The organism is Erwinia sp. JH02, from assembly GCF_013074405.1.
In the GTDB taxonomy this organism is placed as follows: Bacteria; Pseudomonadota; Gammaproteobacteria; order Enterobacterales; family Enterobacteriaceae; genus Erwinia; species Erwinia rhapontici.
In genome coordinates, this window is record NZ_JABANZ010000003.1 from 115,344 (window position 1) to 230,686 (window position 115,343).

Sequence of the window (115,343 nt, forward strand, 5' to 3'; positions counted from 1 at the left end):
AAGTGTTGTCTACGTCAGTAATGAGGAGTTTTTTCACAGAGTTTTGGTTCCTTGTTTCATGTATTCGGTCGTACCGCATGAGTGTAAGTTGGCATTTGGATGCATTTGCATGACAGTGGCCAGCAATCAATGTTCATAACTCGTGTCATCCTAACATTTGCTAATCCTGTGTGAAACGTTGATGATTGCTACATCGTCTCTCAGAGTCATAAGTGGAAAGCATGAAGAACAGATCACACTGTTCGGCTATGGTGGAGTGCTTCAGAGCGAACCCGAGCTACGCTAAACAGCTGCTTGCCTAAGTACGCCGCAATGGTGATCCAGCCGAGCTGGCCATCTTGTTGCGGCAGATGGCCACGGCCTCGGCAGATGACGCTAGGTCGGATGACGCCGATACAGGGCGCACTCTAGCTCGCTGATTTGAACATGGTATTTTTCATGGTTTAGCGTTCTTTTTATCTATTAATACACTGATTTTTAAGGGTGTTTTTTGTTTGTTTATAATTGAGTGGGAATGATTTTTCTCCCCTCTCGTTATCACTAACAGATAACTGAATGAACGAAGCCCGCATTCGCGGGCTTTTTTATTGGATTCCGGCAGCGTTTTCCGTCACTTCAATACATCCACTTTTCCACCACAGCATCGCCCAGATGCTCACGCAGCAGGTCCTCATTGTCCTCCTCGCCGTGAACCGTCAGCAGGCACATAAACATCAGCACGTCGAGGTACTGGCCCACATCGCTGAAGATTTGTGTCAGCATCGGCGAGCTGTCGTGATCGAAATACCACACCTCGCCGGTCTCAACATGAAAGCACCACATATTGCCGTTGCCCAGATAGTCACCGAAGACGACCAGTTGCCTGACCAGCGCCCAAAGCGCATCGGCATCGGGGGCATCTTCCAGGATGTCACTAATGCCGGGGTAGGCGTTATGCAGCGGTTCAATGCTGGCGTATTTGGCAGGTGTCACGCTACACAGCGTTTCGGCCAGGTCCAGCGTGCCAATCTGCTCATGATACGTGCGCAGTAACGGAGGGAGGGTGCAGCCCAGGCGCTGTTCAAGTGCGACCACATCTTCTGGTTTGACAGGCGTCAGCGGCGACGGATTATCCCACTGGTCGAGCCAGGCCAGTGCGCAGACACGCCACCAGTCCAGCCGGGCGTTATCATCGGCAAATTCTGGCCAGGCCAGAGGGGGAAGGTCGCTGGCCGGGGCTGGCGAGTGGGTGTCTGAATTCATAGCTGATGTTGCCTCAGGATGATTAATAAGTGCTGCTGTCGATGGTGAAACGATAGTTGATATCGACCTCAGTCGTAATATCGGCGCGTTCGGTTTTCTTTAAAACGAATTCAAAAGCGGGTTCGTAGTCCTCGCCTCTGAGCACTTCACCGCCGAAGATCTCAACATCATACAGGCCATTCTCAAGCGCGATCTGTGGCCGTCCCGGCTGGCGATAGCGTTCCTGCAGTGAGTGGATATCGGCATCGGTGAAGTTTTGCAAAATCCGCCATGTGAAGAGCAGGAGCTGCTGGTTTTCAATCCGCAGGAAGTAGCCGCCGCGCCGATGCTGTAAACGGCTCTCCGGCTTAAGCAGCTCCGGCATCTCATTCGAAAGGTTGAAAATAATCGTGTACGGGTAATTTTCAATGCCCGCTAAAGGGATGACGATGCCGTTCTGCACAGCCCTGTCACCGCTGTCATTGCTGGCAAATTCCGAGGCCAGATCGTCACTGAGTAGGTTGTCGTCCTTGAATTTTTTCAGCAGACGAAGGTCGCCAATCAAAAAGTAATCAATCAGGTCGTTAAGGACTTCAACGAATTCATAGCGCATCAATCAGCTGCTCCGTTATTTTTACCCTTGTTAAACTCAACGCCCCACATTGAAACGCCCTGGATCATCTGCAGTATGGCGCAGGTATGAATACTCAGGGAAACGGCATTTGAGTATTTACTGGCATAATTTTCACTGATCGGCTGGAAATAAAGTCGGCCTAACGTTTTCAGTATCGCCCTGTTCTTTTTCATTGCCTGATAGAGTTCCGCGGACTCCTTCAGTGAAAAGTGCTCGGTAACGCCCTCGACGATCAGGTCATCCAGCACCGTTGCACTTGCCTGAAACTGAGGTTGCAGCCTTTCCAGCTCAGCGCGGAAAGGGGCGATTTCGCGCTGCATGGTTAATAACAGCTCTGCATTTTGTTCCGGGTTGATGCGTGATTTCAGTTCGGATACCAGATGGCAAAAATAGATATCGTTCTTCAGATCGCTTTCAAGAAGACGGTTGGGATCGGCCAGATATTTTTGTTGTGAAACTGCTCTGAAATCGGCATCACCTGAGTGGCTGTCCAGGGCGTTCAGATGGTCTTCAATGTGAATAAACGCTGCCAGTCTCCATGTCAAATTTTCTGCGGTTTGCCAGGCTAACTGCCCGCGAAATGCCCAAAAAACCATTTCGGAACTTTCATGCAGCAGATGGCGTAAATAACGCGGCGTGTGGTTCTTGAGATCAAAGCGATCGAACTGATGCACGACGTTGGTCAGCGTTTCCCCTGCCAGCCTGCTGAGCTGCGAAATGTCGTCTTTGTGGCGATCGCGGATCTGTTTTAACGCTTTACGATAGGGGGCGTGCTGTTCAGAGAGATAGGAACGGTAATCATTATGCGCGGCTATCCGGGAATGCTGATTCTGTTGCTTTGCATAACGCATACTGACCATCGAGACAACCAATGCCGCAAACGCCACACAGTCAGATACGGTGATATTCATTCTGTCCTCCCTGTGAATGCCAATTATCTTAGCGCAGTGAAAATGTGTGTAAACCCCGACGGGATGATACGCCCCGGCGCTGTGCAACCCCGGGCAATCAGGTATGCTGATAAATCCACTCCTGTCAGGAATCCCCGCTATGTTCTCACTGAAAGCCCTGAGCCTGATTTTGCTCTGTATTACGCTGTTGTCGCTGGGAGCAAGCCTGGCACAGGCCACGCGCCATAATGATGCGGGTGCACAGGGCTGGGCGACGGCGCGGAGTGATTCTTCCGGGCAGGCACCCGATCCTCAGCGTTTTGCCAACATGGCGATTGTGCAGGTCTATGCGGCCCCCACCTACGGCTGGAAAGGGGCAGTGGCAGTGCATCCGTGGATTATTTTTAAACGTGCAGGGGAAACCCGCTACAGCCGGTATGAAGTCATCAGTTGGGGAAGCGACGATAAAGTGCGGCGTAACCGCAATCTTCCGGATGCGTACTGGTATGGCTCGCGTCCTCGCTTGCTGGTGGATCATCGCGGAGCAGAAGCTGAAGCGATGATCCCTGGGATCGTGGCGGCGATTGGTTCTTATCCCTGGCCGCAAACCTATCACGCCTGGCCGGGGCCCAACAGCAACACTTTTCTCGCCCATATTGGCCGTGAAGTCCCGGCATTGAAACTGAATCTCCCCGCGAATGCGATTGGCAAAGATTATCGTTCGCTGCTGAATCCGATCGGGTTGCCGCCTTCCGGGCGTGGATTACAGGTATCGGTGTTGGGTGTGGCAGCGGTCACACTGGGCGCAGAAGAAGGGTTTGAAATCAACGTACTGGGGCTGAACCTCGGACTGGGTTTCTCACCGCTACAGCTCCGCCTGCCTTTTATCGGCGGGCTGGGTGACGATAATTTGCAAAAAGAAAATTCGGGGATCTGAGCCGGTTATTTTCCTGTTCGCAGACGGCGCGATTTGCGAACAGATACGCAAATATTTTTCCCTGCCTGCAACCCGAAGCAATAGTTCCCGACATGCTTCGCAGTCAGTTACCACACCACTGGTACTTTCCCTTTATCGGAGACATTATCTCATCATTCCATTAAGGTTGTCAGTTGACAACCGGTATATGGCGATAGATACTGGAGGGGAAATATGGCGCGTCGTACTCATGCTATCAAGGAAATCGAAATAGTCCTCAAACATGCCGAGCAGCAAGGCTGGCGGGTGGTCTGTGGTGGCAGTCATGCCTGGGGGAAAATATATTGTCCCTGGAATAGCGCACAGTGCCGTTGCGGAGAGTTCTGCATCAGTTGTGTATGGAGTACGCCAAAAAATGCAGTGAATCACGCCAGGCAGCTTAAGCGCGTTGTGGATCACTGCACGATGAGCCAACGATTTGAACGCAATGGAAGGAATAAGACGCCATGGAATACACCTTTACACTAAAATATCAGTTAGTTGGCCAGACAGAAGAAGACGGCGATGCACTCGTTGAACGGCTGGCTGAGGCGGGTTGTGATGATGCCCTGATTGGCCTGGGCATCCCAGGGCGTATCGCGCTGGAGTTTATCCGTGAAGCATCGTCAGCGCAGCAGGCGATGGAGAGCGCACTGGAGCAGGTCCGGAGCGTACTGCCGGATGCCCGACTGTTTGAAGTTTCACCGGATTACGTAGGCCTGACGGATGTCGCTGATCTGATAGGTGTTACCCGGCAAAATATGCGCAAGCTGATGCTGGCGCATTATCATACCTTTCCGGCACCGATCCATGAAGGCACTGCGACGATCTGGCACCTTGCCGAGGTGCTGACATGGCTGGAAAAACGCGGCGGTTACCGCGTTCCTGAGAATGTTCAGGAAGCGGCTGCCGCTGCGCTAAACCTCAATCTCAGCAAAGAGATTCAGCGGCATCGCTCTCAGCCAGATATTCTCTGACCATTTCATCAAATGAGGCATTGGCCTGGAAACCCAGGCGGTTGGCATAGTGGGCATGGAAATCACCGGGCCAGGAGTTAACGATCTTAACGATAGCCGGGTCGGGCTGATGGCTGATTCGTGATAAGACTCCATCACCGCTGATACGCCTGAGTGAAGCCAGCATCTCTTCTACCGTCACCGACAGGCCGCACAGATTAATGACGCGGCCCTGATCCAAATCTTCACCGTTCAGTTCGTGCCCAAGGAGCAGCGCCTGTACAGCCCGGGCTGGAGACATTAACCACAGACGCGTGGCCAGGCTGACCGGGCAGTTCGCACGCTCTCCGTTGATGGGTTCGCGAATAATACCGCTGGCAAAGCTGGAGGCGGCTGCATTCGGCTTACCCGGGCGTACAACGATAGTGGGCATACGCAGGCTGCGCCCATCGAGGAAGCCCTTACGGCTGTAGTCGGACAGCAACAGGTCGTTCATGGCTTTCTGAGTGCCATAGGAACTTTGCGGCATCCAGACCTGGTCGTCAGGGACTTTCTCGGGGAGCTTGCCGCCGAACACCGCCACCGAACTGGTGGTGACCAGGCGTACGCACTGTGGCAATGCACGCAGTCGCTCCATAACCTGACGGGCAGCGTCAACGTTGATTTTCATCCCCAGATCGAAATCCTGTTCGGCCTGACCTGAAACGATCGCCGCCAGATGAAAAACACTGTCTGTTTGCGCATCAATCAGCGTTTCCAGCTCGGTACGGTTGCTGATATCCCCACAGCGGACGATCAGGCGTCGGTCATCAATGCCACTGAGGGGCGCAATATCAATGGCCGTAATCTGTTTAATCGGCTGTGGCTGTCCGTTTGCATCGTGCAGTGAACCTTTTGCCAGCAGTGCCTGAACCAGTTTTTTTCCCAGGAATCCGGCAGCGCCGGTAACAACGATATTCATAATATGCCTCATTGAGGTTAGCGGTTGACGATGCGACCAGGGATCAAAAAGATAGCCGCAGCGCCCACGAACAGGGTGCAGGAGATGATCATCATGCCGGTCAGGGTGGAGTGCGTGAGGTCGGTCAGTATTCCCATCAGATAAGGCGCAACAAAGCCGGCAAGGTTACCGAAGGAGTTAATCAGTGCGATACCTACGGCTGCCATCGTGCCTCCCAGGAAGGCTGTCGGCAGGCTCCAGAACAGTGGCAGAGTACTCAGTCCACCTGCCGCCCCCAGTGTCAGGCCGAACATGGCGATCCACAGGTTGTCGCTGTAGAGAGCGGAAATCACCATGCCCACGCCGCTGATAACGGCAATGACGGCGAGGTGCCAGCGGCGTTCGCGGTGGCGGTCTGCGCTGCGCGAAGCCACGATCATGGTGACAATCGCCGCGGCATAAGGGATGGTCGTCAGCAGGCCCACGGTGAAGACATCCTCGACCCCGGCATTGCGTACCAGCGTCGGCAGCCAAAAGCTGACGGTATAAAAACCGGCAATCAGGCAGAAGTAGATAAACGTCAGCAACCACAGCTTGCCGTTACGCAATACGCTACCCAGTGTCGCCTGCGCACCAGGGGAATCTTGCACTGCATCTTCTTTCAGGCGGATATTCAGCAGGGTCTTTTCTTCCGCACTCAGCCAGTTTGCATTTTCAATGCGGTCGGGGAGTAAAAAGAACACCAGTATGCCGATCAGCAGAGAAGGGGTTCCCTGAATGATAAACAGCCACTTCCAGCCTGCCATCCCGTGGGCATTATGGAAATAGTCCATAATCCAGCCGGATAGTGGCCCGCCAATCAGTCCTGACAAGGGAACCGCTGCTGCAAACAGGGCAAACATTTTCCCACGCCGATAGGAGGGGAACCACAGCGAAAGATAAAGGATGACCCCGGGGTAAAAACCGGATTCCGTCAGGCCAAGCAGGAAACGCACGGCGTAAAACTGAAAAGGTGTCGACACCAGCGCGGTAAGCGGTGCAATCACTGCCCAGGAGGCGAGCAGTGCGGCCAGCAGACGGCGGGCACCAAAGCGGTGCAGCGCCATATTGCTTGGCACCTGAAAAAAGAAGAAGCCGATAAAGAAGATCCCAGCACCGAGACCGTAAACCGTTTCGGAAAAGGCGAGATCGCTGGACATTTGAAGTTTGGCAATGCCGACGTTGATTCTGTCGAGATAGGCGAAAATATAACTGACAGTCAAAATCGGCAGGATACGCCAGACGGCGCGTTTCCAGGCATTCTCTTCCAAATCGCTGACCGCAGAGGGTGGCGGGAGAGCCGATATCGATGAATTCATTGGGTTTCCTTTGTCGGATAGAGTAGGAGATGTGCTTTATTCAGGCAATAGTCATCCTGTTCCCGGTGCACAGGGCTAGCCTGTGACCCGGAAAGGTGAATTGACGAGAATGTTTGTTATTTTTTGTTAGATTAGGCGGTGGGGGGGAAATTTTCTGCGCAATGAATCACATAATTAACCATTAATTATCATTTTATAACAAAATACGTAATATCTTATTCATCAGTGCAACAGGAACAGCGTCGCCAGACCGAGGAAGATAAAGAAGCCGCCGGTATCTGTCAGCGCGGTGATCAGCACGCTGGAACCGACCGCCGGATCGCGTTTCATTTTGATCATCAGTAGCGGGATCAGGACGCCCATCAGAGCGGCCAGCAGCAGGTTAAGCAACATCGCCAGCATCATCACACCACCCAGCGCCGGGTTGCCGTACATCGCCCAGGTTACCCCTCCCATAATGCCGCCCCAGAACAGGCCGTTAATCAGCGCCACGCCAAGCTCACGGCCAATAAGAAACGTAAAGTTCCCCGGTTCCACCTGGTGAAGCGCCAGTGCGCGCACAATCATGGTGATGGTCTGATTACCGGTGTTGCCACCAATCCCGGCGACAATCGGCATGAGTGCGGCCAGTGCCACCAGTTGTGAAATTGTGTGCTCAAACAGGCCAATAACGCGTGACGCGATAAACGCTGTGCACAGATTGATCGCCAGCCAGGCCCAGCGAGTGCGGACTGATTTTCTTACCGGCGCGAAGACATCTTCCTCCGGGTTCACCCCCCCCATTTTACGAATGTTACTGTCGTTCTCATCGTTGACCAGGTCGATCACATCCTCAATGGTCACGCGCCCCATCAGCTTGCCTTTGGCATCAATAACGGCAGCAGAAATCAGGTTATAACGTTCGAAGGAACCGGCCGCATCTTCGGCTTTATCATCGATCAAAAAAGTGGTCGGGCGATCGTTCATCACCTCATGCACCCTTTTGTCCGGCGTATTCAGCAGAATTTCCGTCAACGGCAGTTCGCCAAGCAGGCGATTATTCTTATCGGTGATAAACAGTTTATCGGTGCCATCGGGAATGGACTTTTTCCGGCGCAGGAAACGTTGCACGGTAGCCAGAGTGACATCGGCCCGCACGGTGACCAGCTTGAAGTCCATAATGCGACCAACGCGGTCGCGGTCGAAATGCATCACGTCCAGTACGCGTGAACGCAATTCCGGATCAAGGGAGGTCAGCAGCCGGCCAGTTAAGTCGCGCGACAGATATTTAGCAAGGTAGGCCTGTTCATCAATGTCCAGCGGTGCGATAGCGCGCAGCAGGTCGCGGTCACTCATCTCCTCAATCAGGCTTTCCCAGACGTTTTCTGACGCCTCTACCAGCACCTGACCACGGCGGTCATTGCCAATCAGTCGCCACAGTGCCAGGCGTTCATCTTCCGGCAGCGCTTCCAGCAGGTCAGCAATGTCGGCAGCATGCAGCAGGGGAAGGGTGCGTTTAATCTCATCAACCTGCTCACGATGCGCTTCGGCTTCGGCGGGAGATTCACGCAGTGGGCGTTCATGTAACGTGTCAACAAGATCGCTATCATTCAGCAGGAGATTAAGGATACGGCTACGAATTTCGGCCAGCTGCTGAACATGAGAAGGTGCTACAGACATACAACATCCTTTTGTCTGGCTAACGAAGAAGACGAAATGAGGTTATAGTCTAGCGGATTTCAGACATAACTAATCTGCAAAAGCTCCGAAAAGCGTCTGCTTATCATCGCCACCGGGTTGTGGCTACTTATCGTTTACGACGGTTGTGGGGATCGCAGGAGCGTTCTTTTTCTGCTGGTGATGTTCGATAGCACCGGGAACGACATAGATCAGTCGTCCTAATAAAATGATAAAGCTGACCAGCAAAATGACCCGGGTCATGCGTCCGGTTTTCTGACGTTTTCTGAATGACATAGCGCTATTCACGCAAAATTTCCTGTTATTAACCCAAAAGGGCGATGAGTAATTTACGCACAGCGGGCTACTGAGGTCAATGGGAGAAGGCGATCGCGATGACAACGTGGATACGGTAAATAGATTCATTTAGTTAACATACGGATAAATACAGTGCTTTTACGTGCGCATTAATTGCCATTAAATTGATTTGAATCAATTTAACATGAGATGTTACTCCTACAATATCGCAACATTTCATAAGATACTTTCGTTCATAAGTATCGCCATGGCTGGCATTTTTGAATAAAAACGTAACAACACCACTTAAAAAATATCCTGACTCAATGAAAAAAGCGGCTCTTCTGAAGCGCTTCATCAACCGTTGGTGGGGATTACCTCTGATACTGGCCTTGTTGCTTATGCCATTGTCGTCCTCGCTATCCGTCAGGCTCTGGATCCCTGGCGGCTATGTCTATCTTATCTATCTGCCTCTGGCGATGATGATTGCAATGTTAATGGTTTTTGACTGGGCGGCACTGCCAGGCATTTTTATCGCGTTATGTTTCCACTATTTTTTCCGTTATACCCACTTGCAAGCAGTGTTGATCATCTCTATTTTCCTTGTCACTTTGACGTTCTGCTGGTGGGGATATCGCAATCAAGAGAAAGTGCGCTGGGGTGTCAGTTTTGGTGAACTGCATCTGGCCACGGTGCGTCTTTTCTGGCTGGCATTTGCTATGCCGACGGTATTTATTTTGCTGAATCAGCTGATGATGCCGTTGGGTATTTTACCGAAAAGTAACTCTGTTTTTGCCCCTGACCCTTTTTCAGTGCATACCCTGCTCAACTATCAATCGACACTGCTGGCCTCGCTTGCCCTGGTGCAGCTGTTCTATTTTTTGATTCGCATTTTGCGTACACCCCGGTTTTTATTCATTTTTATCGACCGCTGTAAACGACAATGTTCCCCTTCGGTAACGCGCCATGAGTGGTTGATATGGCTGGTGATGCTGATGACGTCACTCATGATGCTGACACAGCTCCGATCCAGCCCGGAAAATTTGCTGACCACCGAGTACGGGGTGCCTTTTTTATTGCCGCTGATGCTCTGGGCTGCCCTGCGTTTTGGTTATCTTTTTACCTCCCTCAGTTGGGGAATATTGCTGGTGGTGCTTTACCAGTATCACGATCGATTTATGAATACGTCAGTGAAACCCCATGACCTTGCGGTTGTTTCTGCTAATCTCCTGGTTTTCACCTTGACGATTTTACTGATGTCCGCCATCAGTACCCGGCAGCGTCGACTGCTGGCTAAAGCCCGAGAAATGGCGCTCACCGATCCGGTCATCGGTTTGCCGAACTTGCGTGCGCTCAGTAAGGATCTGGCGGTCAGCTCCAGCTCTGTGCTCTGTTTTTTGTGTATTCCCGATCTGGATCGACTGAGCCGGACCTATGGCCTGCAACTGCGTATCCAGTATAAGCGCAGCCTTGCCGTACATCTCCAGCCCTGTCTGCTTCCCGGAGAAGATGTTTATCAACTTCCCGGTTTCGATCTGGTTTTACGTCTTGAGCATGCAGGGCATCAGTCACGGATCGAAGGGATTGAAGCCCGCCTGAAGGATTACCATTTGAGCTGGGATGGCCTGCCTATTCATCCTGATGTCGGGATCAGCTATTGCTCGGTTATTCCGCCAGTACTTCATCTGTATGAGCTTTTGGGTGAGATGAGTGCCATGGCACAAATGTCATTGCGCAGCGGCCACGCAGAAAATATGCAGCAGGCACAAAATGTGCCGGTACAAAGGCACATCGCGGAAAAACTGGTGATGCTGCACACTATCCAGCAGGCGTTACAGAGCGGGGGTTTTCATCTGATGGCGCAAAGGATAAAGGGTATTCGCGGCGACGATTACTATGAAATCCTGCTGTTTATGGTAAATGCACAGGGTGAACATATTAAACCCTGGCATTTTCTGCCGGTGGTGCGTGAGTTCGGTCTGACCTGGGAAGTGGACAGTATGATGCTTGACCAGGCCCTGGCATTTATCCATCGCCATCGGGAACAATTGCCGGGGATCCGTCTTGCGGTCAATTTTTTTGCGGCAACGTTGTGTCGTCCACAGTTTGTGGAAGACATTGCATCACGTCTTAAAGTGCATGACATCGAGCCGTGGCAGTTGATTGTTGAAGTGGAAGAGTCACCGATTCTCAGCGATCACAGCTGGGGAAATCGTTCCATTGCTCAACTGCGCCAGCTTGGCTGCCGGGTGGCGATTGACGATTTTGGTAAAGGTTATTCCAGCTATTCGCGCCTGAAACTGATACAGGCCGATATACTGAAAATCGATGGCAGCTTTGTGAACAATATGCTGGATAACAGCCTGGATTATCAGATTATACAATCGATTTGCGCCGTCGCACGGCTGAAACGGATGCAGGTGGTGGCTGAGTGCGTTGATAACGATGACACTGCCGAAGCACTGCGTAAGTTGGGCGTGGATTACTTGCAGGGGGCTATCGTGGGTCCGCCGATACCATTATATGATCTGGCCTCTGCACAGACAGCGGCCAGTCTGGCTGTCAGACTTTAACCATCGACTTCTGTGCCAGCAACGTGGCAAAACGCAGGGAAATACGTTGGCCATTTTCATCGATTCGGTGCAGTTGGCCGACATCTTCATTGTATTTAACAATATGCCAGTTACGGTAATAGTGGCTCAGTTCACCTGATTTAAAGGCGAACGGAAAGCCCTGGTTGCAAGGATAGTCGGTGGTGTCCATGGCGGCGACGATCAGGTTATAACCGTCCCGCACTGTGCTGGCTTGCATATCCGCAATCAGCTGTGGGATGGTTTCGGGCTGCAGGAACATCATCACTACCGTGGACAGCACCAGGTCATAAGCCCCGTTAAAGCGCAGCTGGTTGAGGTCCTGCTCGGCGGTATGAATACCGCTCAGGTTTTCTGCGGAGATAATCTGGTCAAGCCGTGCCAGGCTGGCCGGGTTTTTGTCCCATGCCGTCACATCAAAGCCTTTGCTGTTCAGATACAGCGTATTTCGTCCACTGCCGCAGCCGACATCCAGCGCTTTACCGCCGTCAAAATAACGTGAGGCTTCCACCACTTCAGAATGGGGCGCGGTCAGCCCGTATTGCTTGCTGAAATCTCTTTCCAGGTGTTGAGTCATGATTATCAGTTCATCATTTTCCAGTGGGTCATGCCGGTGGCTGACCAAAAATAAGGCCACTCTGCGCGATGATAAGCGCATGAGTGGCCGTTTACCGATAACGCTTAGCTTTCTTCCTGAATGGTCAGTTGCCAGCCCGTGACATCTTTCCAGTACGTCTGCTCACGTTCTAAATCCAGCTGAACCAGGTTGTTCTGGCTGAAGTAGCCGGCTGGGAACGTCAGGGTCCAGTTGCCATCATCGGTTTGCAGTTGAAGATCGCTCGGTTTAGTCGTCGCCTGGCGCTGATTATTGAGCAATGTCCCTAAACGCAACAGGAAAACCAGCGGCAGGAACTGCTTACGTTTAAACAGCGTAAGGCGCGGCATATCTTCCACTTTCACGCCTTTACGGTGGTAGCGTACCAGCGTTGCCAACAGCGTTTGTTGATCCTGATTAAACCCCGGGAGATTGGTATTTTGCAGGATATAAGCGGAATGCCGCTGCATACCGCTGTGGTTGATCGTCAGCCCAACCTCATGCAGCATCGCCGCCCACTTCAACAGAGCGGCAAGCTGCGGGTTCGCCTGCCGGGTATTCTGTGCGCGCCACTGCTCGTAGAGTAACTCTGTCGTTTCCAGAACTCTGCGCGCCTGATCGCTGTCGATAGCATAATGGTTCGCCAGGCTCTGGGCTGTGCGGCTGCGAATATCCTGATGACGGAAGCGGCCTTCCATTTCATACAACACACCTTCACGCAGTGCGCCGTCTGACAGGCGCAGTTCGCGGATCGCCAGGGCATCAAACACGCCACAGAGAATGGCAAGGCCAGGCACAAAGACGCCTTTACGCTCGTCAGAGAGGCCTGGCAGGCTGAGTGCATCAAACGACTTGTGCTTGATAACCTCGTTGTACAGCAACTCAAGGCGCTCCGGGGTGATCAGCTTTTCTTTCTCCCCCATCGCCAGCAGTACTTCGCAGGCTGCTTTAATCGTGCCAGAAGCACCCAGCGCAAACTGCCAGCCCATCAGACGATACTGCCACGCCAGGGTTTCCAGTTTTTGCACTGCTGCCAGCCGGGCGCGGTTAAAGTTCTCTTTACTGATGGCGCCGCCAGGGAAGTACATATTGGCAAAGCTCACACAGCCCATGCGGCGGCTTTCAACCAGCTTGGGTTCAAAGTCTTCACCTATAACGAGCTCGGTGGATCCGCCACCGATGTCAATTACCAGCTTGCGGCCTTTTTCCGGTTGGGTATGTTCTACGCCCATAAAGATTAAACGGGCTTCTTCATGGCCGGAAATCACTTCAATCGGGTAAGGGATCACATCGGCTGCACGCTGGAGGAAGTCTTCCGCGTTAATTGCCTGGCGCAGGGTATGCGTACCGACAATCGTAACGTTGGCCGGGCTGAAACCCTGTAAACGTTCGGCAAACAGCGCCAGACAGCCTAAACCGCGCTGAATAGCCTCTTCGCTCAGGACGTTATTGCTGTCCAGCCCGTCAGCCAGATGCACGCGTTGTTTCAGGCGTCCGAGCACCTGCATCGCCCCGTCAACTACGCGGGCAATCACCATGTGAAAACTGTTCGAACCCAAGTCAATGGCAGCAAATTCCTGCGGTTTGGGCGTACTTTTATGGGAAATTGGCATAGTGATTAATCAGGTTGCTCGAGAGATTTAATGTAATCGTAAATTGCAAGCTGGGCCCGGACCTTGCGGCGGTTACCGCGCGGAACATATCGGTTGCTTAACTCTTTATCGACGTAACGTGCTTTCAGCGTATCACTTAACAGGATGGCAATAATATCCAGCACACGCTGTTTAAGAATAGGGTCAAGTATGGAGACAGCCACTTCGATACGATAATCGATGTTGCGTGTCATCCAGTCTGCGGAGGAGAGGAAGACTTTTTTGTCGCCGCCGTTATCAAAAATATAGACCCTGTCATGCTCAAGATAACGGTCAACAATGCTGATCACACGAATATTATCGCTGATCCCTTCCAGATTGGGGATCAGGGAGCACATGCCGCGCACCAGCAGATTAACCTTAACGCCAACGCTGGAGGCGGTATACAGCCGATCGACCAGCCCCTTATCCACCAGGTTATTGATCTTCAGCGTAATACCCGCCGAAATTCCTTTTTGCGCATTGGCAATCTCGGCATCAATCAGTTGGTACAGCATTTTGCGCGAGTTCTGCGGTGACACCATCAGGTGCTCAAAGCTGACCGGGCGATACGGGTTTTCGATAAAGTTAAACACCCGGCGCACTTCGTTAGTGATACGCGCATCGGCGGTCAGCAACGAGTAGTCGGTGTAGATACGCGCGGTTTTCTCGTTAAAGTTACCGGTGCCGATGTGCGCATAGCGGGCAATCTCTCCGTTTTCACGGCGCGAAATCAGGAACAGCTTGGCGTGAATCTTCAGTCCGGGAGCGGAGAAAATTACATGCACGCCGGCTTCCGTCAGGCGTTTCGCCCAGTGAATATTGGCTTCTTCATCGAAACGCGCCTGCAGCTCGACGACCACGGTAACTTTCTTACCGTTATAGGCGGCATGGATCATCGCATCGATGATGCGTGAATTCTTCGCCACGCGGTAAATATTGATTTTTATTGCCAGTACCGCCGGGTCAAATGACGCCTGGCGCAGCAGTTCAAGCACATGCTCGAAGGTGTGATACGGATAATAGAGCAGCACGTCACGGTTGCGGATCGCATCAAAGCCGTTGCGGAAGCGATCAAACCAGATATGGCGCAGCTGCGGCAGAGGTTTGTTGACCAGATTCGCTTTGCCCACGTTCGGGAAGCTGATGAAGTCTTTGAAGTTATGGTAACGACCGCCGGGCACAATGGAGTCGTAATTGGAAATGTTCAGCTTTTTACGCAGCAGTTCAACCATGGCATCAGGCATATCGCGCTGATAAACAAACCGTACCGGCTCGGCATTCAGGCGCTGTTTCAGGCTCGAGGACATCAGCTCCAGCAGGCTCGATTCCATTTCAGTGACCAGATCGTACTCGGCGTCACGGGTCATTTTCATCGAGTAGGCATTCAGCGCATCGTAGTCGAAGAAGCCACGAAAAATGTCACCCAGGCAATAGCGCAGAATATTATCCAGCAGAATCATTGGTTTTCTGCGACGCGGGGTTTCCGGCGGCAGATTGACGAAACGCGGAACTTTATCTGACGGAATTTCCAGCAACGCGTAACGAATGTCTTCACCACGAATAATCTCTACGGCCAGGTAGGTATAATCGTCTTTCAGGAACTCGATCAGATCGGTGTCGTGATTGATCAAGATCGGCGTGATGTGCTGGCGAAGATGGTGTTTAAAATAGTGCCGCAGCCAGCTCTGCTGATTAGGAGAGAGCTGGCGTTCGTTGATCAGGAAGATCTGATTACGCGCCATTTCCAGCAACAGGTCGTTATACAGACTGTCGAACTCCTGGTCAGCTTTCAGCACCCGCGCCTGAATTTTTTTTAGTAAATGGCGTGGCGTGCTGGGGGAACCCTGCTCTTCTCCAATCAGAATGCGGCGTTTGAGATCGGCAAAACGAACTTTATAAAACTCTTCCAGATTATTGGAATAGATACCAAGAAAGCGCATACGTTCAATCAGCGGGTTGGTTTTGTCTGCCGCTTCTTGTAAAACGCGTTCATTAAAGGATAGCCAACTTAACTCTTTCTCTATATACAGCTTTTCCTGACCCATTTTTACTCCGTTCGGCTGATTCAGGATGAAGGTATCCATTGTCCTGAAACATTATGGCGAGAGTATGGCAGCATTGTCCAATGCCCGATGAATGTTGATTGTCTTATTAATCACATACGGGCAACATAGCGGCTTCTAAGCATAATGGAAAACCACCCTGATATGACTGATCGCCCAATCCCTGTTCACGACAACGCCGGGCGCCGCCGCAGGATTGATCGGCTGACGCGACGTGTGGTAACGGCGTGTGGGGTGGCGATCCTGCTGGTGATGACACTGCTGTTCTTCTGGCTGATTTGGGTGGTGGTGCCACTCTTTATCAGCCCTGGGATGCAGGCAGATAACAACATTAAGCTCTGGCAGAGCAGTCCTGCGGTTGCCATGGGAATGGACAGGCAGCAACAGTGGGGCTGGCGCATTGACCGTCAGGGCAGCGGGCGCTTTGTGCCGCTCAGTGCTCAACCTCCTTCCTCTGCAGTAACGCTGTTGCGCGGTACTATCCGGGCAGCGAGCAGTGCCGATCATAGTAGTGTGCTGTTGTTGTCAGATAGCGGCTCAATGGTGTTAGTTAAACCCGATTTTCCTCCCGGTGAGGAACCCCGCTGGACATTCCCGCTGGGCGATGTCCCACTTTCCAACGGGGAAGATCATGTGCGTCAGTTCAGTCTGGTGCAGATCGCTGAAAACCGCTGGCAGGTTGCACTGGCGACCGCCGATCATATTACGCTATGGCAACTCAATGCTCAGCAGCCAGCGCAAAACTACCGGCTGAACGTGCGTGACGTCGATCAGTTGCTGTTATCGCCCGATGGCAGCCTGTTATTTACCCTTTCTGGCGCTCAGTTGCGCGTCTGGCGACTCGGTAACGGTGAGCCCCAGCTGCGTGATTCTCTGATGCTGGCCGAGCCACCGAAAAACATCGCGTTGCTGAGTGGGGGGAATTCCTTGCTCATTTCCGATGGGCAGGGGATTTCCCAGTGGTTTGATATTGCAAGCTCCAGTGGCCCACATTTGCGTTATATCCGTCATTTTGAGGGGGCGCAGTGGCAGCCTCTGCTCTTTACCGAACCGCACCGTCGTGTTTTCGCCACCCTGAGTCCGCAGGGTGAGCTGAAGCTGTTTGCCAGTAAGCAGCAGGGCGCGATCCTCAGCCGACAGCTGGCGCCGGGTATTGAACTGGCGCAGTTCTCCCAGGAGGGCGATGGCTTATTGGTTGAACGTGCCGGGCACTGGCAGCATTATCGTCTGACTAACCCGTGGCCCGATCTCAGCTGGCGCAATCTGTGGCAGAAAGTCTGGTATGAAAACTATCCGGAGCCGGCCTGGGTCTGGCAGTCCACCTCGGCCAATGATTACTACCAGGGGAAATTTAGCCTGATCCCGATGGTGGCGGGCACGTTGAAAGCCGCAGGGCTGGCGATGCTGTTTGCGACGCCACTGGCACTGGCGGCCGCCATGTACACCGCCTGGTTTATGACGCCTCAGCTACGGCGTTGGGTGAAACCCACCATTGAAATGATGGGCGCGTTACCCAGCGTGGTGATTGGTCTGATTGCCGGGCTGTGGCTGGCCCCAAAAATTGCCGATCGGCTGCTTGGGGTACTGCTACTGCCTTTACTGCTGGCTGCGGTGCTGTTGCTGTGTGGTTGGATGGTGCAAAAACTGCCCCCTCGCTGGCGTAAACGTGCGTTTGCTGAAGGGCGTGAAGTCCTGCTATTGCTGCCGCTGTTGTTACTGACGGCGACAGGCTCCCTGTGGCTCATCCCGCTGGCGGAGCAGGCACTCTGGGGACAGGGACTGGCCGATCACATCAGCGCAGACTATCAGCAGCGCAATCTGCTGGTGGCGGGGGTGGCGATGGGCTTTGCTCTGGTTCCCCTGATTTTCACGCTGGCAGAAGACGCCATTTTCAGTGTTCCGGCCTCACTGGGGCAGGGATCGCTGGCACTGGGGGCGACACAGTGGCAAACCCTGACGCGCGTGGTGCTGCCGGGTGCCTCATCCGGTATCTTCGCCGCCCTGATGATCGGGTTTGGCCGCGCGATTGGCGAAACGATGATTGTGCTTATGGCAACCGGTAATACGCCGGTGACCGACGGTGGGCTGTTTGAAGGGTTACGTTCACTCGCGGCCAATGTGGCGGTAGAAATGCCGGAAGCGGCGGCGGGCAGCACCCATTACCGTATTCTGTTCCTGTCGGCGCTGGTGCTGCTGATCTTCACGCTGGTGGTCAATACCGTTGCCGAGATGGTGCGTCAGCGACTGCGGCAGCGTTACAGCCAGCAGGAGGTGCAGGGATGAATGCGGTAAAGAATAATCACCGCTGGCGCTGGCTCACTGGTGGCGCTGTTGCCGTCAGTCTGCTGGCCTTCCTGTTGCTGATTACCCTGCTGGCCTGGCAGGGGCTGCGTTATTTCTGGCCGCAGCCGCTGGAACTGTTCACGCTGAATACCCCGCAAGGTCAGGTACAGGTACTGGGCGAGGTCACCCAGCAGCAGACCGTATCGCGCCAGCAGCTGGTCGCCAGCGGCCAGCGAGATGCTGCGGGTCTGCCTGACAGCGTGACACGTTATCTGATTAAAACCGGTAACCGTGATTTCGATGCGCCTGACTTTCGTACGGTACTGTCCAGCGATGCGATCGCCAGGGAAACACCCCCGCAGGTCATCGTGTTGCAACGCCGCTCAGGCGGCAATGCCTATGGCTGGTTCGAAGGGCTGCGTGAAGATAGCCATTTGTTAACCTCCCAGGACCCTGGCAAGACCTTACAGCAGCGTTTATTGCAGGCTCGTCAGCGGATTGACGAGGCAGAGAAACTGCGGCGCAAGAACATGGCGCGGCTGAACGCACAGATGGAGTCGCTGGAGCAACAGCGGCAGCATCTGCGAGACGAAAAGCGCTATAACCCCGAGGCCCAGTCGGTGTATCAGGCGGATCGCGCCGAACTGCAACGTCAGTTCGCCCGTCAGGCGGCCAGACTCGCAACACTTCAGCGTGAAAGCAACAATACGGCGGTGCTGCTGCGGGATGCCAGCGGTGTGCAGCATGAGATTTCGCTGGCGCAGATTATTGCTGCCTGGCAGCCCAATGCGATGACCACCGGTATGAAGTGGCGACATTTTGGCAGCCAGCTGTGGCACTTTGTCAGTGATTCTGGCGGCGGGAGCCAGGGAGAGGGCGGTATCTTCCCGGCAATCTTTGGTACGGTACTGATGGTGTTGCTGATGTCGGTGGTGGTGATGCCGCTGGGGGTGATTGCCGCCATCTGGCTACATGAGTATGCCGGACGCAATCTGTTAACCCGGCTGGTGCGTATTGCCGTCGTCAACCTGGCGGGGGTGCCATCGATTGTCTATGGCGTGTTCGGCCTGGGGTTCTTCGTCTGGTTTATGGGCGGCAGCCTCGATCGTCTGTTTTTCTCCAGCGCCTTGCCGAACCCGACCTTTGGCACGCCAGGCCTGCTCTGGGCATCACTGACCCTGGCGTTGCTGACATTGCCAGTGGTGATTGTCGCCACTGAAGAGGGGCTGTCGCGCATTCCGGGTTCATTGCGCCAGGGTGCGCTGGCGCTGGGGGCGACGAAGGCAGAGATGCTGTGGCACGTGGTGTTACCGCAGGCATTACCGGCGATGCTTACCGGGCTGATCCTGGCGGTGGCACGTGCCGCTGGAGAAACCGCTCCACTGATGCTGGTGGGCGTGGTGAAGATGGTCCCGGAGCTGCCGATAGACTCGCTGTTCCCTTATTTACATCTGGATCGTAAATTTATGCACCTGGGTTTTCAGATTTACGATCTGGCGTTCCAAAGCCCCAATGCCGAAGCCGATCGCCCGCTGGTATTTGCCACGGCGCTGCTGTTGGTGTTGCTGATTCTGGGGTTAAATCTGATGGCGATGGTCCTTCGCCACCGTCTGCGCGAGCGCTACCGTGCGCTGATGCATTAACACGGAATTCCGTTATGACTGCGATGTTTGATGACAACGAAACCGCGCTTGAGATTGATAACCTCTGTTTGTGGTATGGCGATAAAGCCGCGCTGAATAACATCAGCCTGCGAGTGCCTAAAAACCGCATTACGGCGTTGATTGGTCCATCAGGCTGTGGGAAATCAACGCTGTTACGCTGTTTTAACCGTATGAACGATCTGATTGATGGTTGTCGCATTGAAGGGTATATCCGCCTGCAACAGCAGTCAATCCTCGGCCATAATCAGGATCTCTCTGCGCTGCGTCGCCGCGTGGGCATGGTGTTTCAACGGCCTAATCCCTTCCCGAAAACCATTTACGATAATGTGGTATACGGTCTGAGGTTGATGGGCGTGCGTGACAGGCGTGTACTGGATGAAGCGGTGGAGCGTGCGCTGCGTGCTGCGGCGCTGTGGCCAGAGGTGAAAGATAACCTCTGGCAAAATGCCCTCACGCTGTCGAGCGGACAGCAGCAGCGCCTGGTGATCGCCAGGGCTATCGCCATTGAGCCTGAAATCCTGCTGCTGGATGAGCCGACCTCGGCACTGGATCCGATTTCGACGCTGGTGATAGAAGAGCTGATGACATCGTTAAAACAGCACTTCACGCTGATTCTGGTCACGCACAATATGCAGCAGGCGGCACGTGTGTCGGACTATACGGCGTTTATGCACCAGGGGAGTGTGGTGGAGTTTGGCATGACCGATGATCTGTTTACGTCACCGCGTCAGCGTCGTACTGAGGATTATATTACCGGACGATATGGTTAATTTGGTGGAGGTCATTGATATGGGCGGACAGGAAAAAAGGTCCGCCCTTACGCAGGTAAGGCATTATTCGAATGCATGTCCTTCAGCGGACAACGGCTGACCGTCAAGCCATGCGGCATCGTCGCGCATAGCCAGTCGGCCATCCACAAACCAGCCGACGACCAGTGGATAAATCGCATGTTCCTGGTGCTGAACGCGCGCAGCAACATCCGCTTCGCTGTCGTTGCTGTACACCGGCACTTTTGCCTGCAGGATCACCGGACCGCCGTCCAGCTCTTCGGTGACAAAATGCACCGAGGTGCCGTGCTCGTCGTCACCGTTCTCGATGGCCTGGCGATGCGTATGCAGCCCCGGGTATTTCGGTAACAGCGAAGGATGGATATTCAACATCCGACCGGCATAGTGCTGAACAAATGCCGGGCTGAGGATGCGCATGTAACCGGCCAGTACCACCAGATCGGGGGCGTAAGCGTCAATCTCCAGCATCAGCTGGCGATCGAACGCTTCACGGTCGGCAAACTGCGCAGCAGACAGCGCATGAGCAGCAACGTTCGCCTCACGCGCACGTTCCAGACCAAAGGCCTCAGCCTTGTTACTGAACACGGCAGCAACGCTGCCGTGAATCCGTCCCTGCTGGCAGGCGTCCAGGATTGCCTGTAAATTGCTTCCATTACCGGAAACCAGCACGACTATGCGTTTCATGCGTTAATAACCACACGTTCTTCAGAGTCAGAGGCTTTGATGACACCGATTTTCCAGGCTTTTTCGCCTGCATCAGTCATCAATTGTACCGCTTTGTCGGCGTCTGCCGGACTCAGGGCAATCACCATGCCGACACCACAGTTAAAGGTGCGGTACATCTCAAAGCGGCTGACGTTACCGGCCTGCTGCATCCAGCCAAAGACGGCTGGCCATTCCCAGCTTGACTCGTCCAGAACAGCCTGAGTGTTATCCGGCAGTACGCGCGGAATATTTTCCCAGAAACCGCCGCCAGTCAGGTGGGCAATCGCATGGACATCCACCTGTTCGATCAGGCTGAGGATGTTTTTCACGTAGATGCGGGTTGGAGCCAGCAGATGGTCAGACAGCGTTTTGCCTTCAAGCTGAGTGGTTTCCGGGTCAGTTTTGCTGACTTCCAGAATTTTGCGCACCAGCGAGTAGCCGTTGGAGTGAGGGCCGCTTGAACCCAGGGCGATCAGAACGTCGCCATCGGCCACTTTGCTGCCGTCGATAATTTCGGATTTCTCAACCACGCCGACACAGAAGCCTGCCACGTCGTAATCTTCACCGTGGTACATACCTGGCATTTCAGCGGTTTCGCCGCCCACCAGTGCACAGCCAGACTGTGAACAGCCTTCAGCGATGCCGGTGATCACACTGGCTGCCGTGTCAACGTCCAGCTTGCCGGTTGCATAATAATCCAGGAAGAACAGAGGCTCTGCGCCCTGTACCACCAGATCGTTAACGCACATCGCGACCAGATCGATACCGATGGTATCGTGGCGTTTAAGGTCCATCGCCAGACGCAGCTTGGTGCCGACGCCGTCAGTGCCGGAAACCAGGATAGGTTCACGGTATTTTTGCGGCAGTGCACAAAGGGCACCGAAACCGCCCAGTCCACCCATCACTTCCGGGCGACGAGTCTTTTTCACTACGCCTTTGATACGGTCGACTAAAGCATTGCCAGCATCGATATCTACGCCGGCGTCTTTATAGCTGAGAGAGGTTTTGTCGGTCACTGCGAAATCCCCACGCGGTTTGCGGTTGGTGTGGTGGTAAGTTTAAGCGCGGCAATTCTAGCAGCGCAGGCAAACGTTTGCGAGTGCCATCTTATTGCGCATTGCGGATAGCTGGATTTTAGCTAATTCTTAGAGGGGTTGCAGGAGATGTGCAAAGTATTGCACTAAGTCATATGGCGCCGGGGATAAATGGCGCTATAATCTCGCGATTTTTTTTTGCAGCTTAACACTCCGGGAGTACAACAATGAAGATCGTGGAAGTCAAACACCCGCTGGTCAAACATAAACTGGGTCTGATGCGGGAACATGATGTAAGCACCAAACGTTTCCGTGAACTCGCATCAGAAGTGGGAAGTCTGCTGACTTATGAAGCCACTGCCGATTTGGAAACCGAAACCGTGACCATTGAAGGCTGGAACGGTCCGGTTGAAATCGAACAGATCAAAGGTAAAAAAATTACCGTTGTTCCTATTCTGCGTGCTGGTCTCGGCATGATGGAAGGTGTGCTGGAACATGTGCCAAGCGCCCGCATCAGTGTCGTTGGCGTGTACCGCGATGAAGAAACACTGGAGCCAGTACCCTATTTCCAGAAGTTGGTGTCCAACATCGAAGAGCGCCTGGCACTGGTGGTTGACCCGATGCTGGCAACCGGTGGTTCGATGATTGCTACTATCGACCTGCTGAAAAAAGCGGGCTGTAACAGCATTAAGGTGCTGGTACTGGTCGCGGCACCGGAAGGTATTGCTGCGCTGGAAAAAGCGCACCCGGATGTTGAGCTGTACACTGCCTCAGTCGATCAGGGGCTGAACGAGAAGGGGTATATTATCCCAGGCCTCGGCGATGCAGGCGATAAGATCTTCGGTACTAAATAAGCCGGCTGCGGGCGAGGCGTGCCTCACCCCTACGAACCCCGTAGGGGCCGGGCATGCCCGGCCCGGCAAGCGCCGAATCCGCGAGTAATTCGTAGGGGTGGGGCATGCCCGGCACGATAAGCGCCGAATCCGCGAGTAATTCGTAGGGGTGGAGCATGCCCGGCCCGGCAAGCGCCGAATCCGCGAGTAATTCGTAGGGGTGGAGCATGCCCGGCCCGGCAAGCGCCGAATCCGCGAATAATCCGTAGGGGGCGGGCATGCCCGCCCCGATAAGCATCAAACCGACCAGAGAGTCGGTTTTTTTATAGCAAAGGCAAACTCAAGGGGTAATAACATCATGACGCGTCGTGCAATTGGCGTACACGAGCGGCCACCGCTGCTGCAAACCATTCCACTCAGCTTCCAGCATCTGTTCGCCATGTTTGGCGCGACGGTCCTGGTACCCATCCTGTTCCATATCAACCCGGCCACGGTGCTGCTGTTCAACGGCATCGGCACGCTGCTGTACCTGTTTATCTGTAAAGGTAAAATCCCGGCTTATCTGGGCTCCAGCTTTGCCTTTATCTCCCCGGTACTGCTGCTGTTACCGCTGGGTTATGAAGTGGCGCTGGGCGGTTTCATTATGTGTGGTGTGCTGTTCTGCCTGGTGGCGCTGATCGTCAAAAAAGCCGGTACAGGCTGGCTGGACGTGATGTTCCCGCCAGCGGCGATGGGCGCGATTGTGGCGGTGATTGGTCTGGAACTGGCGGGCGTGGCGGCGAATATGTCCGGTTTGTTACCAGCCGATGGCAGCATGGCTGACAGCAAAACCATTATTATCTCGATGGTCACGCTGGGCGTAACGGTCTTTGGCTCCGTGCTGTTCCGTGGTTTTCTGGCAATTATCCCGATTCTGATCGGTGTTCTGGTGGGCTACGCACTGTCCTATGGCATGGGCATTGTCGACTGGACGCCGGTGGCGAAAGCCCACTGGTTTGCCCTGCCAACCTTCTACACCCCGCGTTTTGAGTGGTATGCCATTTTCACCATTCTGCCTGCGGCACTGGTGGTGATTGCCGAACATATCGGCCACCTGGTGGTAACGGCGAATATTGTGAAGAAAGACCTGCTGAAAGACCCGGGTCTGCATCGTTCAATGTTTGCCAATGGCATCTCGACCATTTTCTCCGGCTTCTTTGGCTCAACGCCCAATACCACTTATGGCGAAAACATCGGCGTGATGGCGATTACCCGCGTGTACAGCACCTGGGTAATTGGCGGCGCAGCGATTCTGGCCATCATGCTCTCCTGCGTGGGTAAGCTGGCTGCGGCAATCCAGGCCGTGCCAGTCCCGGTGATGGGCGGCGTATCGCTGTTGCTGTACGGTGTGATTGCGGCATCGGGTATTCGCGTACTGATTGAATCGAAAGTGGATTACAACAAAGCGCAGAATCTGATCCTGACCTCCGTGATCCTGATCATCGGCGTCAGTGGGGCGAAAGTACACATTGGTGCCGCTGAGCTGAAAGGCATGGCACTTGCCACCGTGGTGGGTGTGACGCTCAGCCTGATTTTCAAAGCGATCAGTCTGTTGAGTAAGGAAGAAGAGGTGATTGAGGTGCAGGACGAACGTCGCGACGCACAGTAAATCTAAGGGGCAGCTCTGGCTGCCCCTGCCTCATTGCATCTCCCGACCTTAGCGTTTCATGATCCTGAACGACTTGTGGTAGAATTTTCCCGTTTTCTGCCTGCTCAAACCCTGAGGTGAATCTGAACACGCCGGCACAGCTCTCACTGCCACTTTACCTGCCCGACGATGAAACCTTTGCCAGCTTCTGGCCGGGGGAAAATCCGTCGCTGCTGGCTGCGCTTCAGGGCGCACTGCATCAGCAACACGGGAGTTACTTCTACTTCTGGTCCCGCGAGGGCGGAGGACGCAGCCACCTGTTGCATGCCGCCTGTGCCGAACTGTCGGCCAAAGGTGAGGCGGTGGGCTATGTTCCTCTCGATAAACGCACCTGGTTTGTGCCTGAAGTGCTCGATGGCATGGAGCAGCTCGCGCTGATCTGCATCGACAATATCGAGTGCATTGCCGGGGATGAACCCTGGGAAATGGCGATCTTCGATCTGTATAATCGCATTCTGGAAACCGGTAAAACACGACTGCTGATCACGGGCGATCGTCCACCGCGTCAGCTCAACCTGAAGCTGGCGGATCTGGCCTCGCGTCTCGACTGGGGGCAGATCTATAAGCTGCAACCGCTTTCCGATGAAGATAAATTGCAGGCCTTACAGCTACGTGCAAAATTACGCGGTTTTGAACTACCGGAAGATGTGGGCCGCTTCCTGCTGAAACGGCTCGATCGTGAAATGCGTACGCTTTTTGTGACGCTGGATCAGCTCGATCAGGCCTCTATCAGCGCCCAGCGTAAACTGACCATTCCCTTCGTTAAAGAGACACTGGCGCTGTAGTTGCTCTGCGCCAGGCTTTCTTCCTTAAAGAATCTCCAGCACCTGCTCCGGCGGTCTGCCGATGCGCGCTTTGCCTCCATTGGTAACAATCGGGCGTTCAATCAGCTTCGGCTCAGCGACCAGCGCGGCCAGTAACTGCGCTTCCGTTAACGTTAAATCGTCCAGACCCGCCGCTTTATACTGCGCTTCTTTAGTCCGCATCAACTGACGCGCGCTGGTGAATCCCAGCTGCTGCAACAGCGTTTTCAGCGTGGCGACATCGGGTGGGGTCTCCAGATAAAGGATGACCTCAGGCGTTATTCCCTGGCGGGTCAGCAGCGCGAGCGTTTCGCGGCTCTTGGAGCAGCGCGGGTTATGGTAAATCTGTACCTCTGACATGGCTATCCTCAGGATTCGTTATGATTTCTGGTACTGACGGAAACGCTCCTGCAAATGGCGCAGCTGGTCGATGCGTGCGTCATAACGTGCCTGCTTCAGGCTGCCCAGTTTTACGGCTGCACTGGCGCTGCTCAGGCTGCGGATGGCCTGATCGAGCTGGCCGCTTAACGCCAGACCTTCAGCTCGCGCCGCCTGTTCTTCATCTGTCAGCCTCTGATCCGCCGAGGCCTGAGCCAGCAAGTCCCAGCCGTTGGGGTCATCTTTGTTCGCCCATGTGTAGCGGTAGAGCACTTTGCTGGCATTGGCCGGTTGTTTGGCCTCCACATAGGCGTTGGCGAGGTTAATCTGCAATACCGGATTGTTGTTTACCCCTTTAACGGCCAGCAGACGGTTTATCGCCTGTTGAGGCTGCTTCAGCCCGATATCGATGTCGGTCATGATATCGAGATACCACAGATTATCCGGTTGCTTTGCCAGCAGTGGCGCAATAATAGTACGCGCCTCCGTAAACTTACTTTCCCCCAGCAGCAACACTGCTTTCCCGTATAGCGCGGCGGACTGTTCACGGCTGTTACCGTGCGCCAGGGTCGTCAGCAGATCGGTGCCCAACTGGTTCTGTCCGGTTGAGAACATCCCCAGCGCCCTGACTTTGGCCATGTAGTAATCCTGCGAGGACTGCACCACCACTGGCTTCATCTGATTGGCGCGGTTCCGCGCATCGGCCAGACGACTGTCAGGCAGTGGGTGCGTCAGCAGCATTTCCGGTGGTTTTGACGCAAAACGGGAGGCGTCCGCCAGCTTCTGCAAGAAGTTGGGCATCGCTTCCGGGTCAAAACCGGCGCGCTGCAGCACCTGAATGCCGATGCGGTCCGCTTCCTGTTCATTTTGCTGGGTAAAACTGATGATGCCCTGTTGAGCCCCTGCCAGCGTGCCGCTCAATGCCGCCATCCCCGCCTGCGGGCTGGCCATTGCAAGAAGAATGGATCCCAGCGCGCCGACCCAGGTCAGTGGCGCATTACGTTGCTGCTCTTCCATCGCGCGCGCCAGGTGACGCTGGGTCACGTGGGAGATTTCATGCGCCATAACGGAGGCCAGCTGGCTTTCATTATCGCTGTAGCGGAACAGGGCCGAATGCAGGACAACGTTGCCGCCAAAGAAAGCAAAGGCGTTAATTTCATCGTTACGGATCAGGTAAAAATGGAACGGGGTTTTTACCGACCAGGCGTGGGTCACCAGGCGCTGCCCTAACTGATTGATATATTGATTCAGCAGCGGGTCGTTGATGATAGGGGCACTGGCACGCAACTGGCGCACATAAAAATCGCCCATCGCCAGTTCCTGATTAATCGACAGTGTGCCGCCTGCGGTGGTACCGATATCCGGCAGATTATCGCTGATATCGGCATGTGCCGGAAGCAAGCTACCCGTCAGCAGTGTCACCACCAGCGAAGCCAGCAGGCTTTTCTTTAATCGGATGAACATACGTAAACCCTAACAAGGAAGTCCAGTTTTTTGACCGGCAACGTGCCGAAATGTTCTGCATGTACGTAGAAAAAGACGCACTAATTCCACATCTTAAACCACAGCCCGGGGCGAATGAAATGGCTAAAATAGTGACGTCTGCCGGTGCTCGTCAATTACGCACACGATGTTGCGGTAAAAAACTGAACAGGGCGGTGTGGGGGCGCTCCCCGACAGAGCAGGTGAATGTCGCTCTCATCGGCGCAATGGTTCGGCTTAAACTTAAAAGTTAGGTAAATTTAATCAGTTTTATTGATAGTGGCATGCTAATTGACCAGGTTTTTTCTTAAAAACGTCCCTGTCGTAGGAGAGGGCAGTGTAAGACGACATAAGCAAAATTATCATTGGCTGGGGGGCGGGTGAACAATGGCGAACCATTAAAAAGTATAAAGATATCCAGTCAGTTACGGTAATAACAATGATCTGACGGCGAGAGGGACCCGCGACTGTAGTTTGGTATGGACCTGCCTGATGACGGCTGTCTACGGGCATTGTTAGCTGATGCTACACAGTGACGTTCCGGCACTGTTTTAGAGGGGGACTATCCAGCCTGTATGATGAAAAACGCCGGTAAGCGTTTGTGATGAGGCTGTGTAATATCGCAGTCACAACGGTGTTTTGCGGAGAGTTCCTTATGCGTTCTGTGGTGTCTTATGTTCTGATTGCGGCTGTCGCGGGTTTTGTCGGGGCCAGTTTTACCAAAGCGCCTGAGCTTATCGACAAGATCAGCAATCGTGTTGCACCGGTCAGCGATCCTGAAGGGTTTTGGTCAACGCCCGCCATTGAAGGTTATGGGAAAATGCACTATGAGTCAGATGTTGCTTACAAACCCAACATCAATGACAGCAATAAAATTGTTTTCCAGATTACCCGCGCCGAAAACGCACCCCAGGACCCGAACCTGGGGCTGGAACGTGTGGCGCGTGTGGTGAATCTGTATGTGGCGTCCGGTGTTCCGACAGAAAAACTGAAGTTTGTGGTGTCAGTAACGGGGGAGGGTACGCCCGCCATGCTGAACAATGAGCAGTATCACCGGATTTATGGCATCGATAATCCTAACCTGAAACTGATTGGCGCCCTGCGTGCCAAAGGGGTAGATGTGTCCGTGTGCGATCAGTCTGTGGCCTTCCATCATTTCCAAAGCAACTGGATTGATCGGTCGGTTACCCATGCACTCTCTAGCCCAACAACCGTATCGACCCTTGAAAATCAAGGATATGCTTTCCTGTCGATGTAGACGGCTGTTCCGTGCGGGCCCTCGGCCCGCCTGGCCTCGATTTTCCTGTCCTTCGCTGCATTGCTGCGCCGCATGATTATCTCGCTTTAACCAAAATATTTATTGGCCCTGCGCGATTCAGAATATTCCCAAATCGGCTGAGAGGTGTACAATTGGCACGTGCTTTACCAGGGCATAACTCGCACTCAAAGACATACTCCGCATTTTTCACACCTGCCGTGTGAAGCCGATGGGGTATTAACGCGCATAATAAAATATAAGGCGCAGATGATGATGTTTCTCACGAAGGTGAGTCCATGTTGAGGCTATCGCGGCCAAAAACGGACTTGCGCACCCTTATTACGCTGCTGGCTGTCGCCAGTATCGTGATCACACTCGCTAATTCTCTGTACGCCAGCTGGCGTGTGCAGCGCGATGTGCTGATCGGTAACACACTGGAATCAAACCGGGTTTATGCCACCAAGCTGGCCTCCACTACCGAAGTGTTTTTCCAGTTGGCTGAGTCACAGCTCTCTTACAGCGCTAAAGTGCTGGGTAATGGCCTGGGTAACGATGCCACTCTGCAGGATGAAGTCGATCGCCTGCGCGAACAAACCAACAGTTTTAACTCCGTGGTGATTGTTGATGCCAACGGCTGGGTGCGCGCGATCTCGCCGGAGTCGTTGATGCTGAAAGGCATGCATCTCAGCTCCAGCGCGGCAAAACAGGCGCTCACAGAACGCAAGCCACTGGTCAGCCCGCCAACGATGTCTGCTGCCAATAATCTGCTGGTGTTTATCTCCTGGCCGATCTGGTCGAAAACCGGCAGCTACCTCGGCTATGTCGGCGGCTCTATTTACCTGAAGAAAAAAAGCATCCTTAACATTCTGCTGGGCGAGCAGTTCTATCGCGACGGTTCGTCATTGTATGTGATCGATGAAAAGAACCAGGTGTTATATCACCAGGATCGTCAGCTGATCGGGAAAACCATCGATCCGTTAATCGGTAACGAACAGCGTAAAAAATCCAGTAATGGCCATCAGCAGGTGACCGCCGAAAACGGTGATGCGATGCTGGCGGGCTATGCCAATGTACCGACGGCAGGCTGGACCATCGTGGCGCTTAAACCCACGGAGGCCACGCTGGCGCCGCTGAACAGCCTGTTGCTGAAAGTGCTGAAGCATTCGGTGCCGTTTGCTCTGCTGACGCTGATTATTGCGCTGATCCTTGCACAACGCATTGCACTGCCGCTATGGCAGCTGGCGCGCAAGGCCAGCCAGATGGATACGCAAAATGTCTCGAAAGAGATCAACAGCATCCGCTCCTGGTATTATGAGGCGTCACAGATCAAACGTGCGTTGCTGGTCGGGATTTCACTGATGCAGGATAAAATTGGCCGCCTGAAAAGTGAAGTACAGACTGACCCGATGACCAGCCTGCTCAACCGCCGTGGCCTGAATGCGGTACTGGACTATTTTCTGGCCACCACCCAGCCTTTTGCCGTGCTGGCACTGGATATCGACTACTTTAAACGGGTGAATGATACGTTCGGCCATGATGCAGGTGACACGGTGATCAAAACCGTGGCGCGTCAGCTGGAGCAAAGTGCCAGGCAGACCGATGTGATCTGCCGTAATGGCGGTGAAGAATTCCTGATGATCCTGCCGGGCGCCGATCGCGATGTGGCCATGATGATTGCTGAACGTGTGCGTAAGCGCATTGAAGCGCTGTCGCTGGATCCTGTCGGCCATATTACAATTTCAGTGGGTGTGGCTTTCTGGTCACCGGAAAGTGGCAATACCATGGATCAGACCTTCAAGCTGGCGGATGATGCGCTATATCAGGCAAAAAATGCCGGACGCAACCGGGTGATTGTCGCGAAAAATATCACTGAACCGCCTGCCGTTGTGCAGGTGCTGCCGCAGTAGTTTTTACGCCCGCTCTTGTTTTCACAAGGGCGGGCCGTATCAGGTACACTCTTCTTTATTCTTTTTCAGGCAAGGACTCCCATGCTGGAACTTCTTACGCAATGGTATCGTCGCCGTTTCAGCGATCCCCAGGCGATTGCGTTGCTGGTGATTTTAATCGCTGCATTTTGCATTTTGTTTTTCTTTAATGGCCTGCTGGCCCCGCTGTTAGTGGCGCTGGTACTGGCTTATCTGCTGGAGTGGCCAACGGTGCGGCTGGAGCGGCTTGGCTGCTCGCGCACCTGGGCGGTAACGCTGGTGCTGATTGTCTTTGCAACGCTGCTGCTGGTTCTGATGCTGGTGGTGGCCCCCGTGGCATGGCAGCAGGGCATTAATCTGACCCATGAGCTGCCCACCATGCTCACCCGCCTCTATCAGTTTGCCCTGCGTCTGCCGGAGCGTTTTCCTACGCTGATGGATGTGGGAATTATCGATATTGTGGTGGAAAACCTGCGCAGTCGCCTGAGTGGATTGGGTGACCAGGTGGTGAAATATTCTCTCGCCTCGCTGGTGGGGTTGATGACACTGGCGATCTATCTGGTGCTGGTACCGCTGATGGTGTTCTTTCTGCTAAAGGACAAAGAACAAATGCTGAATGCCATTCGGCGTGTGCTGCCACGTAACCGTGGCCTGGCCGGGCAGGTCTGGGTTGAGATGAACCAGCAGGTGTCTAACTACATTCGCGGTAAAGTGCTGGAGATGATCGTGGTCGGGGTGGTCAGCTGGCTGGGCTTCCTCGCGATTGGCATGAACTATGCGCTATTACTCGCGGTGCTGGTCGGTGTTTCCGTGCTGATCCCCTATATTGGTGCGATGGTGGTGACCATCCCGGTCGTGGGCGTTGGGCTGGGGCAGTGGGGATTGTCCGGTGACTTCTGGACCATGATGATGGTGTATCTGGTGATCCAGGCGCTGGATGGCAATATTCTGGTGCCTGTGCTGTTCTCAGAAGCCGTGAACCTGCATCCGCTGGTGATCATCCTGTCGGTGGTGATTTTTGGCGGGCTATGGGGATTCTGGGGCGTGTTCTTTGCCATCCCGCTGGCGACGCTGGTCAAAGCGGTCGTACATGCCTGGCCGGATGAGTTGGCCAAATAATCACGGGTTAAATCGTTACGGGTCGACCGGAAAAAGGCCGACCCGCACGTTCAAATCATGCTGACTTGAGGTAATCCATCACGATATCGTGGTGGTTGCTGGTTTTGAAATCATCAAAGACTTTCTCGACTTTACCATCCGCACCGATCAGGAAGCTGGTACGGTGAATCCCATCATAGGTTTTCCCCATAAAGGTTTTCTCGCCCCAGATACCAAACTGTTCAGAAACCTGGTGGTCTTCATCAGAGAGCAGGGTGAAGTTCAGCAGCTCTTTCTCAACGAAGCGCGACAGTTTTTCCGGCTTATCGGTGCTAATGCCTAAGACATCAACGCCAGCATTTTTCAGCTCATCCATGCTGTCACGCAGACCGCATGCCTGTACGGTGCAGCCTGGTGTCATCGCTTTCGGGTAGAAATAAACCAGAACGCGCTGTCCCTGGAAGTCGGCTAAATTTACTTGTTCGCCATCCTGATCGGGCAAGCTAAATTTCGGTGCGGTATCACCGGCTTTCAGTGGATTCATCACAACTCTCCGTTTTTATCATCATGCTATGGGGACATTCTATGGGTAAATGTGCGCACTTTCTCTCTCGCGGTTAGCCAGATTTACGCTCCGTGATGAGAAACCACCTTAATAGTGCCTTGAGCATTGAGTTCTGTACAGAGTCGGTTAAACGCTTGCTCAATAAATGAAGCATCCTGACTGGCCGGACTGTGGGCGGTTATCTGAATATAGAGCAGTGGAGGCTGATTTTCATCTGCTGGCTGCGTCCGTGAGACGAGCTCTGCAATATTCATCTGATGCGAATCAAACAGGTCGGTAAAGCGTTCAATGATATGCGGGGAGTCGGTCACATCCACCTGAACCCACACCGTGACGGGCATCGGAGGACGTGTGCTGGCGCTGGTGCGTTTCATCACGATCAGCAATTCCAGTTCGGCTCCTTTTAATGGCAGAGTGGATTCAATCAGGGTGATGGCATTCCAGCTACCGGATAACAGCATGATAAAGGTGAATTCGTCGCCCAGCATAGCAAGCCGGCTATCTTCAATGTTACATCCGCAACTGCTGACATGACGGGTGATGGCATTGACGATCCCTGGGCGGTCTACCCCAAGGGCAGTGATAACCAAATGGTGTTGCGATGACTGTGGCAAAATCAAGCTTCCTGTCCAAATACTAATAACTATAAGGTAAACATAAAAAAAACTGCTGACAAGCGCTTGAGCCGCCCTGCGCGCTTGCTTTTACTGCTCGTACAAACGTACCATGAAGCACTTGTTTGTCGAGGGGATGGCTAATGTTCACGGGAAGTATTGTTGCACTCGTTACGCCGATGGATGACAAAGGTAATGTCTGCCGTGCGAGTCTGAAAAAACTGATTGATTACCATATTGCCAGCGGCACCGCGGCAATTGTTTCTGTAGGAACGACAGGCGAATCTGCCACCCTCAGCCATGATGAACATGGTGATGTGGTGATGCTGACGCTGGAGCTGGCAGATGGCCGTATTCCGATTATTGCCGGGACCGGTGCAAATGCCACGGCTGAAGGCGTCTCTCTGACCAAACGTTTCGAAAACTCCGGCGTTGTCGGTTGCCTGACCGTCACCCCTTATTACAACCGTCCTACTCAGGAAGGGTTGTATCAGCATTTCAAAACCATCGCAGAAAGCACCGCTCTTCCGCAGATGTTATATAACGTACCGTCACGTACCGGCACCGATTTGCTGCCGGAAACCGTCGGTCGGCTGGCCAAAATTAAAAATATTATCGGAATCAAAGAGGCCACCGGGAACTTATCGCGGGTAAGTCAGATCCAAGAGCGTGTAAATGAAGATTTTGTGCTGGTGAGCGGCGATGACGCCACCTCGCTGGACTTTATGCACCTGGGCGGGCACGGCGTTATTTCCGTCACGGCAAACATTGCCGCACGTGAAATGGTTGAACTCTGTGCTCTGGCACAGCAGGGCAACTTTGCTGAAGCACGCCTTCTGAACCAGCGCCTGATGCACCTGCATCAGAAACTGTTTGTTGAACCGAATCCTATCCCGGTGAAATGGGCTGCGAAACGATTAGGATTAATAGCAACCGATACGCTGCGTCTGCCTATGACGCCGCTGACCGATGCCGGTCGTCCGGTTGTTGAGCAGGCACTGAAAAACGCTGGCCTGCTTTAAATTTAGGGAGAATTAATGGCTTACTCAGTACAAAAGTCCACGGTAGCGAAAGTGGTGGGACTGTCGTTGGTGATGCTGCTTGCAGCATGTTCTAACGACCAACGTTACAAGCGTCAGGTGAGCGGTGACGAATCCTACCTGCAGGCAGCCGATCTTAGCGATCTGCGCGCACCTGCTGGCATGATCCTGCCGCTGCAAAATGGCGACTTTGACATACCAAACGTCAGCAGCAAAGGGCAGGTGGGTAAGCAGTTGGATATTCGTCCACCAGCCCAGACGCTGGCGCTGATGAACGGTACGCGTAGCCAGTTTGCCGGCAATACCGGTACGCTGCTGGTCGATACCCGTAGTGCACTCTGGCCGCAGGTTGTTGATGTGGTGCAGGCTGCCAAGTTCCCGATCGCTGACCGTCAGGATGCTCGTCAGTCGCTGACCACCGATTGGGTCCAGTGGAACCGTGCTGATGAAGACAACCAGTATCGTGGTCGTTATCAGTTAAGCGTTCAGCAGCAGGGCGGTCAGCAGGCGCTGACAGTGAAACTGATGGAGTTGCAGCAGGAGGACAAAGTCGTCACGTCCCCGGTGCAGATCCAGCGTTACACTGCGCAGATGTTGAACGAGATCAGCACCGGTCTGGATAAGATTGAAACTGGCCGTGAAGATGCCGCCGCCAGCCGCAGCCCAACGCAGATTGATGTGCAGAGTGGGGCGGATGATACCGGCCTGCCTAACCTGATCCTGCGTGCGCCATTCAACGTTGTCTGGCAGCGTCTGCCAGCGACCCTGAACCGCATGGGTATGGAAGTCACGGATAACAACCGTTCACAGGGTAGCCTGAACGTGACGTACAAAGCGCCGGGTAGCAGCACCTTTGATGAACTGGGTGCCAAAGATCCTGAACTGAAAAATGGTGACTACAAACTTCAGGTCGGTGACCTGGATAACCGTAGTAGTCTGCAGTTCCTTGATCCGAAGGGTCATCCGCTCACCCAGTCGCAGAATGATGCGCTGGTGGCGGTGTTCCAGGCCGCATTCAGCAAGTAAGCCAGGAAGGCCAGAGATTCTCTGGCCTTTTTTATTTGGTATTACGTAAACGATTGCTTCGGTTTTTTACCCGCGGAACATATAATTCCGCCAGGCAAAATTTTAACGGGACGGCACCGCCGCCCTGATAGTGTCACTTATATCGTTTGGAGTTAAACAAGATGCAGAAAAAAGCTGAGTTGTATCGCGGCAAAGCGAAAACCGTTTACAGCACCGAAAACCCGGATCTGTTGGTACTCGAATTCCGTAACGATACGTCAGCGCTGGACGGTGAGCGTATCGAACAGTTTGACCGTAAAGGAATGATTAACAACAAGTTCAATTATTTCATTATGACAAAACTGCAGGAAGCCGGGATCCCAACACAGATGGAAGCCCTGCTCTCTGATAACGAAGCGCTGGTGAAGAAGCTGGATATGGTGCCGGTGGAATGCGTAGTGCGTAACCGTGCGGCCGGATCTCTGGTAAAACGTCTGGGCGTGGAAGAGGGCCTGGTGCTCAATCCACCGTTGTTTGACCTGTTCCTGAAAGACGATGCTAAACATGACCCGATGGTCAACGAGTCTTACTGTGAGACCTTCGGCTGGGTCAACAGAGAAAATCTGGCCCGTATGCGTGAGCTGACCTACAAAGCGAACGACGTTCTGACTAAGCTGTTCTCGGATGCCGGTCTGATCCTCGTCGACTTCAAGCTGGAGTTTGGTCTGTTCAAAGGCGAAGTGGTGCTGGGCGATGAGTTCTCCCCGGACGGAGCGCGTCTGTGGGATAAGGAAACCCTGAACAAGATGGACAAAGATCGCTACCGCCAGAGTCTGGGTGGCCTGATCGAAGCATACGAAGAAGTGGCGAATCGTCTGGGTGTGAAGCTGGACTGATTGCCGGGCGCGGTTGATCCGCCCCATCACACTGCATTATGGAAAGGTCAGGCTTGCCTGGCCTTTTTTGTTATATCCTTTCTACCCCCCGCGTTTTCTGGTGTTCCCCGCTGCGTCAGACTAAAATCGACTGATATGTTGTTGTGATGATCACGAGGGAAAATCTATGCGCTGGCAAGGGCGTCGCGAAAGCGACAATGTGGAAGATCGCCGTAACGAATCCGGGACGGTTGGCGGTGGGCGTATACGTATTCCCCGTGGCAAAGGGGGCATTGTTCTGCTGATTCTGGTGGCGATCGCCAGCTACTATGGCTACGATCTGACGCCATTGCTGACCGGGGACACCACCTCGATGTCACAAACGACTCAGCAGCAGCGTCGGGTCACGCCGAAAGAAGATGAAGCGGCACAGTTCACCCGTACCGTTTTTGCCCTGACGGAAGATACCTGGCAGAAGCTGTTCCAGCGAATGAATAAGACCTGGCAGCCGCCCACGCTGGTGATGTACCGCGGCCAGACCTCAACCGCCTGCGGCAGCGGACAGTCGGCAATGGGGCCGTTCTACTGCCCGGCAGACAGTAAAGTGTATATCGACCTCTCCTTCTATGACGAAATGACCAACAAACTGGGTGCGGGTGGAGAATTTGCTCAGGGCTATGTTATCGCTCATGAAGTGGGCCACCATGTGCAGCACCTGTTGGGTATTGATAAAAACGTTCGCCAGTTGCAACAGAACGCCGGACGCGCCGAAGTGAATCAGCTGTCAGTGAAAATGGAATTGCAGGCCGACTGTTTTGCCGGCGTCTGGGGCCACTATATGCAGCAGGAAAATATCCTGGAAACCGGTGACCTTGAGTCGGCGCTCAATGCTGCCCAGGCCATTGGTGATGACCGCCTGCAACAGCGCAGCCAGGGGAGAGTGGTGCCGGACAGCTTTACGCACGGCACTTCGCAGCAGCGTTACACCTGGTTTAAGAAAGGTTTCGACAGCGGCAATCCTGGCCAGTGTAATACCTTTGCGGGTTAACGCGGGTGCATGATCTGATAACGGCAACGGCTCAGATTGAACGACAGGGCTGGCGCCGTCTGCTGGTGATCAGCGGTGAGCCTGCGTGGTGCACACAGCAGGCCGCTGATGTGATGGCACAATTGCCCGGCGACTGGTTGTGGGCGGGGAAACCCGAGGGCACCGGGCTTTTCTGTGAGCCACAGGCCATCCGCACGCTGCTGGGGCGGGAGTTCCACCATGCCGTGTTTGATGCCCGTGACGGCTTTCATGCTGAGGCTTTTGCCGCGCTGGCGGGTACCCTGCGTGCCGGCAGCTGGCTGCTGCTGCTGGTCCCCGAATGGGACGGCTGGGCGCAGTGCCCGGATGTCGACTCACTGCGCTGGAGTGAGGGAGACACGCCCTGTGCCAGCACGCACTTTGTGCATCATGTTCAACAGTCGATACTGGCCGACCCGCGCGTTGTGCTGTGGCGTCAGCCTTTTCCCCAAACGCTTTCCCCTGTTGCTATCCAGCCCGACTGGCAGGTGGATCATCGCGCGCAGCAGAACATTCTCACCGAGCTTCTCAATGCCACCCCCGGGATTTATGCGCTGACCGCTGCCCGCGGGCGTGGAAAATCTGCACTGGCGGGAATGCTGGCGGCTCACTGGCCAGGACGTTGTCGGGTGACCGCGCCTGGCCGGGTGTCGACGGATGTGCTGGCGCAGTTTGCCGGAGAACGCTTCCAGTTTGTGGCACCAGACCGGCTGCTGGCAGAAGCAGAACAGTGTGTACCCGGCGTTGACTGGTTGCTGATTGACGAGGCTGCCGCCATTCCGGCACCGCTGTTGCAGCGGCTGGTGACATTATTCCCCCGGGTGCTGCTGACCACCACCGTGCAGGGCTACGAGGGCACCGGGCGTGGCTTTATGCTGAAGTTCTGCGCCTCACTGCCCGCGGTGACGCACTACCAGCTTGATGAGCCGCTGCGCTGGGCGGCTAACGATCCTCTGGAGCAGATTGTCGCCGGGATGCTGCTGTTCGAGGATGGCAGCGCTGAGCCACAGCAGGGAGCCATTCACTACAGCGCGCTGGAGCAGGATGACTGGTTGCGGCAGCCGGCCCGCATGACGGCGATCTATCAACTGCTGACCAGCGCCCACTATCGCACTTCGCCGCTGGACCTGCGCCGCATGATGGATGCACCGGGTATGCATTTTCTGGTGGCCACGCAGGCAGAGAACGTGCAGGGCGCGCTATGGCTGGTCGATGAAGGCGGATTATCAGCGGAGCTGGCGGCGGCGGTATGGGCAGGTAAACGGCGTCCGCGCGGTAATCTTGTTGCTCAGTCGCTGGCGGCCCACGGGGGGTCACTGGTTGCGCCGCAGCTACGTTCACGGCGTATCAGCCGCATTGCCGTCTCACCGCTGCTGCGCGGACGCGGTATCGGACAGCAGCTGATCGCCCATGCGCTTGAGCATGCCCAGGGGCTGGACTATCTCTCGGTCAGCTTTGGCTTTACCGAACCGCTGTGGCGTTTCTGGCAGCGCTGTGGTTTTAAGCTGGTGCGCATCGGTAGCCAGCGTGAAGCCAGCAGCGGGTGTTATGCGGCGATGGCTGTGCTGCCGCTTAGTTCTGCGGGGCAGCGCCTGACCGCTGGTCTGGTTCAGCAGCTGGCGCGGGACGGTTACTGGCTGCGTCAGCAGGTCGATGGGCAGGACCTGCCGCTGGCAGACCACAAGGATCTGATGCTGACGGAAGATGACTGGCAGGCGTTGTGCGGTTTCGCCTGGGCACAGCGGCCCTTTGAGGCCAGTTTTGCTGCGCTGGGGCGTCTGGTCAGCCAGCATGTCGGTACACTGCCGCTTCTGCATGCTGCGCTGCTGGAGGGGCAGTCAGCGGCCGACATTTGCGCGCGATTCACTCTGAGCGGACGTAAAGCATTGCTGGTGGCGTGGCGACAGGAGGTACAGCAGGCACTGATCGGGCTGGATGCCTCCCGGGCGCAACAGTGCGAGCAGTGGATCAACTCGTTGCAATAAATCCAACATCATCGTCAAAAATACGCCATTTTCATTATCGCTGAGGGGCGTATGATCGTCTTATCGCATTAAGGAGATCCTGATGAAATATGACCATGTTGTCGTCCATAACCCCTCGTTACCCCCGAGCCAACTGTTTTTGCTGTATCACGCTGCGGGCGATAATCCGGTCGCCATGAGTGAAATTGGCCGCTGGTTTACCGGCGCATTTCCCCGTGCGTTGGTGGTGAGCATCGGCGGACCGGAGCAGAATGCGGAAGGGGGATTCCAGTGGTTTGATCCCTCTGCGGCCGAACCCCAGCAGGCGGTGGCGGAGGTGATGGACGGGTTTATCGCCAGCGTTCGCCACTGGCAGCAGCAAAGCGGTGTCAAGGCAGACGCAACGGCGCTGGTTGGCTTTTCTCAGGGGGCGACGATGGTGCTGGAAGCGGTGAAGTCACAGAGCGGGCTGGCTGGGCGGGTGGTGGCGTTTAGCGGCCGCTATGTCACGTTGCCGCAGCAGGCGGGCACACGCACCACCATCCATCTGATCCACGGCGATAATGATACTGTGCTGCCGTTGACCCATGCGCTGGACGCCGAGGAACGGTTAACAGCGCTGGGGGGCGATGTCACCCTGGATATTGTTGATGATCTTCCCCATGCCATTGATGACCGCGCGATGCAGTTTGCGCTCGACCGCCTGCAATTTACCGTGCCGCGTCGCTACTTTGATGAAGCGTTTAGCGGCAGTAAACCGGGCGATGAGGATGTTGTGGCGTTGATGTGATGCGGGGGATCGGGGCGGACCGCAAAAGAAAGTCCGCCCCTGCAATGAACGCACCAGGGCCGATCATCTGTTTCGATCGGCCTTTGTGTTTCATGGTGCTATTTCTTTTTCGGCCAGTCGTCTTCGTCATCCCACTTATCGTTGAAATCACGATGCGGAGGCAGTTCGGGTTTGTTGTCGAGAAACTTTTTGTGATCGATACGCTTCAGGTCTTTGTAGACGTTCATCAGAATACCAATCATCAGCAGGATCACCAGGATCCACCAGTAATGTTTTATAAATTCCATCATCTCACCTTTATGCGATCAGCTGTTCCATGATCCGCTGGTACATGCGGCTAAGGAGCTGCAGGTCGGCGGCTTTGACGCACTCATTGATTTTATGAATGGTGGCATTCACCGGGCCGAGTTCCACAACCTGTGCGCCCATACGGGCAATAAAGCGTCCGTCAGAGGTGCCGCCAGTGGTTAACAGTTGCGGCTTGATCTCATTATAGTGCTCAACCGCGTTGACCACCGCATCCACCAGTTTCCCGCGTGATGTCAGGAAAGGTTGCCCGGAGAGTGTCCACTCAATGCTGTAACGCAACTGGTGGCGGTCGAGCAGCTCCTGCACTTTCTGCTGAATCAGTACATCGGTCAGCTCGGTACTGAAACGGAAATTGAACTGCACAAAACAGTCGCCGGGAATGACATTGTTGCTCCCGGTGCCGGCCTGGACGTTGGCAATCTGCATACTGGTCGGCGGGAAGAATTCATTACCGCGATCCCACTCGGTAGCGACCAGCTCGTTCAGCGCAGGCATCGCCCGATGTATCGGGTTATCAGCCAGGTGCGGATAGGCCACATGGCCCTGAACGCCGTGGATAGTCAGATTGGCGGTAATCGAGCCGCGACGACCGTTTTTGACCACATCGCCGACCACTTCGGTGCTGGAGGGTTCGCCTACCAGGCAGTAGTCCATGCGTTCGTTGCGCGCCATCAGCGCTTCCACCACCTTAACGGTGCCATGAGTCCCGCTGGCCTCTTCATCGGAAGTGATCAAGAAAGCCAGACGCCCTTTATGATTCGGGTGTGCTGTGACAAAGCGTTCAGCGGCAACGGTCATCGCGGCCAGCGACCCTTTCATATCGGCCGCGCCACGACCAAACAGCATGCCGTCGCGGATCGTCGGTTCAAACGGGGGATTGATCCACAGATTTGCATCGCCGGTGGGCACCACGTCAGTGTGGCCGGCAAACGCCAGTGTTTCGCCTTCGCCGCGCCATGCCCAGAAGTTCAGCGTGTCGCCCATATTCATCGGTTCGATAGTGAAACCCAGCGCCTGGAGACGGGCAATCAGAATCGCCTGGCAACCCGCATCGTCAGGGCTGAGGGAAGGGCGACGAATAAGCTGCTGCGTCAGCTCAATGACCGGACAGTGCATAATTATGACTTCTCCTGGATAAACGGCGTATAGGTGGTTTCACTAAAGCCCAGCAGCATAGAGCCGTCTGGCGCACAGAGCAACGGGCGTTTAATGATTGCAGGCTGTGCCAGCATCAACTTCAGCGCAGTTGCTGGATTATCCACCGCATTACGCTCCGACTCTTCCAGTTTCCGCCAGGTAGTGCCCCGGGTATTGAGCAGCGCCTGCCAGCCGAGCGTATCGATAAAGCGCTGGAGCAAAGCGGCATCCAGCCCGTCTGCGCGGTAGTCATGGAACTGATAGTCCACGCCCTGGCTTTCCAGGTATTTACGGGCTTTTTTGATGGTGTCGCAGTTTTTAATGCCGTACATCGTTAAGGTGTTTTTTGCGGTGTTGTCTGTCATGAAAAAAGGGTTCCTGTGCCAGTGAATACGCGCCTGGCATACAGTCTACAGCGGATGGCACCAACAGGCAGCCCTTAGGGTGAGGAAAGACGGTGACATCTGAAGAACGTTTGATGCGCAGTCAGTAAAAGTCAGACTTCTGTACCCTTCTGTTTTTTGTGGGATTCATCTATATTCGGGAGAGCTCAACGTAGCATTATTGCTATGAGCACCGTTTACCAGGGCAGAAGGCCCGCGATCGAGAGGAGGGGAGCGATGAACTACATGAAAGAGTCTGCCGCACATACGGTGGAAGAAACCCAGTCGACCATTGTGCTGAAGCGTAAAAAGAAAACCCGCTGTGAAGAGTTTGCACATGTTGTTGACGCGGTGATGCGTGAACATCCCGATGCCAAAACGCATATCGACAGCGAAAGCGGCGGTTATGACAAAGTGATCATTCTCAAGTAATGATGCATCCGGCCCCGCCAGGGGTCGATGTTTTACCTTTCTGGCAACGATCGTGACAGGTGACATCCTCCGGCAGTGGATTTTTTGGGTCAACAGCGCAAAAGCCTATTCTGTGCTACTGCTAATAATTTCCTGCGAAATCATTACCCGCGAACTGTGCGTTGCCACACAAATTCATCACGCGCCCTTTAAAGGGTTTCCGCCGATAGCAGCAATTGTGATCCCCGTCTTTCTTTTGCTTAGGAATACTCTTAAAATAAACCTACAAAATAAGAGAGGATATTATGATTGATTTAGAACTGGGGAACTGGAAAGACTTTATCGAATCAATGTTACGTAAGTAATGAATTTGAGAAAAGAAAAGCACGGCGACTGCATCAAAATGCTTTACCTTCAGTTACCAAAATTATAAAAGGCAGCCCTTCACCGGCTGCCTTTTTGCTTTAGTTACTGAGGCTTATCTTTCAACGGGAAACGCCGACGGACCAGCACAAAGAACAGCGGGACGAAGAATATCGCCAGCACGGTAGCCGAGATCATCCCGCCCATTACCCCGGTTCCCACCGCATGCTGGCTGCTGGAACCCGCACCATTGCTGATCACCATCGGCAACACACCGAAGATAAAGGCCAGAGAGGTCATCAGAATCGGCCGCAGACGCTGGCGCGAGGCTTCCAGTGTGGCTTCGACCAGGTCGCGCCCGCGCGTATTAATCTCATTGGCAAACTCGACAATCAGAATGGCATTCTTCGCAGACAGACCAATGACCGTCAGTAAACCGACCTGGAAGTAAACATCGTTTTCCAGCCCGCGCAACCAGGTAGCGACCAGCGCTCCGATCACACCGAGTGGCACCACCAGCATCACCGAGAACGGGATCGACCAGCTCTCGTATAACGCGGCCAGACAAAGGAATACCACCAGTAACGACAGCGCGTACAGGGCAGGTGCCTGAGCACCGGTCATTCGCTCCTGAAGCGATGCCCCGGTCCACTGCAAACCAATCCCGGTGGGCAGTTGGCTGACCAGCTTCTCCATCACATCCATTGCAGCCCCGTTACTGACGCCCGCGGCGGATTCACCCACAATCTCGACCGCAGAATAACCGTTGTAACGTTCCAGACGTGGGGATCCACTCTCCCAGTGTGAGCGGGCAAATGCGGTAAAGGGCACCATCTGGTCGCTGCTGTTGCGCACATACCATTTACTGATGTCGTCTGGCAGCATACGGAATTTTGCATCGGCCTGAACATAGACCTTTTTCACACGCCCACGGTCGAGGAAGTCATTCACATAGGTTGAGCCCCAGCCCGTTTGCAGCGTGGCATTAATATCATCAAGCGATACGCCCAGCGCCTGGGCTTTACGCTGGTCAATATCAATACGCAGCTGCGGGCTGTCATCCAGACCGTTGTGGCGTACCCGGGTCAGCTGCGGGTTTTTCTGTGTCATCTCCAGCAGCGTATTACGCGCGTTCATCAGAGCGTTATGGCCCAGTCCTGCGTGATCCTGCAACTCCATATCAAACCCGGCGGAGTTACCCAGGCCGGTGATCGCTGGCGGGCTGCTGGCGATCACTTTTGCCTCGTTGATTTTTTCGAAGGCTTTGGTGGCGCGTTCGATAATGGCGAAGGCGGTGTTGTGGCTGTCGGTACGATCCTGCCAGTCTTTCAGTCGCACAAACATACGCGCCACGTTTTGCCCGTTACCGCCCGGCCCGGCACCGACGGTGGCAAACACCGACAGCACGTTGTCTTTCTCTTCTGTCAGATAGTATTTTTCCACCTTCTCCACCACTTTCATGGTCTGTTGCAGGGTGGAACCTGGCGGCAGCTGGACCTGAGTGGTGAAGATGCCGCGATCTTCCAGCGGCAGGAATGACGTCGGCAGGCGGAGAAACAGGAAGGCCATAATGCCAATCAGCGCCAGATAGAGCAGCAGCCAGCGGCCGCCTTTGGCGAGAATTTTCCCCACGCCACGCTCGTAGCGATCGGCGCTACGGTTGAACATGCGGTTAAACCAGCCAAAGAAACCGCGCCGCCCGTGATGATGGCCCTTCGCCAGCGGTTTAAGCAGTGTGGCGCAGAGGGCCGGGGTGAGGATCATTGCCACCAGCACCGACAGCACCATGGCGGATACAATGGTCACCGAGAATTGACGATAGATCGCACCGGTGGTGCCGCCAAAGAACGCCATCGGAATAAATACCGCCGACAGTACCAGGGCAATACCGACCAGCGCTCCCTGTATCTGCCCCATCGATTTACGCGTGGCTTCCCGCGGGGATAACCCCTCTTCACTCATTATTCGTTCGACGTTTTCCACCACCACGATGGCATCATCCACCAGCAGGCCGATGGCCAGCACCATCGCAAACATCGTCAGGGTATTAATGCTGTAGCCAAAGGTGTAAAGCACGCCGAAGGTGCCCAGCAAGACCACCGGAACGGCAATCGTCGGGATCAGCGTGGCACGGAAATTTTGCAGGAACAGGTACATGACAAGGAAGACCAGCAGCACCGCTTCAAACAGCGTTTTCACCACATCCTCGATGGAGGCTTTTACAAACGGCGTGGTTTCATAGGCAATTTCGGCTTTGAGTCCGTGCGGGAAGTAGTGTGAGAGTTCGTCAAGACGGGCGCGTACCAGCGTATCCGTTTGCAGCTCGTTGGCACCGGATGCCAGCTTGATCCCCAGCCCTGAAGCTGCCATGCCGTTATAGCGGCTGAGGTAGTCATATTTCTCTGCGCCCAGTTCAATCTGCGCCACGTCACCCAGCGTGACGACTGAGCCATCCGGGTTGACCTTCAGCGTAATAGCGCGGAACTGTTCCGGTGTCTGCAACAGCGACTGGGAGTTAATGGTGGCATTCAGTGCCTGGCGGTCAACCGAGGGTAGCCCACCGAGCTGGCCCACAGCGACCTGACTGTTTTGCGATTCGATGGCGCTGACGACATCGCCCGTGGTCATGGCATAGTTAATCAGTTTGTCAGGATCGAGCCAGATGCGCATCGCATATTGTGAACCGTAAGCATCCACCTGGCCCACACCGTCAATACGGCTGAGAGGATCCTGAATATTACTGGCTACATAGTCAGAAATATCCTGCTTATCCATGCTGCCGTCGGTGGAGACGAAAGCCACCATCAGAATATTGGTGTCGCCGGTTTTATTGACCGTCACCCCCTGAGACTGGACATCCTGCGGCAGTTTACGCAGCGCGGTCTGAAGCTGATTTTGCACCTGCTGGCGTGCTTCGTCAGGGTTGGTCCCGGCTTCGAAGGTCAGCGTGATGGTTGCCTGGCCGGTATTGCTGCTCTGCGACGACATGTACATCAGGTTATCGATGCCCGTCATGTTCTGCTCAATCACCTGGGTCACAGTGTTTTCAAGTGTTTCAGCAGAGGCACCAGGATAGTTCGCGGTGATACGGACGTTGGGGGGAGCCAGGTCAGGATATTGTTCAATCGGCAGGGAAACAATCGCCAGCCCACCCGTCAGGCACATAAGGATCGCCAGTACCCAGGCAAATATCGGGCGGTCGATAAAGAAATTCGCCATCTCAAGCTCCGCAGCATGTTGTCTGAAAAAAGAAGAAAAGAATGCCTGTGTTCCCTGCGGCGTTTGAGAGTTCAGTGCGGAGCAAATTTCTCTAATTATTCAACGCGCTCCGGCAGTGAATCACTTTACTCGCGGTTGCGCGAACAATCGTGGAGAAATTGAGGAGAATATGTAAATTATCGTGCTGATACGACGCGTTTTCGTTACAGACTGGCGTGATGCGACGCCAGCCATAGCACGGTAGCCGCTACCCTGGAGCGTACATTCAGTTTGCGCGTGACGTTGCGCAGATGCACTTTGACCGTTTGATCTGAAATCTCCAGCTTCTCTGCCACCTCTTTATTGGAAAGACCCAAAGCCACCGCTTTCATCACATCCCGTTCACGGATTGTCAGGTTGATGAACGGATCGGCCTTCCCGTTATCGTTGTGACGCAATGCCTCTAAAGGTGCACTGAAGGCGGTGCCACCTTTAGCGGCCAAAATAATGTGATGCAGTAACGTTTCCGGTTCGCTGTCTTTCAGGAGATAACCATTGACGCCCGCCTCCAGCAGGGCGGAAATGTCGCGGCGATGGTCAGAGACGGTCAGCACGACGACGCGGGAAAGAATATTCTCGGCTCTCAGTGCATGCAGTGTTTCCAGCCCGGATAAGCCCTTCATATTCAGGTCTAACAGGATTAACGCCGGGTGCAGTTCCCGCGCGCTGATCAGTGCGTCTTCACCGTTGCTGGCTTCAGCCACGATGTCAAAATGGGGTTCCAGTGCCAGTAGCTGGCGAATGCCCTGGCGCATCAACGGGTGATCGTCAACAATCATCACACTGATTTTTTTGTGCTCTTCCATGCTCATAATTCCTTTCCCGGTCCGCTTTCGGTGAGCGGTGTAAAATGCAATGACACGCAGGTGCCCCCGTTTACACCACGCGTAATCGTTAACTCGCCGTTCAGCAGGGCAGCGCGTTCATGCATAATATTCAGGCCGTAATGCCCCTCCGGCTCTTCGATTGTGGCCATACCCACGCCATTATCGCAGATGGTGAGGGTCACTCCTTCTGTGGGATGATTATCGCCGCTGACACAAATTTCCGTCCCATGAGCATGACGTACCGCATTGAGCAGGGCTTCACGTACGATCTGTAAAACATGAATATGTTGCTGTGCCGGAAGCTGGACATCCAACTGGCACGCCAGTGTAATGGCGGCCGTGCTTTGTGGGCGCAGCGGGGCGATCACCTGTTCCAGTGCCCGCGCCAGGCTGGCAGGCTCAATGCTCAGACGAAAAGTGGTTAACAACTCACGTAGCTGACGGTTAGCCGTGGATAGCGCCTGCTCAAACTCTTCCACGATAGCCCGTTCGCTTGCTGCATCAGCGTTGAGTGCGCGCTTTAACCTGACCAGTTGAATCCGTAAAAAGGTCAGGGATTGCGCCAGCGAGTCATGCAGTTCACGGGCAATCGCCGCCCGCTCTTGCAGCAGCAGCAGGCTTTGTACCTGCTGCTGGGCCTGCCACAGCTCCAGCCCATGGACCAGCAACGAAGCCACACTGTTCATTAGCGGCGACTCGTTTTGATCGGCCTGCCAGCGCAGTTCTCCGCAGATGGGCTGCTGCGGGTGCCGGCGTAACGGCAGCATTTGCCACTGTCTGTCGGCCAGAATGTGACCGACAGACAGTGAGCCAAACTCGGGCGTAGACAAGGCAATGAAACTGAGCTTTTCATGGTCAGACACCAGCTGCAGCGTCTGCAAAAAAGCCTCCTGCCCTTTCACGCTATGGCTGAGCTGCTGCGAACAGGCATACAGCAGGCTGAGACGGCGGTTAGCGCGTGTTAAATCAGCGGTTTTTTCCTCAACGTTCAATGACATTGCCCGCCATGACTTTTCCAGCTCGCCTGACATACGGGTAAATGCCCGCGCCAGTACGCCAAGCTCATTGGGCAGGTGGGTACTGAGCGGGGGCAGATGAAAATCGGTCTGTTCGATCGCCTCGCTGGCGCTGACCAATTGCTGCAACGGCCCAACCACGCTCTGCCGTATACGGCGCAGAATGAGATACACCAGCAGGGCAATCGCCACAAATCCCAGCAGACAGGTCAGGGCAGCCAGGCGCATTTTGCGTTCCGCCCAGTGCTGCAACGCCAGTACGAACCGATCGATTTGCGCCACCTGATGGATCACCTGACCCGGGTTCCCGGCCATCTGAGAGGCGGGATGTTGCGCCGCCATCAGCAGTTCCCGATAGCGCTGACGCACGGTGGCAGGCACATAGAAACGATCCAGCGCCGTGAGGGCAGGTGAGTGTAAGGTGCGCTGATAGTCAGCCATATGCTGCGCATAAAGCGGAGAGTGGGCGGTGACGTCCCAGTTCAGTCGCCAGACCTGCATACGCAGCGACCCCGCCAGATTGACCGCTTCCGCATCGCGCAGGCTGCCGGACAGCATTAATAGCGCCAGGCCGCTTGAGATAACGGAGAGCACGACTATCGCAAACAGGGCGCGGGCGAGGCTGGAGGTCAGTGAGCGTGTGAGGGGCAAAGTAATTATCCTTAATTTAATAAGGGTGATTATAACGTTATGCCATCGTTTACAGAAGGGCTACGCCGGGCGTGTCATGGGCGGTTACATCCCCGGGGTTTTGACATACTCCTTTACGTTTCTTGGCGCGTAAACGCTCTACGTCAACAATGTTTTAATGCCTTTACTGAATGCTCACTCTGCTTTTCATTGAATCGGTAATAATCAATCCCGTCACTACATGATTAATTAACGCATTGAGGAGCATCATGATGAACAAGTCTTTCCCCGCTTTGATTGTGGCGACCTTGCTCGCTGCGACCTCATTTTCAACCCTGGCGGCCACGCAGGTCGATGAAAGCCAGGCGACCAACTTACAAAGCATTGGCACCGTTTCCATTTCAGGCGTCAGAGGCTCGCTGGATGATGCCACTCACCAGTTAGCGAAAAAAGCCGATGCGATGGGTGCCAGCAGTTATCGCGTGATTGGTGTTAATACTCCCGGCGATTCCAGCCAGTGGAGCGGTAACGCCGAGATTTATCGTTAAGACCCGTTTTACCCCAGCCCAGTAATCCCTGTGTAGTCCCCTGTATGTCCCTGTGTAGTTCTTAGTGTTTTCACTGACCGACCGCAAATTGTGGTCGGTTTTTTTATGCGCCATCCGACAAAAATTACAAAAGCTCACGATTTCCAGCGTGGATTTTTTGCGTCAATTAATCAGAACGGTTAGGATGCATCGCCGCGATTTTCCTGCTTGTGTCATGAATAAAACTACAGCAGACAGGCGGATCGACCAGCGATGCATCATGCTACGCAATCGTTTGGTTGGCCTATAAGAATACAGGATGCCCGGGACAGGGTGCCGCATCACATTGTGGACAGGACAACAGGATAGAAAATGAACGCTGAAAAGAAATCTGGCGCTGAAAAACGCGCAGCAAAACGACGTTGGTTAAACTCTCATGATTCTGGCTACCATAAAGCGATGGACAATCGCCACGTTCAGATGATTGCCATCGGTGGTGCGATTGGTACCGGGCTGTTCCTGGGCGCCGGTTCCCGTCTGCAAGCCGCCGGGCCTGCACTGGCCATCGTCTATCTGGTCTGTGGTATATTCTCTTTCTTCATTCTGCGCGCGCTGGGGGAACTGGTATTACACCGCCCATCAAGCGGCAGTTTCGTTTCTTACTCCCGTGAATTCCTCGGTGAAAAAGCCTCTTATGTTGCGGGCTGGATGTATTTCGTCAACTGGGCAATGACCGGTATTGTCGATATCACCGCCGTTGCACTGTATATGCACTACTGGGGCGCATTTGGTGATGTGCCACAGTGGGTGTTTGCCCTCGGTGCGTTAGCCATTGTGGGTACTATGAACATGATCGGCGTGAAGTGGTTTGCCGAGATGGAGTTCTGGTTTGCATTGATTAAAGTGCTGGCGATTGTGATCTTCCTGGTTGTCGGTGTGGTGTTCCTCGGCAGCGGTAAGCCGCTGGATGGTAACGCGACCGGTTTCCACCTGATCAGCGATAACGGCGGCTTCTTCCCGAATGGTCTGATGCCGGCACTGGTATTAGTACAGGGCGTGGTCTTTGCTTTCGCCTCAATTGAACTGGTGGGAACGGCGGCCGGGGAATGTAAAGACCCGAAAACCATGCTGCCAAAAGCGATCAACAGCGTGATCTGGCGTATTGGTTTGTTCTACGTCGGTTCCGTGGTGCTGCTGGTACTGTTGCTGCCGTGGAATGCCTACCAGGCAGGGCAGAGCCCGTTTGTTACCTTCTTCTCTAAGCTGGGTGTGCCTTACGTGGGCAGCATCATGAATATCGTGGTGCTGAGTGCGGCACTGTCCAGTCTGAACTCGGGTCTCTATTCAACAGGGCGTATCTTGCGCTCGATGTCGATGGGCGGATCTGCACCGAAGTTCATGTCTAAAATGAGCGGCCAGCAGGTGCCTTATATGGGTATTCTGGTGACCATCGGTGTTTACATCATTGGTGTTTACCTCAACTACGTGGTCCCTTCACGCGTCTTTGAAATCGTGCTGAACGTGGCCGCGCTGGGTATCCTCTCTTCCTGGGCCTTTATCGTGGTGTGTCAGATGCGTCTGCGCAAAGCGATCAAAGAAGGCAAGGCTGAAGATGTCAGCTTCAAGCTGCCGTGGGCGCCATTTACCTCCTGGTTAACGCTGTTGTTCCTGTTCAGCGTGCTGGTGCTGATGGCGTTCGACTACCCGAACGGCACTTACACTATCGCTGCGATCCCCCTGATTGCCGTGGTGTTGGTCCTTGGCTGGTTTGGCGCGCGTAAGCGTGTTCATGCTCTGGCTCAGGAAGAACAAAACCACTAATCTTAACGGGCGCGGCATGCCACGCCCCTACAATCTCAACGCACGTCGGGGTCAGGTATACCACGGCCCCACAATCTCAACGCGCGTCGGGGGCAGGTATACCACGGCCCCACAATCTCAACGCACGTAGGGGTCAGGCATACCACGGCCCCACAATCTCAACGCACTTAGGGGTCAGGCATGCCACGGCCCCACATCTCAACGCACGTAGGGGTCAGGCATGCCACGGCCCCACAATCTCAACGCACTTAGGGGTCAGGCATGCCACGGCCCCACAATCTCAACGCACGTAGGGGTCAGGCATGCCACGGCCCCACAATCTCAACGCACGTAGGGGTCAGGCATGCCACGGCCCCACAATCTCAACGCACGTCGGGGTCAGGTATACCACGGCCCCACAATCTCAACGCACGTAGGGGTCAGGCATGCCTGACCCGTTTCAGATAGTTTTCCAGGTTATTGCGATCTAAGATAGCAGGCTCCTTAAGCATCACCACGGGGCCTGTATGTCAGCCAAGATCGACGTCATCAAGAATAAAGTTCTGTCCGAGAACTGGTTCGTTCTGCGTAATTTTACCTACGATCTCACCGCCAAAGATGGCACCACCCTGCGTCACAAACGCGAAGTTTACGATCGCGGTAATGGCGCGACCATCCTGTTGTATAACCGCGATAAAAACAGCGTGGTGCTGACGCGTCAGTTTCGTATTGCCACCTGGGTGAATGGCAATCCCAGCGGGATGCTGATTGAGACCTGTGCGGGATTGCTGGACGATGATTCACCAGAAGACTGCATTCGTCGCGAAGCGATTGAAGAAACCGGTTATGTCGTGGGTGACGTGGAAAAGCTGTTCGAGTTGTATATGTCACCGGGCGGCGTCACCGAGATGGTGCATTTCTTTGCCGCTGAGTACAGCGATGCCCGGCGTGAAAACGCGGGTGGCGGGATTGATGACGAAGATATTGATGTGCTGGAAGTCACCTTTCCAGAGGCCTGGGCCATGGTGAAAGATGGCCGCATTAAAGACGGGAAAACCGTTACCCTGTTGCAGCATGCGCTGCTGGTGGGCTGGCTGCATCTTATTTGAATCTGCACGCTCTCCGACAACGGTGACTGTCCGATAAATCCGATTGAGACACTGGCAGGATCTGCGCATGATGAATGCTGTACACGGATTGTCCGTGATGGTGTTTTTTTGCTGGATGACCTAACAGGGACCTCATCGATCAATGTCTTACTGGACGAAATGGTTATGGCTACTCTCGCTCTCTTGTGCGGCTTCTGTGCAGGCGCAGCCGTTACAGAAGACCTTTTCTGACTGGCAGATCACCTGCAATAACCTCAACAGCTGCGAAGTGCGCAGTATTCCGGGAAACAATGGCCTGGCAATGACGCTACAGCGGGATGCGGGCAGCGATGCCCCGGCACAGTTGCGCATGGATTACGGCAACCGTTTCAGCGGCAAGCTGCCCGGCGGCGCATTGCAGGATAACCTGTTGCTGGACGGGCAGCGGTTAAAGCTCGACCTCAAACACTGGGAGGTTGAGCCGCACCATCTGCGCACCACCCACAGCATCTCAATTGATGAATTCCTCGCCCAGGTGATGGATGCAGATACCATTCAACTGCTCTACCGCGCGGATGCGATTATTTCTCTGCATGGCCTGAAAGCCGCGTTATTACTGATGGATGAAGTGCAGGGACGTATTAACAGCACCAGTGCCTGGATCCAGCGCGGTGACCGTGCGGCCAGCAACGTCCCTCCTGCCCCGGTATTGCCGCAGGTCAGCGCACCGCCGCATGCACCTCAGGCGTTAACGCAGGAAGAGTCCACCGGGTTGATTGATTTTGCGACCTGGCGGATTAACAACGACAGCTGCTCGCTCAACCCACTGCGGCGCGAAGTCAGCGTTTCACCGCTCAGTGATGAGAAGGCACTGCTGCTGGTCAGTTGTGAAATGGGGGCTTACAACATTATTGACCTGGCGTTTGAAGTCTCGCGCAGTCAGCCTTATGTGTCGAAAAGCATTACCCTGACGCTGCCGTTTTCTCCGCCGGAGCGCACGGATAATCAGCTGGAGCTGGTGAATGCCGATTTTGATGCAGCACGCGGTGAGCTGCTGACCTTCAGTAAAGATCGTGGCCTGGGCGACTGCGGTGTGGCCACGCGCTGGCAGTATAATGGCCGCCAGTTTGTGCTGGCAGAATATGCGCAGGAAAGTACCTGTGATGCCTGGCACAGCAGCGACCAGTGGCCGATGCTGTATGAGAGTCAAAGCGTTCCGCCACAGCAGAACGCCTCGGTGGAGATGCAGCAGGAGTGATGACACAAACGAACTCCCTGTGCGGCCATTACCTGGCACCATATGCTATCAAGTAATAAACGATGAGATGAACGACAACAATGCCCCCCACAATACACGCCACAAAGCGGATATCGTAATCGGTCAGAAAATTTTCAAACCGTGAGGGGCGGCGTTTCGTTCCCTTCATCGTCACTAAAACGTGTAAGTGATAGCAGCCGTCGCGGTGGCTTCATTTCGACGGAACACAATCGGGCTGTCGGCGCCGTGGTCACTGAGCCAGGTATAGCCCGCCACCAGCGTGGTGCCCCACTGCGGGGTAAACTGATGGCCCCACGTCAGACTGTTTTGTATGCCATACAGCCCGCCGGGTGCAGCGTAGCGGCGGTAACCGCTGCGTGAACTCTGCTGTGTATTGACGCCGTAAAACGTATTCATAGAGCGACTGTCGCCAAACAGCGCGGCGGACTGAAAGGCGAGGGTGTCGCTTTCATTTTGCAGCGGGATCAGGGTCACGGATGTCTGATACTGCACGCCCTGACTGTCACTTAACGGCAGCGTTGCTTTGCCTTCCACAGAGAGCCACGGCGCAATCGTCCAGCCGACGGCCAATGCCGTATTCAGCGTGGCGTCAATATTTCCCATCCCTTTGAGTTTGTCAGACCCGTCGCGCCATGAGGCATTTTTATCCGAACGCCCCAGGCTGTAGCCCAGCGTATGCTCCAGATACAGCCCCGAGTCGGTCTGCAGGTCGTAGCCCAGCCCTTTTTGCGAGTCGAAAAACACCGCGCCATCGCGGGCCTGTATCACCGGCACAAACTGCCACTGGCGCTGGTCGGAACCGCTGTAACGCGGCGCACTGGTTGCCCCGATACCCAGAGTCAGGCTTTTCGGGTCCGGCTCGGCGGCGCGGGCGATAAGACTGATGTTCATGACGGCAAGACAGCTAATGCACAGGGTAAATTTTCTGGTTATCATCGTCGCTCCTCAGCACCGAATCATCACGGCTCATAAGTGGCCGCACATCTGATACCGAATGATGAACAGGCAGTGTCAATTTACTGCCAGGGTTTTATGAAGAAACAGTCAAGGTGATGTCATGCAGATGAAACGCGTACTGATTATTGAGGATGATGCGGATGCGGCTAACGTGCTGGAAGCCTATTTACGCCGGGAGAATTACCATGTCGCTATCGCCAGCGACGGAGTCACCGGGCTGGATTTGTCGCAGAGCTGGAAGCCGGACCTGATCCTGCTTGATATCATGCTGCCTGGGATGAATGGCACAGAGGTGCTGGCCGCCGTGCGCCGTAAAGGGGATATTCCGGTGATCATGGTCTCCGCGATGGGGGATACACCGGATAAAATTGGCGCACTGCGCTATGGGGCCGATGACTACGTGGTAAAACCGTACAACCCGGGTGAGGTTGTGGCGCGCGTTCAGGCGGTGCTGCGCCGCACATCAAACCTTACGCCACGCAAAGAGATCCTGCGCTGGCAGGGGCTGGAGGTTGATGTTGAGTCACTCACCGCCGTTGTCAGAGACGGGGCGGGCAAGGTGACCGGACTGGAACTCACCCCGACCGAACTCTCATTGCTCACCACACTGATGCAGTCCCAGACCTATCCCTTTTCCCGTCAGCTGCTGCTGGAGCGCTGTCTTCCCGAGAGCGAAGCACTGGAGCGCGTGGTCGATACGCATATGTATAACCTGCGTAAAAAGCTGGAAAATGCGGGCATTGCGGATGTCTTGCATAACGTGCGTGGCGTGGGTTACCGGTTCAGACAGCCATGAGCCAGCAAAAAAAACAGAGCCTGTGGCGCTGGATTTGCATGAGGATCCTGGCGCTGGCGATGGGGTCAGTCGTCTTGATCGCTTTATGCATGTGGCTGCGTTTTGTGATTCAGAAATACTGGGTACTCCATCATATGCCAGCCTCTCAGCGCGCGGAGCTGGCTGTCCTGTTTCAACATCCGGAGCGGGATATTGCCCGTTTTCACCAACTGGTCGATGCTGGCTGGGGCATCAGTTATTCGATGCCGGATATCGGCTCATCGGACTGGCTGATGCTGGCGGCGTTAATTGTGATCGCGTTGCCGATCATTATGATCTTCGGGCTGCGTGTCGCGCGGCCGCTGTCCGAACAGTTCAGTCGCCTGGCAGCGGCCGCACGATCGGTGGCTCGCGGTGATTTTGGTACGCGGGCAGGGACGGTGGAAAACGCCCCCGCGGAACTCGCGCAGTTTACCCACGATTTTAATCTTATGTCTCAGCAGCTTGAACGTTACGATCGTGAGCTGCGCACCTCCCATGTCGCCATGGCTCACGAGCTGCGTTCGCCTCTGACGGCTGCAATCGGACGCCTTCAGGGCATGATAGACGGCGTATTTGAGCCGGACCCGACCCAGCTGAACATGGTGATGAAACAGCTTCAGCACCTGAACCGTCTGACGGATGAGCTGCATCTGTTATCGCTTGCCGATGCCGGGCAACTGTCGTTCAGCCTGAGTACCTTCGATTTGACCGAACTGCTGCGCGAGCGCGTGATATGGATGAAACCGCAGGCGGAAGGGACTGGGATGAGCATGTCTGTCACGGCGGGCGCGCCTGCGCCTTTTCGCGGGGATCCTTTCCGTCTGGGGCAGGTCTTTACCATTTTGATGGAAAATGCCCTGCGCTATGCGGGCGAAGGCAAGGTGCTGGATATCGATGTTCAGCGCCAGCTTACGGGCTATCTGATCACCTTCCGCGATCGCGGGCCGGGCGTGGAGGCGGAATTTCTGCCGCTGATGTTCGAACGATTTGCCCGGGCTGACTCGTCGCGGGCCCGCCACTCCGGCGGCAGTGGGCTGGGTCTGTCGATAGCCCGGGCAATTTGTGAAGCTTGTGGCGGGCAGCTGGTGGCCTCATTACCAGCGGAAGGCGGGCTGATGATCAGCCTGCATTTACCCTTTGCCACGCCGGAGGTGGGAATAAAAATCGCCTGAATTGACGATTTCTTGATAATACGTGCAGCAAATCTGGACAGTCGCGCGATTGAATAAGGCGATTACCGTTCAGGAATAGTGTTATGACCGATACCTTCACCGATTACGCCCGTCAGATACTGCATCATCTCAACCTCCCGGGGCGGTTATCCCTCTTCTGGCTGTGGCTCATGGCACTGCCCGTCGTGTTTCTCCTTGTTGCCTGTGGCGACAAGGAGAAAACCGCTGCGCCTCTGGCACGTCCGGTGCGCTATGTGGTGGCACCGGCGTCCCTTTCCGGCAGCGTGCAGTCGCAGACCGGGGAGATCCGCGCGCACGATGAAACGACGTTGGCGTTTCGCCTGGATGGACGCATGCTGTCACGCGCCGTGGATGTGGGGGACAAGGTGAAGGCGGGGCAACAGTTGGCGATGCAGGATAACAGCACGGGCCTGAATCAGCTGGGCAGTGCGCGCGCCGATCTTGCCAGCGCCCAGGCGGCGGAGCGGGTGGCAGCACTGAATGTACAGCGGATGACCACGCTGATGCGAACCGGGGCTATCGCCCGGGTTCAGCTGGATACGGCGCGTTCAGACTGGCAGGCTGCTTTATCCAAACGACAGAGCAGCGAAGCGGCGCTTAAAAATGCCCAGGACAGCCTGAGCTGGACGCGCCTGACGGCACCCTCGGACGGCATTATCACCGCGGTCAGCGCCCAGCCGGGGCAGGTCGTCAGTGCCGGACAAGCGGTGTTCACACTCGCTGCGGGCAATGATCGCGATGCGATCTTCGACGTCAGTGATCCGCATGCACTGACGCCAAACAGCGCACTGCCTGTACAGATCTCACTGCTTGCCGATCCCGGTGTGACAAGCCAGGGACATCTGCGTGATATCAGCCCGCAGGCCGACCCACAAACGCGTACCTGGCGCGTGCGCGTGACGCTGGAGAATCCTCCGGAAAGCATGGCGCTGGGGGCCAGTGTGCAGGCAGCGTGGCGGCAGGAGGGGCAACGCAGCATCGCACTGCCGGCGTCCGCATTGACCCGGCTGGGGGATAAGCCCGCCGTTTTCGTGGTGGACAGTACCCACCTCCGCGTGCTGCTACGTCCGGTCACCCTGGGGAACTCTGACGTGAACAGCATTGCGGTAACGGCGGGTATCCTGCCGGGAGAACGGGTGGTGACGGCAGGCGTCAGTAAACTGCGTGACGGTGAAAAAGTGACGCTGCTGGAGGAGGGCCAATGACCCCGCACATTCCGACATCGCGTTTCAATCTCTCCACCTGGGCCTTACAGCATCAGCCGCTGATCGTCTTTTTCATGCTGCTGGTGATGGCGGCCGGTATCTTCAGCTATGAACAACTGCCGCGCAATGAAGACCCGGCGTTTACCATCAAAACCGCCGTGGTATCGGCGTCCTGGCCGGGTGCGGATGTGAAAGATACGGTCAATCTGGTCACGGATACCCTGGAGAAGAAACTTCAGGAAATTCCTTATCTCGATTATGTCGAGAGTGAAACCCGCGCCGGGCAGGCGGTGATCTCCGTCTATCTGCGCGATGATACGCCCCCTGCCTCAGTGCCTGAGATCTGGTATCAGGTGCGCAAAAAAGTGCAGGATATTACGCCTTCACTTCCCCAGGGCGTGCAGACGCCCCAGGTAAACGACGAGTTTGATGACACGTTTGGCACGATTTACGGTTTCACCGCTGAAGGCTTCTCCCTGCGCGAACTGCGCGACCGGGTTGAAGACATTCGTCGTAACCTGATGTCGCTGCCGGATATCGGCAAAATCACGCTGACGGGTGTGCAGGAAGAGCAAATGGTGATTGCCTTCTCGCCGCGTAAAATGGCGGGGCTGGGGATTGACCTTCAGCAGGTCACCGAGGCCATCCGTGCGCAGAATGCCGTGGTACCCGCCGGGGAAATACGCAGCGACAGGGAGAATATCGCGCTGAGCGTCACGGGGGCACTGGGGTCTGCGCAGAGTCTGCAGGCTGTCGTGCTGCATATCGGCGATCGTTATATTCCCCTTAGCGCGATAGCCACCGTCACCCGACAGGTGGCAGAGCCGCCCGCTGCTGCCTTTCGGGTCAATGGCCAACCTGCCATTGGTCTGGCGATATCCATGGCGGCTACCGGCAACATGATTCATTTTGGTGAGGCGGTGAACCAGCGTATGGCGGCGATTCAGGCCGGGCTGCCGCACGGGATTGAGATGGTCAGGGTGGCTGACCAGAGCGCCGTGGTACAGCAGGCCGTCAGTGGATTTACCCGGGTGCTGACGGAAGCGGTGGTTATCGTGATGGCGGTTTCTTTTCTCTCGCTCGGTATGCGTGCCGGCCTGGTGGTGGCCGCCGCGATCCCGCTGGTGCTGGCGATGACCTTTGTGGGCATGATGCTGGCGGGGATCGGGTTACAGCGCATTTCACTGGGGGCGCTGATTATCGCGCTCGGCCTGCTGGTGGATGATGCGATGATCACCGTGGAAAGCATGGTGTCGCGGCTGGAAGCGGGAGACAGCCGCTGGAAGGCCGCCAGCTACGCGTTTCAAACCACCGCCTTCCCGATGTTGACGGGTACGCTGGTGATGATTGCCGGTTTTATCCCGGTCGGGTTTGCCGCCTCCAGCGCGGGAGAATACTGTTTTTCTCTGTTCGTCGTGGTGACGATCGCGCTGCTCTCTTCCTGGGTCGTGGCTATCCTGTTTTCTCCGCTGATCGGCACCTGGCTGCTGCCCGCCACCCTTAAGTCACATCAGGCCGGGCCGGGTCGGCTGGCGCGCGGGTATCATCGCTTACTGACGCTGGCACTGGGGCACCGGCTGAAAACCGTGGCCGCCGCGCTGACGTTACTGGTGCTGGCAGGGTGGGGAACCACCTTTATGCAGGGAGAGTTTTTTCCGGCGTCCGACCGTCCTGAGCTGCTGGTGAGCCTGACATTACCCGGCAACGCCTCACAGACAGAAACCGAACGCCAGACCGAGCGGCTTGAGCGTGCGCTGCGCGGCAATCCTCACATCGATCGCCTGTCCAGCTATATCGGCACCGGGGCGATCCGTTTTTATCTGCCAATGGATGTATTACTCGATAATGAAAACACTGCCCAGCTGGTGGTGGTGGCGAAGAGTCTCGAAGATCGTGAAGTGCTGCAACAGCAGTTAGAGACGATTCTGTCGGAGGGTTTCAGTGATATCGCTACGCGCGTGTCGCCGCTCGAACTGGGGCCGCCGGTCGGCTGGCCGATAAAGTACCGCGTCAGCGGGCCGGATTATCATCAGGTTCAGTCCATTGCCCGGCAGCTGGCGGCGATCCTTGGCGACAGTACGCTCACCCGTGAAGTGAATCTGACCGCCGGGGAACCGGAGCGCGTCATTACTCTGATTATCAATCAGACGGCGGCACGGGCGGCGGGTGTCTCCTCGGAAAGCGTTGCCACGGCACTGAATACCCTCTGGTCAGGCAGCGTGGTGACGACCGTCCGCGACGGTAACCGGCAGGTGGATGTGATGCTGCGGGCCAATGATCGGGAACGTCAGGACCTGACAACGCTCTCCTCCCTGCAACTGACCACCAGCGGCGGCATGAAGGTGCCCTTAAGTCAGGTGGCAACGCTTCGCTGGGGCATCCAGGATCCGGTGATCTGGCGCCATCAGCGTATGCCGTTCATCACCGTGCAGACTGACCTGGCACCGGGCCTGCGTGCGGAGGGGGTATCGCAACAGTTGGCGGCCTCGGTCACGCAACTGCGAGCGTCGTTACCCCCTGATTACCGGATTGACGAAGGCGGCTCGGTGGCTGAATCGGATAAGGGGAACACCTCGGTGTTTGCCGTCTTGCCGGTGACGTTGTTTGTGATGCTGATCCTGCTGATGATTCAGCTACAGCGTTTCTCGCGAATGCTGTTGGCGCTGCTGATGGCACCCTTTGGGCTGATTGGTATTGTGCTGGCGATGTTACCGACCGGCACGCCGATGGGCTTTGTGGCACTGCTCGGCATGATTGCGCTGGCCGGGATGATTATCCGTAATGCGGTGATTCTGATCGGTGAGGTGGACAGTAACCTTGGGCGGGGGATGGAAAAACAGCCGGCGATTATCGCTGCCGCGCAGCATCGATCTCGCCCGATCATGCTGACCGCCTGTGCGGCAATTCTCGGGATGATCCCGATAGCCGAACAGGTATTCTGGGGGCCGATGGCCTATGCCATCATTGGCGGGTTGCTGGTAGCAACGCTGGTGACACTGACGGTACTGCCTGCCTGTCTCAGCCTGGTGATCAAAGACGATGTGGTGCCGAAAGCATAAAAAAAACCGCCTTGCGGCGGTTTTGTCTTTTTGGCTGGAAAGGAATTAATGCGGTTTGAGCAGCGCCTCGGCATGGCTGACGATGTTTTCCACCGTAAAGCCAAATTCCGGGAACAGCTTCTCGGCCGGGGCCGATTCACCGAAGCCGGTCATCCCGACGATGGCACCGTTCAGGCCAACATATTTGTACCAGTAATCAGCGATACCGGCTTCAACAGCGACACGCGCCGTGACGCCGGAAGGCAGCACGGATTCGCGGTAGGCCGCATCCTGGGCATCGAATAGATCGGTAGACGGCAGCGATACCACGCGCACCTTGTGGCCGCTGGCGCTCAGCTTGTCGGCTGCGCCCAGAGTGATTTCCACTTCGGAACCGGTGGCAATCAGGATCACCTCCGGCGTGCCGTCACTGTCTTTCAGCACGTAACCGCCGCGTGAAATATTGGCCAGCTGCTCTTTAGTACGCTCCGGCTGTGCCAGGTTCTGACGCGACAGGATCAGCGCGGTCGGACCATGATGACGCTCGACGGCATGCTTCCACGCCACGGCGGTTTCCACCTGGTCGCACGGACGCCAGACGCTCATGTTCGGCGTCACGCGCAGGCTGGCAATCTGCTCGACAGGCTGGTGCGTTGGGCCATCTTCGCCCAGACCGATGGAGTCATGGGTATAGACCATAATCTGACGCGCCTTCATCAGCGCGGCCATACGCACCGCATTACGCGCATACTCGACGAACATCAGGAAGGTGGCGGTATACGGGATAAAGCCACCGTGATGCGCCAGGCCATTGGCAATCGCCGTCATCCCGAATTCGCGTACGCCGTAGTGAATATAGTTTCCGGCTTCATCCTCTTTAATCGACTTCGAGCCGGACCAGATGGTCAGGTTACTCGGGGCGAGGTCAGCAGAACCGCCAAGGAACTCTTTCAGCAGCGGCCCGTAGGCCTCCAGCGCGTTTTGCGAGGCTTTACGGCTGGCGATTTTCTGCGGATTAGCCTGCAACTGTTCAATATACTTCTGGGTTTCCGCCTGCCAGTTCTCCGGCATGCCCCCGGTCATACGACGGGTATATTCTGCGGCCAGCTCAGGGTGGGCCGCTTTGTAGGCAGCAAATTTCTCATCCCAGGCTTTTTCCGCTTTGGCCCCGGCGTCTTTCGCATCCCACTGAGCGTAGATCTCTTTCGGAATTTCAAACGGCGGATAATTCCAGCCCAGCGCTTTACGTGTCAGTGCCACTTCTTCATCGCCCAGCGCGGCACCGTGCGCTTCTTCTTTACCGGCTTTGTTCGGTGAACCGAAACCAATTACGGTTTTACAAATCAGCAGCGACGGTTTGTCGGTGACGCTTTGCGCTTCTTTGATGGCGTTGGCAATCGCATCCGGGTTATGGCCGTCGATATCGCGGATCACATGCCAGTGATAGGCTTCAAAGCGTTGTGCGGTATCGTCGGTGAACCAGCCTTCCACTTCACCATCAATCGAGATGCCGTTGTGATCGTAAAAACCGATCAGTTTACCCAGCCCCAGCGTACCCGCCAGTGAGCAGACTTCATGGGAGATACCTTCCATCAGGCAGCCATCGCCCATAAACACGTAGGTGTGGTGATCGACAATTTTATGGTCAGGGCGGTTAAACTGTGCGCCCAGCGTCCGTTCCGCAATCGCCAGACCGACCGCATTCGCCAGGCCCTGGCCCAGCGGTCCGGTGGTGGTTTCCACACCTGGCGTGTAGCCCAACTCCGGGTGACCCGGGGTTTTTGAATGCAGCTGGCGGAAGTTTTTCAGCTCGGACATCGGCAGATCGTAGCCGCTGAGGTGCAGCAGGCTGTAAAGCAGCATCGAGGCGTGGCCGTTAGACAAAATAAAGCGGTCGCGGTCAGCCCAGGCTGGGTTGTTCGGGTTGTGATGCAGGAAATCACGCCACAGGACTTCAGCGATATCGGCCATACCCATTGGCGCACCCGGATGGCCAGATTTGGCTTTTTGCACCGCATCCATACTGAGCGCGCGGATGGCATTTGCCAGTTCTTTACGTGAAGACATTGCTTCCTCCTGGTTGCAAGAGAGCGGATCGTCGATCCGCCCGGGGAGACAGAGATAAGAGGGGGGATTAGAGACGTGCAGCCAGCACGTCTTCCAGTTTCTGCTGGTCAATGGCGAACTGGCGGATACCTTCGGCCAGTTTTTCTACCGCCATCGGGTCCTGATTATGTTCCCAGCGGAATTCCGCTTCAGACAGCGGGGCTGGCTGGTGGAAGCCCTGAGTGGACGGCGTCAGTTTACGTTCGACCGGCGCATTGCTGGCCTGAAGTTCTTCCAGCAGATTCGGTGCGATGGTCAGACGATCGCAGCCCGCCAGGGCCAGGATCTGCTCAACTTTACGGAAGCTGGCACCCATGATCACGGTGTTATAGCGATGCTGCTTATAGTAGTCGTAGATATTGCGTACGGATTTCACACCCGGATCTTCATCCACCACGTACGGGTCGAGCGGTTTACGGCTGTTGTACCAGTCGTAGATGCGGCCAACAAATGGCGAGATCAGGAACACATCGGCTTCGGCGCAGGCACGGGCCTGAGCGAAGGAGAACAGCAGGGTCAGGTTGCACTGAATACCGTTTTTCTCAAGCTCTTCAGCCGCTTTAATACCTTCCCAGGTGGAAGCCAGTTTAATGAGGATGCGTGAACGGTCGATACCGTGTTCTTCATACATTCTCACCAGCTTTTCCGCTTTGGTCACGCACATCCCGCGATCGAAAGAGAGGCGTGCATCCACTTCGGTAGACACGCGGCCAGGAACACTTTTCAGGATCTCCAGACCGAGGTTAACGGCGACCTTATCGCTGGCATTGATAATTTGGGTTTCTTTACTGCCGCCCTGTTTTTTGGCGTACTCGATGGCGTCAGTAATCAGATGTTTGTAGGCGTCGAGGCCGGAGGCTTTCAGGATCAGAGACGGGTTGGTTGTGGCATCTTCCGGATGGTAGTTACGGATGGATTCAATATCGCCACTATCAGCCACCACGGTGGTGAATTGTTTCAGTGCGTCTAGCTGGTTCATCTAAAGCTCCTTGATAAGCAATCTGTGATGCAAGTTTAACCGTGACGCGATTGTTGCGGCTGTTTCTTACAGGCAAGACGCAACAACTGTACCCGACACGGCTGAGTATTCTTAGGCGAAACATTGCATCAGACCCGCGACAATGGGAATGCGTTTTCTCTGATTGTTGCGATGGGTTCGCCCAATGGGCCAGTCTGCTGGCAGCAAAAATAGCACAACGATTAAGTGTAGCAGCTCAGGGAAAACGCGGCGGCGCAGAGGGGGTGCGCCGCACTTAAAGATTACTTTTCGCCGACTTTCTGCTCGTAATAGCTGATTTTCTCGACTTTTTCCGTTGAGCCGCCCCCTTCAAATTCAGCATTTAGCCAGCTATTCACAATACTCCGGGCCAGCTCCGGGCCGATGACGCGTGCGCCCAGTGTCATCACCTGTGCATTGTTACTCTTGCGAGCACGCTCGGCAGAGTAAGTATCGTGACACTGTGCAGCACGGATGCCCGGCACTTTGTTCGCCACAATCGCCATGCCGATCCCGGTTCCGCAAATCAAAATTCCCCGCTGGTGTTTGCCTTCTCGAATGGCGTTGGCCACCGTCCAGGCGACATCCGGATAGAGGGGTCTGCTGGACTGTGCATCATTGCTGTAGTCGCTGACGTCGATATTTTTTTCCTGCAAAAGCTGCTTGATCAGGTTTTTTAATTCCAGTGCCGCATCGTCGGCGCCAATTGCAATAGAAGACATAGGGTTACTCCCGCTGAGATAACAGGGCCGCCGGATCCCGGTGAATCATCAGGATCTCCGGCAACGATTCACTTTTACCCTAACGCATTTTTGTTCATATGTTCAATAGATGTTCTTTTGTTTTATTCAGTATGCCTCTTCTCTCTGCTGATTTTTTCCTTATGGCGCTTGGTTTTGCCTATTATTGCCGCTAAATGGCAAAATTAAAGGTTTTGAGATCCGTCACAGTTTTCGTTTTGCATGCTGGGAAATGAACATTAATCCATATAGTGTTCATTTGTTCACGCATTGATGCAATGCACAAGAAGACCCACTGAGGACTCAACCATGCGTCAAATTTGCCATCTGCCTACCCCTGATCTGGTGCGTCATTGCCAGAGTCATTTCACCAGTATTCTGTTCCAGTCTGTCGGAGGTGCCGTATGACTGCCCTTAATCCACAGGCGATTGAAAAATCCGCTATTCGAAAAGTCTCACTGCGGCTGGTGCCCTTTGTGGCACTGATGTTCTTCATCAACTTCCTTGACCGTACGGCGATCTCCTTTGCCGGACCGAACGGCATGACACAGGATCTCGGGCTGAGTGCGGTGCAGTTTGGCCTGGCGTCCGGCATCTTCTTTATTGGTTACATCCTGCTGGAAGTGCCAAGCAACCTGGCCTTACATCGCTACGGCGCACGCAAATGGCTGGCGCGCATTATGGTCAGCTGGGGCATCGTTTCGCTGCTGTTTACCTGGGTGAGCAGTATTGAAGGGTTGTATACCCTGCGACTGCTGCTGGGGATTGCCGAAGCGGGCTTCTTCCCGGGGGCGATCCTGTTCCTCAGCATGTGGGTTCCGGCTAAACACCGCAGTAAGGTGTTGTCCCTGTTTTACCTCGCACAGCCGCTGACGGTGGTGCTGGGTGCGCCGCTGGCTGCCGCACTGATTGAACAGCACGGTCTGTTTGGCCTCTCCGGCTGGCGGGTGATGTTCCTCGGTGTCTCCATTCCGGCGATTATTATCGGCATCGTGGCCTGGTTCTATCTGGTGGACTCCCCGCGTGATGCAAAATGGCTGAATAAAGAAGAGAAAGAGTGGCTGACTACGGCGCTGGAAAAAGAGCAGCGTGAAAAAGGCTCCACCGCGCATGCCAGCCTGCGTAGCGTGATGACCAACGGCCGCGTCTGGCTACTGTGCCTGATCTACTTCGGCTTTATCTACGGTCTGTATGCGCTGGCTTTCTTCCTGCCGACCATTATTTCTGGCTTCCAGCAGCAGTTCGGCACCTCGTTTAACGTCATCGAGAAGGGGCTGATTACCGGAGCGCCGTATCTGGTGGCGGCCATCGTGATGTTCTTCTGGTCACGCGATGCAACCCGTCGCGGCTGCAAAACCTGGCATATCGCACTACCTGCGTTGACCGGGGCTATCAGCGTACCGCTGGCGCTCTATATGGAATCTCCGCTGGCCACCATGCTGGTGATTGCGGTAACGGCCAGCTCGATTTTTGCCGCGCTGCCGAATTTCTGGACGCTGCCAACGCAGTTTCTGACCGGCGCGTCTGCGGCGGCAGCCATCGCGCTGATTAACACCCTCGGTAACGTTGCGGGCTTCTCGGCGGGCTACCTCACCGGAATGCTGCATGACGCCACCGGAGCCTACACCGTTCCCATGATGGTCGTGGGGGGCTTCATGCTGCTCTCTGCACTGCTGATGTTGTTACTTAACGCCAAACGTTCTGGATTTCAGTCTGCCCCCATTACACAGGAGCCATCCCAATGACCTATCTGTTTAATCAACCCTCTGCTTTCGCCAGTGAGCTGATTGAGGGTTTCGTCGCGGCCAATGCCGATAAAGTCCGTCAGGTTCCGGGGGGCGTGGTGCGCAGCACCCGCAGCCCTGCGGGATGTGTGGCGGTGGTGATTGGCGGCGGGTCTGGCCACTATCCGGCGTTTTCCGGCCTGGTCGGGCAGGGCATGGCGCACGGGGCGGCGATGGGTAACCTGTTTGCTTCCCCGTCAGCCCAGCAGATCTACAACGTGGCGCGTGCGGCGGACAATGGCGGGGGCGTTCTGCTGGCCTTTGGTAATTACGCCGGGGACGTGCTGCATTTTGGTCAGGCCAGCGAACGTCTGAAAGCCGAAGGCATTGATTGCGAACTGCTGGCAGTGACAGACGATATTTCCAGTGCGGCGCTGTCCGAGCGCGAAAAACGTCGTGGTGTGGCGGGCGATCTGGCGGTGTTTAAGGCCGCAGCCGCGGCGGCTGAGGCAGGATACTCGCTTGCCGAGGTCACGCGTCTGGCACGCCATGCGAATCATCGCACGCGCTCTCTGGGTGTGGCGTTCTCCGGTTGTACCCTGCCGGGGGCCACACAGCCACTGTTCAGCGTGGCGCACGGCACCATGGCGCTGGGAATGGGGATACACGGTGAGCCGGGCATCCGCGAATGCGATATACCCGCGGCAGATACGCTGGCAGAACTGTTTGTCAGCAGTCTGCTGAAGGAGTGCCCGGAAGAAATTACGCAGCGTAAAGGGCAGCGGGTAGCGGCGATCCTCAACGGTCTCGGCTCGGTAAAATATGAAGAGCTGTTTGTCGTTTATCGCCGCGTGGCACAACTGCTGGCGGCGGAAGGGTTGCAGGTGGTGGAGCCGGAAGTGGGTGAGTTTGTGACCAGCTTTAATATGGCCGGTGCCTCGCTGACGCTGATGTGGCTGGACGATGAACTGGAAACCTTGTGGCGTGCCCCGGCCAATGCTCCGGCCTTCCGTAAAGGCAGTGTGCTGATGGCGGAACCACTGGATGCTGCTGAGCAGATCCTCGCCGAGGTAGATGTGGTGCCCACTGCCAGCGCGGCCTCGCAGCAGGCGGCCACCTGTGTCCTGTCGGTGGTCACTGCGATAGCTGAAGTGATTGAAGAACATGCCACTGAGCTGGGGCGTATTGATGCGGTTGCCGGAGACGGTGACCACGGGATCGGTATGGAGCGCGGATCGCTGGGGGCGCTGGAAAAAGCCCGTGAGATGCAGCAGCGCCAGGCGGGTGCCGGAACGCTGCTGTGCCGCGCCGCCGATGCCTGGGCGGACAAAGCCGGAGGCACTTCAGGTGCGCTCTGGGGCGTGCTGCTGACGGCGATTGGCACGGCGCTGGGGGATGTTAAAACCCCGAATGCCCGGCGCGTTGCGTTGGGGGTGCAGCATGCCAAAGAGGGGATTATGCACTTCGGTAAAGCGAAGCCGGGCGATAAAACCATGGTCGATGTGCTGGTGCCTTTCAGCGAGTGCCTGAGTGCCCGCGTGGCCGCAGGTGACACGCTGATTGATGCCTGGGCGGCGGCAGCACAGCAGGCGACCAAAAGCGCCAAAGAGACGGCGCAGCTGTTGCCGAAAATGGGCCGCGCCCGTCCACTGGCTGAGAAGAGCCTGGGCACGCCAGATGCCGGGGCCGTTTCGCTGGCGCTGATCGTCAATAAAGTGCTGGTGCAGCTACAGGCCAGTGCCCCTGCGACACTCTCCCTTCAGGAGGTCAGTCAGTGAGCGCGCGCATCACACTGGGCGTCAGCCTGAAAATGTATTTCAGCTATCAACAAACCCTGACCTGGAGCCAGCAGGTGGCAGAGCTGGCTCGTCAGCATCCGGCGATCGTCAGCGGTGAGGTGGGGCTGTTCGTTCTGCCTGCGTTCCCCGCTATTCCGGCGGTGAAGCAGATTTTTGCTGATACGGCAGTCAGCGTGGGGGCACAGGATCTGGCCTGGGAGGACAGCGGGGCCTGGACCGGTGAGGTCAGTGGCCCGATGCTGGCTGAAATCGGCTGTCGCTATGTGGAGGTCGGCCATGCGGAACGTCGTCGCCATTTTGCCGAAGATGACCGTCAGGTGGCGGGGAAACTGGCGGCAGCGCTGCGTAACGGGTTAACCCCGGTACTGTGCCTGGGGGAAGAACAACGTCTGAGCAGTGAGCAGGCGATAGCGATCTGCCGTCATCAGTTAAGCGCGGCACTGAGTCAGGCGCGTCAGCAACAGCTGAGCGGTGATGTGGTGCTGGCCTGGGAACCGCAGTGGGCGATTGGTGCGCCTGCGCCTGCACCGGATGCCTTTATCGGTGAGGTGTGTACCGGGTTGCGCCAGCTTGATCTGGCGGGCGATATCAACATTCGCGTGATTTACGGTGGCAGCGCCGGGCCGGGGCTGTTGAGTCGTCTTGGCCATCAGGTCAGCGGGCTGTTTCTCGGGCGCTTCGCCCACAAACCCGATGCGCTGTCACAGATTATTGATGAAGCCGCCGCACTGGCCCACAGCGCTCAGCGGCAGGAGGCATAAATGGCGATTGGTCTGAGTACCTATGCCTTTTTCTGGCGTGCTTCGGCGCGTGTATCCGTTCCGATGACGCTGGCGCAGATGCTGGAAAAGACCGCCGATATGGGCGTGACGCTGTTTCAAATCTGTGATTATCCGCAGATCGAAAGCTGGAGCGATGCCGAGCTGGTCACACTGCGTCAGCAGGCCGATACGCTGGGCATCGAGCTGGAGCTGGGAACGCGCGGTCTGCAAACCGCCCACTTACAGCGTTATCTGCACCTGGCACAGGTGTTACAGGTGACGGTGATCCGTTCGATGTTTAACAGTGCCAGCCATCGTCCAACGCTGCCGGAAGCCGCCGCGCTGATTGAAAGCATTCTGCCCGCGTTTGAACGCCAGCAGGTTCGGCTGTGTCTGGAGACTTACGAGCAGGTCAACAGCGCGCAGATGATGTCGGTGATCGATCGTTTCCCTTCCGATTACCTGGGCGTGTGCCTGGACCCGGCAAACTGCGTCGCCGCTCTCGAACTCCCCCAGCAAGTGGTGGCAAACACCGCGCACCGGGTGCTCAATCTGCATATTAAAGATTTTGCTTTCAGCCGGCAGGAGGGCTGGGTCGGTTTTACGCTGACCGGCTGCCCGCTGGGCGAAGGGCTGCTTGATTACGATCTGCTGATAGACCAGGTGCGTCCGGCAGATCGTGGCATTAATCAGATCGTCGAACACTGGCTGCCGTGGCAGCAGGATGCCGAAAGCACCTGCCAGCGGGAAGCCGAGTGGACGCAACAGAGCGTTGATTTTTTACGTCACAAACAACTTCAGGAGTCAGTATGAGCACACAATTAACCACCATCACCGTGATTGGCGCGGGCGGCAAAATGGGCATGCGCATTTCGGCGAATTTGCAGCGCAGCGACTATCAGGTGTTTTACTGTGAGAGTGCGCCGAAGGCCCAGGAGCAGGTCACCGGGCAGGGGCGTGAGCTGTCCAGCACGGAATCCGTGGTGCCGCACAGTGATGTGGTGATCCTCGCGGTGCCGGATATTGTGCTGGGCAAAGTCTCTGAAGGTGTGGTGCCGTTGATGAAAAACGGTGCCACGCTGTTAACGCTGGACCCGGCAGCGGCTTATGCCAATCTGATTGCGCTGCGCGAGGGCATTCACTACGCCGTGGCCCATCCGTGCCATCCTTCCGTATTCCTTGACCGTTATACCAAAGAAGAACACGCCGATGCCTTCGGTGGCGTGGCTGCCATTCAGCATGTGGCGGCGTCGTTTGAAAGCGGCAGCGATGCGCAGAAGAGTGAACTGAGCAAGGTGATCAGCGTGATGTATGGCCCGGTTGAGCAGGTGCACTGGGTGACGGTTAAACAGCTGGCGTATCTTGAGCCCACGCTGGTGGAAACCGTAGCCTGTATGGTCGGTGCTTTTATGAAAGAGGCGCTGGATGAGACGGTTAAACACTCCGGCGTGCCGGAAGAGGCGGCAAAAGCAATGCTGTACGGCCATATTCAGATCGCGCTGGCAGTGGCATTCCGCGCCACTAACCCGTTCTCTGATGCCTGCATGATTGCGATGGAGTATGGCCGCGAGAAGATCGTTAAGCCCGACTGGAAACAGATTTTCGAGGAGAAAGAACTGGATATCGTGATTGCGCGCATGCTCAAAATTGACGCGATCCGTCGTTAATCCTCTGTCGGATAGCGTAAAATGGTATAAATTGTTGCCTGAGGCGCGGCACAGGCTGCCGCGCTCGCTACCGAAACCGACGAGAAGAGACGACTGCCCGGATGGAAAAAAACACGCTATCTCAGGACACTGAACTGCTGACGGAAATTGCCGTTGCATACTATCAGGACGAAATTACCCAGGAAGAGATTGCGCGTAAATTTGGTATCTCCCGCATTAAAGTGGGGCGCTTGTTAAAGCGAGCCAAAGAAGAGGGCATCGTTGAAATCAACGTGCGCTATCACCCGGTCTTCAGTACCCGGCTGGAGCAGCAGTTACTGGAACGTTTCCCATTACAACGTGCGCTGATTGCCCTCGATCATCATGACGAGGATGAGCAGCGCCGTCAGGTGGCGGCGCTGGTCGCGATGCACCTGTCACAGTCATTGAAAGATAATGCGGTGGTGGCGGTCGGGCAGGGGCGTAACGTGGCAGCGGTCGCTGACCATCCAGGCAGTGTCCCCACGCGTAACTGCCACTTTATTAGCGGTATTGGCGGGACGCACCGCCCCGGTGATGCCATCAATGCTGACCACATCAGTCGTCGTCTGGCGAAAAAGTTCGGCGGTATCAGTGAAACGCTCTATGCCCCGGCCTATGTTGAAGACCGTGCGCTGAAAGAGGCATTCATGCAGAACGGCACCATCAAAGAGACGCTGGATCGCGCGCGTAAAGCCGATGTAGCGCTGGTGGGGATCGGTGACATGAATGAAAACAGTTATATGGTCAAACTCGGCTGGTTTACCCCCCATGAGATTATCGATGCCAGCCTGAATCAGGGGGTGATTGGTGATGTGGCGGGTTATGATTTCTTTAACGCTCAGGGGCTGCATGTGGATACGGTGATGAATGACCGGGTTATCGGCCTGAGCATCGAAGAGCTGCGTAAAATCCCCTGTGTGATAGCTATCGCCTCGGAGAACACCAAAGCGATGGCGTTGCTGGGTGCGCTGCGCACCGGGGCGATTGATATTATTGCGACTACAGCACAGAACATTCGTACGCTGTTGAATATGACGAAGTAGTTTTCCACGGGTCAGGCATGCCTGACCCCTACGACCGGCTGGAATATTTGACCATTGCGGCGGGTTGGAATACCTGACTCCTGCGCCGGGCATCGTAGGGGCGAGGCATGCCTCGCCCGATCGTTGAATGCCAATTCTATGCACTCCCTCAAGTTTTTCTCCCGTCCGGCACTCCTATACTGAGCAGTTGTACCCCACCATAAAAAAGGATCCTGCTAATGGACGATCAGTTAAAACAGAGTGCGCTCGATTTTCACCAATTCCCGGTTCCCGGAAAAATTCAGGTTTCCCCGACCAAGCCCCTTGCCACACAGCGCGATCTGGCGCTGGCCTACTCGCCTGGTGTGGCCGCGCCATGCCTGGCGATCGCCGCCGATCCTGAAGCGGCAGACAAGTACACCGCCCGCGCTAACCTGGTGGCGGTGATCTCTAACGGTACGGCGGTGCTGGGCTTAGGGAATATCGGCGCGCTGGCCAGTAAACCGGTAATGGAAGGGAAAGGCGTACTGTTCAAGAAATTTGCCGGTATCGATGTCTTCGATATCGAAGTGGATGAGCTGGACCCGGACAGACTGATTGATGTGATCGCCGCGCTGGAACCCACCTTTGGTGGCATCAACCTTGAAGACATTAAAGCACCCGAGTGCTTCTACATTGAAAAGAAACTGCGCGAGCGTATGAACATCCCGGTGTTCCACGACGATCAGCACGGGACGGCGATCATCTGTACGGCAGCGGTGCTGAACGGCCTGCGGGTAGTGAAAAAGAACATCTCGGACGTGCGGCTGGTGGTCTCCGGGGCGGGGGCATCTGCCATTGCCTGCCTTAACCTGCTGGTGGCACTGGGGATGCAGAAACACAATATTGTGGTCTGCGACTCGAAAGGGGTGATCTACCAGGGGCGCGAAACCCCGATGGCGGAAACCAAAGCGGCTTATGCCGTGGCCGATAACGGCAAACGAACGCTGTCTGAGGTGATCGAAGGCGCAGATATCTTCCTTGGCTGCTCGGGTCCGAAAGTGATGACCCAGGAAATGGTCAAAGGGATGGCGCGTGACCCGCTGATCCTTGCGCTGGCCAACCCGGAGCCGGAAATCCTGCCACCGCTGGCGAAAGCCGTGCGCCCGGACGCTATCATCTGTACGGGCCGCTCGGACTTCCCTAACCAGGTGAACAACGTGCTGTGCTTCCCGTTTATCTTCCGCGGTGCGCTGGATGTGGGGGCAACGGCGATCAACGAAGAGATGAAGCTGGCGGCGGTGCATGCCATTGCCGAACTGGCGCTGGCAGAGCAGAGCGATGTGGTGGCCTCCGCTTACGGCGATCAGGAGCTGTCGTTTGGCCCGGAGTATCTGATCCCGAAACCCTTCGACCCGCGCCTGATTGTGCAGATCGCCCCGGCGGTGGCAAAAGCGGCGATGGATTCCGGTGTGGCGCGGCGGCCTATTGCTGACTTTGACGCCTACCGCGAAAAGCTGATGGAGTTTGTCTACAAAACCAATCTGTTTATGAAACCGGTGTTCTCGCAGGCGCGTAAAGATCCGAAACGCGTGGTGCTGGCCGAAGGGGAAGAGGCGCGTGTGCTGCATGCCACCCAGGAGCTGGTGACGCTGGGGCTAGCGAAGCCGATCCTGATTGGCCGCCCGAGTGTGATTGAGATGCGTCTGCAAAAGCTGGGACTGAAAATCGAAGCGGGCAAAGATTTCGACGTGGTGAACAACGAATCCGATCCGCGTTTTAAGGAGTACTGGAACGAGTATTACCAGATCATGAAGCGCCGTGGCGTGTCGCCGCAGCAGGCGCAACGTGATGTGATCGGCAATCCGACGTTGATCGGTGCCATTATGGTTCACCGTGGGGAAGCCGATGCGCTGATCTGCGGCACCGTGGGGGATTACCGGCAGCATTACGACATCGTCGAGAAGCTGTTTGGCTTCCGTCCGGACGTGAAAGTGGCCGGGGCGATGAACGCGCTGGAGCTGCCGAGCGGTAACACCTTTATTGCCGATACTTACGTTAATGAAGACCCGACGCCGGAACAGCTGGCTGAGCTGACGCTGATGGCGGCGGAAACGGTGCGTCGCTTTGGTATCGAACCGAAGGTGGCGCTGCTTTCACACTCCAGCTTTGGGGCCTCGGATGCACCTGCCGCGCGTAAGATGCGTGACACGCTGGCGCTGGTAAAAGCCCGTGCGCCTGAGCTGGAAATTGATGGCGAAATGCACGGCGATGCGGCACTGGTAGAGAGCATTCGTCAGGATCTGATGCCGGACAGCCCGCTAAAAGGCTCGGCGAATATTCTGATTATGCCTAACGTCGAAGCGGCGCGTATCAGCTATAACCTGCTGCGTGTTTCCTGCTCTGACGGTGTAACGGTGGGGCCGGTGCTGATGGGGATGGCGAAACCGGTCCATGTGTTGACGCCGATTTCATCAGTGCGGCGCATTGTGAATATGGTGGCACTGGCGGTGGTGGAGGCGCAGACCGCGCCGCTATAAGGCGCAGGCCTGCCTGGGGGCCAGGTCAACGTCTCAAGGTCAAGGCCAGGTCAAGGGCGTTTCGCTTTCCCGCTGCGCGGGCTGAGCGACCCAGGGCGGCCAGTCGCCACCACCCTGGGGACCCGGGCTTGCGGCAGGCGCATCGCCCGCTAAAGCGGGTTCCCTCAGTCGGTCGGCTTTCCCGCCGGACCGGGCGTGACGGGACATCCCTGTCCCGGCACACCCTCTCGCCGACGTCCTGTCGGCTCGTCCTGGAAATCCGCTCTCCTTCGGCGAGGCTTAATTGCCGCTCAAAAGGTCAAAAACCACTTCAAAAGAACAATCAAAGACAGGTCAGACAGACCAGATACAAAAAGTCTTTCTGGGCTTTTGGTCATTTTGGTTTTTTAATATTTGGGGTTTGACCTGGGTTTTGATGTTAAGGCGGCAATTAAGCTGCGCTGAGTAAGTGATGTGAACCAGGATGAACCGCCAGGACGGCGGTGAAAGCTCGGGCCGGCACAGGGAAGTGCCGTCACGAGTGGTCCGTCGGTGAGCAACGCTTGCGAAGGTACCCGCTGAAAGCGGGCGCGGCGCCTGCCGCAAGCCCGGGGTCAAGGGGCGGCGGCGACTGGCCGCCCCTTGTCGCTTCGCCCGCGCAGCGGGAAAGCGAAACGCCCTTGACCTTAAGACGTTGACGTTGACCTTGGCCTTAAGACGTTGACCTTACCCCTGCAACAGCATGAAAAAAATCAAATCCACGCCTTAACCGGCAGAAAATCACTGTACAACGCCGCCTCCGGGCTGCCTGCTTCCGGTTGATAATCATATTCCCAGCGCACCAGCGGCGGCATCGACATCAGAATCGATTCCGTGCGCCCGCCGGTTTGCAGGCCAAACAGCGTGCCGCGATCCCATACCAGATTAAACTCCACGTAGCGCCCACGGCGGTAGAGTTGGAAATCGCGCTCGCGCTCGCCCCACGGCAGCGTTTTACGGCGTTCAACAATCGGCAAATAGGCATCGGTAAAGCCGTTACCCACCGCCTGCATAAAGCGGAAGCTCTGATCGAAATCCGGGGTGTTCAGATCGTCAAAGAACAGCCCGCCAATGCCACGCTGCTCGTTACGGTGCTTCAGGTGGAAGTAGTCATCGCACCACTTTTTATAGCGCGGGTAGACCTCATCACCAAACGGCTGACACAGGTCGGCAGCGGTCTGATGCCAGTGCACGGCATCGTCCTCGAAGCCGTAGAACGGCGTCATATCGAAGCCACCGCCAAACCACCAGACCGGATCGGCACCCGGTTTTTCGGCGATAAAGAAACGCACGTTGGCATGACTGGTCGGCACATAGGGATTCTCCGGGTGGATCACCAGTGACACGCCCAGCGCTTCAAAGCTGCGTCCGGCCAGCTCGGGACGGTGCGCGGTGGCAGAGGCGGGCATCGCATCACCGTGGACATGGGAGAAGTTGACGCCCGCCTGTTCGAACACCCGGCCCTGACGCAGAACGCGGCTGCGCCCGCCACCGCCTCCGGGACGCTGCCAGCTGTCTTCGGCAAACCGGGCTTCGCCATCTGCCTGTGCCAGCTTGCGACAAATTTCATCCTGAAGGTTGAGCAAAAACTGTTTTACCTGGGCAATATCCGGAGTGTTCATAACAAATCCTGTGCAAAAAAAGACGCGTGGATTATACGTCAGCCTGTGCGCCTGGTCGCCTCATACTCGTCAAAAAAGCTGACGATGCCGTTAGCGATGGCCCCGGCAATTTTCTGACGAAATGCGGTGGTGCCCAGTAATTTCTCCTCGTCAGGGTTGGTGATAAAGGAGGTTTCGACCAGCACGGATGGAATAGACGGCGACTTGAGCACGGCAAACGCCGCCTGCTCGGTATGCTGGCTGTGCAGGTGATGGACCGGGCGTATTTGCCCGAGGACATGTTTGCCGAGGATCAGGCTGTTCTTGATGGTATCCGTCTGCACCAGATCAAACAGCACCTGCTGGAGGTAGTGATCTTTATCCGCTGCTTTCACGCCGCCGACGTCATCAGCCGCATTCTCTCGCTGAGAAAGATAGCGTGCCATGGTGCTGCTGGCACCGCGATTCGACAGGGCGAAGACCGACGCGCCATTTGCGGATGGGCTGGTGAAACCGTCGGCGTGGACGGACATAAACAGATCGGCACCGTGCTGATGGGCGATTTCAACCCGCTCACCGAGGGGAATAAAGTGGTCGCTTTCGCGCGTCAGGCGCACTTCGATATGAGGATGTTCACTCAGCAGATGGCGGATATGCTGGGCAATCTCCAGTACCACATGCTTCTCTTCAGAACCTTCATGCCCCACCGCACCAGAATCGATGCCGCCGTGGCCCGGATCAATCATCACAATGCGTTTGCTGTTGGCCGGGCGTGCAGGGGGCGGTGAGCTGACCACGTTGTGCGGGCGTGGACTGACGCGCAGAGTAGCCTCTTCCTGTGCAGCACGAACGGTGCGGCGGGCCAGCAGAGCCAATGCCAGGCCGGAGAGCAGCAACTGGCGGCGGGTGGTGAGCGGCGTCAACAGGTTTATCTTTTTCATGGTACATCCTGGGGCAAAAAGTGCTTATTGTTATATCGTAACAATGAGGTCGCGGCGAGAAGGGAACTATTTCAGGCTTTTGCTATGTATTTCAAACACTGAGTTCGCCGGTGGGGCTTTTTTTTACTTGTGTCGGACCAACACACTTGCACCTACAGAAGAATACGTGATAATCAGCAAATTATGCTTAACCACAGGCCAAATCTCATGGAAATCCGCGCATTCCGGCAAGATGATTTTGAAGAAGTAATTACCCTCTGGGAGCGTTGCGATCTGTTACGTCCCTGGAATGATCCTGAGATGGATATTGAGCGTAAGCTGAACCACGACCCGGATCTGTTTATGGTCGCGGTGGTGGGCGGTGAAATTGTCGGCACGCTAATGGGCGGCTACGACGGGCATCGCGGCTCTGCTTATTATCTTGGCGTTCATCCTGATTATCAGGGACGCGGCTTTGCCAACGCGCTGATTAATCGCCTGGAGAAAAAGCTGATTGCCCGTGGCTGCCCGAAAATCCATGTGATGGTCCGTGAAGAGAACGATGCCGTGACCGGGTTTTATGAAAAGCTGGATTACGAAACGGTGGACAGCCTGCTGTTGGGCAAACGTCTGATTGAAGATCGCGAGTATTGATTCACTACTTTGAAATATTCCCCCGACGATTACGACACCAAAGGCCAGCTCCATCTGCCCCTCTCTTTCTGGGCGATTTTATTGTTGCAGGCACGCACATGGGTGCTGTTTGTGGCGGCCGGTGCGTCACGCCAGCAGGGCGAGAGCCTGCTTGAGCTGTTTTATCCGGATAACCACGTCTTCTGGCTGGGGCTGGCATCAGGTGTTCCTGCCGCCCTCGGGCTGCTGCTGACCGGTTATCGCCAGCGTCTGCCGCGCCTGTGGCAGGCATGGCGTTGGGTGCTGGTGCTGACGCTGGTTTTAACGCTCGCTGTTCAGCTGGTGGCGCTGTGGCAGAACGATGAAGCCGCATCCTCTCTGGTGCTGATGGTCACGCTGCTGGATGGCCTCGCCATTCTGGCACTGCTGGGATATCGGCGGTTACGTGACTGCTTTGATCCGGCTGAAAATCACTGAGTTAAACTTTTAGGTCAATTCACACTCCAAGCAGTACGGAAGCCCCTGACAATGAATACTGGAGTTGCAATGAAAACTTTTCGCCCGGCGATACTGCTGGCTGCCCTGATACTGGCGGGCTGTGCAGGCTCATCTTCTCAGCCCGATAGCGCGTCTTCGTCCACCTGGTGGAATCCCGTCTCCTGGTCGTGGTCCAGCCTGTCACCGATGCACTGGTTCGGTTCATCGTTAATGGTGACCGAACAGGGGCTGGGTGAGGTGAACAGCAGCACGCTGATGCAGCGTGAGGTGCTGAATGATGCCCTGAACGGCAACTATCACCTGCGCCAGGGGATGCGTACTACCGATGGGAATATCGTCCACTTCTGGCAGGGCGTCGACAGCGATAAGCAGGTGAAAGTGGAGCTGGTCGGTGATACCACGGTCAACCGCATCGATATCATGGACCACGACGTGACAACCGAAAGCGGTGTGAAGTTTGGCACGGCATTTAGCGATCTCTACAGCAAAGCCTATGGTGCCTGCCAGAAAGCCAGCGGCGCGGACAGTGCCAGCGTCGAGTGTAAAGCCCCTGGCAGCCAGCATATCAGCTATGTTTTCAGCGGCGACTGGCATGGCCCGGAAGGCCTGATGCCTTCTGACGATACGCTGAAAAACTGGACCTTAAGCAAAATTATCTGGCGCCGCTAATGCGGTTAGCATAAAGACCCCATAAATATTGCGTTTGAACACTCTCCTGGCATGCACTTGGGTTATCATATTCTGAAAAACTGACCAGAATTAACCTGAGAGCCAGGAGAGCAACATGTCCCATTTTCAGAGCGGCATCTTATTAGAGCATCGCCGTTTTGCTATTTATCTTGAAGCCATGGTGGAAGGCGATGTTGACGCTGTTCGCCGTGGCAGCCAGCAATTTCTTCAGCAGCTATCCCAGTTGCAACAACGCTATCCCGATGCCGGGCTGGGGGCAGTCATCGCCTTTGGCAACGGTCTGTGGAGCGACCTCTGCGCGGGTAACAGCAGCGCCGAACTCAAAGACTTCCAGCCGCTGGGGAAAGGTATGGCACCGGCCACCCAGCGCGATATGTTGATCCATATTCAGTCCCTGCGTCACGATGTGAATTTCAGTCTGGCACAAGCCGCACTGGCAGCATTTGGCAGTGCTATTCGCATCGCCGAAGAAACACACGGGTTCCGCTGGACGGAAGATCGCGATCTCAGCGGGTTTGTCGACGGTACCGAAAACCCACAGGGTGAACAGCGCGAAGCGGTAGCGATTATTCACCAGGGGGACAATGCGGGCGGGAGCTACGTCTTCAGCCAGCGCTGGCAGCATAATTTGCCGATGTTTAATCGCCTGGCGGTGAATAAGCAGGAGCAGATTATGGGTCGCACCAAAGAGAGTAACGAAGAGCTGGAGGGCGATGCGCGCCCGGCCACGTCTCATGTGGCGCGTGTGGACCTGAAAGAAAACGGCAAAGGACTGAAAATCTTACGTCAAAGCCTGCCTTACGGCACGGCCAGCGGGACCCATGGCCTGTTCTTCCTGGCCTACTGCGCTACGCTGTATAACATTGAGCAGCAGCTGTTAAGCATGTTTGGTGAAACCGATGGCAAGTTCGATGCGATGCTACGTTTCACCAAACCGGTCAGTGGCAGCTATTTCTATGCGCCGTCTCTTGAGCAGTTGGCAGCATTGTAGGGTCCAGGCATGCCAGGACAGGGCGGGTCATGACCCGCCCCTACGTTTATCCACCAAAGTCGTTTTCATTCCCACTCGCTGCATAATCAATTCCACACGCTTATAGCGTTTTCTGCTTGCAAAGCACTAAACGGTATATAAAACCGTTACAGCTTTTACCCTGGTTATAAATAAACTGAACGCACTTCAGGTCAGTCGACCGGTGAATCTCACAGGGTGCATAATGACGTTACCAACGGTAAAAAAATACGTAACAGCCTCCGCGCTGGCGTTATTGCTGAGTACGGGCGCACAGGCAACCGAGCTGCTCAACAGCTCTTATGATGTCTCGCGTGAGCTGTTCAGCGCCCTGAACGCACCGTTTGAAAAACAGTGGGCGCAGCAGCATCCTGGCGACACGCTGACCATCAAACAATCTCATGCGGGTTCCTCCAAGCAGGCGCTGGCGATTTTGCAGGGCCTGAAAGCCGATGTGGTGACCTACAATCAGGTCACCGATGTGCAGATCCTGCACGACAAAGGCAAACTGATCCCCGCCGACTGGCAGCAGCGTTTACCGAATGCCAGCTCGCCGTTCTATTCCACCATGGCGTTTCTGGTCCGCAAGGGTAACCCGAAGCATATCCGCGACTGGAACGACCTGGTGCGTAACGATGTAAAACTGATTTTCCCGAATCCCAAAACCTCCGGCAACGCCCGCTATACCTATCTGGCTGCATGGGGTGCTTTTGATCGTACCGACGGTAAAGATAAAGCGAAGACGGAAGCGTTAATGACGCAGTTCCTGAAAAACGTCGAAGTGTTTGATACCGGCGGGCGTGGTGCCACCACTACCTTTGTGGAGCGCGGTCTGGGCGATGTGCTGATAAGTTTCGAATCGGAGGTGAACACCATCCGCAATCAGTACGCCAAAGATGGCTATGAAGTCATCGTGCCGAAAACCAATATTCTGGCTGAGTTCCCGGTCGCGTGGGTTGATAAAAATGTCGAACATAACCACACAGAAGCGGCAGCCAAAGCCTATCTAAACTATCTGTATACCCCGGCTGCCCAGCAAATTATCACGCAGTTTTATTATCGTGTGAATAATCCCCAGTTGATGGCGCAACAAAAAGATCGTTTCCCACAGACGGATTTATTCCGCGTGGCCGATGATTTTGGCAGCTGGGATCAGGTGATGAAAACCCATTTCGTCAGTGGTGGCGAACTGGATAAGTTGTTAGCGGCGGGGCGGTAGTCAATGTTTTCAGCAAGCAGTAAACGCGTTCTGCCTGGGTTTGGTATCAGCCTGGGCAGTAGCCTTTTTTTCACCTGTCTGATTCTGCTGCTGCCGATCAGTGCGCTGCTGATGCAGTTGTCGCAGATGACGCTGGCGCAGTATTGGGAGGTGATTACCAACCCGCAGGTTATGGCAGCCTATGAAGTGACGCTGCTGGCCGCCGGGGTTGCCTCTATTTTTAACGCGGTCTTTGGCATGCTGATGGCGTGGATCCTGACCCGTTACCGTTTTCCCGGGCGTGCGCTGCTGGATGGCCTGATGGACCTGCCGTTTGCCCTACCGACGGCGGTCGCGGGGCTGACGCTGGCCGGGCTGTTCTCCGTCAATGGCTGGTACGGCGAGTGGCTGGCGCAGTTTGGTATCAAAGTGTCTTATACCTGGCTCGGCATCGCCGTGGCGATGGCTTTTACCAGCATCCCGTTTGTGGTGCGTACCGTTCAGCCTGTTCTGGAAGAGCTGGGGCCGGAATATGAAGAGGCGGCGGAAACACTCGGCGCGACGCCGTGGCAAAGTTTTCGCCGTGTGGTGCTGCCGGAAGTGGGCCCGGCGCTGCTGGCCGGTACGGCACTGTCATTCACCCGCAGCCTGGGCGAATTTGGCGCGGTGATTTTTATCGCCGGGAACATTGCGTGGAAAACCGAAGTGACCTCGCTGATGATCTTTGTGCGCTTGCAGGAGTTTGACTATCCGGCCGCCAGCGCCATCGCCTCGGTGATTCTGGCCGCTTCTCTCCTGTTACTGTTTGCGATTAACACCTTACAGAGCCGCTTTGGCCGTCGTATTGGAGGTCACTAATGGCTGACGTTACCGATTTTAAGGGCGTGGGACGCGCACGTATTCAGTGGGGGAAATGGGTTCTGATTGGCCTCGGCATGCTGATCTCGCTGATGCTGTTGGTGATCCCGCTGGTGGCGATTTTTACCGCCGCGTTGTCAGAGGGCCTGATGGCCTCTCTGGACAACCTTAGTGATTCCGACATGCTGCACTCCATCTGGCTGACGGTGCTGATTGCGCTGATTACCGTCCCGGTGAATCTGGTGTTTGGCACGCTGCTGGCCTGGCTGGTAACGCGCTTTACCTTCCCGGGCCGCCAGCTGTTGCTGACATTGTTTGATATTCCGTTTGCCGTATCACCGGTGGTGGCGGGGCTGATGTACCTGCTGTTCTGGGGCGTCAATGGTTCGGCGGGCGGCTGGCTGGATGCGCATAATATCCAGCTGATGTTCTCCTGGCAGGGGATGGCGATGGTGACCATTTTCGTTACCTGTCCGTTTGTGGTGCGTGAGCTGGTGCCGGTGATGTTGAGCCAGGGCAGTCATGAAGATGAAGCCGCGGTATTACTGGGTGCATCGGGCTGGAAGATGTTCTGGCGCGTGACCTTACCGAATATTCGCTGGGCGCTGCTGTACGGCGTGGTGCTGACCAACGCCCGCGCCATCGGTGAGTTTGGTGCTGTGTCTGTGGTCTCCGGCTCGATTCGCGGCGAGACCTATACGCTGCCATTACAGGTTGAATTACTGCATCAGGATTACAACACCGTCGGGGCCTTTACCGCCGCCGCGCTGCTGACCCTGATGGCGATAGTAACGTTGTTTTTAAAAAGCGCGGTGCAGTGGCGGTTAGAAAGCCAGAGCAAGCGTCTGGAACTGGAGGGGAAGCATGAGCATTGAAATCGGTAGCATTAATAAATACTTCGGCAAGACGAAAGTCCTGAACGATATTTCACTGGATATCCCTTCCGGTCAAATGGTGGCATTGCTGGGTCCTTCTGGCTCCGGGAAAACCACGCTGCTGCGTATTATCGCCGGGCTGGAAAACCAGAACAGCGGGCGCCTGAGCTTCCACGGTAAAGACGTCAGCCGGGTCCATGCCCGCGACCGTCAGGTGGGCTTTGTGTTCCAGCACTATGCACTGTTCCGTCATATGACCGTGTTCGAGAATATCGCGTTTGGCCTGACGGTACTGCCGCGTCGTGAGCGCCCCTCTGCTGCTGAAATTAAGCAGAAAGTCACTCGCTTACTGGAGATGGTTCAGCTTGGGCATCTTGCTGGCCGTTTCCCGGCACAGCTTTCCGGCGGCCAGAAGCAGCGTGTCGCCCTGGCGCGTGCGCTGGCAGTGGAACCTCAAATCCTGCTGTTGGATGAACCTTTCGGTGCGCTGGACGCTCAGGTGCGTAAAGAACTGCGCCGCTGGCTGCGTCAGCTGCATGAAGAGCTGAAATTCACTAGCGTGTTCGTGACTCACGATCAGGAAGAAGCCATGGAAGTGGCCGATCGCGTGGTGGTGATGAGCCAGGGTAACATTGAGCAGGTTGGCACACCGGATGATGTCTGGCGTGATCCGGCCACCCGCTTTGTGCTGGAGTTCCTCGGCGAAGTAAACCGCTTCGATGGCGCGGTGCAGGGGTCTCAGTTCCATGTTGGCGCACATCACTGGCCGCTGGGCTACGCGCCTGCGCACCAGGGGCCGGTAGAACTGTTCCTGCGCCCGTGGGAAATCGACGTCAGCCGTCAGAGCAGCCTGGAAACACCGTTGCCGGCCCAGGTACTGGAAGTTAGCCCGCGCGGACACTTCTGGCAGCTGGTCGTGGTGCCTGCTGACTGGAGCGGTGAACCGATTACCGTGGTGATGGACGGTGACCAGGTGGCTCCTGTTCGCGGTGAACGTCTGTTCGTTGGCTTGCAACACGCACGTCTGTACCACGGTGACACCGCGTTACGGCCTGTTGCCTTTGCACAAAGCGCCTGATATTTTTCTCTGATGTCATTTTAAAGTACAGAGGGTCGGTTTTTCCGGCCCTTTGCCATTTCATGCGGGAACTCACAGACCTTGACCACACTCGAAAATACCATCGGTAATACGCCGCTGATTCAACTGCAGCGCCTGACGCCCATGAACGGCAGTGAAATCTGGCTCAAGCTGGAGGGGAATAATCCCGCCGGTTCGGTAAAAGATCGCGCCGCATTCTCGATGATTCACCACGCGGAGCTGCGCGGTGAAATTCACCCCGGTGATGTGCTGATTGAAGCCACCAGTGGCAATACCGGGATTGCGCTGGCGATGATCGCCGCGATGAAAGGTTACCGTTTAAAACTGCTGATGCCGGACAATATGAGCGTTGAACGCCAGGCGGCAATGCGTGCTTACGGGGCGGAATTAATTCTGGTGAGCCGCGAACAGGGGATGGAAGGCGCGCGTGATCTGGCGGATGCCATGGCGGCACGCGGTGAAGGCAAGGTGCTGGACCAGTTTAACAATCCGGATAACCCCCTCGGGCATTATCTCACCACCGGGCCGGAGATCTGGCAGCAGACGGCGGGGCGCTTAACTCACTTTGTGTCCAGCATGGGCACCACCGGCACCATTACCGGCGTGGGGCGTTATCTGAAAGAGCAGAGCCAGAGCGTACAGATCGTCGGCCTGCAACCTTCGGAAGGCAGCAGCATTCCGGGCATTCGCCGCTGGCCTGCCGCGTATCTGCCGGGAATTTTCCGTCCGGAGCTGGTGGATCAGGTTCTGGATATGTCGCAGCAGGAAGCCGAAGAGACGATGCGCCTGCTGGCAAAGCGTGAAGGGATATTCTGTGGTGTCAGTTCCGGCGGAGCCGTTGCCGGTGCAATACGTCTTGCCCACGTCCATCCTGGTAGCGTGATTGTGGCGATCGTCTGCGATCGCGGCGATCGCTATCTCTCCACCGGCGTTTACTGACCTGCCATTATTTCTTCGCAGCGGCCGAACCTTCTGCCGCTGCGCGCATCAAATCCTTCCTGACACTTCCCCCACCTTTGATTAGACTGTAAGGATTGGGTAAAAGCGGCTGCGAAGCCGTCGATAACAGGCGAAAATAGCGGCTGTATCATTGAGAGATCCCGTATGAAAATTTTACTGGTTGATGACGACCTTGAACTGGGCACCATGCTCAGTCAGTACCTGATTGCCGAAGGCTTTGATGCTTCACTGGTGTTAACGGGGAAAGCGGGTGTGGAAGGCGCGCTCTCCGGCGACTACAGCGCCATGATCCTCGATATTATGCTGCCTGATATGAGCGGTATCGATGTGCTGCGCCAGGTACGTCAGAATGGCCGCCTGCCGGTGATTATGCTGACTGCCAAGGGCGACAACATCGACCGGGTGATTGGCCTGGAGATGGGTGCGGATGACTATATGCCGAAACCGTGCTACCCGCGTGAGCTGGTGGCGCGTCTGCGTGCGGTGCTGCGTCGCGTAGAAGAGCAGCCCGTGGTGCTGGAAAACAAAGAGGTGATTGGCTGGGGTGAGTTGACGCTTAACCCGGCAACGCGTATCAGCGAGTGGCAGAAAAAGCCGTTCGACCTGACCGCCTCAGAGTTCAACCTGTTGGATCTCCTGCTGCGCTCCCCCGATCGCGTGGTCTCAAAGGACGAGCTGTCGGAAAAAGGGCTGGGACGTCCGCGTGAAGCCTATGACCGCAGCGTGGATGTGCATATCAGCAATATCCGTCAGAAGCTGGCGGCACTGACGCAAGACACCATCAACATCGAGACGGTGCGCAGCATCGGTTACCGTATCCGATGAAATCCGGGTTCCGTGGTTTTCTGTTCTGGAAAATCCTGCTGGGCTTCTGGCTGACCTATATTGCGATTACCCAGCTGCTGTGGCTGGGTTTTAGTCTGTATGGCAAACATCATGAACCCCCGGAAAACATGGCCACTAAGCGTATCGTCAATTTGCAGATGACCTCTGCGGTGTCGGTGCTGCAACGCGGCGGGCTGGAAGCGTTGAACGACATGATGGTTGACTGGCCGCCTAACGATCGGCGTTTTTTCTCCGTGCGGCTGATGGCTAAACCGCCACAGCAGGTGATGCCGCGCGATGAGTTAAACCGCGATCTTGCCCCTGGCGAATTCCCGAAAGAGGTGACGGAATGGGTCACCGGGGCTGACGGCCGCCAGTATCAGCTAAGGTATGATGTGGCAGGCCTGCGTGCTGACAGTACGATGGGCAGACGTCCGCACAGTATTCTCAATATGCCGGAGCCGCTATTTATTGTCGGCGGCATCTGCGGGTTGCTGTTCAGCCTGTTCCTGGCATGGAACCTGACGCGCCCGATGCGCCAGCTGCGTGCGGGATTTGGCCGCGTCTCGAAAGGCGATCTTTCGGTCCGTCTGTTCCCACAGATGCGCCGTCGCCACGATGAGTTTTCGGTTGTGGCACAGGACTTCGATGCGATGGTTGAGCGCCTGTCGGTGCTGGTCAAAGCGCGTGAGGAGCTGCTGCACGATGTCTCTCACGAACTGCGTTCGCCACTGGCACGCTTGCAGCTGGCAACCGGGCTGGCAAGGCAGACGCCGGAAAGTGTTAATGCCTCGCTCGATCGTATTGATGAAGAGGCGCGTCGTCTGGATAAAATGATTGGTGAACTGCTGACGTTGTCGCGTGCAGAACATCAGAGCCTGCCCGATGAGCAGTATTTTGATCTACTGGGGTTACTGAACGCCGTCACCAACGATGCGCGCTATGAAGCGCAGATCCCCGGCGTCGAGATTCTGTTGAATGCGGATGAGCAGCAGGATTATACGGTCAAAGGGGATGCGAACCTGATCCGCTCGGCCGTCGAAAATGTGGTGCGCAACGCGCTGCGTTTTTCCCTGCACGGCCAGCAGGTGATCATTAGCCTGCACAAGGAACATGACTGGCTGGTGATTAGCGTCCGCGATCATGGACCCGGTGTGGAGGCTGACAAGCTTTCGAGTATTTTTGACCCCTTTGTACGTGTCAATTCACCCTTATCAGGTAAAGGCTATGGGCTTGGGCTGTCAATTGTGCGTAAAGTGGTGACTGCCCATCAAGGGGAAGTTAGTGCGGTGAACGCCCGTGATGGCGGACTGGAACTCACTATTCGTTTGCCGCATTGGGTGGTTTAGCCACGGCTATCAGCACAATTTTTTTATTTCGTTGAGGTAAGACATGAGCGGTGTGGCCAGCGCCAGACAGCAGGAAGTACAGCGCATCGTCGATTCTCTGTCGATGGCTATCGCACAGCATCGATTAAAGCCCGGTATGCGGCTGGTAGAAGCACAAATCGTTGACGTGCTGTCAGCCAATCGCAATCACGTGCAGGCGGCCTTACAGAGGCTGGCGTTGCAGCATATCGTCACGATTGCCCCGAATCGCGGAGCGAAGGTCGCACAGCCCGAAGCTCGTGAGGCGCGGGAAGTGTTTATCGCCCGCCGGGCGATTGAACATGCCGTACTGGCCGGGATCAGCATCGGGAAAATGGCACTGCATTATGATGAGATAGAAGCTCATTTACAGGCGGGGGAAGAGGCTGCTGCCCGTGAAGACCGCCGCGATATTATCCGTGAGCTGAGCCAGTTTCATTTGCTGCTGGCGAAAATCAGTGATAATCAGGTATTGAGTGAGATGCTCTCTACTCTGATGGTGCGTAGCTCGCTGATTGTCGCGTTATATCAGCGTAATGACACACCGGATTGCCAGTGCCGGGAACACCGCGGGGTGATTACTGCTCTGCGGGCAGGGGAGGTGGAGCGAGCGCAGATCATTATGGATGAACATCTTCACCATATTGAGCAGCAACTGGAGCTGGACGATGTTCCAATACCGTCTCTCAACCTGCGAGATGCGTTGCTGAGCAGTTGGTAATTTCCCCATAAAAAAAGCCCCCGGACCGAAATCAGGGGGCTTATCGACGATGACCGCTGTTACTTCCTGATGCGGATAACCGGGGTTTCACCCACGACAACGTTACCCGTCAGCTTAACCAGCTCTTTGATCTCATCCATATTCGAGATCACCACTGGGGTCAGCGTTGATTTTGCTTTTTCTTCCAGCAGCGCCAGATCAAACTCGATCACCACGTCGCCTTTTTTAACTTTCTGACCTTCTTCAGCGATGCGTTTGAAGCCTTCGCCTTTCAGTTCAACCGTATCAATTCCGAAGTGGACAAACAGCTCGATGCCGTTGTCTGATTCGATGGAAAAAGCATGATTGGTTTCGAAGATTTTACCGATGGTGCCATCTACCGGCGCAACCATTTTATTGCCAGTAGGTTTGATAGCGATACCGTCGCCAACAATCTTCTCCGCAAACACCACGTCTGGAACGTCTTCGATATTGACGATTTCACCCGACAGAGGTGCTACGATCTCGATGGCACCTGATGCGGAATCAGACTTATCGCCAAAAAGTTTTGAAAACAAACCCATGTTCTTCTCCTAAGCAGTAATATTGGGCCAGCGTGTCCAGGTCTCAGCAGAGTGTTTTTTCTTCAATGAACTTGTTGACCAGGTTCATCAACTCGTCCGCTGTAGGTTGAGCCAGAGCCTGCTCTGCCAATGCCTTCGCATCTTCAAAATTCGTATTACGAATAATTTTCTTAATGCGTGGAATAGAAATGGCACTCATGCTGAATTCGTCCAGCCCCATTCCCAATAACAGTAGTGTAGCACGTTCGTCGCCTGCCAGCTCACCACACATGCCAGTCCATTTACCTTCGGCATGAGAAGCATCAATAACCTGCTTAATCAGCGTCAGAACAGAAGGAGACATTGGGTTGTAGAGATGGGAGATCAGGTCGTTACCACGATCCACTGCCAGAGTATACTGCGTCAGGTCGTTTGTCCCAATACTGAAGAAATCGACTTCTTTTGCCAGATGATGAGCAATGACGGCTGAAGCAGGTGTTTCCACCATAATACCCACTTCAATACTTTCGTCGAAGGCTTTGCCTTCTTCGCGCAGCTGAGCTTTCAGGGTTTCCAGTTCAGCTTTCAGGAAGCGAACTTCCTCAACGGCGATGATCATGGGGAACATGATACGCAGTTTGCCAAACGCAGAGGCACGCAGGATAGCGCGCAGCTGAGCATGCAGAATTTCAGGACGGTCCATCGCGATGCGAATCGCACGCCAGCCGAGGAAGGGATTGTCTTCTTTCGGCAGGTTCATGTACGGCAGGTCTTTATCACCACCGATGTCCATGGTACGTACAATCACAGCCTGAGCACCGACGGCTTCAGCAACGGCTTTATACGCCTGGAACTGTTCGTCTTCCGTTGGCAGTGATTCACGGTCCATAAACAGGAATTCGGTGCGGTACAGGCCAACACCTTCTGCGCCATTACGTTCAGCACCCGCGACATCACGCACAGTACCGATGTTAGCGCACACTTCTACCTGATGGCCATCAAGCGTAATTGCCGGCAGATCTTTCAGTTTCGCCAGCTCAGTTTTCTCGCTGAGATACTGATGTGCTACGGCTTTCAGCTCTTCGATTTTTTCAGATGTCGGGTTAACGTACACCTGATTGTTGACGCCATCGAGGATCAGGAAATCGTCATTTTTAACCTGGCTGGTCACATTACCGGTGCCGACGATAGCGGGAAGTTCCAGAGAACGCGCCATGATCGAGGTGTGTGACGTGCGGCCACCGATATCGGTGATAAAGCCCAGCACTTTGTTCAGGTTGAGCTGTGCGGTTTCTGACGGAGTCAGATCTTTCGCGATCAGCAGCACTTCTTCATTGATGGCGCTAAGGTCAACGATATGCAAGCCAAGAATGTTTTGCAGCAGGCGTTTACCGATGTCACGAACGTCGGCAGCACGCTCTTTCAGATACTCGTCATCGAGCTCTTCCAGCGCTTTCGCCTGGCCTTCAATCACAGAAAAGGCAGCAGCATCCGCAGTGGCGTGCTCGTCTTTAATCAGGGCGATGATTTCTTGCTCAAGTTCTTCATCTTCGAGCAGCATGATGTGCCCTTCGAAGATCGCTTCTTTCTCTTCACCGAAGGTTTCCCCGGCTTTGATTTTGATCGCTTCCAGCTGCACGGCAGCTTTTTTACGACCATCAAGAAAACGTTGAATTTCCTGGTCGACCTGGTCGGCAGAAATCTTTTTCCGGTTGATGATAATCTCATCTTCTTTCAGCAGAAGCGCCTTGCCGAAAGCGATACCCGGTGATGCTAAAATGCCTGAAATCATAACCCTACCTTTTCTTTCTCTGATAATCATCTGAGGCGGAGAACCGCGGATGACTGCACATCGGTTAATCCACTCAGCGAGCCAGATGGAGTACACAATCCGTTTCGTCAGTTTTGGGTAACTTTACGGAAACAATATCGCGAACGTACTGTTCGCGATCAATATTGCATAACTCTGTCTGGAAACACTTCGCTATCGAAGCTGAAAGCGAACGGATTACTCCAGTTCTGCCATCAGTTTAACCAGGTGCTCAACGGCTTTCTGCTCATCTTCGCCTTCAGCTGACAGGGTAACCACGGTGCCCTGAGTCAGACCCAGAGTCTGTAACTTGAACAGGCTTTTCGCGCTGGCAGATTTACCGTTAGAGGTCACGGTGATTTCTGAAGCGAAAGCTTTAGCTTCTTTAACGAACTGAGCTGCTGGACGAGTGTGCAGGCCGTTTGGTGCGGTGATGGTAACTTCTTGCTGGAACATTATGTTTCCCCAACTTAATTTGGTTTGGTGTTGTTGATCTAAAGTCTAGCCTGGTGGCTGAACTTTAGCCTGTAGTGAGTCGCGCTGGCATGGTACAAAGACTGGCCAAAAAATGCGCTGGTAAGGTGGAGTGAAGAGTGAGAAAGAACGTGGTGTTTCCCAGTACTTATCCATTTACCATTATGCCGCTATTTCGCTTTGTGCGCCAAACCAGTAAATCGATTCAGCTTGATCCAGTTCACGCGGCGATTAATTTTACGGATCGAAATAATTGGCAGCTTAAATACCAGACACTGGTGGGTAAAATCAATCTACAGGGTGGTAAAAGTTTGACGCACTCCACAAAAAAGCACCCGATCGGGTGCTTTTTCAGACAATATCGCCTTTCTGGCACTACTGTTGCAGTTCTTTCTCAGTAAAGAGATCGGCAAACAGCGCAGTTGACAGGTAGCGTTCGCCAGAAGAGGGCAGAATCACCACGATATTTTTGTTGGCGAAAGCTTCATCTTCCTGCAGTTTCAGCGCAGCAGCAACGGCCGCACCGGAAGAGATACCCGCCAGAATGCCTTCCTCTTCCATCAGGAGGCGTGCCGTCGAAATAGCTTCCTCGTTGGAGATGGATACCACGCGGTCAACCAGATTCAGATCGAGGTTACCCGGAATGAAACCGGCACCGATACCCTGAATTTTGTGGGGGCCTGGTTTAATCTCTTCACCTGCGATGGCCTGAGCAATGACCGGCGAGTCCACAGGCTCAACGGCGACGGTAATCAGCTCTTTTTTACCTTTGGTGTTTTTAATGTAGCGGCTGACGCCAGTCAGCGTACCGCCGGTGCCGACGCCGGCAATAAACACGTCAACTTCGCCATCGGTGTCTTCCCAGATTTCCGGGCCGGTGGTCTTTTCATGAATTTCAGGGTTAGCCGGGTTGCTGAACTGCTGTAACAGAACAAATTTGTCCGGATCGGCCGCGACAATCTCTTCCGCTTTGCTGATGGCACCTTTCATGCCTTTCGCGCCTTCGGTCAGCACCAGATTCGCACCCAGCGCTTTCAGCAGTTTACGGCGCTCAACGCTCATGGTTTCCGGCATGGTCAGCGTCAGTTTGTAACCGCGTGCAGCGGCAACATACGCCAGGGCAATACCGGTATTACCACTGGTTGGCTCAACCAATTCGATGCCTGGCTTCAGAATTCCGCGTTTTTCTGCGTCCCAAATCATATTGGCACCGATACGGCATTTGACACTGAAGCTAGGGTTACGCGACTCTACTTTTGCCAGAATGCGTCCATTACCGATGCGGTTCAGTCGAACCAGCGGCGTATGACCGATTGTTAACGAGTTGTCTTCATAGATCTTACTCATAGCCCGTCCTTAACTGTATGAAATATTGGGAACGCTTAGAGCATACCTTGTTCATTTAGCCAGTGAAGTGATGAAATCGAATATAGATATGTTCTGCAGAAATAAGCCCTACAGAAATGGCATAAGCAGCCTGTTTTGCTTAAACCTCCCCGGTGGGCAAGGCCGACCACGCCTGTCAGTCGGCCCGTGATGATCTATCGGTTCAGCGCCAGATGCGGACGATATTTATCCACCCACATGGCGGTGGCCCCACAGACCGCTACCGGCATAATCACCAGATTCAGTAGTGGGATCATGGTGAATAAACTCACCAGTGCCCCGAACTGCATATTCTCCGTTTTATTCTGCCGCAGCGCGGAACGCATCTGGCGGAAGCTCACTTTGTGATTATCGAAGGGAAAATCGCAGTACTGAATAGACAGCATCCACGCGCTGAACAGGAACCACAATACCGGGGCGGCGGTCTGACCGAATACCGGCACAAAATAAAGCAAAAACAGCACCAGGGCGCGGGGCAGGTAATAAGCCAGTTTTTGCCATTCGCGCTTCATGATACGCGGCAGGTCTTTCACCAGTCCGCTCCAGCCATTATCGGGCAACGGCTTGCCGGTCAGACGGCCTTCCAATTGTTCGGCAAGCAGGCCGCAGAAAGGCGCGGCAATCCAATTGGCAATGGTGGAGAAAAAGTAACTAAAGACTAAAATAATCGACAGGACCATGAGCGGCCAGAGCAAATAGCTTAACCACTGCAACCAACTGGGGATCATCGCCATCAATTCTGGGATCCAGTGGCCGAGACGGCCAAACAACCAGACGAAAGCGCCCCCCATTAACAGGATGTTGACCAGCAGTGGAAGAATGACGAAACGACGGATACCCGGGAGAAGGATCAGCTTCCATCCCTGGGCAAAATAGTGGACGCCACTGTGTGTCGGATCAGAATTGTGAGGTGACATGTACTGCTTTTCTCCTTTGAATGGGCAGGCGAAGGTTATCATAACTCAGCTTTTTTCCCTTTACAGAGGGACTTTGAGCGAAAAATCAGCAAAAAAGCGGCCTCAGACTGGGATATTTGTCAGAAAATACTGCACAGACTTGCACTTGTGTACCTGGGCAAATACAGTTAGAGGATAAAGTTTGCCGCGGTGGCAAGGTATTGGAACAACAGAGAATACAATGATGCAGGATTTGCGTCTGATATTAATCGTTGTTGGCGCGATCGCCATAATAGCGCTTCTCCTTCACGGCCTGTGGACCAGCCGTAAAGAGCGCTCATCCGTTTTTCGTGATCGCCCACACAAACGTTTAAAGCAGGATAGAGAAGAAGCGTTCGAGGACGAAGATGAGAGCGTGGGCGAAGTGCGTGTACAACGCAGCCAGCCTGAGCCATCGGAGCCTTCCCTGAGTGGCTTTAATGCCGGGGATGAGCCGCCGCGTCAACCCAAACCTCGCCCGCAGCCTGAACCGGTTCGTCATCAGCCGGTGGTGGATGAACAACCTGAATCCGATCCGCTGTTCGGTGGTGCTCTGCAGCATGCCCCTGAACCCGAACGGGAAGTCGCTGAACCTCTGCGTCAGCCTGAGCCGATCCGTCAGGTCGCGCCTGCTGTTCCAGTGCAACCTCAGCCTGAACCCGAGGCCGTGCCGCCATCAGCCGCAGAGATTGCCGAAGCGAAGCGCGAAGAAGCACGTCGGAAAGAGACGGTGCTGGTGCTGCATGTTTCTGCCCACGCGGGTGGCAGCATCAACGGTGAAGCCCTGTTACAGGGTGTACTGCAAGCCGGTTTCCAGTTTGGTGAAATGAATATCTTCCATCGTCATCTGAACCCGGCGGGCAGCGGCCCGGTCCTGTTCAGTCTGGCGAATATGGTAAAACCGGGGTCGTTTAATCCAGACAACATGTCTGATTTCACCACGCCGGGCGTGTCGATCTTTATGATGGTGCCGTCCTACGGCGATGCGCATCAGAACTTTAAGCTGATGCTGCAATCTGCCCAGCGTATCGCCGACGATGTCGGTGGTGTTGTACTGGATGATGAACGCCGCATGATGACACCGCAAAAGCTGGAAACGTATAAAGCACGCATTCGCGATGTGATTGACGCTAACAGCAACTAATTTTATCTTTATCCGCAATCTCTTCCTGAACCCCCGGTCTCCGGGGGTTTTTTATCTCTGATGGTGCCGCTATGGAATCCGTACAAAACAAAATCAACCATTTGCGAACCCTGCTTCGCCACCATGAACATCAGTATCACGTACTGGATGCCCCGGAAGTGCCGGATGCGGAGTACGATCGCCTGATGGGTGAACTGCGTGAGCTGGAAACGGCTCATCCGGAGCTGATAACCGCTGATTCACCCACCCAGCGCGTTGGCGCTGCACCGCTGGCGGCTTTTGATCAGGTGCGCCACGAAGTGCCGATGTTGTCGCTGGATAATGCTTTCGATGAAGAGAGCTACCTGGCATTCGATAAGCGTGTGAAAGATCGTCTGAAAAACAGCGATGACATCACCTTCTGCTGTGAGCTGAAACTGGATGGGCTGGCGGTCAGCCTGCTGTATGAAAACGGTGAGCTGGTGCGTGCAGCAACGCGTGGCGACGGCACCACGGGTGAAAATATCACGGCTAACGTGCGCACCATTCGCGCCATCCCGTTGCGTCTCAGCGGTGACAATATTCCGGCGCGCATGGAAGTGCGCGGTGAAGTGTTTATGCCGCTGGCCGGTTTTGAAAAAATGAACGACGAAGCGCGCCGTACCGGGAGTAAGGTCTTTGCTAACCCGCGTAACGCTGCTGCGGGCTCTTTGCGTCAGCTTGACCCGCGTATTACCGCCAAACGCCCGCTGACGTTCTTCTGTTACGGCCTCGGGCTGCTGGAAGGGGGCGAGATGCCGCGCAGCCATTGGGGGCGCCTGCAACAGTTTAAAGCCTGGGGTTTACCGGTCAGCGACCGCGTGCGCCTGTGCCATAACGCCGATGAAGTGCTGACCTTTTACCGTGAAGTAGAAACCGCTCGCCCAACGCTGGGTTTTGATATTGATGGCGTGGTGATCAAAGTGGATTCGCTGGATCGCCAGGAACAGCTGGGCTTTGTTGCCCGCGCACCTCGCTGGGCGATCGCCTTTAAATTCCCCGCTCAGGAGCAGATGACGGTCGTGCGTGACGTTGAGTTCCAGGTGGGGCGTACCGGGGCGATTACCCCGGTAGCCCGACTGGAGCCGGTGCTGGTGGCCGGGGTTATCGTCAGCAATGCCACGTTGCACAACGCTGACGAGATTGAACGGCTGGGGCTGAAGATCGGCGATCGCGTGGTGATCCGCCGCGCGGGTGATGTGATCCCGAAAGTGGTCAGCGTGGTCGATCACGCGGAAGATGCCCGTGACGTAGTGTTTCCTGGCCAATGTCCGGTCTGTGGTTCCGACGTTGAGCGCGTGGAGGGCGAGGTGGTTGCTCGCTGCACGGGCGGCCTGATCTGTGGCGCACAGCGCAAAGGCGCGTTAAAACACTTTGTCTCGCGTCGGGCACTGGATATCGACGGAATGGGCGAAAAGATTATCGACCAGTTGGTGGATAAAGAGTACGTCCTGAACCCGGCCGACCTGTTCGATCTGACGGCGGGTAAACTGACCGGGCTGGATCGTATGGGGCCGAAATCGGCACAGAATGTGGTAGATGCGCTGGCGAAAGCGAAGCAGACCACCTTTGCCCGCTTCCTGTATGCCCTGGGCATCAGTGAAGTCGGTGAGGCGACGGCGGCTAACCTGGCAGCGCATTTTGGTACGCTGGAGGCGCTGATGGCGGCGGATCTGGAGGCATTGATTGCCGTGCCGGATGTCGGCAAAGTGGTGGCCAGCCACGTGCGGAACTTCCTGGATGAAGAGAGTAACCGTGAAGTGATCCGCCTGCTGGTGGAGAAAGCCGGTATAAGCTGGCCTGACGTTGTGGTCGTGAAAGCGGAAGAGATCGATAGCCCGTTTGCCGGGAAAACCGTGGTACTGACCGGTTCACTGACCGTTCTGTCGCGTGATGAAGCCAAAGACCGCTTGGCGGCGCTCGGCGCGAAAGTGAGTGGCAGCGTGTCGAAGAAAACGGATCTGGTGATCGCCGGAGAGGCCGCAGGCTCCAAGCTGGTTAAAGCGCAGGAACTGGGTATCCCGGTGATCGACGAAGCGGAAATGATACGTTTACTGGGTGAATGACATGGAAAAACAGCACCTGATTGAGATTGCCAATACCGAAATGCCGTTTGGCAAATACAAAGGCCGGGCGTTGATTGACCTGCCGGAAGAGTATTTGCTGTGGTTTGCCCGCAAAGATGAGTTTCCTCAGGGCCACCTGGGGGAGCTGATGCAGATCACGCTGGCCATCAAAATAGAAGGGCTGGAAGGTCTGGTGAAACCGCTAAAACGGGGCCACCAGGCCCCGTAATCTCACTTATTTCTGCGACTCCATCACCGCGGGTTTCGAACGGCTCGCCTTATGCTGCGCAGCCAGTTTTTCGCCTGCTTTTTTGTAGCGCTGGGCCAGCATTGAACACACCATTAACTGCACCTGATGGAAGATCATCAGCGGCAGCACGATAATCCCTACGGCGGCCGACGGGAACAGAATATTGGCCATTGGTACGCCGTTTGCCAGGCTCTTTTTCGACCCGCAGAACAGAATGGTAATCTCATCCGCACGGTTAAAGCCAAACAGTCGCGCGGCCGCCAGGTTAATCGCCAGCACCACGAACAACAGACCCAGGCTACCCACCACAATCCACACCAGCGTCATCACGCCGACACGGTGCCAGATGCCGTTCACTACCGCTTCACTGAAGGCCGAGTAAACCACCAACAGGATTGAAGCCTGATCGGTTTTGCCAATCAGACCACGATTTCTTTCCACCCAGTCAGCAATCCAGCGACGGGAAAGATGCCCGACAACAAACGGTACCAGCAGTTGCAGCATGATTTTACCAATCTGCTCCAGGCTGCCGCCCACGGCATCACTGTGGACATTCATCAACAGGCTGACCAGCAAGGGTGAAATAAAGACCCCAAGCAGGCTCGATGCCGAGGCGCTACACACCGCAGCGGCTACGTTACCGCCCGCCAGTGAGGTCAGGGCGATGGATGACTGCACCGTGGCAGGCAAAATAGACAGGTAAAGGAACCCGGTATAAATCTCTGTGCTGAGATTCAACGGATGCCACCAGACAAACAGCATGCCCAGTGCCGGGAACAGCACAAAGGTGCTGAACATCACCCACAGATGCAGGCGCCAGTGGCCGCCGCCCGCAATAATTTTCTCCCGCGACAGCTTGGCGCCATGCATAAAGAACAGCAGGGCGATGGCTGCCGTTGTCAGCCATTCAAAAAAATCGACAAAATGACCGCGCGCAGGCAGAAATGACGCCAGCAGCACGGTGATAATCAGTTTCAACATCAGTGGATCGATACGAAAAATACCCATTGTTAATGCCTGGTTAAAAAATCATGCGGCTATTGTGCGCTGGCAGGGTTTAGAAATAAAATTGATTTATTGAATTCATATATGAGCCGAATCGATGAATTACACATTACGCCAGCTGCGGGTGTTCGTTGCCGTTGCCCAGCAGGGGAGTTTCAGCCAGGCGGGCCAGCTGATTGGCCTTAGCCAGTCGGCGGTGAGCCACAGTATTAAAGAGCTGGAAAGTGAAATGGGTATCCGTCTGCTTGATCGCACAACGCGGGAGGTTCTGCTGACGGAAGCCGGAGAGCAGCTCGCCAGCCGCCTTGAGCGGCTGCTGGAGGAGCTGAATACCACGCTGCTGGATGTGCGCAGCTATGGGCAACAGCGCAGCGGTACGGTGCGTGTGGCGGCCAGTCAGACCATTTCTGCGCATCTGATGCCGCAGTGTCTGGCGGCGGGGCAGCTGCATTACCCGGAAATCAAAGTGATGTTGCGCGATCGCCCGCAACAATGGGTGCTGCAAAGCATCCGCAATGCGGAAGTGGATTTTGGCATTGTGGTCGGGCCGCTACAGGCGGATGACCTTGAGTGCGAAGCGATTCTGGATGAGCCGTTTCTGCTACTGTGCAGGCAGGACGATCCGCTGGCACAGCAGGAGACAATCCACTGGCATATGCTCAATCAGCGCACGCTGGTATTGCAGGACTATGCGTCTGGCAGTCGCGTGCTGATTGATGAAGCGCTGCGTGTGCAGCAGGTGCAGGCTGAGATTGCTCAGGAGATAGGCCATCCGGCCACGCTGTATCCGATGGTAGAAGCCGGGATCGGCATCAGTATTCTTCCGGCACTGGCGCTGCCATTACCACAGGGCAGGCCGCTGCTGGTGCGTCGGATTGTGCCAGAGATCAACCGCACCATTATGCTGGTCAGGCGTAAAAACCGCTCGCTGACGCCCGCCGCAGAAGCCATATGGCAGGAAGTGCGTCAGCAGGCAGAGCTGCTGACGCAACAGCGTGCTAGCGCATCGCCATTTTAGATATAGACATTCAGCTTATTATTTTCAGTCGGGCGGTTAACCCCGTCAGCGATTTTGCTGCTACCGCTGTCTGCTGCTTTACTCTCTTGCTGTTTTTCAGCGGCCTTCTCAGCCTCCTGTTGCTGAATTTGCGCAATCTGTGACTGAAGCAGCGCAATCTGGCTTTCAATCAACTGCTGTTGCTCAGACTTCTGTTCGGTTGTGAGGGTCGTGTCACCGCTTAAATTTTTAAGCTGTTCCTGTAACTTCACAATTTGCTTATAAATGCTTGCCGTTTGTGACACTGAACCGCCACCACTTGAGCTGCCCGATACGCTGGAACTGGTATTGATGGTTGTCATTTCTGTCTCCTTTGTATTTAACCAATACGGGTTATCGGACCGAAGCGCTGAGGACTTGAGGCAATAAAGCGTAAAAGGAGTGATAAGAAAGTGAAAGGAAAACCAGAAGGGTAAATCGCAGACAGCAAAAAGGCGCCTTTAGGGCGCCTTCTTACATTGGTGGGTCGTGCAGGATATGCCTCGCATCATATTGATGCTCGCCCTGCGGGTGATGATGGCGCATCAGCACAAAATTGCAGTGCAATTTTGTCGAACCTGCTGCAGGTTCTCATCCTGCACGTTAAGCTTCACCGCACAGAAACGAAAAAAGCGCCTGTTAGGCGCTTTTCTCTGAATTGGTGGGTCGTGCAGGATTCGAACCTGCGACCAATTGATTAAAAGTCAACTGCTCTACCAACTGAGCTAACGACCCGATATGGTGGGTGATGACGGGCTCGAACCGCCGACCCCCTCCGTGTAAAGGAGATGCTCTACCAACTGAGCTAATCACCCATATCGTTACTGCTTACCGAGAATTCACCGAGATATGGTGGGTGATGACGGGCTCGAACCGCCGACCCCCTCCGTGTAAAGGAGATGCTCTACCAACTGAGCTAATCACCCACATCTCAAATCTCTGGGTACTGCTTACTACGCGGGCATCATTCATATCATGAATGGTGGGTGATGACGGGCTCGAACCGCCGACCCCCTCCGTGTAAAGGAGATGCTCTACCAACTGAGCTAATCACCCCCGCTGTGTGGAGTCGCATTATAGGGATACGCGGAAATGAGTCAACGCTTTTTCAGCGTAAAATGTGTGTTCGTCGTAAAAATAATCAGGATGTTCTCATTTCAGGCAAAAACAGTGGCTTGCTGAGCACCATGGGGGCGAATCCCTGGCTGCAAACAGGGATTCGCGTTGAGGATTCGCCCGCAGGTGATAGAATGTGGCCCACGAAAAAATTGTTCTGACTCTGGCCAAAGCCTCCGCGTAATAAGGCATTCATTAATGAAAATCAAAACCCGCTTCGCTCCCAGCCCAACTGGTTACCTGCATGTTGGCGGCGCTCGTACCGCACTTTACTCCTGGCTGTTTGCCCGCAATCACGGCGGTGAGTTTGTGCTGCGTATCGAAGATACCGACCTGGAGCGTTCAACTCAGCAGGCGATCGATGCCATTATGGATGGCATGAACTGGCTGAATCTCGACTGGGATGAAGGCCCGTACTACCAGACCAAACGTTTTGACCGCTATAACGCGGTGATTGATCAGATGCTGGAAGCAGGCAGCGCTTATAAGTGCTACTGCTCGAAAGAACGTCTGGAAGCGCTGCGTGAAAACCAGATGGCTAACAACGAGAAGCCACGTTATGACGGCCGCTGCCGCGACAGCCATGAGCATCACGCCGAAGATGAACCTTGCGTGGTGCGTTTCCGCAACCCGCAGGAAGGTTCTGTGATCTTTGACGATCAGATCCGTGGTCCCATCGAGTTCAGCAACCAGGAACTCGACGATCTGATTATTCGTCGTACCGACGGTGCACCAACGTACAATTTCTGCGTCGTGATCGATGACTGGGACATGGAAATTACCCACGTTATCCGTGGTGAAGATCATATCAACAACACTCCGCGCCAGATCAACATCCTGAAAGCCATTGGTGCACAGGTGCCGGTTTACGCGCACGTTTCTATGATCCTGGGTGATGACGGCAAGAAACTGTCTAAGCGCCACGGTGCAGTGGGTGTGATGCAGTATCGTGATGACGGCTACCTGCCGGAGGCCCTGCTTAACTATCTGGTGCGCCTGGGCTGGTCTCATGGCGATCAGGAGATCTTCACGATTGATGAGATGAAGTCGCTGTTTGACCTTGATGTGGTCAGCAAATCTGCCAGCGCCTTTAATACTGAAAAACTGATGTGGCTGAATCATCACTATATCAACACCCTGGCACCGGAATACGTTGCAACCCATCTGCAATGGCATATCGAGCAGGAAAACATCGATACCCGCACCGGTCCGGAGTTGGCGCAACTGGTTACCTTGCTGGGTGAGCGTTGTAAAACGCTGAAAGAGATGGCCGGATCATGTCGTTACTTCTATGAAGAATTTGACGAATTTGATGCCGATGCAGCCAAGAAACACCTGCGCCCGGTCGCGCGTCAGCCGCTGGAAGTGGTGCGTGACAAGCTTGCTGCCATTACCGACTGGACGGCTGAAAATGTCCATCATGCCATTCAGGCAACGGCGGATGAGCTGGAAATCGGTATGGGTAAAGTCGGTATGCCGTTACGTGTTGCGGTAACAGGGGCAGGGCAGTCGCCTGCGCTTGATGTGACCGTGCATGCCATTGGGCGTTCACGCAGTGTGGCACGCATTGAAAAAGCGCTGGCGTTTATCGCCACCCGCGAAGCCTGACAGACAGCATAAAAAAACCCCGGCTTGTTGCCGGGGTTTTTAATTAGTCATTAATGCCCAGTCGTTGCAAAATCCCCTGAATACCCTCGCGCAGCAGCATTGCTGCCAGTTTGTCCTGTTCTTCACCGCTCAATTGCTGCAGAGAAGTGATTAACAGTGAAGGAAGCGAATTCTGATTTACACGATATTGAGCATTCGGTTCTGCTGCATGACGTGTGGATTTAAGAAAGACTTTCACGCGCTCATCAATATGAATCATGCGTGCTTTCCCACCTTGAACGCCGGGTTTCGGTGCGGTCGTCCAGTTTTCTTTCTTAACCCACTTATTGATAGTCTGTCTGCTAAAACCTGTTTGCTGTGCCAGTTCTTCCGGCGTTAACCAATCCTTTTTCACGCTCTTGTCCCTTTTGCCGAATAAAAGTCATTAGCATATTACAACAATTCATCACGCGAACAACTAACACAAATTACTAACCTTGGCAGGGCAAAGTGTAAAAAAGTGGTGCTGGATCGAGAAATATCCCCTAAAACAGCAGGGGATACTCATATTAGCGGGAAACAGAGCTTTCAGGTTGTGGGGCGCGGTAAGCGACAAAATAGGCCAGACCGACAAAAATAGCGCCACCAACCGCATTGCCAAGAAACACCGCAACAAAGTTAGGCAGGTATTCGGCCCAGCTCAGGTAGCCCGCAAAAATGGCAGCAGGAACGATAAACATATTGGCGACCACGTGCTGGAAGCCAATGGCAACGAACGCCATGATCGGGAACCACATCCCGAAGATTTTGCCCACCACATCTTTACTGGCAAACGCAATCCAGGTGGCAAGACACACCAGCCAGTTACAACCGACACCAGAAATAAAGGCGTGCAGGAAATCGGCATTCACTTTCGCGCTGGCAACGGCGACCGTTTTCTTCAGGTAATCCCCTTCCGTCATTCCCAGCATATGGCCGAAGAACCAGGCGATGGTGACGCTGCCAATAAAGTTAGCGAGGGTGACCCAGAACCAGTTACGCATGACACTCAGCGCAGAAATCTGGCGGGCAAACCACGCAACGGGCAGCAACATCATGTTGCCTGTTAGCAGCTCTCCCCCCGCCAGCACGGTCAGGATAATCCCTACCGGGAAAACCGCCGCTCCCAGCAGCGTGCCAAATGACCCCCAGCCAACGGGCAGTTGGGTGACGACATGAATATAGAGAAGAAAACCAAAGGCGATAAAAGAACCGGCGAGAAAGCCCAGGATCAATAAAGAGGAAATCGGGGTACGACTTTTGATCACGCCTGCCTGAACGACGACAGCCGAAATCTCTTTTGGAGTGTGCAAGGACATAATAGCTCTGGTGTTGTGAGTTGCTGGTAAAGTGCCAGATTTCGCCGCTCTCTGAAAATAGGTGATCATCCGTCACGGAGTAGGCCTGGCATTCAAAATCCGGCGCAGTCTTGCATGGTCAATTAACAAAAACAAGTAGCTTTTAGGCTCATTATTAACGTGTGATTAACACAATACAGGGGAGTCAGCGCGTAATGCGTTACAGGTGTGATAAAAACAGAGGGTTAGCGCTTTTCTGGGCGCTTTGACGGCTTTTTCAGCGATCGATCTCAGATTGTTATTTTGGCGTTGACACCAACCCCACTGTTTCATATTATCCCCGCCGTCAACACGACAGAGTTTTTCGGCTTGGGGGTATAGCTCAGCTGGGAGAGCGCTTGCATGGCATGCAAGAGGTCAGCGGTTCGATCCCGCTTATCTCCACCACATCTTCACCAGCAGATGGGGTGGCACCGAAAAACGCAGAGTTTAGTAGTGGGGGTATAGCTCAGCTGGGAGAGCGCTTGCATGGCATGCAAGAGGTCAGCGGTTCGATCCCGCTTATCTCCACCAAATTCTCAATAATTTCGATGATGTACCCATAATCTGCTTCGGCGGATTTTTTTTCGTTTCTATTTTCCCCTTCCGGATATTTTCTCACCGACAGAATCGTTGGTGGTCACTCTTAGGCTTTGTTTAAGCGTCTGTGAGGCGGTTGAGGCGTGGGAAGGCTTAGCGTAGACGGGAAGGCAGGGAAGGAAAGAAAGCGGGGCCAGAGGCCCCGCCAGGTGATTACAGCACCAGACCGGCAATGGATGCCGACAGCACACTCACCAGCGTTGAGCCGTACAGCAGTTTCAGACCGAAGCGGGATACCACGTTACCCTGTTCTTCATGCAGCCCTTTGATCGCCCCGGCAACGATACCGATAGACGAGAAGTTAGCAAAGGAAACCAGGAACACGGACAGGATGCCTTCCGCGCGTGGTGACAAGGTGGAGGCAATCTTCTGCAAATCCATCATCGCCACAAACTCGTTCGACACCAGTTTGGTGGCCATGATGCTACCGACCTGCAACGCTTCATTGCTCGGCACGCCCATCACCCAGGCAAACGGGAAGAACACATAGCCGAGGATACCCTGGAAGCTGATACCGAAAATGGTATCAAACAGGGCATTGATGGCAGAGATCAGGGCGATAAAGCCGATCAGCATCGCGGCAACAATCACCGCCACTTTGAAACCGGCCAAAATGTACTCGCCCAGCATTTCAAAGAAGCTCTGGCCTTCATGGGTGTTACCCAGTTTCAGGTCTTCTTCACTGTCCACGCGGTACGGGTTAATCAGCGACAACACAATAAAGGTACTGAACATGTTCAGCACCAGCGCGGCCACCACATACTTCGGCTGAAGCATGGTCATGTAGGCACCCACAATTGACATCGACACCGTGGACATCGCGGTAGCGGCCATAGTGTACATGCGGCGCTCTGACATCTTGCCGAGGATATCTTTATAGGCAATAAAGTTTTCTGACTGTCCCAAAATCAGTGAACTTACGGCGTTGAAAGATTCCAGTTTACCCATGCCGTTGACCTTCGACAGCACGGTACCGATGGCGCGGATGATGATGGGCAGGATGCGGAAATGCTGCAAAATACCGATCAGCGCAGAGATAAACACGATAGGGCAGAGGACGTTGAGCCAGAAGAAGGCCAGGCCTTTATCACTCATATTGCCAAAGACGAAGTTGGTCCCTTCCGCCGCGTACTTCAGCAATTTTTCGAACATATCAGAAAAACCTTTAACGAACCCGAGGCCCGCTTCTGAGTTCAGGAAGAACCAGGCAAGCAGAACTTCGATCACTAAAAGCTGTACCACAAAACGGATACGGATGTTTTTACGATCGCGGCTGACCAACAAGGCCAACAGGGCGACCATCGCCAGTGCCAAAGCAAAGTGCAGAATGCGGGACATATTTGCTCCAAATTAGAGGGCTGTTATATTTCGTTGCACATTCTATGTAACAAGAACCGGAAAAACGAGATCTATACCGCAATATAACAATTCCCTATTGCATCAGATTTCAGAAAAGCTTGAGCCGTCACATGTTTTCAACCCATTTGAACCCATTTCGTTACGTTCAGGCACTTTAATGCTCGATCCACTAATGCTTTGCAACACTCTTTTGCTGAAAAAATGACCCCCTAGCTGGTAAGTGATTTCCGAATACCCTACAGTGAAAACGGTTGCTGATTTTTTGGCTATGCCGTAATTTATTCCAAAGTATAGCCAGTGCTATACTTCATAGTGTTGGCTATCACTGCAATCAGAATAACCGTTCTAAATGCACTTGATAATCATTATCAATTAAAGGCACTATAGTTGCCGGGTGAATCGTCTCAGGGGTAACAACTATGTTCGGAAGCCGCACTGCGGAGCAGAACATTCGCAGTAGTCGTAAAATCAAATTTGCCTTAATGGGGCCAGCCTTTATTGCGGCAATTGGCTACATCGACCCCGGCAACTTCGCAACCAATATCCAGGCAGGGGCTTCCTACGGCTATACCCTGCTGTGGGTGGTGGTGTGGGCGAACATTATGGCGATGGTCATCCAGCTGATGTCAGCCAAGCTGGGCATCGCCACCGGCAAAAACCTGGCCGAGCATATCCGCGACCGCTTCCCCCGTCCCGCCGTCTGGTTTTACTGGGTGCAGGCAGAAATTATCGCGATGGCGACCGATCTTGCTGAATTTATTGGCGCTGCGATCGGTTTCAAACTGGTGTTCGGCGTCAGTTTGTTACAGGGCGCGATGCTCACCGGGGTCGCCACCTTCCTGATCCTGATGCTGCAAAGTCGCGGCCAGAAGCCACTGGAGCTGGTGATCGGGGGGCTGCTGCTGTTTGTTGCCGCCGCTTATGTGATCGAGCTGTTCTTCTCTCAGCCGAAAGTGGTCGATTTGCTCCAGGGAATGGCCGTGCCTTCGCTGCCCACGGCGGATGCCGTATTACTGGCGGCTGGCGTGCTGGGGGCGACGATTATGCCTCATGTCATTTATCTGCACTCGTCGCTGACACAAAAAGGCGATGGCGCCACGCGGACTGAGCGTTACGCCTCCACCAAACTGGACGTGGCGATTGCGATGACGATTGCGGGTTTTGTTAACCTGGCGATGATGGCAACGGCAGCGGCGACGTTTCATTTTAGCGGTCACAGCGGTATTGCTGACCTTGACCAGGCCTATCTGACCCTTGACCCGCTGCTGGGTAAAGCCGCCGCCATGGTGTTCGGTCTGAGCCTGCTGGCTGCCGGTTTATCATCTACGGTGGTGGGGACCATGGCGGGTCAGGTGGTGATGCAGGGCTTTATCCGCTTCCATATTCCACTGCTGGTGCGGCGCGTGGTCACCATGCTGCCTTCCTTTATTGTGATTATGGCGGGCTGGGAGCCAACACGCATTCTGGTGATGAGCCAGGTGCTGTTAAGTTTTGGTATTGCGCTGGCGCTGGTGCCACTGCTGGCCTTTACCGGCAATCGTGAGCTGATGGGCGATATGGTGAACTCGCGTCTGATGCAGAATGTCGGCCGCGCCATTGTGGCCGTGGTGGTGGTGCTGAATGGTTATCTGCTTATCGCGATGGCGATAAATCTGTAAGTTACCCGTCATACTTCAAGCTGCAGATGCGTTGGCTGCACCCATTCACCCCAGTCACATAGTTGGCTATGCTCCTGGGGACTATGAGCCTCATCCGTGAGGCTCACCCTGCGGGCCAGCACAAGTGCTGTTCAAATCGGTTCCTGACCGATTTGTCACGGGCTTGCCGCCTTCCTGCAGCTCGAATTATTTAGGCTAACTACAGGCATCTGTTTTTAGTCCCCAAGATGATCATTCTTTACCAGCGGTCGTGGCGGTCATGATGACGTCGCTCATTCTCATGATGGCGCCATTCGCGGCGACGATCGTGGTCGCGCCAGCGACGTTCCCGCTCCCACTCCTGATGACGGCGCATTTCTTCATGACGGCGCCACTGCTCGTGTCGCCACCAGCGGCCCTCATCGTAGCGATAATTATTACGCCACCAGTGATTGTCGCGCCAGCGGCCGCCATCCCAGTAACGTCCACGATCGTCGCGATCGCCTAAATGCAGTGTAATGCCAGGCGCCAGTGTAATACGGGCGCTGTCGGCGTGAGCTGTGTGCATCGCCAACGGGGATAAACTTGCCAGCAACGTGGCAACAAGCAATAAGCGTTTCATATTATCTCCTTTATCAGTGGTCTGACTTCCCCACCGTAGGAGCACAATATAAACACTTCATCGCCGTTACGCCTGGCGAACTCTGAAAAAACAGGGAACAGGTTGATTTGGGATTTATCTGGAGGGAGCAGAGGCGGGGTTAACGGTAAGGGCCGATCTTTTTATTGATCGGCCCTGATAGCGGGCGTACTGAAATATTAACCGAGAATCGTTTCTATCTCAGCCAGTTCATCGGCGCTAAAGCGACGGTTACCCAGCATCTGCACCGCATCATCAATCTGACTGGTTTTACTGGCACCGATCAGCACCGAGGTGACCCGGTCGCCGCGCAACACCCAGGCCAGCGCCATCTGCGACAGTTTCTGCCCACGGCGCTGCGCCAGCGCATTCAGACGCTGAACTTTATCCATCTTCTCTGGCGTCAGTTGATCACCACTCAGGAAGCGACTGCCGCTGGCGGCACGGGAATCCTCAGGGATACCGTTAAGATAGCGGTCGGTCAGCATGCCACCGGCCAGCGGTGAGAAGGCGATGCTGCCAACCCCCTGTTCTGCCAGCACATCCAGCAGTCCTGTTTCCGGGGCGCGTTCAAACATCGAATACTTCGGCTGATGGATCAGGCAAGGGGTTCCGAGTGCTTTCAGCAGGGTGATCGCCTGCGCTGCTAACTCTGCCGGGTAGTTAGATAACCCAACGTACAGTGCCTTACCCTGGCGTACCAGATGGTCAAGGGCGGTCATGGTCTCTTCCAGCGGTGTTTCCGGGTCCGGGCGGTGATGATAGAAAATATCCACGTACTCCACGCCCATACGTTTCAGGCTCTGGTCGAGGCTGGAAATCAGATACTTGCGCGATCCCCAGTCGCCGTAAGGGCCATCCCACATGGTGTAACCGGCTTTGCTGGAAAGCACCAGTTCATCACGCAAGGCGCGGAAATCCTCACGCAGGATGCGGCCAAAATTTTCTTCAGCCGAACCCGGAGGGGGGCCATAGTTATTGGCCAGATCGAAATGAGTGATACCGTTATCAAAAGCATGACGCAGCAGGTCACGACTGTTATCTACGCGGGTACTGTCACCAAAGTTATGCCACAAACCGAGGGAGATGGCCGGAAGCTTCAGGCCGCTGCGCCCGCAGCGGTGATAAGTCATTGTCTCGTACCGCTGGGCATCTGCTTGATAAACCATGAATAAATCCTGTTGTTAAAACGTTGGGGTCGTTGAACAGCATAGTAGTGTATACGGTTACACTGAATGAAATCGGGCGGCGGATCGCAACTTAAGGATAATTCCTGGCCCGTAACGATCTGTTGCCATTTCACCCGGCATCTTTCCGATAACAGAATGAAAATAATCACCAATACTGAGAACAGAGGCCACAGAGGAGCAGGGCGATGAACAGCTATACGGTGGGTGACTATCTGCTTGCGCGGTTAAATGAAATCGGTATCGATCACCTGTTTGGGGTGCCCGGTGATTACAACCTGCAATTTCTCGATCATGTGATTGATCATCCCCGGCTGGCCTGGGTCGGCTGTGCCAATGAACTGAATGCGGCCTATGCTGCTGACGGTTATGCCCGCTGTCGCGGCGTTGCGGCGCTGCTGACCACGTTTGGCGTCGGTGAGTTAAGCGCTCTGAACGGCGTGGCGGGCAGTTATGCTGAATATCTGCCGGTGATTCATATCGTCGGCGCACCGTCGCAAACCTCACAGAACAACGGCGAACTGCTGCATCACACGCTGGGTGATGGCGATTTCGGTCACTTCCTGCGTATGCATCAGGAAATCGCGGTGGCCACTACGGTGCTTACCGCCGACAACGCGGCGGCAGAGATTGATCGTGTCCTGTTGTGTGCATTAACCGAGCGCCGCCCGGTCTATCTGCTACTGGCAACCAATGTGGCGGAAAGTCCGTTGCCGCCGCCTGTTGATCCTCTGACACTGGCCCGGGAAATCGATCGGGAACAGCTCGCCGCCTTTGCGGATAAGGCTGAAAGCCTGCTGGCCGCGGCGGGCAGCGTGGCGATGCTGGCGGATTTTCTCGCCGACCGTGCCGGGCAACAGCCCCTTTTACAGCGCTGGCTAACGGATATTCCGATGCCGTTTGCCACGCTGCTGATGGGTAAAAGTGTGCTGCCGGAAACCCAGTATGGCTTTGCCGGAACCTATGCAGGATCGTCCAGCGCTGAAAGTACCCGGGCCGTTATTGAGCAGAGCGATGTGCTCATTGCGATTGGCGTGAAATATACCGACACCATTACCGCCGGATTTACGCAAAACATCACCCGCAGTCGGACCATTGATGTTGGCCTGCACGGCTGCCGGATAGCCGAACGTGATTTTCCGCGCATACCGATGGCGGCGGCGCTGGCGGTGTTACATCAACTGGCACGCCAGCATGGTCGAGGCTGGCAGCGGGGGATTGTGGCACCGCCGGAAATGGACAGCGCGAGTTCGGACAGTCTGATACAAAGCACGTTCTGGCTGGCAATACAGGACTTTCTGCGCCCTGGCGATATCGTGCTGGCCGATCAGGGGACGGCGGCATTTGGCGCTGCCGCGCTGCGTTTACCTGAAGGGGCACGTTTGCTGGTGCAGCCGCTGTGGGGATCGATTGGCTACACGCTGCCGGCCGCTTTCGGTGCCCAGACCGCGCAGCCGCAGCAGCGTGTGGTGCTGATCATCGGTGACGGATCGGCGCAGCTGACGGTGCAGGAGTTGGGTACCATGCTGCGTGACGGGCAAAACCCGGTGATCTTCCTGCTGAACAACGACGGCTATACTGTCGAACGTGCCATCCACGGTGCACAGCAGCGCTATAACGATATTGCCCCCTGGGACTGGACGCGTCTGCCGCAGGCATTGAACGTCGACAGTCAGGCGCAGAGCTGGCGTGTGACGCAAACGGTACAGCTGCGGGAGGTGATGGCGCTGCTTGAGGCGCCATCACGCCTGTCGCTGGTGGAAGTTGTACTGCCACAGCAGGATATTCCGCCGCTGCTGGCGTCTGTCACGCAGGCACTGCATCAGCGTAACAGCCGATAACCGCCGTTTGACTCGCAATTCAGACAGTTGCCCGTGGGAAAGGGACACTAATCCCGTTAAGGTAGCCATTATCAGATTTAACGCTCACCTTTTTCCCGGTGAGCGTTGTTGTTTTAGCGGGGGAAATTTATAGTGTGTCTAATTGACTTGAGCGGAGCAAAACAATAATGACCAGCTATGCCTTGGTGGGTGATGTCGGCGGCACAAATGCGCGTCTGGCACTGTGTGAAGTTGAGAGCGGTGCTATTTCACAAGCCAAAACGTTTTCCACAGCAGAGTATGACAATCTGGAAGCGGTGATCCGCGCTTATCTCGATGAGCAGCAGCAGGACATCAAACATGGCTGTATCGCCATTGCCTGCCCGATCACTGAAGACTGGGTTGAAATGACCAACCACGACTGGGCGTTCTCTACCAGCAAGATGAAAGCCAGCCTGGGCTTTGAAACGCTGGAAATCATCAACGATTTCACTGCGGTATCCATGGCCATCCCGATGCTGAAGGAAGACCATGTGTTGCAGTTCGGCGGTAAATCGCCGGTGCAGGACAAACCGGTGGCCGTGTATGGCGCGGGAACGGGCCTGGGCGTGGCACATCTGGTCCATGTTGATAAGCGCTGGGTCAGCCTGCCGGGGGAAGGGGGGCATGTTGATTTCGCCGCGAACAGCGAAGAAGAAGATCAGATCCTCGAAGTGCTGCGTGAAGAGTTGGGCCATGTGTCTGCCGAGCGTATTCTCTCCGGTGGCGGGCTGGTGAACCTCTATCGGGCGATTGTTAAATCAGATGACCGGGTGCCAGAAAATCTGAAACCGCGTGATGTGACCGAACGCGCCTTGCAGGACAGCTGCACTGACTGCCGTCGCGCCCTGTCCATGTTCTGCGTGATTATGGGGCGTTTCGGCGGCAATCTGGCGCTGAATCTGGGCACGTTCGGCGGCGTATATATTGCCGGGGGCATTGTTCCGCGTTTCCTGGAGTTCTTCAAAGCCTCCGGTTTCCGTGCAGCATTTGAAGATAAAGGCCGTTTTAAAGATTACGTCTCCGGCATTCCGGTTTACCTGATCACCCACGATCAGCCAGGCCTGCTGGGCGCGGGTGCGCATCTGCGTCAGACGCTTGGTCTGGTACTGTAATTCCCGCCTGTACAAGGCAACGGATGCGGAGAATTACAGCCGCATCAGTTGCCGAAACTCTTTCACCTTGCTGCGACTCACCGGCACCTGGAACTCAAGATCGCGTAGTTTGAGAATATAGGTGTTGTTAAACCAGGGTTCGATCTCACGAATTTTGCTGAGATTGACGCAGTAGGATCGGTGGCAACGGAAGAAATACTCATCCGGCAGCCGCTGACAAAATTCCGTCATGTTCATCGACATCACATACTCTTCGCGCCGCGTATACACAAACGTCAGCTTTTCATGGGCTTCCGCGTAGTAGATATCATTAATATCGGTGACGATAATGCGTTCGTCTTTCACCAGATTGATGGTGTGCGGCGCAGGACGCGTGGCCGCCGGACTGAGCGAGGCGCTGCTCTGCACATGATTTTCCAGCTTACGCAGCAAGGTAATGAGGCGCATTTCGGACCAGGGCTTCAGAATGTAGTCGAATGCCTCCAGCTCAAAGGCTTCTACCGCATGCTCTTTGTAGGCCGTAATAAACACGATCAGCGGTTTATTGGCGAATTTACTGATATTTTGCGCCAGCAGCATGCCATCAAGTGACGGGATATTAATATCCAGAAAAATCACGTCGACCTGATGGGTTTGCAGATACTTCAGCACGTCCAGCCCGTCATCAAACGTTGCTTCAATGGTGATCTGGCTATGCTCGCGGATCAGCCAGCTCAACTCCTGTTGGGCCAGAAACTCGTCTTCTACAATGATTGCTTTCACGTCATACCTCGGGTTCAGGCCAAAGAAATACTGGGTTTTTCAGGCAAACCTGCACCATTTTTACTGATATAGAAGGCAATCTCCGTGCCGGGATTCAGGCGGTGAATGTGCAGTCCTTCACCGTACAGCAACTTCACCCGGTGATGGACATTCAGCAGACCGATTTTATTCCCCGGCATCTCATTACATTCCACCCGTGCAATCACATCTTCACTGATGCCCTGCCCGGTATCCCGCACCGCAATGCGCACCCGGTCGCCCAGGTCGTGAATACTCAGCGTCACCACGCCTTTCCCCCGGAAGGGATGGATGCCGTGCATGATGGCATTCTCCACCAGCGGCTGAATGAGCAGGCTGGGCAGTGAGCAGTTGACGTCCTCTTCGATATCATAGATGACCGTCAGCTTATCCCCGAAGCGGGCCTGCTCGATGGCAATGTAGTCCTTCACCTGGTAAAGCTCCTTCTTGATATCAATGATCTCGTCATCGTTCAATTCCAGGTTATAGCGCAGATAACGGGACAGATTGGTAATGAGCTGGCGCGCGGTGTCCGGATTGATGCGGATGGAAGAGGAGATCGCATTGAGGGCGTTAAACAGGAAATGGGGGTTAATTTTACTCTGTAATGCCCGCAGCTCAGCCTTGTTAGCCATTTCTCGCAGCTGTTCCGCGCGCGAGACTTCCAGCTGGGTCGAGATAATCTGCGACAGGCCCACCGCCATCTCCTTCAACGACCAGGTGATGCGGTGAGCATGGCGGTAGTAAATTTTCAGCGTGCCGGTGACTTCGCCTTTTTCCCACAGCGGAATGACGATCATCGAATGAATTTCAGGGGTGCGGTGGGCTTCATCATTGTTTTTGATGATGATCTTCCCTTCCGAAATCGCAGCCGCCGTGGTCGGGCTGATGCCATCATCACCGTCGCGGTAGTTCTCTTCTCCCACACCAACATAGGCGAGGATCTGGGTGTTGTTGGTCATTGCCACCGCATCGGCATTGATATCATCACGAATAATGTGGCACACCTGGCTAAGAGACTGGCTGTTGACCTGGCGGAACAGCGGCAGGGTTTTATTGGCAATATCCAGCGCCAGCTTGGCCTGACGGGCGGCAATGGCTTCTTTTTCTCCCTCCACGCTCTGCACCAGCAGAACGATCAGCCCGATGCTGGCCGCACCGAGGATCATCGGAATGGCGATTTCCGAGACAATATCCAGCCCCAGCGCAGTCGGGGAGGCCCAGACGACAATCAGCAGCATGGTCAGTGATTCGCAGGCCATCCCGCCAATAATGCCAATGCTCCAGCGCTTCTCCTTGACCACTTTCAGATTGATCCAGCCGGAGACCACCCCGGCGACAATGCTGGTGATCAGGCAGGGCACCGAGGTGACGCCATCAATGTCGATCAGGAAGCGGTGCGTCCCGGCAATCACCCCGGTCGCAATGCCCACCCAGGGGCCGAACAGGATCCCGCCGGACATAATCGCAATGGTGCGAACGTTAACCAGTGAGCCTTCAACGTTGATCCCGGTCCAGGTACTGAACAGCGCAAACAGCGAAAAAATGGTGGTGACGGCGATCAGTTCCTGGCGCGAATGCTCATCTTTTTGCAAGAGCTGGCGGAAATGGCGGGTACGGGTAATGAAGAACAGGCAGATTAACATCAGCGCTGCGCGGTCAAACACGGCGAGCAACATCTCAAACATCGAATGCACGGGCGTCTCGGCTGGTGGGGATAATGTGCCTATGATAGGGAATGTGGGGGGGATGTGCCAGGCATCAACGTGGTGCAATGCGCAAATCCCCTGCGTAGGGGGCAGGCATACCTGACCCGGGGTGATCCAGGACGAGGCGTGCCTCGCCCCTACGCCACAATAAATGTTAACCGTCCTGGGATAGCATCTGTTTCCTGCCTGATGGCGTCAAATCGTCTTCCGTCGCCCGGCCAGAAAAATCGACTTCAAAATTATCCGCAGCGAAATCCGGTGGCGAACGCCCGTCGACAAAAGCAGGCCACTGGCGTTGCAAATAGGTGGCATTCTTTTCGCACCAGGGGGCCGCAGCGATATACATCACATTGCTGTCAAACTCACCCAGATGTTCATTCTCCACTGCATGCACCACGTCGCAGTGCCAGAACACCGTGTCACCCGGTTCCATATCAGGAATAGAGGAAAAACCTTCAAGTAAAAGAGGATGGAATTTTTCACTGACCGATAAGGCACGCCCTGGCGCGGCACCGCACAGATCATCGTCTGCCACATCATCCTGTAGTGCGCGCAGTAAAATCCACGCCATCGCATTGGCAATTGGCAGCAGTTTCAGCGTACCGCCGTGTTTGCGCTGCGGCGTCAGCGCTGTCCAGCCCTGGAACGTACGGAACATTGAGCAGACGGCGGGAGAGGGGAACTCGCGTACTTCGGTGCGTCCTTCGGCATCAAACGGATTATATTGCTGCCAGTTGCCGCTAAAGACATGGCGGTAAACGTGACGGAAATTCTCATCCAGCCAGCGCTCCAGTGAGCCGCCGTCAACGTGCGGCGACAGGCCCAGCGAGCCAGAATGAGGGGGACGGCGGCGAATGCGATCGGCGTAGCTGACACTACGCGTGGGATCAAAATGCTGTTTACCCGCGCTTTCGGTCTGCCAGAGGGAATTGAGGAAAACCTGTACCGCCTGCATCCGCGCATCCTGACGTGCCTGCACCTGCGGCTGTGACCAGTAAACGCCATAAATCTGCGGCTTTCCCTGCTTCAGATCGCCAAAGTAATTATCCTCCGCCGCATTTTGCAGCTTCTCAACAAACTGATTGTCGTCAAGATAGCGGCCAATATTCGTGTTCCACTCCGTGGCCTGCGCGCGGGGGAAGACGCCACGCACCGTGCAGCAGCCGCGCTGGCGGATGCGTTTTTTTTGCTGTTCTGTGACGCGATGGTTCAGGATATCGTTGGCATCAAGTTCCGGCACCGGATGTTCGCCGCGCTGCTGTTCTGCCTTAAGGGCATGGATCTGGAGGCGCATCTCGTCATCCAGCTCGGCAAAGACGGCGCGGTAGTGGGGAAGCTGCTGGCGTAGCTGGTGTTTTATCGTGCGAATTGCATCCGGGATATTGTCAATTTTGAGATGGGACATTGTCGTTCTCCTGTGACAAATTCATTATCATGGCGTTACTGCTGCGAATCATTACACGGCGAAAAAGCGGCAGATAAAAGAGATGTGTTCTTTGTGGTTTTTCCCCTTTTAGCGAGATGGCTTATGCAACTCACGACTGAGCGACTGATCCTGACCCGGCTACAGCCGGAAGACTGGCAGCTGTTCCTGGCGGTACACAGCGATGAAACCTGCATGAAATTTATCAGCGCGGTGCCGCAACTGGCCGATATCCGCCAGCGTTTTCATGACCGTCTGGCTCCCTGGCAGATCACCAGTTTCCACATGCTGTGCCTGGTGGTGCGGCGCAAAGAGGATGGGCGGGCTGTGGGGCTGATGGGAGCTAACCCGGAGTGGGCACCGCATCGTCAGGCGGAAGTCGGTTACTCACTGTTGAACGACTGTTTTGGTCAGGGGTACGGCAGCGAAGCGCTGGGCGCGCTGTGTGATTTTCTCTTCAATGAGTGTGAGTTTCACAAGTTGAAAGCGCAGGTGGTGGAGGGGAACCATGCTTCGCGCCGCGTGCTGGAAAAAAACGGCTTCACGCTGGAAGGGACACTACGGGATAATTACCTGTTACGTGGCAAATGGGTGAATGACTGGCTGTTTGGGCGCATTAACCCGGCCCAGTAAAAAATTTTATTCTGCCTATCGACAGGTTACAGAAAGGTAAGATATGTTGATTCCTCGACCACCGCAGTGGTCAGCGTCGCTCGGATGGTCCGGGCGCTTACGTGAATCAGAGGTTGCTATGACTGACAATAATTCCCCACGCCGTTTTTCCCGTATTGAACGTCTTCCCCCGTATGTTTTTAACATTACCTCCGAATTGAAGATGGCAGCCCGTCGTCGCGGTGAAGATATAATCGACTTCAGTATGGGTAACCCGGACGGCCCGACGCCGCCGCATATCGTGGAAAAACTCTGCACCGTGGCGCAGCGCGAAGACACGCACGGTTACTCCACCTCACGCGGTATTCCCCGCCTGCGTCGTGCGATTTCACGCTGGTATGCCGACCGCTACCAGGTGGACATTGACCCCGAATCGGAAGCGATTGTCACGATTGGCTCCAAAGAGGGGCTGGCGCATCTGATGCTGGCTACGCTCGATCACGGCGATACCGTGCTGGTGCCGAATCCGAGCTATCCGATCCATATCTATGGGGCGGTGATCGCTGGCGCGCAGGTGCGCTCTGTACCGCTGGTAGCGGGCGTCGACTTCTTTAACGAGCTGGAACGCGCCATTCGCGAAAGCTATCCGAAGCCGAAGATGATGGTCCTCGGCTTCCCGTCAAACCCGACCGCGCAGTGTGTGGAGCTGGACTTCTTTGAGCGGGTGATTGCGCTGGCGAAACAGTACAACGTGCTGGTGATCCACGATCTCGCCTACGCCGATATTGTCTACGACGGCTGGAAAGCCCCGTCTATCATGGAAGTTCCGGGCGCACGTGATGTGGCGGTGGAGTTCTTTACGCTGTCCAAAAGCTACAATATGGCGGGCTGGCGTATCGGCTTTATGGTGGGTAACAAAGAGCTGGTGTCTGCGCTGGCGCGTATCAAAAGCTACCATGATTACGGCACCTTCACCCCGTTGCAGGTGGCGGCGATTGCGGCGCTGGAAGGCGATCAGCAGTGCGTACGCGATATTGCCGAGCAGTATAAACGCCGCCGTGACGTGCTGGTGAAAGGTCTGCATGAGGCGGGCTGGATGGTGGATAACCCGAAAGCATCGATGTACGTCTGGGCGAAAATTCCCGACCACTATGCGCACCTGGG

At 55.1% G+C, this 115,343-nt stretch carries 103 protein-coding genes, 6 tRNA genes and 1 pseudogene (2 of these 110 cut by a window edge); 62 read left to right on the forward strand and 48 right to left on the reverse strand.

Features of this window, described 5'->3' with window-relative positions; all coding sequences use genetic code 11:
* Positions 1-37 carry the 5' portion of an HAD family hydrolase gene (locus tag HHI26_RS09525; RefSeq protein WP_107333258.1) on the reverse strand. The gene continues 812 nt to the left of window position 1, outside the view, so 37 of the gene's 849 nt are visible here — the first part of the coding sequence; its start codon is at positions 35-37; its stop codon lies beyond the left edge, outside the window.
* Between the two features lie 184 nt (positions 38-221).
* On the opposite strand from HHI26_RS09525, the pseudogene HHI26_RS25465 reads away from it, so the two are divergent.
* Positions 222-419 (forward strand): annotated as a pseudogene (locus HHI26_RS25465) (addiction module antidote protein).
* 196 nt (positions 420-615) lie between these two features.
* Here HHI26_RS25465 and HHI26_RS09530 read toward each other — a convergent pair.
* Genes HHI26_RS09530 through HHI26_RS09540 form a run of 3 tightly spaced genes read right to left on the reverse strand, consistent with a single transcriptional unit; the run spans position 616 to position 2,766 of the window.
* Entirely contained in the window at positions 616-1,242 is a 627-nt protein-coding gene (locus tag HHI26_RS09530) for an SMI1/KNR4 family protein (protein WP_171148978.1), read from the reverse strand.
* 22 nt (positions 1,243-1,264) lie between these two features.
* Positions 1,265-1,834, reverse strand: coding sequence for a hypothetical protein (locus tag HHI26_RS09535; RefSeq protein ID WP_133845881.1), 570 nt, complete (start codon positions 1,832-1,834; stop codon positions 1,265-1,267).
* The gene (locus tag HHI26_RS09540; RefSeq protein WP_171148979.1) at positions 1,834-2,766 is read right to left on the reverse strand and encodes a hypothetical protein; all 933 of its coding nucleotides are present in this window, start codon (positions 2,764-2,766) and stop codon (positions 1,834-1,836) included. The genes HHI26_RS09535 and HHI26_RS09540 overlap by 1 nt, the downstream gene beginning before the upstream one ends.
* A 139-nt stretch (positions 2,767-2,905) precedes the next feature.
* On the opposite strand from HHI26_RS09540, the gene HHI26_RS09545 reads away from it, so the two are divergent.
* The 3 genes from HHI26_RS09545 (at position 2,906) to HHI26_RS09550 (ending at position 4,677) form a co-directional block, all read left to right on the forward strand.
* A complete protein-coding gene (locus HHI26_RS09545; RefSeq protein WP_167864717.1) occupies positions 2,906-3,682 on the forward strand; it encodes a DUF3750 domain-containing protein in 777 nt (258 codons plus the stop codon).
* A gap of 213 nt (positions 3,683-3,895) precedes the next feature.
* A complete protein-coding gene (locus HHI26_RS25470; protein WP_133845884.1) occupies positions 3,896-4,189 on the forward strand; it encodes a hypothetical protein in 294 nt (97 codons plus the stop codon).
* A complete protein-coding gene (locus tag HHI26_RS09550) occupies positions 4,168-4,677 on the forward strand; it encodes a DNA-binding protein (protein WP_159338048.1) in 510 nt (169 codons plus the stop codon). Before HHI26_RS25470 ends, HHI26_RS09550 begins: the two co-directional genes overlap by 22 nt.
* On the opposite strand, the gene denD is transcribed toward HHI26_RS09550, so the two are convergent.
* The 4 genes from denD to HHI26_RS09570 all read right to left on the reverse strand — a co-directional run bounded on the left by denD (position 4,631) and on the right by HHI26_RS09570 (position 8,919).
* On the reverse strand, positions 4,631-5,617 hold the full coding sequence (denD, locus tag HHI26_RS09555; RefSeq protein WP_167864718.1) for a D-erythronate dehydrogenase: 987 nt from the start codon (positions 5,615-5,617) through the stop codon (positions 4,631-4,633). The genes HHI26_RS09550 and denD overlap by 47 nt on opposite strands.
* A gap of 17 nt (positions 5,618-5,634) precedes the next feature.
* Positions 5,635-6,954 carry an MFS transporter gene (locus HHI26_RS09560; RefSeq protein WP_133845887.1) on the reverse strand — a complete coding sequence of 440 codons (1,320 nt, stop codon included), beginning with the start codon at positions 6,952-6,954 and terminating at the stop codon, positions 5,635-5,637.
* Between the two features lie 222 nt (positions 6,955-7,176).
* On the reverse strand, positions 7,177-8,613 hold the full coding sequence (gene mgtE, locus HHI26_RS09565) for a magnesium transporter (protein ID WP_133845888.1): 1,437 nt from the start codon (positions 8,611-8,613) through the stop codon (positions 7,177-7,179).
* Positions 8,614-8,736: 123 nt separating this feature from the next.
* On the reverse strand, positions 8,737-8,919 hold the full coding sequence (locus tag HHI26_RS09570) for a YfgG family protein (protein ID WP_133845889.1): 183 nt from the start codon (positions 8,917-8,919) through the stop codon (positions 8,737-8,739).
* Positions 8,920-9,233: 314 nt separating this feature from the next.
* Here HHI26_RS09570 and HHI26_RS09575 point away from each other — a divergent pair, with 314 nt between their 5' ends.
* A complete protein-coding gene (locus HHI26_RS09575) occupies positions 9,234-11,480 on the forward strand; it encodes an EAL domain-containing protein (RefSeq protein ID WP_133845890.1) in 2,247 nt (748 codons plus the stop codon).
* On the opposite strand, the gene tehB is transcribed toward HHI26_RS09575, so the two are convergent.
* Genes tehB through ppk1 form a run of 3 tightly spaced genes read right to left on the reverse strand, consistent with a single transcriptional unit; the run spans position 11,470 to position 15,772 of the window.
* Positions 11,470-12,156 carry a tellurite resistance methyltransferase TehB gene (gene tehB / locus HHI26_RS09580; protein WP_133845891.1) on the reverse strand — a complete coding sequence of 229 codons (687 nt, stop codon included), beginning with the start codon at positions 12,154-12,156 and terminating at the stop codon, positions 11,470-11,472. The two genes, HHI26_RS09575 and tehB, sit on opposite strands and share 11 nt — an antisense overlap.
* A 23-nt stretch (positions 12,157-12,179) precedes the next feature.
* Positions 12,180-13,706 (reverse strand): exopolyphosphatase, encoded by a 1,527-nt coding sequence (ppx, locus tag HHI26_RS09585; RefSeq protein ID WP_133845892.1) that lies wholly within the window; start codon positions 13,704-13,706, stop codon positions 12,180-12,182.
* Between the two features lie 5 nt (positions 13,707-13,711).
* On the reverse strand, positions 13,712-15,772 hold the full coding sequence (ppk1, locus tag HHI26_RS09590; protein WP_133845893.1) for a polyphosphate kinase 1: 2,061 nt from the start codon (positions 15,770-15,772) through the stop codon (positions 13,712-13,714).
* A gap of 144 nt (positions 15,773-15,916) precedes the next feature.
* Here ppk1 and HHI26_RS09595 point away from each other — a divergent pair, with 144 nt between their 5' ends.
* Genes HHI26_RS09595 through pstB form a run of 3 tightly spaced genes read left to right on the forward strand, consistent with a single transcriptional unit; the run spans position 15,917 to position 20,507 of the window.
* A complete protein-coding gene (locus tag HHI26_RS09595; protein ID WP_171148980.1) occupies positions 15,917-18,073 on the forward strand; it encodes an ABC transporter permease subunit in 2,157 nt (718 codons plus the stop codon).
* On the forward strand, positions 18,070-19,716 hold the full coding sequence (gene pstA, locus HHI26_RS09600; RefSeq protein WP_167864720.1) for a phosphate ABC transporter permease PstA: 1,647 nt from the start codon (positions 18,070-18,072) through the stop codon (positions 19,714-19,716). Before HHI26_RS09595 ends, pstA begins: the two co-directional genes overlap by 4 nt.
* 14 nt (positions 19,717-19,730) lie before the next feature.
* A complete protein-coding gene (pstB, locus tag HHI26_RS09605) occupies positions 19,731-20,507 on the forward strand; it encodes a phosphate ABC transporter ATP-binding protein PstB (RefSeq protein WP_171148981.1) in 777 nt (258 codons plus the stop codon).
* A 63-nt stretch (positions 20,508-20,570) separates the two neighbouring features.
* Here pstB and purN read toward each other — a convergent pair whose 3' ends face one another.
* Together purN and purM are read right to left on the reverse strand one after the other, a co-directional pair.
* Complete coding sequence (gene purN / locus HHI26_RS09610) at positions 20,571-21,209, reverse strand: phosphoribosylglycinamide formyltransferase (RefSeq protein WP_133845897.1); 639 nt, start codon at positions 21,207-21,209, stop codon at positions 20,571-20,573.
* Positions 21,206-22,246, reverse strand: a complete 1,041-nt coding sequence (gene purM, locus HHI26_RS09615) for a phosphoribosylformylglycinamidine cyclo-ligase (RefSeq protein ID WP_133845898.1) — start codon at positions 22,244-22,246, stop codon at positions 21,206-21,208. The genes purN and purM overlap by 4 nt, the downstream gene beginning before the upstream one ends.
* A 245-nt stretch (positions 22,247-22,491) precedes the next feature.
* Between purM and upp the strand changes: the two genes are divergently transcribed.
* From upp to hda, 3 genes are all read left to right on the forward strand, one after another.
* Positions 22,492-23,118, forward strand: coding sequence for a uracil phosphoribosyltransferase (gene upp, locus HHI26_RS09620; protein ID WP_133845899.1), 627 nt, complete (start codon positions 22,492-22,494; stop codon positions 23,116-23,118).
* A gap of 337 nt (positions 23,119-23,455) precedes the next feature.
* Positions 23,456-24,745, forward strand: coding sequence for a uracil permease (gene uraA, locus HHI26_RS09625; RefSeq protein WP_133845901.1), 1,290 nt, complete (start codon positions 23,456-23,458; stop codon positions 24,743-24,745).
* 116 nt (positions 24,746-24,861) lie between these two features.
* Positions 24,862-25,569 carry a DnaA inactivator Hda gene (gene hda, locus HHI26_RS09630; protein ID WP_133845903.1) on the forward strand — a complete coding sequence of 236 codons (708 nt, stop codon included), beginning with the start codon at positions 24,862-24,864 and terminating at the stop codon, positions 25,567-25,569.
* Between the two features lie 24 nt (positions 25,570-25,593).
* Here hda and arsC read toward each other — a convergent pair whose 3' ends face one another.
* Together arsC and HHI26_RS09640 are read right to left on the reverse strand one after the other, a co-directional pair.
* Positions 25,594-25,947 carry an arsenate reductase (glutaredoxin) gene (gene arsC / locus HHI26_RS09635; protein WP_133845904.1) on the reverse strand — a complete coding sequence of 118 codons (354 nt, stop codon included), beginning with the start codon at positions 25,945-25,947 and terminating at the stop codon, positions 25,594-25,596.
* An 18-nt stretch (positions 25,948-25,965) separates the two neighbouring features.
* The gene (locus HHI26_RS09640; RefSeq protein WP_133845905.1) at positions 25,966-27,429 is read right to left on the reverse strand and encodes a M48 family metallopeptidase; all 1,464 of its coding nucleotides are present in this window, start codon (positions 27,427-27,429) and stop codon (positions 25,966-25,968) included.
* Positions 27,430-28,102: 673 nt separating this feature from the next.
* Between HHI26_RS09640 and HHI26_RS09645 the strand changes: the two genes are divergently transcribed.
* The 3 genes from HHI26_RS09645 to HHI26_RS09655 all read left to right on the forward strand — a co-directional run bounded on the left by HHI26_RS09645 (position 28,103) and on the right by HHI26_RS09655 (position 31,749).
* Positions 28,103-28,705: a DsrE family protein gene (locus tag HHI26_RS09645; RefSeq protein WP_133845906.1), complete on the forward strand. Its 603-nt coding sequence runs from the start codon at positions 28,103-28,105 to the stop codon at positions 28,703-28,705.
* A 296-nt stretch (positions 28,706-29,001) separates the two neighbouring features.
* Positions 29,002-30,612, forward strand: a complete 1,611-nt coding sequence (locus HHI26_RS09650; RefSeq protein ID WP_133845907.1) for a sensor domain-containing diguanylate cyclase — start codon at positions 29,002-29,004, stop codon at positions 30,610-30,612.
* A gap of 81 nt (positions 30,613-30,693) precedes the next feature.
* Complete coding sequence (locus tag HHI26_RS09655) at positions 30,694-31,749, forward strand: AI-2E family transporter (RefSeq protein WP_171148982.1); 1,056 nt, start codon at positions 30,694-30,696, stop codon at positions 31,747-31,749.
* A 55-nt stretch (positions 31,750-31,804) separates the two neighbouring features.
* Here HHI26_RS09655 and bcp read toward each other — a convergent pair whose 3' ends face one another.
* Positions 31,805-32,272: a thioredoxin-dependent thiol peroxidase gene (bcp, locus tag HHI26_RS09660; RefSeq protein WP_133845909.1), complete on the reverse strand. Its 468-nt coding sequence runs from the start codon at positions 32,270-32,272 to the stop codon at positions 31,805-31,807.
* An 83-nt stretch (positions 32,273-32,355) separates the two neighbouring features.
* The gene (locus HHI26_RS09665) at positions 32,356-32,907 is read right to left on the reverse strand and encodes a glycine cleavage system transcriptional repressor (RefSeq protein WP_133845910.1); all 552 of its coding nucleotides are present in this window, start codon (positions 32,905-32,907) and stop codon (positions 32,356-32,358) included.
* 143 nt (positions 32,908-33,050) lie between these two features.
* Between HHI26_RS09665 and dapA the strand changes: the two genes are divergently transcribed.
* The 6 genes from dapA to ypfH all read left to right on the forward strand — a co-directional run bounded on the left by dapA (position 33,051) and on the right by ypfH (position 39,647).
* Entirely contained in the window at positions 33,051-33,929 is an 879-nt protein-coding gene (dapA, locus tag HHI26_RS09670; RefSeq protein WP_133845911.1) for a 4-hydroxy-tetrahydrodipicolinate synthase, read from the forward strand.
* Between the two features lie 15 nt (positions 33,930-33,944).
* Positions 33,945-34,973: an outer membrane protein assembly factor BamC gene (bamC, locus tag HHI26_RS09675; protein ID WP_159336135.1), complete on the forward strand. Its 1,029-nt coding sequence runs from the start codon at positions 33,945-33,947 to the stop codon at positions 34,971-34,973.
* Between the two features lie 161 nt (positions 34,974-35,134).
* Positions 35,135-35,848 (forward strand): phosphoribosylaminoimidazolesuccinocarboxamide synthase, encoded by a 714-nt coding sequence (gene purC, locus HHI26_RS09680; RefSeq protein WP_133845913.1) that lies wholly within the window; start codon positions 35,135-35,137, stop codon positions 35,846-35,848.
* 166 nt (positions 35,849-36,014) lie between these two features.
* Positions 36,015-36,875 carry a neutral zinc metallopeptidase gene (locus HHI26_RS09685; RefSeq protein WP_133845914.1) on the forward strand — a complete coding sequence of 287 codons (861 nt, stop codon included), beginning with the start codon at positions 36,015-36,017 and terminating at the stop codon, positions 36,873-36,875.
* A 5-nt stretch (positions 36,876-36,880) separates the two neighbouring features.
* Positions 36,881-38,878, forward strand: coding sequence for a GNAT family N-acetyltransferase (locus HHI26_RS09690; RefSeq protein WP_171148983.1), 1,998 nt, complete (start codon positions 36,881-36,883; stop codon positions 38,876-38,878).
* 82 nt (positions 38,879-38,960) lie between these two features.
* Positions 38,961-39,647 carry an esterase gene (ypfH, locus tag HHI26_RS09695; protein ID WP_171148984.1) on the forward strand — a complete coding sequence of 229 codons (687 nt, stop codon included), beginning with the start codon at positions 38,961-38,963 and terminating at the stop codon, positions 39,645-39,647.
* Positions 39,648-39,745: 98 nt separating this feature from the next.
* Here the strand turns inward: ypfH and HHI26_RS09700 are convergent, their stop codons facing one another.
* Genes HHI26_RS09700 through HHI26_RS09710 form a run of 3 tightly spaced genes read right to left on the reverse strand, consistent with a single transcriptional unit; the run spans position 39,746 to position 41,458 of the window.
* Positions 39,746-39,934, reverse strand: coding sequence for a YpfN family protein (locus HHI26_RS09700; protein WP_062744795.1), 189 nt, complete (start codon positions 39,932-39,934; stop codon positions 39,746-39,748).
* A gap of 10 nt (positions 39,935-39,944) precedes the next feature.
* Entirely contained in the window at positions 39,945-41,072 is a 1,128-nt protein-coding gene (dapE, locus tag HHI26_RS09705) for a succinyl-diaminopimelate desuccinylase (RefSeq protein ID WP_133845916.1), read from the reverse strand.
* 2 nt (positions 41,073-41,074) lie between these two features.
* Positions 41,075-41,458, reverse strand: a complete 384-nt coding sequence (locus tag HHI26_RS09710; protein WP_133845917.1) for an ArsC family reductase — start codon at positions 41,456-41,458, stop codon at positions 41,075-41,077.
* A 255-nt stretch (positions 41,459-41,713) separates the two neighbouring features.
* Here HHI26_RS09710 and HHI26_RS09715 point away from each other — a divergent pair, with 255 nt between their 5' ends.
* Positions 41,714-41,908, forward strand: a complete 195-nt coding sequence (locus tag HHI26_RS09715) for a hypothetical protein (RefSeq protein ID WP_133845918.1) — start codon at positions 41,714-41,716, stop codon at positions 41,906-41,908.
* A gap of 284 nt (positions 41,909-42,192) precedes the next feature.
* Positions 42,193-42,252 (forward strand): protein YpfM, encoded by a 60-nt coding sequence (gene ypfM / locus HHI26_RS09720; RefSeq protein WP_133845966.1) that lies wholly within the window; start codon positions 42,193-42,195, stop codon positions 42,250-42,252.
* Positions 42,253-42,355: 103 nt separating this feature from the next.
* Here ypfM and acrD read toward each other — a convergent pair whose 3' ends face one another.
* The 3 genes from acrD to narQ all read right to left on the reverse strand — a co-directional run bounded on the left by acrD (position 42,356) and on the right by narQ (position 48,002).
* The gene (gene acrD, locus HHI26_RS09725; RefSeq protein WP_171148985.1) at positions 42,356-45,469 is read right to left on the reverse strand and encodes a multidrug efflux RND transporter permease AcrD; all 3,114 of its coding nucleotides are present in this window, start codon (positions 45,467-45,469) and stop codon (positions 42,356-42,358) included.
* A gap of 203 nt (positions 45,470-45,672) precedes the next feature.
* The gene (locus HHI26_RS09730) at positions 45,673-46,314 is read right to left on the reverse strand and encodes a response regulator (RefSeq protein ID WP_133845920.1); all 642 of its coding nucleotides are present in this window, start codon (positions 46,312-46,314) and stop codon (positions 45,673-45,675) included.
* Between the two features lie 2 nt (positions 46,315-46,316).
* Positions 46,317-48,002 (reverse strand): nitrate/nitrite two-component system sensor histidine kinase NarQ, encoded by a 1,686-nt coding sequence (gene narQ, locus HHI26_RS09735; RefSeq protein WP_171148986.1) that lies wholly within the window; start codon positions 48,000-48,002, stop codon positions 46,317-46,319.
* A gap of 251 nt (positions 48,003-48,253) precedes the next feature.
* On the opposite strand from narQ, the gene HHI26_RS09740 reads away from it, so the two are divergent.
* From HHI26_RS09740 to HHI26_RS09755, 4 genes are all read left to right on the forward strand, one after another.
* Positions 48,254-48,529: a YdgH/BhsA/McbA-like domain containing protein gene (locus HHI26_RS09740; RefSeq protein WP_133845967.1), complete on the forward strand. Its 276-nt coding sequence runs from the start codon at positions 48,254-48,256 to the stop codon at positions 48,527-48,529.
* A gap of 351 nt (positions 48,530-48,880) precedes the next feature.
* Positions 48,881-50,329 carry an L-asparagine permease gene (gene ansP, locus HHI26_RS09745; protein WP_133845922.1) on the forward strand — a complete coding sequence of 483 codons (1,449 nt, stop codon included), beginning with the start codon at positions 48,881-48,883 and terminating at the stop codon, positions 50,327-50,329.
* A gap of 506 nt (positions 50,330-50,835) precedes the next feature.
* The gene (nudK, locus tag HHI26_RS09750; RefSeq protein WP_159336142.1) at positions 50,836-51,417 is read left to right on the forward strand and encodes a GDP-mannose pyrophosphatase NudK; all 582 of its coding nucleotides are present in this window, start codon (positions 50,836-50,838) and stop codon (positions 51,415-51,417) included.
* Between the two features lie 142 nt (positions 51,418-51,559).
* Positions 51,560-52,654 carry a DUF1176 domain-containing protein gene (locus tag HHI26_RS09755; RefSeq protein WP_133845924.1) on the forward strand — a complete coding sequence of 365 codons (1,095 nt, stop codon included), beginning with the start codon at positions 51,560-51,562 and terminating at the stop codon, positions 52,652-52,654.
* Positions 52,655-52,828: 174 nt separating this feature from the next.
* Here the strand turns inward: HHI26_RS09755 and HHI26_RS09760 are convergent, their stop codons facing one another.
* Positions 52,829-53,611, reverse strand: coding sequence for a MipA/OmpV family protein (locus HHI26_RS09760; protein WP_171148987.1), 783 nt, complete (start codon positions 53,609-53,611; stop codon positions 52,829-52,831).
* Between the two features lie 121 nt (positions 53,612-53,732).
* Between HHI26_RS09760 and HHI26_RS09765 the strand changes: the two genes are divergently transcribed.
* The 4 genes from HHI26_RS09765 (at position 53,733) to HHI26_RS09780 (ending at position 59,906) form a co-directional block, all read left to right on the forward strand.
* Positions 53,733-54,428 (forward strand): response regulator, encoded by a 696-nt coding sequence (locus tag HHI26_RS09765; protein ID WP_133845926.1) that lies wholly within the window; start codon positions 53,733-53,735, stop codon positions 54,426-54,428.
* Positions 54,425-55,621, forward strand: a complete 1,197-nt coding sequence (locus HHI26_RS09770) for an ATP-binding protein (RefSeq protein WP_171148988.1) — start codon at positions 54,425-54,427, stop codon at positions 55,619-55,621. The genes HHI26_RS09765 and HHI26_RS09770 overlap by 4 nt, the downstream gene beginning before the upstream one ends.
* An 83-nt stretch (positions 55,622-55,704) precedes the next feature.
* Positions 55,705-56,847 (forward strand): efflux RND transporter periplasmic adaptor subunit, encoded by a 1,143-nt coding sequence (locus HHI26_RS09775; RefSeq protein ID WP_171148989.1) that lies wholly within the window; start codon positions 55,705-55,707, stop codon positions 56,845-56,847.
* Positions 56,844-59,906: an efflux RND transporter permease subunit gene (locus HHI26_RS09780; protein WP_171148990.1), complete on the forward strand. Its 3,063-nt coding sequence runs from the start codon at positions 56,844-56,846 to the stop codon at positions 59,904-59,906. Before HHI26_RS09775 ends, HHI26_RS09780 begins: the two co-directional genes overlap by 4 nt.
* A 45-nt stretch (positions 59,907-59,951) precedes the next feature.
* Here the strand turns inward: HHI26_RS09780 and tkt are convergent, their stop codons facing one another.
* The 3 genes from tkt to rpiB form a co-directional block, all read right to left on the reverse strand.
* Positions 59,952-61,952: a transketolase gene (gene tkt, locus HHI26_RS09785; RefSeq protein ID WP_133845930.1), complete on the reverse strand. Its 2,001-nt coding sequence runs from the start codon at positions 61,950-61,952 to the stop codon at positions 59,952-59,954.
* 67 nt (positions 61,953-62,019) lie between these two features.
* On the reverse strand, positions 62,020-62,970 hold the full coding sequence (tal, locus tag HHI26_RS09790; protein WP_159336148.1) for a transaldolase: 951 nt from the start codon (positions 62,968-62,970) through the stop codon (positions 62,020-62,022).
* Positions 62,971-63,251: 281 nt separating this feature from the next.
* Complete coding sequence (gene rpiB / locus HHI26_RS09795) at positions 63,252-63,710, reverse strand: ribose 5-phosphate isomerase B (RefSeq protein WP_133845932.1); 459 nt, start codon at positions 63,708-63,710, stop codon at positions 63,252-63,254.
* Between the two features lie 422 nt (positions 63,711-64,132).
* On the opposite strand from rpiB, the gene HHI26_RS09800 reads away from it, so the two are divergent.
* The 7 genes from HHI26_RS09800 to maeB all read left to right on the forward strand — a co-directional run bounded on the left by HHI26_RS09800 (position 64,133) and on the right by maeB (position 73,241).
* A complete protein-coding gene (locus HHI26_RS09800) occupies positions 64,133-65,473 on the forward strand; it encodes an MFS transporter (RefSeq protein ID WP_133845933.1) in 1,341 nt (446 codons plus the stop codon).
* Positions 65,470-67,230 (forward strand): dihydroxyacetone kinase family protein, encoded by a 1,761-nt coding sequence (locus HHI26_RS09805; RefSeq protein ID WP_133845934.1) that lies wholly within the window; start codon positions 65,470-65,472, stop codon positions 67,228-67,230. The genes HHI26_RS09800 and HHI26_RS09805 overlap by 4 nt, the downstream gene beginning before the upstream one ends.
* Positions 67,227-68,012, forward strand: a complete 786-nt coding sequence (locus HHI26_RS09810) for a triose-phosphate isomerase family protein (RefSeq protein WP_272952588.1) — start codon at positions 67,227-67,229, stop codon at positions 68,010-68,012. The genes HHI26_RS09805 and HHI26_RS09810 overlap by 4 nt, the downstream gene beginning before the upstream one ends.
* A complete protein-coding gene (locus HHI26_RS09815) occupies positions 68,013-68,825 on the forward strand; it encodes a sugar phosphate isomerase/epimerase family protein (RefSeq protein ID WP_171148991.1) in 813 nt (270 codons plus the stop codon).
* Positions 68,822-69,679 carry a phosphogluconate dehydrogenase C-terminal domain-containing protein gene (locus tag HHI26_RS09820; RefSeq protein WP_159336151.1) on the forward strand — a complete coding sequence of 286 codons (858 nt, stop codon included), beginning with the start codon at positions 68,822-68,824 and terminating at the stop codon, positions 69,677-69,679. Before HHI26_RS09815 ends, HHI26_RS09820 begins: the two co-directional genes overlap by 4 nt.
* Positions 69,680-69,780: 101 nt before the next feature.
* The gene (locus HHI26_RS09825; protein WP_133845937.1) at positions 69,781-70,743 is read left to right on the forward strand and encodes a sugar-binding transcriptional regulator; all 963 of its coding nucleotides are present in this window, start codon (positions 69,781-69,783) and stop codon (positions 70,741-70,743) included.
* Positions 70,744-70,961: 218 nt separating this feature from the next.
* Entirely contained in the window at positions 70,962-73,241 is a 2,280-nt protein-coding gene (gene maeB / locus HHI26_RS09830) for an NADP-dependent oxaloacetate-decarboxylating malate dehydrogenase (protein WP_133845938.1), read from the forward strand.
* A 731-nt stretch (positions 73,242-73,972) separates the two neighbouring features.
* Here the strand turns inward: maeB and hemF are convergent.
* A complete protein-coding gene (gene hemF, locus HHI26_RS09835) occupies positions 73,973-74,881 on the reverse strand; it encodes an oxygen-dependent coproporphyrinogen oxidase (protein WP_133845939.1) in 909 nt (302 codons plus the stop codon).
* Positions 74,882-74,919: 38 nt separating this feature from the next.
* Positions 74,920-75,801, reverse strand: coding sequence for an N-acetylmuramoyl-L-alanine amidase AmiA (amiA, locus tag HHI26_RS09840; protein ID WP_171148992.1), 882 nt, complete (start codon positions 75,799-75,801; stop codon positions 74,920-74,922).
* A gap of 207 nt (positions 75,802-76,008) precedes the next feature.
* Between amiA and HHI26_RS09845 the strand changes: the two genes are divergently transcribed.
* The 12 genes from HHI26_RS09845 (at position 76,009) to HHI26_RS09900 (ending at position 86,513) form a co-directional block, all read left to right on the forward strand.
* Positions 76,009-76,434, forward strand: coding sequence for a GNAT family acetyltransferase (locus HHI26_RS09845; protein WP_133845941.1), 426 nt, complete (start codon positions 76,009-76,011; stop codon positions 76,432-76,434).
* Between the two features lie 9 nt (positions 76,435-76,443).
* Positions 76,444-76,890 carry a DUF2919 domain-containing protein gene (locus tag HHI26_RS09850; protein WP_171148993.1) on the forward strand — a complete coding sequence of 149 codons (447 nt, stop codon included), beginning with the start codon at positions 76,444-76,446 and terminating at the stop codon, positions 76,888-76,890.
* A 69-nt stretch (positions 76,891-76,959) separates the two neighbouring features.
* Positions 76,960-77,580 (forward strand): RpoE-regulated lipoprotein, encoded by a 621-nt coding sequence (locus tag HHI26_RS09855; RefSeq protein WP_133845943.1) that lies wholly within the window; start codon positions 76,960-76,962, stop codon positions 77,578-77,580.
* Between the two features lie 115 nt (positions 77,581-77,695).
* On the forward strand, positions 77,696-78,592 hold the full coding sequence (locus HHI26_RS09860) for a Dyp-type peroxidase (protein ID WP_167864739.1): 897 nt from the start codon (positions 77,696-77,698) through the stop codon (positions 78,590-78,592).
* 223 nt (positions 78,593-78,815) lie between these two features.
* Positions 78,816-79,829 (forward strand): sulfate ABC transporter substrate-binding protein, encoded by a 1,014-nt coding sequence (locus HHI26_RS09865; protein WP_133845945.1) that lies wholly within the window; start codon positions 78,816-78,818, stop codon positions 79,827-79,829.
* 3 nt (positions 79,830-79,832) lie between these two features.
* Complete coding sequence (gene cysT / locus HHI26_RS09870; RefSeq protein ID WP_133845946.1) at positions 79,833-80,666, forward strand: sulfate/thiosulfate ABC transporter permease CysT; 834 nt, start codon at positions 79,833-79,835, stop codon at positions 80,664-80,666.
* The gene (gene cysW, locus HHI26_RS09875; protein ID WP_133845947.1) at positions 80,666-81,541 is read left to right on the forward strand and encodes a sulfate/thiosulfate ABC transporter permease CysW; all 876 of its coding nucleotides are present in this window, start codon (positions 80,666-80,668) and stop codon (positions 81,539-81,541) included. Before cysT ends, cysW begins: the two co-directional genes overlap by 1 nt.
* Positions 81,531-82,619: a sulfate/thiosulfate ABC transporter ATP-binding protein CysA gene (gene cysA, locus HHI26_RS09880; RefSeq protein ID WP_133845948.1), complete on the forward strand. Its 1,089-nt coding sequence runs from the start codon at positions 81,531-81,533 to the stop codon at positions 82,617-82,619. The genes cysW and cysA overlap by 11 nt, the downstream gene beginning before the upstream one ends.
* Positions 82,620-82,700: 81 nt before the next feature.
* Positions 82,701-83,579, forward strand: a complete 879-nt coding sequence (gene cysM / locus HHI26_RS09885; RefSeq protein ID WP_133845949.1) for a cysteine synthase CysM — start codon at positions 82,701-82,703, stop codon at positions 83,577-83,579.
* Between the two features lie 165 nt (positions 83,580-83,744).
* Entirely contained in the window at positions 83,745-84,425 is a 681-nt protein-coding gene (locus HHI26_RS09890) for a response regulator transcription factor (protein WP_133845950.1), read from the forward strand.
* Positions 84,422-85,774, forward strand: coding sequence for an ATP-binding protein (locus HHI26_RS09895; RefSeq protein WP_171148994.1), 1,353 nt, complete (start codon positions 84,422-84,424; stop codon positions 85,772-85,774). The genes HHI26_RS09890 and HHI26_RS09895 overlap by 4 nt, the downstream gene beginning before the upstream one ends.
* 43 nt (positions 85,775-85,817) lie before the next feature.
* On the forward strand, positions 85,818-86,513 hold the full coding sequence (locus HHI26_RS09900) for a GntR family transcriptional regulator (protein ID WP_133845952.1): 696 nt from the start codon (positions 85,818-85,820) through the stop codon (positions 86,511-86,513).
* Positions 86,514-86,572: 59 nt separating this feature from the next.
* On the opposite strand, the gene crr is transcribed toward HHI26_RS09900, so the two are convergent.
* The 3 genes from crr to ptsH all read right to left on the reverse strand — a co-directional run bounded on the left by crr (position 86,573) and on the right by ptsH (position 89,321).
* Positions 86,573-87,076 carry a PTS glucose transporter subunit IIA gene (gene crr, locus HHI26_RS09905; RefSeq protein ID WP_133845953.1) on the reverse strand — a complete coding sequence of 168 codons (504 nt, stop codon included), beginning with the start codon at positions 87,074-87,076 and terminating at the stop codon, positions 86,573-86,575.
* Between the two features lie 43 nt (positions 87,077-87,119).
* A complete protein-coding gene (gene ptsI / locus HHI26_RS09910) occupies positions 87,120-88,847 on the reverse strand; it encodes a phosphoenolpyruvate-protein phosphotransferase PtsI (protein ID WP_133845954.1) in 1,728 nt (575 codons plus the stop codon).
* Positions 88,848-89,063: 216 nt separating this feature from the next.
* Positions 89,064-89,321, reverse strand: a complete 258-nt coding sequence (gene ptsH, locus HHI26_RS09915) for a phosphocarrier protein Hpr (protein ID WP_034916267.1) — start codon at positions 89,319-89,321, stop codon at positions 89,064-89,066.
* Positions 89,322-89,458: 137 nt separating this feature from the next.
* Between ptsH and HHI26_RS09920 the strand changes: the two genes are divergently transcribed.
* Positions 89,459-89,740 (forward strand): hypothetical protein, encoded by a 282-nt coding sequence (locus HHI26_RS09920; protein WP_159336158.1) that lies wholly within the window; start codon positions 89,459-89,461, stop codon positions 89,738-89,740.
* Here HHI26_RS09920 and cysK read toward each other — a convergent pair.
* Positions 89,715-90,686 carry a cysteine synthase A gene (gene cysK, locus HHI26_RS09925; protein WP_133845955.1) on the reverse strand — a complete coding sequence of 324 codons (972 nt, stop codon included), beginning with the start codon at positions 90,684-90,686 and terminating at the stop codon, positions 89,715-89,717. The two genes, HHI26_RS09920 and cysK, sit on opposite strands and share 26 nt — an antisense overlap.
* Positions 90,687-90,880: 194 nt before the next feature.
* Positions 90,881-91,642, reverse strand: coding sequence for a sulfate transporter CysZ (gene cysZ, locus HHI26_RS09930; RefSeq protein WP_133845956.1), 762 nt, complete (start codon positions 91,640-91,642; stop codon positions 90,881-90,883).
* Between the two features lie 220 nt (positions 91,643-91,862).
* Here cysZ and zipA point away from each other — a divergent pair, with 220 nt between their 5' ends.
* From zipA to HHI26_RS09945, 3 genes are all read left to right on the forward strand, one after another.
* Positions 91,863-92,804: a cell division protein ZipA gene (gene zipA, locus HHI26_RS09935; RefSeq protein WP_133845957.1), complete on the forward strand. Its 942-nt coding sequence runs from the start codon at positions 91,863-91,865 to the stop codon at positions 92,802-92,804.
* A 71-nt stretch (positions 92,805-92,875) separates the two neighbouring features.
* On the forward strand, positions 92,876-94,888 hold the full coding sequence (ligA, locus tag HHI26_RS09940) for an NAD-dependent DNA ligase LigA (RefSeq protein WP_171148995.1): 2,013 nt from the start codon (positions 92,876-92,878) through the stop codon (positions 94,886-94,888).
* 1 nt (position 94,889) lies between these two features.
* The gene (locus HHI26_RS09945; protein ID WP_133845959.1) at positions 94,890-95,117 is read left to right on the forward strand and encodes a DUF3820 family protein; all 228 of its coding nucleotides are present in this window, start codon (positions 94,890-94,892) and stop codon (positions 95,115-95,117) included.
* Positions 95,118-95,123: 6 nt separating this feature from the next.
* Here HHI26_RS09945 and HHI26_RS09950 read toward each other — a convergent pair whose 3' ends face one another.
* Complete coding sequence (locus tag HHI26_RS09950) at positions 95,124-96,146, reverse strand: bile acid:sodium symporter family protein (protein WP_133845960.1); 1,023 nt, start codon at positions 96,144-96,146, stop codon at positions 95,124-95,126.
* A gap of 94 nt (positions 96,147-96,240) precedes the next feature.
* Here HHI26_RS09950 and HHI26_RS09955 point away from each other — a divergent pair, with 94 nt between their 5' ends.
* Positions 96,241-97,161 (forward strand): LysR family transcriptional regulator, encoded by a 921-nt coding sequence (locus tag HHI26_RS09955; protein WP_133845961.1) that lies wholly within the window; start codon positions 96,241-96,243, stop codon positions 97,159-97,161.
* Here HHI26_RS09955 and HHI26_RS09960 read toward each other — a convergent pair.
* The 5 genes from HHI26_RS09960 to HHI26_RS09980 form a co-directional block, all read right to left on the reverse strand.
* Positions 97,158-97,502 (reverse strand): FlxA-like family protein, encoded by a 345-nt coding sequence (locus HHI26_RS09960; RefSeq protein ID WP_171148996.1) that lies wholly within the window; start codon positions 97,500-97,502, stop codon positions 97,158-97,160. The two genes, HHI26_RS09955 and HHI26_RS09960, sit on opposite strands and share 4 nt — an antisense overlap.
* Before the next feature lie 336 nt (positions 97,503-97,838).
* A tRNA-Lys gene (locus tag HHI26_RS09965) sits at positions 97,839-97,914 on the reverse strand.
* A 4-nt stretch (positions 97,915-97,918) separates the two neighbouring features.
* Positions 97,919-97,994, reverse strand: a tRNA-Val gene (locus HHI26_RS09970).
* 35 nt (positions 97,995-98,029) lie between these two features.
* Positions 98,030-98,105 (reverse strand) — tRNA-Val (locus HHI26_RS09975).
* A 54-nt stretch (positions 98,106-98,159) separates the two neighbouring features.
* A tRNA-Val gene (locus tag HHI26_RS09980) sits at positions 98,160-98,235 on the reverse strand.
* A 258-nt stretch (positions 98,236-98,493) separates the two neighbouring features.
* On the opposite strand from HHI26_RS09980, the gene gltX reads away from it, so the two are divergent.
* Positions 98,494-99,903 carry a glutamate--tRNA ligase gene (gene gltX / locus HHI26_RS09985; protein WP_171148997.1) on the forward strand — a complete coding sequence of 470 codons (1,410 nt, stop codon included), beginning with the start codon at positions 98,494-98,496 and terminating at the stop codon, positions 99,901-99,903.
* Positions 99,904-99,946: 43 nt separating this feature from the next.
* Here the strand turns inward: gltX and HHI26_RS09990 are convergent, their stop codons facing one another.
* Together HHI26_RS09990 and HHI26_RS09995 are read right to left on the reverse strand one after the other, a co-directional pair.
* On the reverse strand, positions 99,947-100,297 hold the full coding sequence (locus HHI26_RS09990; protein ID WP_133841218.1) for a YfeC-like transcriptional regulator: 351 nt from the start codon (positions 100,295-100,297) through the stop codon (positions 99,947-99,949).
* A gap of 154 nt (positions 100,298-100,451) precedes the next feature.
* Positions 100,452-101,240 carry a formate/nitrite transporter family protein gene (locus tag HHI26_RS09995; protein WP_133841219.1) on the reverse strand — a complete coding sequence of 263 codons (789 nt, stop codon included), beginning with the start codon at positions 101,238-101,240 and terminating at the stop codon, positions 100,452-100,454.
* A gap of 350 nt (positions 101,241-101,590) precedes the next feature.
* Here HHI26_RS09995 and HHI26_RS10000 point away from each other — a divergent pair.
* Positions 101,591-101,666 (forward strand) — tRNA-Ala (locus HHI26_RS10000).
* Between the two features lie 50 nt (positions 101,667-101,716).
* Positions 101,717-101,792 (forward strand) — tRNA-Ala (locus tag HHI26_RS10005).
* A 219-nt stretch (positions 101,793-102,011) separates the two neighbouring features.
* Here HHI26_RS10005 and HHI26_RS10010 read toward each other — a convergent pair.
* Positions 102,012-103,196, reverse strand: coding sequence for a NupC/NupG family nucleoside CNT transporter (locus tag HHI26_RS10010; RefSeq protein WP_133841220.1), 1,185 nt, complete (start codon positions 103,194-103,196; stop codon positions 102,012-102,014).
* 440 nt (positions 103,197-103,636) lie between these two features.
* On the opposite strand from HHI26_RS10010, the gene HHI26_RS10015 reads away from it, so the two are divergent.
* Positions 103,637-104,875, forward strand: a complete 1,239-nt coding sequence (locus HHI26_RS10015; protein WP_133841221.1) for an Nramp family divalent metal transporter — start codon at positions 103,637-103,639, stop codon at positions 104,873-104,875.
* A gap of 238 nt (positions 104,876-105,113) precedes the next feature.
* Here HHI26_RS10015 and HHI26_RS10020 read toward each other — a convergent pair whose 3' ends face one another.
* The gene (locus tag HHI26_RS10020; protein ID WP_133841222.1) at positions 105,114-105,476 is read right to left on the reverse strand and encodes a DUF2502 domain-containing protein; all 363 of its coding nucleotides are present in this window, start codon (positions 105,474-105,476) and stop codon (positions 105,114-105,116) included.
* Positions 105,477-105,673: 197 nt separating this feature from the next.
* On the reverse strand, positions 105,674-106,663 hold the full coding sequence (mgrA, locus tag HHI26_RS10025) for an L-glyceraldehyde 3-phosphate reductase (protein ID WP_133841223.1): 990 nt from the start codon (positions 106,661-106,663) through the stop codon (positions 105,674-105,676).
* A gap of 206 nt (positions 106,664-106,869) precedes the next feature.
* Here mgrA and HHI26_RS10030 point away from each other — a divergent pair, with 206 nt between their 5' ends.
* Positions 106,870-108,522: a thiamine pyrophosphate-binding protein gene (locus HHI26_RS10030; RefSeq protein ID WP_159336161.1), complete on the forward strand. Its 1,653-nt coding sequence runs from the start codon at positions 106,870-106,872 to the stop codon at positions 108,520-108,522.
* 167 nt (positions 108,523-108,689) lie between these two features.
* Positions 108,690-109,655, forward strand: a complete 966-nt coding sequence (glk, locus tag HHI26_RS10035; protein WP_133841225.1) for a glucokinase — start codon at positions 108,690-108,692, stop codon at positions 109,653-109,655.
* 33 nt (positions 109,656-109,688) lie between these two features.
* Here glk and HHI26_RS10040 read toward each other — a convergent pair whose 3' ends face one another.
* The 3 genes from HHI26_RS10040 to HHI26_RS10050 all read right to left on the reverse strand — a co-directional run bounded on the left by HHI26_RS10040 (position 109,689) and on the right by HHI26_RS10050 (position 113,549).
* Positions 109,689-110,417: a LytTR family DNA-binding domain-containing protein gene (locus HHI26_RS10040; RefSeq protein ID WP_133841226.1), complete on the reverse strand. Its 729-nt coding sequence runs from the start codon at positions 110,415-110,417 to the stop codon at positions 109,689-109,691.
* Between the two features lie 14 nt (positions 110,418-110,431).
* Positions 110,432-112,114, reverse strand: a complete 1,683-nt coding sequence (locus HHI26_RS10045) for a sensor histidine kinase (protein ID WP_205945474.1) — start codon at positions 112,112-112,114, stop codon at positions 110,432-110,434.
* Positions 112,115-112,298: 184 nt separating this feature from the next.
* A complete protein-coding gene (locus tag HHI26_RS10050; RefSeq protein WP_171148999.1) occupies positions 112,299-113,549 on the reverse strand; it encodes a DUF1479 domain-containing protein in 1,251 nt (416 codons plus the stop codon).
* A 123-nt stretch (positions 113,550-113,672) separates the two neighbouring features.
* Between HHI26_RS10050 and HHI26_RS10055 the strand changes: the two genes are divergently transcribed.
* Together HHI26_RS10055 and alaC are read left to right on the forward strand one after the other, a co-directional pair.
* Complete coding sequence (locus HHI26_RS10055) at positions 113,673-114,200, forward strand: GNAT family N-acetyltransferase (protein WP_133841228.1); 528 nt, start codon at positions 113,673-113,675, stop codon at positions 114,198-114,200.
* 118 nt (positions 114,201-114,318) lie between these two features.
* Positions 114,319-115,343: the 5' portion of an alanine transaminase gene (gene alaC / locus HHI26_RS10060; RefSeq protein WP_133841229.1), read on the forward strand. The gene runs 211 nt beyond the window's last position; 1,025 of the gene's 1,236 nt are visible here — the first part of the coding sequence; its start codon is at positions 114,319-114,321; its stop codon lies off the right edge, out of view.

Bases quoted from the DNA above. Each gene is read 5' to 3' on its own strand.
- HHI26_RS09950 (WP_133845960.1), bottom strand. From the start codon at position 96,146: ATGGGTATTTTTCGTATCGATCCACTGATGTTGAAACTGATTATCACC.
- rpiB (WP_133845932.1), bottom strand. From the start codon at position 63,710: ATGTCTTCTATTGCAATTGGCGCCGACGATGCGGCACTGGAATTAAAA.
- HHI26_RS09825 (WP_133845937.1), top strand. From the start codon at position 69,781: ATGGAAAAAAACACGCTATCTCAGGACACTGAACTGCTGACGGAAATT.
- HHI26_RS10010 (WP_133841220.1), bottom strand. From the start codon at position 103,196: ATGTCCCGCATTCTGCACTTTGCTTTGGCACTGGCGATGGTCGCCCTG.
- HHI26_RS09730 (WP_133845920.1), bottom strand. From the start codon at position 46,314: ATGGAAGAGCACAAAAAAATCAGTGTGATGATTGTTGACGATCACCCG.
- cysW (WP_133845947.1), top strand. From the start codon at position 80,666: ATGGCTGACGTTACCGATTTTAAGGGCGTGGGACGCGCACGTATTCAG.
- HHI26_RS09765 (WP_133845926.1), top strand. From the start codon at position 53,733: ATGCAGATGAAACGCGTACTGATTATTGAGGATGATGCGGATGCGGCT.
- HHI26_RS09575 (WP_133845890.1), top strand. From the start codon at position 9,234: ATGAAAAAAGCGGCTCTTCTGAAGCGCTTCATCAACCGTTGGTGGGGA.
- HHI26_RS09640 (WP_133845905.1), bottom strand. From the start codon at position 27,429: ATGTTCATCCGATTAAAGAAAAGCCTGCTGGCTTCGCTGGTGGTGACA.
- cysA (WP_133845948.1), top strand. From the start codon at position 81,531: ATGAGCATTGAAATCGGTAGCATTAATAAATACTTCGGCAAGACGAAA.
- maeB (WP_133845938.1), top strand. From the start codon at position 70,962: ATGGACGATCAGTTAAAACAGAGTGCGCTCGATTTTCACCAATTCCCG.
- HHI26_RS09900 (WP_133845952.1), top strand. From the start codon at position 85,818: ATGAGCGGTGTGGCCAGCGCCAGACAGCAGGAAGTACAGCGCATCGTC.
- HHI26_RS09595 (WP_171148980.1), top strand. From the start codon at position 15,917: ATGGAAAACCACCCTGATATGACTGATCGCCCAATCCCTGTTCACGAC.
- HHI26_RS10055 (WP_133841228.1), top strand. From the start codon at position 113,673: ATGCAACTCACGACTGAGCGACTGATCCTGACCCGGCTACAGCCGGAA.
- dapA (WP_133845911.1), top strand. From the start codon at position 33,051: ATGTTCACGGGAAGTATTGTTGCACTCGTTACGCCGATGGATGACAAA.
- ypfH (WP_171148984.1), top strand. From the start codon at position 38,961: ATGAAATATGACCATGTTGTCGTCCATAACCCCTCGTTACCCCCGAGC.
- purN (WP_133845897.1), bottom strand. From the start codon at position 21,209: ATGAAACGCATAGTCGTGCTGGTTTCCGGTAATGGAAGCAATTTACAG.
- tkt (WP_133845930.1), bottom strand. From the start codon at position 61,952: ATGTCTTCACGTAAAGAACTGGCAAATGCCATCCGCGCGCTCAGTATG.
- HHI26_RS09845 (WP_133845941.1), top strand. From the start codon at position 76,009: ATGGAAATCCGCGCATTCCGGCAAGATGATTTTGAAGAAGTAATTACC.
- cysZ (WP_133845956.1), bottom strand. From the start codon at position 91,642: ATGTCACCTCACAATTCTGATCCGACACACAGTGGCGTCCACTATTTT.
- gltX (WP_171148997.1), top strand. From the start codon at position 98,494: ATGAAAATCAAAACCCGCTTCGCTCCCAGCCCAACTGGTTACCTGCAT.
- HHI26_RS09805 (WP_133845934.1), top strand. From the start codon at position 65,470: ATGACCTATCTGTTTAATCAACCCTCTGCTTTCGCCAGTGAGCTGATT.
- ptsI (WP_133845954.1), bottom strand. From the start codon at position 88,847: ATGATTTCAGGCATTTTAGCATCACCGGGTATCGCTTTCGGCAAGGCG.
- bamC (WP_159336135.1), top strand. From the start codon at position 33,945: ATGGCTTACTCAGTACAAAAGTCCACGGTAGCGAAAGTGGTGGGACTG.
- HHI26_RS10030 (WP_159336161.1), top strand. From the start codon at position 106,870: ATGAACAGCTATACGGTGGGTGACTATCTGCTTGCGCGGTTAAATGAA.
- HHI26_RS09770 (WP_171148988.1), top strand. From the start codon at position 54,425: ATGAGCCAGCAAAAAAAACAGAGCCTGTGGCGCTGGATTTGCATGAGG.
- HHI26_RS09710 (WP_133845917.1), bottom strand. From the start codon at position 41,458: ATGACAGACAACACCGCAAAAAACACCTTAACGATGTACGGCATTAAA.
- zipA (WP_133845957.1), top strand. From the start codon at position 91,863: ATGATGCAGGATTTGCGTCTGATATTAATCGTTGTTGGCGCGATCGCC.
- HHI26_RS25470 (WP_133845884.1), top strand. From the start codon at position 3,896: ATGGCGCGTCGTACTCATGCTATCAAGGAAATCGAAATAGTCCTCAAA.
- amiA (WP_171148992.1), bottom strand. From the start codon at position 75,801: ATGAAAAAGATAAACCTGTTGACGCCGCTCACCACCCGCCGCCAGTTG.
- HHI26_RS09715 (WP_133845918.1), top strand. From the start codon at position 41,714: ATGAACTACATGAAAGAGTCTGCCGCACATACGGTGGAAGAAACCCAG.
- HHI26_RS09820 (WP_159336151.1), top strand. From the start codon at position 68,822: ATGAGCACACAATTAACCACCATCACCGTGATTGGCGCGGGCGGCAAA.
- pstB (WP_171148981.1), top strand. From the start codon at position 19,731: ATGACTGCGATGTTTGATGACAACGAAACCGCGCTTGAGATTGATAAC.
- HHI26_RS09955 (WP_133845961.1), top strand. From the start codon at position 96,241: ATGAATTACACATTACGCCAGCTGCGGGTGTTCGTTGCCGTTGCCCAG.
- tal (WP_159336148.1), bottom strand. From the start codon at position 62,970: ATGAACCAGCTAGACGCACTGAAACAATTCACCACCGTGGTGGCTGAT.
- acrD (WP_171148985.1), bottom strand. From the start codon at position 45,469: ATGGCGAATTTCTTTATCGACCGCCCGATATTTGCCTGGGTACTGGCG.
- denD (WP_167864718.1), bottom strand. From the start codon at position 5,617: ATGAATATCGTTGTTACCGGCGCTGCCGGATTCCTGGGAAAAAAACTG.
- HHI26_RS09860 (WP_167864739.1), top strand. From the start codon at position 77,696: ATGTCCCATTTTCAGAGCGGCATCTTATTAGAGCATCGCCGTTTTGCT.
- HHI26_RS09995 (WP_133841219.1), bottom strand. From the start codon at position 101,240: ATGTCCTTGCACACTCCAAAAGAGATTTCGGCTGTCGTCGTTCAGGCA.
- crr (WP_133845953.1), bottom strand. From the start codon at position 87,076: ATGGGTTTGTTTTCAAAACTTTTTGGCGATAAGTCTGATTCCGCATCA.
- HHI26_RS09895 (WP_171148994.1), top strand. From the start codon at position 84,422: ATGAAATCCGGGTTCCGTGGTTTTCTGTTCTGGAAAATCCTGCTGGGC.
- HHI26_RS09740 (WP_133845967.1), top strand. From the start codon at position 48,254: ATGAACAAGTCTTTCCCCGCTTTGATTGTGGCGACCTTGCTCGCTGCG.
- HHI26_RS09530 (WP_171148978.1), bottom strand. From the start codon at position 1,242: ATGAATTCAGACACCCACTCGCCAGCCCCGGCCAGCGACCTTCCCCCT.
- uraA (WP_133845901.1), top strand. From the start codon at position 23,456: ATGACGCGTCGTGCAATTGGCGTACACGAGCGGCCACCGCTGCTGCAA.
- HHI26_RS10045 (WP_205945474.1), bottom strand. From the start codon at position 112,114: ATGTTGCTCGCCGTGTTTGACCGCGCAGCGCTGATGTTAATCTGCCTG.
- ligA (WP_171148995.1), top strand. From the start codon at position 92,876: ATGGAATCCGTACAAAACAAAATCAACCATTTGCGAACCCTGCTTCGC.
- upp (WP_133845899.1), top strand. From the start codon at position 22,492: ATGAAGATCGTGGAAGTCAAACACCCGCTGGTCAAACATAAACTGGGT.
- ppx (WP_133845892.1), bottom strand. From the start codon at position 13,706: ATGCCAATTTCCCATAAAAGTACGCCCAAACCGCAGGAATTTGCTGCC.
- hemF (WP_133845939.1), bottom strand. From the start codon at position 74,881: ATGAACACTCCGGATATTGCCCAGGTAAAACAGTTTTTGCTCAACCTT.
- HHI26_RS10015 (WP_133841221.1), top strand. From the start codon at position 103,637: ATGTTCGGAAGCCGCACTGCGGAGCAGAACATTCGCAGTAGTCGTAAA.
- HHI26_RS09685 (WP_133845914.1), top strand. From the start codon at position 36,015: ATGCGCTGGCAAGGGCGTCGCGAAAGCGACAATGTGGAAGATCGCCGT.
- HHI26_RS09815 (WP_171148991.1), top strand. From the start codon at position 68,013: ATGGCGATTGGTCTGAGTACCTATGCCTTTTTCTGGCGTGCTTCGGCG.
- HHI26_RS09945 (WP_133845959.1), top strand. From the start codon at position 94,890: ATGGAAAAACAGCACCTGATTGAGATTGCCAATACCGAAATGCCGTTT.
- nudK (WP_159336142.1), top strand. From the start codon at position 50,836: ATGTCAGCCAAGATCGACGTCATCAAGAATAAAGTTCTGTCCGAGAAC.
- HHI26_RS09865 (WP_133845945.1), top strand. From the start codon at position 78,816: ATGACGTTACCAACGGTAAAAAAATACGTAACAGCCTCCGCGCTGGCG.
- bcp (WP_133845909.1), bottom strand. From the start codon at position 32,272: ATGAATCCACTGAAAGCCGGTGATACCGCACCGAAATTTAGCTTGCCC.
- HHI26_RS09775 (WP_171148989.1), top strand. From the start codon at position 55,705: ATGACCGATACCTTCACCGATTACGCCCGTCAGATACTGCATCATCTC.
- HHI26_RS09755 (WP_133845924.1), top strand. From the start codon at position 51,560: ATGTCTTACTGGACGAAATGGTTATGGCTACTCTCGCTCTCTTGTGCG.
- mgtE (WP_133845888.1), bottom strand. From the start codon at position 8,613: ATGTCTGTAGCACCTTCTCATGTTCAGCAGCTGGCCGAAATTCGTAGC.
- cysK (WP_133845955.1), bottom strand. From the start codon at position 90,686: ATGAGTAAGATCTATGAAGACAACTCGTTAACAATCGGTCATACGCCG.
- glk (WP_133841225.1), top strand. From the start codon at position 108,690: ATGACCAGCTATGCCTTGGTGGGTGATGTCGGCGGCACAAATGCGCGT.
- HHI26_RS09700 (WP_062744795.1), bottom strand. From the start codon at position 39,934: ATGGAATTTATAAAACATTACTGGTGGATCCTGGTGATCCTGCTGATG.
- cysT (WP_133845946.1), top strand. From the start codon at position 79,833: ATGTTTTCAGCAAGCAGTAAACGCGTTCTGCCTGGGTTTGGTATCAGC.
- HHI26_RS09890 (WP_133845950.1), top strand. From the start codon at position 83,745: ATGAAAATTTTACTGGTTGATGACGACCTTGAACTGGGCACCATGCTC.
- HHI26_RS09550 (WP_159338048.1), top strand. From the start codon at position 4,168: ATGGAATACACCTTTACACTAAAATATCAGTTAGTTGGCCAGACAGAA.
- HHI26_RS09535 (WP_133845881.1), bottom strand. From the start codon at position 1,834: ATGCGCTATGAATTCGTTGAAGTCCTTAACGACCTGATTGATTACTTT.
- HHI26_RS09540 (WP_171148979.1), bottom strand. From the start codon at position 2,766: ATGAATATCACCGTATCTGACTGTGTGGCGTTTGCGGCATTGGTTGTC.
- HHI26_RS09650 (WP_133845907.1), top strand. From the start codon at position 29,002: ATGTTGAGGCTATCGCGGCCAAAAACGGACTTGCGCACCCTTATTACG.
- HHI26_RS09645 (WP_133845906.1), top strand. From the start codon at position 28,103: ATGCGTTCTGTGGTGTCTTATGTTCTGATTGCGGCTGTCGCGGGTTTT.
- ppk1 (WP_133845893.1), bottom strand. From the start codon at position 15,772: ATGGGTCAGGAAAAGCTGTATATAGAGAAAGAGTTAAGTTGGCTATCC.
- HHI26_RS10050 (WP_171148999.1), bottom strand. From the start codon at position 113,549: ATGTCCCATCTCAAAATTGACAATATCCCGGATGCAATTCGCACGATA.
- HHI26_RS09760 (WP_171148987.1), bottom strand. From the start codon at position 53,611: ATGATAACCAGAAAATTTACCCTGTGCATTAGCTGTCTTGCCGTCATG.
- HHI26_RS09560 (WP_133845887.1), bottom strand. From the start codon at position 6,954: ATGAATTCATCGATATCGGCTCTCCCGCCACCCTCTGCGGTCAGCGAT.
- HHI26_RS09800 (WP_133845933.1), top strand. From the start codon at position 64,133: ATGACTGCCCTTAATCCACAGGCGATTGAAAAATCCGCTATTCGAAAA.
- dapE (WP_133845916.1), bottom strand. From the start codon at position 41,072: ATGCACTGTCCGGTCATTGAGCTGACGCAGCAGCTTATTCGTCGCCCT.
- HHI26_RS09855 (WP_133845943.1), top strand. From the start codon at position 76,960: ATGAAAACTTTTCGCCCGGCGATACTGCTGGCTGCCCTGATACTGGCG.
- HHI26_RS09960 (WP_171148996.1), bottom strand. From the start codon at position 97,502: ATGACAACCATCAATACCAGTTCCAGCGTATCGGGCAGCTCAAGTGGT.
- HHI26_RS10020 (WP_133841222.1), bottom strand. From the start codon at position 105,476: ATGAAACGCTTATTGCTTGTTGCCACGTTGCTGGCAAGTTTATCCCCG.
- mgrA (WP_133841223.1), bottom strand. From the start codon at position 106,663: ATGGTTTATCAAGCAGATGCCCAGCGGTACGAGACAATGACTTATCAC.
- purC (WP_133845913.1), top strand. From the start codon at position 35,135: ATGCAGAAAAAAGCTGAGTTGTATCGCGGCAAAGCGAAAACCGTTTAC.
- tehB (WP_133845891.1), bottom strand. From the start codon at position 12,156: ATGCGCTTATCATCGCGCAGAGTGGCCTTATTTTTGGTCAGCCACCGG.
- ansP (WP_133845922.1), top strand. From the start codon at position 48,881: ATGAACGCTGAAAAGAAATCTGGCGCTGAAAAACGCGCAGCAAAACGA.
- HHI26_RS09780 (WP_171148990.1), top strand. From the start codon at position 56,844: ATGACCCCGCACATTCCGACATCGCGTTTCAATCTCTCCACCTGGGCC.
- arsC (WP_133845904.1), bottom strand. From the start codon at position 25,947: ATGTCAGAGGTACAGATTTACCATAACCCGCGCTGCTCCAAGAGCCGC.
- ptsH (WP_034916267.1), bottom strand. From the start codon at position 89,321: ATGTTCCAGCAAGAAGTTACCATCACCGCACCAAACGGCCTGCACACT.
- pstA (WP_167864720.1), top strand. From the start codon at position 18,070: ATGAATGCGGTAAAGAATAATCACCGCTGGCGCTGGCTCACTGGTGGC.
- HHI26_RS09655 (WP_171148982.1), top strand. From the start codon at position 30,694: ATGCTGGAACTTCTTACGCAATGGTATCGTCGCCGTTTCAGCGATCCC.
- HHI26_RS09545 (WP_167864717.1), top strand. From the start codon at position 2,906: ATGTTCTCACTGAAAGCCCTGAGCCTGATTTTGCTCTGTATTACGCTG.